This is a genomic window from Calothrix sp. FACHB-168, assembly GCF_963889195.1.
Classification (GTDB): domain Bacteria; phylum Cyanobacteriota; class Cyanobacteriia; order Cyanobacteriales; family Nostocaceae; genus Aulosira; species Aulosira anomala_A.
Window position 1 is genome coordinate 1 of record NZ_CAWPNJ010000013.1, and the last position, 115,343, is coordinate 115,343.

Annotated in this window: 90 protein-coding genes, 1 tRNA gene and 3 pseudogenes (1 of these 94 running past the window's edge); 35 read left to right on the top strand and 59 right to left on the bottom strand. The window is 40.7% G+C overall.

Features of this window, described 5'->3' with window-relative positions; translation table 11 throughout:
• Positions 1–236, bottom strand: a pseudogene (locus AACW45_RS06500) (photosystem II q(b) protein); the annotation flags it as partial.
• A 238-nt stretch (positions 237–474) separates the two neighbouring features.
• Complete coding sequence (locus tag AACW45_RS06505) at positions 475–1,287, bottom strand: HAD family hydrolase (protein ID WP_190632247.1); 813 nt, start codon at positions 1,285–1,287, stop codon at positions 475–477.
• A gap of 108 nt (positions 1,288–1,395) precedes the next feature.
• Between AACW45_RS06505 and AACW45_RS06510 the strand changes: the two genes are divergently transcribed.
• Complete coding sequence (locus tag AACW45_RS06510) at positions 1,396–2,211, top strand: hypothetical protein (protein WP_190632249.1); 816 nt, start codon at positions 1,396–1,398, stop codon at positions 2,209–2,211.
• A gap of 173 nt (positions 2,212–2,384) precedes the next feature.
• On the opposite strand, the gene AACW45_RS06515 is transcribed toward AACW45_RS06510, so the two are convergent.
• The 5 genes from AACW45_RS06515 to psbP form a co-directional block, all read right to left on the bottom strand.
• Positions 2,385–3,110 (bottom strand): DevA family ABC transporter ATP-binding protein, encoded by a 726-nt coding sequence (locus AACW45_RS06515; protein WP_190632251.1) that lies wholly within the window; start codon positions 3,108–3,110, stop codon positions 2,385–2,387.
• A gap of 167 nt (positions 3,111–3,277) precedes the next feature.
• Positions 3,278–4,471: an ABC transporter permease DevC gene (gene devC, locus AACW45_RS06520; protein WP_190632253.1), complete on the bottom strand. Its 1,194-nt coding sequence runs from the start codon at positions 4,469–4,471 to the stop codon at positions 3,278–3,280.
• A 165-nt stretch (positions 4,472–4,636) separates the two neighbouring features.
• The gene (locus tag AACW45_RS06525; protein WP_190632255.1) at positions 4,637–6,055 is read right to left on the bottom strand and encodes an HlyD family efflux transporter periplasmic adaptor subunit; all 1,419 of its coding nucleotides are present in this window, start codon (positions 6,053–6,055) and stop codon (positions 4,637–4,639) included.
• A gap of 1,312 nt (positions 6,056–7,367) precedes the next feature.
• Positions 7,368–7,961 (bottom strand): Maf family protein, encoded by a 594-nt coding sequence (locus AACW45_RS06530; RefSeq protein ID WP_190632256.1) that lies wholly within the window; start codon positions 7,959–7,961, stop codon positions 7,368–7,370.
• A 208-nt stretch (positions 7,962–8,169) separates the two neighbouring features.
• On the bottom strand, positions 8,170–8,715 hold the full coding sequence (gene psbP / locus AACW45_RS06535) for a photosystem II reaction center PsbP (RefSeq protein WP_190632259.1): 546 nt from the start codon (positions 8,713–8,715) through the stop codon (positions 8,170–8,172).
• Between the two features lie 530 nt (positions 8,716–9,245).
• On the opposite strand from psbP, the gene AACW45_RS06540 reads away from it, so the two are divergent.
• Entirely contained in the window at positions 9,246–9,884 is a 639-nt protein-coding gene (locus AACW45_RS06540; RefSeq protein ID WP_242045744.1) for a hypothetical protein, read from the top strand.
• Positions 9,885–10,074: 190 nt separating this feature from the next.
• Positions 10,075–11,073, top strand: coding sequence for a DUF2278 family protein (locus tag AACW45_RS06545; RefSeq protein ID WP_190632261.1), 999 nt, complete (start codon positions 10,075–10,077; stop codon positions 11,071–11,073).
• Between the two features lie 119 nt (positions 11,074–11,192).
• Here AACW45_RS06545 and AACW45_RS06550 read toward each other — a convergent pair whose 3' ends face one another.
• On the bottom strand, positions 11,193–12,584 hold the full coding sequence (locus tag AACW45_RS06550; RefSeq protein WP_096644547.1) for a PP2C family protein-serine/threonine phosphatase: 1,392 nt from the start codon (positions 12,582–12,584) through the stop codon (positions 11,193–11,195).
• A gap of 1,183 nt (positions 12,585–13,767) precedes the next feature.
• On the bottom strand, positions 13,768–15,495 hold the full coding sequence (gene ftsY, locus AACW45_RS06555) for a signal recognition particle-docking protein FtsY (RefSeq protein ID WP_190632264.1): 1,728 nt from the start codon (positions 15,493–15,495) through the stop codon (positions 13,768–13,770).
• 309 nt (positions 15,496–15,804) lie between these two features.
• Between ftsY and AACW45_RS06560 the strand changes: the two genes are divergently transcribed.
• Positions 15,805–16,998 carry an RNA-guided endonuclease InsQ/TnpB family protein gene (locus AACW45_RS06560; RefSeq protein WP_190632265.1) on the top strand — a complete coding sequence of 398 codons (1,194 nt, stop codon included), beginning with the start codon at positions 15,805–15,807 and terminating at the stop codon, positions 16,996–16,998.
• A gap of 24 nt (positions 16,999–17,022) precedes the next feature.
• Here AACW45_RS06560 and nusB read toward each other — a convergent pair whose 3' ends face one another.
• The 3 genes from nusB to AACW45_RS06575 form a co-directional block, all read right to left on the bottom strand.
• A complete protein-coding gene (nusB, locus tag AACW45_RS06565; RefSeq protein ID WP_190632267.1) occupies positions 17,023–17,652 on the bottom strand; it encodes a transcription antitermination factor NusB in 630 nt (209 codons plus the stop codon).
• A gap of 304 nt (positions 17,653–17,956) precedes the next feature.
• Entirely contained in the window at positions 17,957–18,670 is a 714-nt protein-coding gene (locus tag AACW45_RS06570; protein WP_190632269.1) for a DUF502 domain-containing protein, read from the bottom strand.
• A 658-nt stretch (positions 18,671–19,328) separates the two neighbouring features.
• On the bottom strand, positions 19,329–19,505 hold the full coding sequence (locus AACW45_RS06575; RefSeq protein ID WP_190632272.1) for a hypothetical protein: 177 nt from the start codon (positions 19,503–19,505) through the stop codon (positions 19,329–19,331).
• 68 nt (positions 19,506–19,573) lie between these two features.
• On the opposite strand from AACW45_RS06575, the pseudogene AACW45_RS06580 reads away from it, so the two are divergent.
• A pseudogene (locus tag AACW45_RS06580) lies at positions 19,574–20,771 on the top strand (RNA-guided endonuclease InsQ/TnpB family protein); the annotation flags it as partial.
• 26 nt (positions 20,772–20,797) lie between these two features.
• Here AACW45_RS06580 and AACW45_RS06585 read toward each other — a convergent pair.
• From AACW45_RS06585 to hpsA, 11 genes are all read right to left on the bottom strand, one after another.
• Positions 20,798–21,688, bottom strand: coding sequence for a glycosyltransferase family 2 protein (locus tag AACW45_RS06585; protein WP_190632274.1), 891 nt, complete (start codon positions 21,686–21,688; stop codon positions 20,798–20,800).
• A 404-nt stretch (positions 21,689–22,092) separates the two neighbouring features.
• The gene (hpsJ-B, locus tag AACW45_RS06590) at positions 22,093–22,932 is read right to left on the bottom strand and encodes a hormogonium polysaccharide biosynthesis protein HpsJ (protein WP_190632276.1); all 840 of its coding nucleotides are present in this window, start codon (positions 22,930–22,932) and stop codon (positions 22,093–22,095) included.
• A gap of 335 nt (positions 22,933–23,267) precedes the next feature.
• Entirely contained in the window at positions 23,268–23,936 is a 669-nt protein-coding gene (locus tag AACW45_RS06595) for a TIGR04282 family arsenosugar biosynthesis glycosyltransferase (RefSeq protein WP_190632399.1), read from the bottom strand.
• 93 nt (positions 23,937–24,029) lie between these two features.
• A complete protein-coding gene (locus AACW45_RS06600; protein ID WP_190632278.1) occupies positions 24,030–24,548 on the bottom strand; it encodes a GspH/FimT family pseudopilin in 519 nt (172 codons plus the stop codon).
• 52 nt (positions 24,549–24,600) lie between these two features.
• Positions 24,601–25,590: a glycosyltransferase gene (locus AACW45_RS06605; protein ID WP_190632281.1), complete on the bottom strand. Its 990-nt coding sequence runs from the start codon at positions 25,588–25,590 to the stop codon at positions 24,601–24,603.
• 32 nt (positions 25,591–25,622) lie between these two features.
• Positions 25,623–26,594 (bottom strand): hormogonium polysaccharide biosynthesis glycosyltransferase HpsE, encoded by a 972-nt coding sequence (hpsE, locus tag AACW45_RS06610; protein WP_190632283.1) that lies wholly within the window; start codon positions 26,592–26,594, stop codon positions 25,623–25,625.
• 24 nt (positions 26,595–26,618) lie between these two features.
• Complete coding sequence (gene hpsE, locus AACW45_RS06615; protein WP_190632284.1) at positions 26,619–27,581, bottom strand: hormogonium polysaccharide biosynthesis glycosyltransferase HpsE; 963 nt, start codon at positions 27,579–27,581, stop codon at positions 26,619–26,621.
• A gap of 449 nt (positions 27,582–28,030) precedes the next feature.
• Complete coding sequence (locus AACW45_RS06620; protein WP_190632287.1) at positions 28,031–28,687, bottom strand: pilus assembly FimT family protein; 657 nt, start codon at positions 28,685–28,687, stop codon at positions 28,031–28,033.
• Between the two features lie 132 nt (positions 28,688–28,819).
• Positions 28,820–29,818, bottom strand: a complete 999-nt coding sequence (hpsC, locus tag AACW45_RS06625; RefSeq protein WP_190632289.1) for a hormogonium polysaccharide secretion pseudopilin HpsC — start codon at positions 29,816–29,818, stop codon at positions 28,820–28,822.
• Between the two features lie 30 nt (positions 29,819–29,848).
• Positions 29,849–30,517: a hormogonium polysaccharide secretion pseudopilin HpsB gene (gene hpsB / locus AACW45_RS06630; protein ID WP_190632291.1), complete on the bottom strand. Its 669-nt coding sequence runs from the start codon at positions 30,515–30,517 to the stop codon at positions 29,849–29,851.
• A gap of 147 nt (positions 30,518–30,664) precedes the next feature.
• Positions 30,665–35,092 (bottom strand): hormogonium polysaccharide biosynthesis protein HpsA, encoded by a 4,428-nt coding sequence (gene hpsA / locus AACW45_RS06635; protein WP_190632293.1) that lies wholly within the window; start codon positions 35,090–35,092, stop codon positions 30,665–30,667.
• A gap of 555 nt (positions 35,093–35,647) precedes the next feature.
• Here hpsA and AACW45_RS06640 point away from each other — a divergent pair.
• A complete protein-coding gene (locus tag AACW45_RS06640; RefSeq protein WP_277880323.1) occupies positions 35,648–35,779 on the top strand; it encodes a hypothetical protein in 132 nt (43 codons plus the stop codon).
• A 285-nt stretch (positions 35,780–36,064) separates the two neighbouring features.
• Here the strand turns inward: AACW45_RS06640 and rpmB are convergent, their stop codons facing one another.
• The 5 genes from rpmB to AACW45_RS06665 all read right to left on the bottom strand — a co-directional run bounded on the left by rpmB (position 36,065) and on the right by AACW45_RS06665 (position 42,182).
• Positions 36,065–36,301 carry a 50S ribosomal protein L28 gene (rpmB, locus tag AACW45_RS06645; protein WP_096644563.1) on the bottom strand — a complete coding sequence of 79 codons (237 nt, stop codon included), beginning with the start codon at positions 36,299–36,301 and terminating at the stop codon, positions 36,065–36,067.
• A gap of 731 nt (positions 36,302–37,032) precedes the next feature.
• Positions 37,033–39,021: a molecular chaperone HtpG gene (gene htpG / locus AACW45_RS06650; RefSeq protein WP_190632295.1), complete on the bottom strand. Its 1,989-nt coding sequence runs from the start codon at positions 39,019–39,021 to the stop codon at positions 37,033–37,035.
• Positions 39,022–39,552: 531 nt separating this feature from the next.
• Positions 39,553–40,167, bottom strand: a complete 615-nt coding sequence (locus AACW45_RS06655; RefSeq protein WP_190632297.1) for a methyltransferase domain-containing protein — start codon at positions 40,165–40,167, stop codon at positions 39,553–39,555.
• A 520-nt stretch (positions 40,168–40,687) separates the two neighbouring features.
• Positions 40,688–41,548, bottom strand: a complete 861-nt coding sequence (locus AACW45_RS06660) for a CPBP family intramembrane glutamic endopeptidase (protein ID WP_190632299.1) — start codon at positions 41,546–41,548, stop codon at positions 40,688–40,690.
• A gap of 190 nt (positions 41,549–41,738) precedes the next feature.
• Positions 41,739–42,182, bottom strand: a complete 444-nt coding sequence (locus AACW45_RS06665; RefSeq protein ID WP_190632301.1) for an AbrB family transcriptional regulator — start codon at positions 42,180–42,182, stop codon at positions 41,739–41,741.
• 1,687 nt (positions 42,183–43,869) lie between these two features.
• Here AACW45_RS06665 and AACW45_RS06670 point away from each other — a divergent pair.
• Positions 43,870–44,877: a succinate dehydrogenase/fumarate reductase iron-sulfur subunit gene (locus AACW45_RS06670; protein WP_190632304.1), complete on the top strand. Its 1,008-nt coding sequence runs from the start codon at positions 43,870–43,872 to the stop codon at positions 44,875–44,877.
• A 195-nt stretch (positions 44,878–45,072) separates the two neighbouring features.
• On the opposite strand, the gene AACW45_RS06675 is transcribed toward AACW45_RS06670, so the two are convergent.
• Together AACW45_RS06675 and AACW45_RS06680 are read right to left on the bottom strand one after the other, a co-directional pair.
• Positions 45,073–45,597 (bottom strand): TolB family protein, encoded by a 525-nt coding sequence (locus AACW45_RS06675; protein ID WP_096644567.1) that lies wholly within the window; start codon positions 45,595–45,597, stop codon positions 45,073–45,075.
• 67 nt (positions 45,598–45,664) lie between these two features.
• The gene (locus tag AACW45_RS06680) at positions 45,665–46,789 is read right to left on the bottom strand and encodes an RNA-guided endonuclease InsQ/TnpB family protein (protein ID WP_190632305.1); all 1,125 of its coding nucleotides are present in this window, start codon (positions 46,787–46,789) and stop codon (positions 45,665–45,667) included.
• 34 nt (positions 46,790–46,823) lie between these two features.
• Between AACW45_RS06680 and AACW45_RS06685 the strand changes: the two genes are divergently transcribed.
• Positions 46,824–46,961 carry a ribbon-helix-helix domain-containing protein gene (locus tag AACW45_RS06685; protein ID WP_190632306.1) on the top strand — a complete coding sequence of 46 codons (138 nt, stop codon included), beginning with the start codon at positions 46,824–46,826 and terminating at the stop codon, positions 46,959–46,961.
• 168 nt (positions 46,962–47,129) lie between these two features.
• On the opposite strand, the gene AACW45_RS06690 is transcribed toward AACW45_RS06685, so the two are convergent.
• From AACW45_RS06690 to psbX, 3 genes are all read right to left on the bottom strand, one after another.
• A complete protein-coding gene (locus AACW45_RS06690; RefSeq protein WP_190632307.1) occupies positions 47,130–47,699 on the bottom strand; it encodes a TolB family protein in 570 nt (189 codons plus the stop codon).
• Positions 47,700–47,729: 30 nt separating this feature from the next.
• Positions 47,730–48,641, bottom strand: coding sequence for a Ycf66 family protein (locus AACW45_RS06695; RefSeq protein WP_190632308.1), 912 nt, complete (start codon positions 48,639–48,641; stop codon positions 47,730–47,732).
• A 254-nt stretch (positions 48,642–48,895) separates the two neighbouring features.
• The gene (gene psbX, locus AACW45_RS06700; RefSeq protein ID WP_086681980.1) at positions 48,896–49,015 is read right to left on the bottom strand and encodes a photosystem II reaction center X protein; all 120 of its coding nucleotides are present in this window, start codon (positions 49,013–49,015) and stop codon (positions 48,896–48,898) included.
• A 255-nt stretch (positions 49,016–49,270) separates the two neighbouring features.
• Here psbX and AACW45_RS06705 point away from each other — a divergent pair, with 255 nt between their 5' ends.
• The gene (locus AACW45_RS06705; protein ID WP_190632309.1) at positions 49,271–49,564 is read left to right on the top strand and encodes a YggT family protein; all 294 of its coding nucleotides are present in this window, start codon (positions 49,271–49,273) and stop codon (positions 49,562–49,564) included.
• A gap of 84 nt (positions 49,565–49,648) precedes the next feature.
• Here the strand turns inward: AACW45_RS06705 and accC are convergent, their stop codons facing one another.
• Complete coding sequence (gene accC, locus AACW45_RS06710) at positions 49,649–50,992, bottom strand: acetyl-CoA carboxylase biotin carboxylase subunit (protein WP_190632310.1); 1,344 nt, start codon at positions 50,990–50,992, stop codon at positions 49,649–49,651.
• 369 nt (positions 50,993–51,361) lie between these two features.
• Between accC and AACW45_RS06715 the strand changes: the two genes are divergently transcribed.
• Together AACW45_RS06715 and AACW45_RS06720 are read left to right on the top strand one after the other, a co-directional pair.
• A tRNA-Leu gene (locus AACW45_RS06715) sits at positions 51,362–51,442 on the top strand.
• A gap of 192 nt (positions 51,443–51,634) precedes the next feature.
• Positions 51,635–52,258: a chorismate lyase gene (locus AACW45_RS06720; RefSeq protein ID WP_190540638.1), complete on the top strand. Its 624-nt coding sequence runs from the start codon at positions 51,635–51,637 to the stop codon at positions 52,256–52,258.
• Between the two features lie 106 nt (positions 52,259–52,364).
• On the opposite strand, the gene AACW45_RS06725 is transcribed toward AACW45_RS06720, so the two are convergent.
• Positions 52,365–54,512 carry a peptidase domain-containing ABC transporter gene (locus tag AACW45_RS06725; RefSeq protein ID WP_190632311.1) on the bottom strand — a complete coding sequence of 716 codons (2,148 nt, stop codon included), beginning with the start codon at positions 54,510–54,512 and terminating at the stop codon, positions 52,365–52,367.
• Positions 54,513–55,106: 594 nt separating this feature from the next.
• Positions 55,107–55,307 (bottom strand): hypothetical protein, encoded by a 201-nt coding sequence (locus AACW45_RS06730; RefSeq protein WP_190632312.1) that lies wholly within the window; start codon positions 55,305–55,307, stop codon positions 55,107–55,109.
• A gap of 865 nt (positions 55,308–56,172) precedes the next feature.
• Between AACW45_RS06730 and AACW45_RS06735 the strand changes: the two genes are divergently transcribed.
• From AACW45_RS06735 to AACW45_RS06755, 5 genes are all read left to right on the top strand, one after another.
• Positions 56,173–58,149 carry a response regulator gene (locus AACW45_RS06735; protein ID WP_190632313.1) on the top strand — a complete coding sequence of 659 codons (1,977 nt, stop codon included), beginning with the start codon at positions 56,173–56,175 and terminating at the stop codon, positions 58,147–58,149.
• Between the two features lie 541 nt (positions 58,150–58,690).
• The gene (locus tag AACW45_RS06740) at positions 58,691–60,391 is read left to right on the top strand and encodes a DUF3352 domain-containing protein (RefSeq protein ID WP_190632314.1); all 1,701 of its coding nucleotides are present in this window, start codon (positions 58,691–58,693) and stop codon (positions 60,389–60,391) included.
• 242 nt (positions 60,392–60,633) lie between these two features.
• A complete protein-coding gene (ccsB, locus tag AACW45_RS06745) occupies positions 60,634–61,689 on the top strand; it encodes a c-type cytochrome biogenesis protein CcsB (RefSeq protein WP_190632315.1) in 1,056 nt (351 codons plus the stop codon).
• Between the two features lie 130 nt (positions 61,690–61,819).
• Positions 61,820–62,260 carry a Uma2 family endonuclease gene (locus AACW45_RS06750; protein WP_306415003.1) on the top strand — a complete coding sequence of 147 codons (441 nt, stop codon included), beginning with the start codon at positions 61,820–61,822 and terminating at the stop codon, positions 62,258–62,260.
• 12 nt (positions 62,261–62,272) lie between these two features.
• Positions 62,273–62,467, top strand: a complete 195-nt coding sequence (locus tag AACW45_RS06755; protein WP_306415004.1) for a hypothetical protein — start codon at positions 62,273–62,275, stop codon at positions 62,465–62,467.
• Positions 62,468–62,595: 128 nt separating this feature from the next.
• On the opposite strand, the gene AACW45_RS06760 is transcribed toward AACW45_RS06755, so the two are convergent.
• Positions 62,596–62,847 (bottom strand): hypothetical protein, encoded by a 252-nt coding sequence (locus AACW45_RS06760; protein ID WP_096644579.1) that lies wholly within the window; start codon positions 62,845–62,847, stop codon positions 62,596–62,598.
• 82 nt (positions 62,848–62,929) lie between these two features.
• Entirely contained in the window at positions 62,930–63,610 is a 681-nt protein-coding gene (gene sufR, locus AACW45_RS06765; RefSeq protein ID WP_190632316.1) for an iron-sulfur cluster biosynthesis transcriptional regulator SufR, read from the bottom strand.
• Between the two features lie 246 nt (positions 63,611–63,856).
• On the opposite strand from sufR, the gene sufB reads away from it, so the two are divergent.
• From sufB to AACW45_RS06785, 4 genes are all read left to right on the top strand, one after another.
• Entirely contained in the window at positions 63,857–65,296 is a 1,440-nt protein-coding gene (gene sufB, locus AACW45_RS06770; RefSeq protein WP_190632317.1) for a Fe-S cluster assembly protein SufB, read from the top strand.
• A gap of 109 nt (positions 65,297–65,405) precedes the next feature.
• Positions 65,406–66,194 (top strand): Fe-S cluster assembly ATPase SufC, encoded by a 789-nt coding sequence (sufC, locus tag AACW45_RS06775; protein WP_096593905.1) that lies wholly within the window; start codon positions 65,406–65,408, stop codon positions 66,192–66,194.
• The gene (sufD, locus tag AACW45_RS06780) at positions 66,194–67,546 is read left to right on the top strand and encodes a Fe-S cluster assembly protein SufD (RefSeq protein WP_190632318.1); all 1,353 of its coding nucleotides are present in this window, start codon (positions 66,194–66,196) and stop codon (positions 67,544–67,546) included. Before sufC ends, sufD begins: the two co-directional genes overlap by 1 nt.
• Before the next feature lie 32 nt (positions 67,547–67,578).
• Positions 67,579–68,841 carry a cysteine desulfurase gene (locus AACW45_RS06785; protein WP_190632400.1) on the top strand — a complete coding sequence of 421 codons (1,263 nt, stop codon included), beginning with the start codon at positions 67,579–67,581 and terminating at the stop codon, positions 68,839–68,841.
• A gap of 40 nt (positions 68,842–68,881) precedes the next feature.
• Here the strand turns inward: AACW45_RS06785 and AACW45_RS06790 are convergent, their stop codons facing one another.
• The 6 genes from AACW45_RS06790 to AACW45_RS06815 all read right to left on the bottom strand — a co-directional run bounded on the left by AACW45_RS06790 (position 68,882) and on the right by AACW45_RS06815 (position 76,281).
• A complete protein-coding gene (locus AACW45_RS06790; protein ID WP_096644585.1) occupies positions 68,882–69,178 on the bottom strand; it encodes a hypothetical protein in 297 nt (98 codons plus the stop codon).
• A gap of 356 nt (positions 69,179–69,534) precedes the next feature.
• Positions 69,535–70,158 (bottom strand): TenA family protein, encoded by a 624-nt coding sequence (locus AACW45_RS06795; protein WP_190632319.1) that lies wholly within the window; start codon positions 70,156–70,158, stop codon positions 69,535–69,537.
• Positions 70,159–70,265: 107 nt separating this feature from the next.
• Entirely contained in the window at positions 70,266–71,036 is a 771-nt protein-coding gene (locus tag AACW45_RS06800) for a pentapeptide repeat-containing protein (protein ID WP_190632320.1), read from the bottom strand.
• 98 nt (positions 71,037–71,134) lie between these two features.
• Entirely contained in the window at positions 71,135–71,290 is a 156-nt protein-coding gene (locus tag AACW45_RS06805) for a hypothetical protein (RefSeq protein ID WP_190632321.1), read from the bottom strand.
• Positions 71,291–71,604: 314 nt separating this feature from the next.
• Positions 71,605–72,861: a Hint domain-containing protein gene (locus AACW45_RS06810; protein WP_190632322.1), complete on the bottom strand. Its 1,257-nt coding sequence runs from the start codon at positions 72,859–72,861 to the stop codon at positions 71,605–71,607.
• 267 nt (positions 72,862–73,128) lie between these two features.
• Entirely contained in the window at positions 73,129–76,281 is a 3,153-nt protein-coding gene (locus tag AACW45_RS06815; RefSeq protein WP_190632323.1) for an MFS transporter, read from the bottom strand.
• A gap of 723 nt (positions 76,282–77,004) precedes the next feature.
• On the opposite strand from AACW45_RS06815, the gene AACW45_RS06820 reads away from it, so the two are divergent.
• The 4 genes from AACW45_RS06820 (at position 77,005) to AACW45_RS06835 (ending at position 80,218) form a co-directional block, all read left to right on the top strand.
• Complete coding sequence (locus tag AACW45_RS06820; RefSeq protein ID WP_190632324.1) at positions 77,005–78,291, top strand: histidine kinase; 1,287 nt, start codon at positions 77,005–77,007, stop codon at positions 78,289–78,291.
• Positions 78,292–78,401: 110 nt separating this feature from the next.
• Positions 78,402–78,863, top strand: coding sequence for a BON domain-containing protein (locus AACW45_RS06825; RefSeq protein WP_190632325.1), 462 nt, complete (start codon positions 78,402–78,404; stop codon positions 78,861–78,863).
• A 208-nt stretch (positions 78,864–79,071) separates the two neighbouring features.
• A complete protein-coding gene (locus AACW45_RS06830; protein WP_190632326.1) occupies positions 79,072–79,506 on the top strand; it encodes a CAAD domain-containing protein in 435 nt (144 codons plus the stop codon).
• 304 nt (positions 79,507–79,810) lie between these two features.
• Entirely contained in the window at positions 79,811–80,218 is a 408-nt protein-coding gene (locus AACW45_RS06835) for a hypothetical protein (RefSeq protein ID WP_190540673.1), read from the top strand.
• A gap of 253 nt (positions 80,219–80,471) precedes the next feature.
• Here AACW45_RS06835 and AACW45_RS06840 read toward each other — a convergent pair whose 3' ends face one another.
• The 3 genes from AACW45_RS06840 to AACW45_RS06850 form a co-directional block, all read right to left on the bottom strand.
• A complete protein-coding gene (locus AACW45_RS06840; RefSeq protein WP_190632327.1) occupies positions 80,472–82,034 on the bottom strand; it encodes a metallophosphoesterase family protein in 1,563 nt (520 codons plus the stop codon).
• 69 nt (positions 82,035–82,103) lie between these two features.
• Positions 82,104–83,150, bottom strand: coding sequence for a YegS/Rv2252/BmrU family lipid kinase (locus AACW45_RS06845; protein ID WP_190632328.1), 1,047 nt, complete (start codon positions 83,148–83,150; stop codon positions 82,104–82,106).
• Between the two features lie 425 nt (positions 83,151–83,575).
• Positions 83,576–83,866, bottom strand: coding sequence for a hypothetical protein (locus AACW45_RS06850; RefSeq protein ID WP_190632329.1), 291 nt, complete (start codon positions 83,864–83,866; stop codon positions 83,576–83,578).
• Positions 83,867–83,913: 47 nt separating this feature from the next.
• Between AACW45_RS06850 and AACW45_RS06855 the strand changes: the two genes are divergently transcribed.
• The 4 genes from AACW45_RS06855 (at position 83,914) to ileS (ending at position 90,362) form a co-directional block, all read left to right on the top strand.
• Entirely contained in the window at positions 83,914–84,336 is a 423-nt protein-coding gene (locus AACW45_RS06855; protein ID WP_190632330.1) for a lysozyme inhibitor LprI family protein, read from the top strand.
• A gap of 169 nt (positions 84,337–84,505) precedes the next feature.
• Positions 84,506–85,477 carry a hydroxymethylbilane synthase gene (gene hemC, locus AACW45_RS06860; RefSeq protein ID WP_190632331.1) on the top strand — a complete coding sequence of 324 codons (972 nt, stop codon included), beginning with the start codon at positions 84,506–84,508 and terminating at the stop codon, positions 85,475–85,477.
• Between the two features lie 116 nt (positions 85,478–85,593).
• On the top strand, positions 85,594–87,027 hold the full coding sequence (gene glgA, locus AACW45_RS06865; RefSeq protein ID WP_190632332.1) for a glycogen synthase GlgA: 1,434 nt from the start codon (positions 85,594–85,596) through the stop codon (positions 87,025–87,027).
• Positions 87,028–87,479: 452 nt separating this feature from the next.
• A complete protein-coding gene (gene ileS / locus AACW45_RS06870) occupies positions 87,480–90,362 on the top strand; it encodes an isoleucine--tRNA ligase (protein WP_190632333.1) in 2,883 nt (960 codons plus the stop codon).
• Positions 90,363–90,412: 50 nt separating this feature from the next.
• On the opposite strand, the gene AACW45_RS06875 is transcribed toward ileS, so the two are convergent.
• From AACW45_RS06875 to AACW45_RS06885, 3 genes are all read right to left on the bottom strand, one after another.
• A complete protein-coding gene (locus AACW45_RS06875; protein ID WP_190632334.1) occupies positions 90,413–90,553 on the bottom strand; it encodes a hypothetical protein in 141 nt (46 codons plus the stop codon).
• Between the two features lie 147 nt (positions 90,554–90,700).
• Positions 90,701–92,137 (bottom strand): ATP-binding protein, encoded by a 1,437-nt coding sequence (locus AACW45_RS06880; protein WP_313933765.1) that lies wholly within the window; start codon positions 92,135–92,137, stop codon positions 90,701–90,703.
• Positions 92,134–92,814 carry a winged helix-turn-helix domain-containing protein gene (locus tag AACW45_RS06885; protein ID WP_190632335.1) on the bottom strand — a complete coding sequence of 227 codons (681 nt, stop codon included), beginning with the start codon at positions 92,812–92,814 and terminating at the stop codon, positions 92,134–92,136. Before AACW45_RS06885 ends, AACW45_RS06880 begins: the two co-directional genes overlap by 4 nt.
• A 443-nt stretch (positions 92,815–93,257) precedes the next feature.
• Here AACW45_RS06885 and AACW45_RS06890 point away from each other — a divergent pair, with 443 nt between their 5' ends.
• Entirely contained in the window at positions 93,258–94,022 is a 765-nt protein-coding gene (locus AACW45_RS06890) for a DUF6748 domain-containing protein (RefSeq protein ID WP_190632336.1), read from the top strand.
• Between the two features lie 631 nt (positions 94,023–94,653).
• Here the strand turns inward: AACW45_RS06890 and arfB are convergent.
• Complete coding sequence (arfB, locus tag AACW45_RS06895; RefSeq protein WP_190632337.1) at positions 94,654–95,067, bottom strand: alternative ribosome rescue aminoacyl-tRNA hydrolase ArfB; 414 nt, start codon at positions 95,065–95,067, stop codon at positions 94,654–94,656.
• Between the two features lie 886 nt (positions 95,068–95,953).
• On the opposite strand from arfB, the gene AACW45_RS06900 reads away from it, so the two are divergent.
• On the top strand, positions 95,954–96,586 hold the full coding sequence (locus tag AACW45_RS06900; protein WP_190632338.1) for a hypothetical protein: 633 nt from the start codon (positions 95,954–95,956) through the stop codon (positions 96,584–96,586).
• 103 nt (positions 96,587–96,689) lie between these two features.
• A complete protein-coding gene (locus AACW45_RS06905; RefSeq protein WP_306415001.1) occupies positions 96,690–97,028 on the top strand; it encodes a peptidase in 339 nt (112 codons plus the stop codon).
• 232 nt (positions 97,029–97,260) lie between these two features.
• Here AACW45_RS06905 and AACW45_RS06910 read toward each other — a convergent pair whose 3' ends face one another.
• Positions 97,261–99,030, bottom strand: a complete 1,770-nt coding sequence (locus AACW45_RS06910) for a PAS domain-containing sensor histidine kinase (protein ID WP_190632339.1) — start codon at positions 99,028–99,030, stop codon at positions 97,261–97,263.
• 233 nt (positions 99,031–99,263) lie between these two features.
• Here AACW45_RS06910 and AACW45_RS06915 point away from each other — a divergent pair, with 233 nt between their 5' ends.
• Positions 99,264–99,458: a hypothetical protein gene (locus AACW45_RS06915; protein WP_190632340.1), complete on the top strand. Its 195-nt coding sequence runs from the start codon at positions 99,264–99,266 to the stop codon at positions 99,456–99,458.
• 191 nt (positions 99,459–99,649) lie between these two features.
• On the opposite strand, the gene AACW45_RS06920 is transcribed toward AACW45_RS06915, so the two are convergent.
• The 3 genes from AACW45_RS06920 to AACW45_RS06930 form a co-directional block, all read right to left on the bottom strand.
• Complete coding sequence (locus AACW45_RS06920) at positions 99,650–102,181, bottom strand: sensor histidine kinase (protein ID WP_313933767.1); 2,532 nt, start codon at positions 102,179–102,181, stop codon at positions 99,650–99,652.
• Positions 102,182–102,420: 239 nt separating this feature from the next.
• Positions 102,421–103,545, bottom strand: coding sequence for a hybrid sensor histidine kinase/response regulator (locus AACW45_RS06925; RefSeq protein ID WP_190632341.1), 1,125 nt, complete (start codon positions 103,543–103,545; stop codon positions 102,421–102,423).
• Positions 103,546–103,697: 152 nt separating this feature from the next.
• Entirely contained in the window at positions 103,698–108,389 is a 4,692-nt protein-coding gene (locus tag AACW45_RS06930) for a GAF domain-containing protein (RefSeq protein WP_190632342.1), read from the bottom strand.
• A gap of 355 nt (positions 108,390–108,744) precedes the next feature.
• Here AACW45_RS06930 and AACW45_RS06935 point away from each other — a divergent pair, with 355 nt between their 5' ends.
• Positions 108,745–109,407, top strand: coding sequence for a DNA-3-methyladenine glycosylase family protein (locus tag AACW45_RS06935; protein WP_190632343.1), 663 nt, complete (start codon positions 108,745–108,747; stop codon positions 109,405–109,407).
• A 454-nt stretch (positions 109,408–109,861) separates the two neighbouring features.
• On the opposite strand, the gene dapF is transcribed toward AACW45_RS06935, so the two are convergent.
• Complete coding sequence (gene dapF, locus AACW45_RS06940; RefSeq protein WP_190632344.1) at positions 109,862–110,701, bottom strand: diaminopimelate epimerase; 840 nt, start codon at positions 110,699–110,701, stop codon at positions 109,862–109,864.
• 179 nt (positions 110,702–110,880) lie between these two features.
• Here dapF and AACW45_RS06945 point away from each other — a divergent pair, with 179 nt between their 5' ends.
• Together AACW45_RS06945 and msrA are read left to right on the top strand one after the other, a co-directional pair.
• Positions 110,881–111,117 carry an Hfq-related RNA-binding protein gene (locus tag AACW45_RS06945; RefSeq protein WP_242045727.1) on the top strand — a complete coding sequence of 79 codons (237 nt, stop codon included), beginning with the start codon at positions 110,881–110,883 and terminating at the stop codon, positions 111,115–111,117.
• A gap of 147 nt (positions 111,118–111,264) precedes the next feature.
• Positions 111,265–111,933, top strand: coding sequence for a peptide-methionine (S)-S-oxide reductase MsrA (gene msrA / locus AACW45_RS06950; protein WP_190632345.1), 669 nt, complete (start codon positions 111,265–111,267; stop codon positions 111,931–111,933).
• A 190-nt stretch (positions 111,934–112,123) separates the two neighbouring features.
• On the opposite strand, the gene AACW45_RS06955 is transcribed toward msrA, so the two are convergent.
• The 3 genes and pseudogenes from AACW45_RS06955 to AACW45_RS06960 form a co-directional block, all read right to left on the bottom strand.
• A complete protein-coding gene (locus AACW45_RS06955) occupies positions 112,124–113,038 on the bottom strand; it encodes a sensor histidine kinase (protein WP_373462095.1) in 915 nt (304 codons plus the stop codon).
• 30 nt (positions 113,039–113,068) lie between these two features.
• Positions 113,069–113,437, bottom strand: a pseudogene (locus AACW45_RS38385) (response regulator); the annotation flags it as partial.
• Positions 113,430–115,343: the 3' portion of an ATP-binding protein gene (locus AACW45_RS06960; protein WP_190632347.1), read on the bottom strand. It continues 741 nt past the right edge of the window; only the last 1,914 of its 2,655 coding nucleotides appear in the window; its start codon lies off the right edge, out of view — the gene reads right to left on this strand; its stop codon occupies positions 113,430–113,432. The gene AACW45_RS06960 and the pseudogene AACW45_RS38385, both read right to left, overlap by 8 nt.

Genomic DNA, 115,343 nt, shown 5'->3' on the forward strand with positions numbered 1-115,343 from the left:
GAGATGATGTTGTTTCCGTAGATTAAGGAACCTGCTACTGGTTCGCGGATACCATCGATGTCTACTGGAGGTGCAGCGATGAAGGCGATTACGAAGCAAGCGGTTGCGGCTAAGAGGGTGGGGATCATCAGGACGCCGAACCAACCGATGTATAAACGGTTGTTGGTGCTGGTAATCCATTCGCAGAAGCGATCCCATACGTTGGCGCTTGAGCGCTGTTGTAGAGTTGCTGTCATGATTTTATGATTGCTACTTGCGTTTTTTGTACGCAGGAATAATTACTTATGATGCTTTTATCTTAGAGACTTTGTTACAGATTGTAAAGAAGTTTCTCAAAAAATTTACTTAATTATTTGATAAGTTTTGCTTATATTATCTCTTAGTAGTGGAGTCAGTAGCTACCAGGAAATATGATGTAGTATTTTGTAACTCTGGCTTCACTACTCCTGTAAGTTTGGCTCCTAAGATTAAGAATTAATTTATACGTTGCAAAATATATTTAGCTAACTCACAAAATCCTTCTCCTTCTGCTGCATGAGTCACATAAGCAGGCTGATGCCTTAATTGATGAATATATGCCAAGACATTGGCGACACCAAAAGACAAGGGAAAATAATCGCGATTAAATAAACTTTCATCATTCGGACTATCGCCGACTGTGACAACTTGGTCTAATGAATATTCTGGCCAATATTGCTGCAATATTTGTAACAATCCAGTAGCTTTATCTTGGTTTTGGGGTTTGATGTGACATTGCACGCTACTGTAAGTAAATCCCCACCCCATATCATGACAAAGATGGCTGAGAGTTTGGATGTCATGAGGAGTTAATCCAGCTACATCAAAAGTCCAATCGGTGATGCGAAAGCGATTATCCGCAGATTCTTGAATTTGGGGAAATTTAGTTTGTAATTCCCTAAAAGCCGCAGCTAATTGCTGACGATGGCTAGCTAAATCAGAAATTGGCGTTAAGGGAATTGGGCGATCGCTTCCTGCAAGGTAAAAAAGGCCACCATTTTCCGCTACAGCACCCACTACTGGCATTAAACTACTAATTCCACTCACCCAACCCGCAGAACGACCAGTAACAATTAACACATTGATTTGTGCTGCCGCTAAATTCTCTAAAGCTTGCAGCAAGTGATTTGTGAATTTTCCTTTACTAGTCAAAGTACCATCCATATCTGTAGCAATCAGCCGAATATTTTTCCAATCAATGGATTTGGCTTGAGACAGGGGTACAGTATTTATCAAAACTTCATCAGACTGGTTAGGGTATATGTACATATACGAATTTGTTAAAGGTGTGCCAAAAAACAGTAATAATACCGCAAAATTGCAAGCAAAATTTGGGCATCCTATACATCAGGAATAAATTTTTTCTGTTTGCCAAGTATGTCAAATTTGATATTTATGGCGGCACCATCGCCAAAGCCTAAAAAAGCTGTTCAGGAAGTACCCGCTAATAATTCACAAATCACACCAATACTATTGTTAGGTTGTGGCGGATTAGCTATAGCATTAATTGCTGTGATTGTTTACGGCAAAGTATTGATGGCTCAGTTAGAGAAAAAACTTAAATTTGAGCAATTTCGGACGCGGGAGCTAGAAAAAAAGTTTAAATTAGCTCTAGACACAATCCGCAAAATGGAAACAAATCCCGACTTAGTCAACTCACGGGACTTTAACTTAGACTATCTGCGGATGCGGATGTCTGAAGAAGTATTTCATTTTGCGATCGTTAATCAAATTAAAATCCAAGTTAAAGAAAAAGTTTCTCAAGCTTTGCGGCCAAATCAATCCCAACAGGGGATGGTAGGAATTGCTAGTAATACAGGACGCCAAGTGGATGAAATGTTTGATGTTGAGTATGAAACTGGTACTCCACCAAATATTGCCAAGCGAGTACTATTTCGCGTGCAAATTAGATTAATGAAGTTACCAACACAAGCGACTTCTGCGACTATTAGTCAAATTATTGATTGTATTGAAACTTACCTCAGTCCCACCGATGATGAAGATACTTGGCAACCAACAATTCAAGGAAGGGTTGCTCACATGCAGTGGGATCAAAAGGCTAAACCTACGCCTCTATTAGTACTTGAGCAATCAAATGAAGGGGTGAATGTCACATTTAGAACTAGCCGTCAAGCGAATGCTCCGAAAAATTTGCAGGAGTCGATGATTAAAGAATCCCGTTCTGTTAAATAATTACTTTACCTCTGGCGAGTAAGTTAAAAGTCACCCTTCGGCTGCGCTCAGGGTAAAAAAGTCAAAAGTTAAAAGAATTATCTTCTGAACTTTTGCAACATTGGCAATAGTGTATTTATTTACGCTGCATTGTACTAGATAATTACCAAGGTTTTTGGGTTGCAGATGCAGTTTTATGATTTTGAGGAGTTCTGATTCCTGGCGATACCTTGGGAATTACGGGTTAAAAGACCATCTTCCATTTCCACAATGCGATCGGCTATATCCAAAATCCGATTATCGTGGGTGACTAACAAAATCGAGGTTCCTTGCTCTTTAGCAAGACTCTGCATAATTTCTACAACATCACGCCCAGATTGCTTATCTAAGGCGGCTGTAGGTTCGTCTGCTAGTACCAACGGCGGATGATTTACCAACGCCCTAGCGATCGCAACTCTTTGTTTTTGACCCCCAGACAGATTATCTGGATAGTAATTCATTCTGTCTTGTAAGCCAACTGCTTTGAGCATCGCTTCTGATTTAGCGATCGCTTGACTTTGGGCAATTTCGTCATTTAACTCTACTGCCATTTGTACGTTTTGTCTTGCAGTTAAAAAACCCAGCAAATTATGCGCTTGAAAGATATAACCAATTTTGCGTCTAACTTGGACTAATTTATTTTGACTCGCATCTAATAATTCTGTTCCCAAAAATTTTAGACTTCCCTCTTGTACAGATCTTAAACCACCAATTAAGCTCAATAATGTGGTTTTACCTGAACCTGAAGGGCCAGTCATAATTACAATTTCACCAGGATAAATTTCTAGGTTAATGTCAAATAAAATTTGTCTTTTGAGTACGCCTTTACCATAGTAATGATTGAGATGTTTAATGGCAATTACAGGCTCTGAGTTGATCATAAATTAATTACCTAGAATTTAGTCTTTCCTGGCTATAGGTTTTGAAAATAAATTCTCACTTATTAATAATAAAGTATTCTTTTTGAGAAGTATTGAGCATTTATAATTATTTTATATCTGTTATTTTGCAAAAATAGCAGCATCCGCATTTGTTTAAATAATTTGATTTAAAATATATCTGCTGGATCGGCAGAACGTAATTTACGTACAGCGATCGCCCCAGAAATAAAACACATTAATATAGTCAAAACTAACACTAATACAGCCCGATCGAGACTCATGAATACTGGTAGCAGAGTAGCTTCCCTGGCAGTTTTATACATAAATAAAGCAAAAAGAAATCCTGGTACATAACCCATTAAAGCTAAGATTAACGCTTCTTGCAAAATCACATTTAATAAGTAATTTTGTGTATAACCTATTGCCTTTAAAGTTGCATATTCAGCTAAATGATCCGCAACTTCTGTATACAGAATTTGATAAACAATTACAGTTCCCACAATAAAACCCATAATTGTACCCAAGGTAAAAATAAACCCAATCGCCGTACTAGTAGCCCAGTAATTACGCTCAAAATCGATAAACTCTTGTTTAGTTAAAACATTGATATCTTTAGGTAAATAATTTCTTAAATCTTCAGCTACAGCACTTGTATTTGCACCTGGTTTTAATTTAATCACACCAATATCAATTAAACCCCGTTGGCGGTTGCTAAATATCCTTAAGAAATTAACATCACTGGTAATTAAATTACCATCGGCTCCAAATGAAGCACCTAAAGTAAATAATCCACCGACTTTGATGCGTCGTCGTCTAACTTCTGCGGTTACAGTTTTACCTGCGTCAATATTTGCTGCAATTGGCCCGTATTCCAAACGCGAAGAACGGTCATATAAAACAACATCAGGTAATTTTAATTGCTCGATATTTTCTTGAATTCCAGGTAAATTAAATATATTAACTTCTGGATTAAATCCAAATATTAAAATACTGCGAGGGCGACCTGTTTCGGGATTTTTCCAGCTTGTATAGTCTAAATATATAGAATGTACTGATTGCACTGTTGGTAAATCTAAAGCTCTATATAACCGTCGTTGAGAAAAACTTTTCATCGACAGTACAGCATTAGATTGGCTATTAATTAAAATAATATCGCCCTGCAAACTTGTATGGAAGCGAACGTTACTATAATACAAAGCATCGCGAAACCCAAGTTGCATAAACATCAAGATATCAGCAAAGCCAATACCTGCCAGAGCCACGGTTAAACGAGTTCTTTCCCTGGTTAATTGCAGCCATGATAAGGGAATTTTCTTGTTAGGATTTGAAAATTGAAAAATACTAATGAATTGTTTAAGCATTGAGTACTGATTTGTAATTCGTAATTCGTAATTCGTAATTCGTAATTACTTTTTTGCTTAGATGTTCATAAATGTACAAGAGGCAATTTATTTAAATGCCCATTTGAATCCTTACTCATAACAAATGACCAATGACAAATGACCAATGACCAAGGACAAAACCTATTATTTGCTAATTTCCACAACAACTTTGGCGTAGGTTAAGCCTGCAACTTTTGCACTATCTTCTGGAGTTAAGGCAATTTTTACTTCCACAACTCTGGCATCTACATCAGCAGCCGGATCTGTATTTAAAACATCTTTCTTGCCAATTTTTCTGCCAATTTCTGTGACGCTTCCCCTTAATTCATTACTAAAAGCACCATTATCACTAGTAACAGTTACATTTTGACCGAGACTGATTTTACTAATAGAATCTTCAGGGACTTCAGCAATCACAATCATCTGATCGGTTTGTCCAAGTTCAGCAATTCCCATTTGATTAATGGCTTCTCCTGACTTGGTATGAATTTTTAATATTTCACCATTAATGGGCGCTCTAACATAGCTTAATTTGAGTTCTGCTTCAGCTTTTCTCACCATTGCGATCGCATTACTCACTTGAGCTTGCGCCATCTGTACATCAGCCGGACTGACTTCTATCAGTCGTTTGAGTTTAGCTCTTTCTTCGTCGATTTGTCTTTGTAAAGTAGCTACAGTTTTATCGCGGTTAACTTTAGCTTCAATTAATTGCTGTTGTAAAGTAGATAAGGTTTTCACCAAATTTGCTCTCCCTTCCGCAATTTGTTGGCGTAAAGTTGCAAGAGTTTGTTTATAAGTTGCTTGGCTTTCCGCAACCTGCTGATTGCTGGTAACTGCACTTAAGCGTCTTCTATCTCGTTCCTGCTGGGAAATTGCGCCTTCTCGGTACAACATCTCATAACGTTGCGCATCAACTTGGGCGTTACGCTGTTCAGCTTGTATACGGGTGACGGTAGCTCTTAAAGTATCTTTTTGTCCGCTCAGTTCCGCCTCTAAACGGTTAATCATGGCTTGTTGAGCCATTTTTTCGCCACTTAATTGCGCCGCAATTCGCGCGATCGTAGCTTGCTGTGCATCCCTTTCACCGCGTAACTGAGCTTCTAAACGTGCAATTACAGAATTTTGGGCTTGAATATCTCTGGGTGAACCGGCTCGTACCTGTGCTAAATTTGCACGAGATTCTTGCAATTTTGCTTTTGCTTCTTCTAGTGCGGCTGTTTGGGTGTCGTGGTTATCTAAAATCGCAACTACTTGACCTTGCTTGACTTTATCGCCTTCTTCAACCAAGAGTTTTTGTACTCGCGATGCAGATTGTAGCCCCCCCATTGGCGCAGATAGTTTAATTACTTCGCTTTGTGGCTCTAAATGACCAACAGCAGTTACACTGTTAGCCATTGGCCTGATGGATACAGAGGAAGCTAACTTTCTTAATTGTTCGACTTTGGCTGTACCCAGTACCCCAGCAGCGATTACTATTGGTAGGGCTACAGCAATACTCCACCAAATTTTAGGTTGCTCAACTGATTGCTCCGCGAGCTTTGGCCTTTCAGTCACCCTTGACATGATATATTGCCCGTTTATCTGAATTGTGCTGATGGAAGGAAAAGCAAAGCGTAATTTGTAATTCGTAATTCGTAATTATAGAATTCGCACAGAATCGAAGTGTTAAAGTTTGAATCTGTGGCCGATTTATCCAATAATTACTATTACGCTTAGTCGAATTATTATCTAGCGCATTAATCTTGATAGATTTGTAGCGATCGCTTTATTACTTCAAAGCCAAATGACTGAAGTACTGATCAAGAAACTAATTGCTGAAGTAGCAATTACGAATTACGAATTACGAATTACGAATTATCTTGACATATTCTGTGATATCGAAATTGTATTGTATTTGCAAAAATCTCTAGACTTTAGCAGTTTTTATCGTTGTGATAGATGCTGTGATTTTTAGATAATGTTGTAGAGTTTCGCAAAGCTAAAATTACAGTTTCTCTGTTCAATAAACTGTATTAGCTGTAATTAACAAAGATAACTAACTTTCTTTGGTGTAGATATCCAAAGACTTCGTTTATCTAATGTTCTTAACTTAGATAATGAAAATTGCAAAAAATACCTCATTTGTAGGATGTGTCAGGAAATAATACATCTGCTACATTCTCAATCTCTAGGACTGACGCACCCTACGCAGTTGAGTTATTGACTGTTTTTGAATCACTCCATCAAACTTTGCTTAACTGAATTCTACATTCATCAGTTACGGGAAAACGTAACAGAACCTACAGATAGCAAATGAGAGGAATAAGGGAAACGACTCAGCTATTCACGAAAAAATTTCACGACCAAATATAAAAAACTCCATCCCCATTTGGGTGGATTTTTTGGGCATGGGAAATAACATACCAATGCCCAATACCCCAAGCTGCGGGGCGCACACCCTATGCACCCACTGTCATTGAGTTTTCCGCCGCTTTCAATAAACTTATGTAAAGTTATCAAACGACTACTTTTCAATAGTATTATTTATTTTGTATCCTTAGTTACAGAAATATTTTGAGATTGACCCTTAGCTATGAAACTAGATTTTCACAGACCACATTTTGTAACACAATTCAGAAGGCAGAATCTGGATGTTACTACTCCCTCTTGCAGCATCAAGAGGTTACCACAGAGGCTGGGAACTTCTCGTTGGGTCAAGCTGCTACAATTCCCCAATCCATATAGTTTTGATGAAGCGCTGTTATTATGCCAGGTTTCGGATGATGAGTGGGTAGCCTGGATTCCCGATCATGGAGAGGTAATTCTCCATTCAGGGGAGTTTAGTTATTAGTCATTAGTCATTAGTCATTAGTCATTAGTCATTTGTCATTTGTAATTATTGCCAGAAGTCAACGACGTTGTATCCTAGTTCTTTGAGCATGTGGCGCAGCAGGGGTAAGCTTAGACCGATGACGTTGCTGTGACAACCAGAGATTTTTTCGACAAATAAACTACCGAAACCTTCTAGCGCAAAAGCACCGGCACATTTGAGGGGTTCGCCTGTAGCTACGTAAGCTTGAATATCGCGATCGCTCATTTGCGCAAAGTAAACTCTAGTTACCTGACATTTAGTAACAGTGCGGTTTTGCGTCAAGTCTATTAAAGTATGACCAGTGTAGAGATCGCCAAAATTACCTTGCATAATCTGCCAACGCGCGATCGCTTCTTGCGGGTTAGCTGGTTTACCATGAATTTGACCATTCACAGCCAAAACCGAATCACAACCCATAATTAAAGCTGATTCAAATTGGGGAATTACAGTTTCCGCTTTGCGTTGCGCAAGAGTTTGCACCAACTGATTGGGATCGTCTAATTGAATTTGCGATTCATCAAAATCGCTAGGATAAACTATGGGTTCAATCCCAACACTTTGCAATAAACGTCGTCGCGCTGGCGAAGCAGAAGCAAGTACAAACTGCGGAATTTTCATAGAAAATTATCAAGTATGAATTATGAATTATGAATTAAAGGTTTCACGATCTATTTAAAATTTACAAACATCTATCTTCCTTGTCCTCCTTGTCCTCCTTTCTTATCCTTTTCATTCACATATCACATAGGATTGCTATAGGGGCTAAGGATAAGGACGGTAAATAAAAACACTCAATGCCCCATGCCCCATGCCCCATGCCCAATAATTAATAAACTGAGAACGAACTTACAGCCTCGTCTATAGCATTTTTAAGTTTCTGCCAACGTCTTTCGGGAACTGAAGCATTAAAAGTAAAAAGTTTACCCCGACTGACAGCAACACTAGCAAGATTGTGTCGCTGTTGATTATTGGGTAATTTCACTAGATACTCTAGTAAATAGTAAATTTTACCATTCACTTCTTGTTGAGCAGCATTGACTAATTCAGCTGTCCGACCGGAATCTGGGGGAGCAAGAGCCGCCTTACCTAATTTATACCCAACTTCTGTAGGTGTTCCCAGTTCTGCTAACGTTTTCCCTTCAGAAACAGGGCTAATTACTACCGAGACATTTTCACTAAGTTCTATTAAATCGTGGAACACCACATCAGGGCCGTTAGCAACTTTCACTTGCACCCAGCCGTTAGGATATAAGAACTCATAGCCATTATCAGTGTTTACGAAGCTTTTGAATCCAGCCGCAGCCGCTATACCAGGATTACTTAGGCTGAAACTCAATACCAATAGCAACATTAATGCGATTCGTTTCCACATTTTTTATAAATTCCTTTGGACTGGAAGCAAAACAAAGCAAGCACAATTTCTCATTGTCCCATCAACCGGGACTCTGTTAAATAACGTATCTAGTTATCAAAAAATTGGGTATAAAACCCCGTCCACTTCGGGTGTAGCTCTCAGTGCGCCGCTTCTAGGACGGCTTTGTGAGATAATGTTAATAGGTTGTTGACCGTGAGAACGATGAGGAAACAGGCTTCGCGTCCTACTCCGTGATCTCAAAATTCCTAGCAGTCAATGGTATTCAAGTAAACCCAAACTGTAAGGACACAAAGCAATTAAATACCGTGGGACACACGGAAATTTACACTTGGGGAGTAGTCCATCAGAGTGCTTGCTGTAAAAAGTGTAGTCGGACTAGACATGAGACTGTAAGACCAAAATCAACATTGTTGATGGAGGCAAGATTCAGCCCAAGAATCACCGCACTTTTAGGGCGGTGAGTGTCAAGTTTGGGAATTGGGAAGGAAGACAATTGTACAGACAAGGGTTCATCGCGTCTCTGACCAATGACCAATGACACTATGCTTATTAGTAATGAATTACGCTGGTTTTATCCTGGCAATCTTCCAGAAAATATTCAACTTTGGTTTCAGCAAAATTGTCTAATCGACCCGTTAAAATCGCCAGAAGTACGGAAAGATGTTTATCTTTACTCGCCTGGATGTGATTATTTGGGAATCAAGCTGCGACAGGGAAGGCTGGAAGTAAAATGGCGACAAGCAGAACTTGGTGTGCTGGATTTTGGCGAATTAGTCACAGGTAAGGCGGAAAAATGGGGTAAATGGCTGTGTGAAGATTCCCAAGGTGAAAGTTTTCAGCCTGGAATGGTTTTAGCTAATCCTGTATGGGTGAATGTACATAAGGTTCGCTATTCTCAGCTTTTCCAAGTTTTCGCGGATTTTTCGGTAAAAACTGTCGCCAAGAATGAACGTATAGATAACGGTTGTAGTGTAGAAATTACTAATTTGACGGTTCGAGACAATGCTTGCTGGAGTTTGGCTTTTGAAGCTTTTGGGGAAGATAGCCGCATATTGGATAATCTCAAAGCGACAGCCAATCATGTATTCCAAACTTACCAAAATTCCCAATTTGCGATCGCACATTCTTACGCTTATCCCCATTGGTTAGGAATAATTACTCACTGATAGCATCAGCAAAAATTACCCCACAGGGTAATAGTTGATTTCATCTGATAAAAGCCAAAATTGACCATAATAGCTGATTGATCCAGCTAATTAACTTTGACTTAAATTATCTCAGACAAAGTAAGTCTAGTCTGAGACTTGCTTGTCTCAAGCTAAAAATCTAACACTGAGAAATTCAGGATAATTACAGATGCCATTAAAAAATTACGGGGTTCTCAAATGCAAAGCTGTGGAGCGCAAGCTAGGAGAAGGCCCGACTCCCCATTACCAAGTTCTAGTCACTGACGACAAGAATATTCAGTATCGCATTGCCATCAATGTTAAATCAAAGCAAAGTCCTTCAGAATTACTGTACTTTGTTGACGAGAACTTTTCTCACCCCATCACTAAAGAACTGCAAGAGTTAGATTTTGGCTTTAATGAGTTACCTCGTAAACCCGGAGGTGCCGCTTTAGACTATATCCGGGGTAACTTATTCGACCCAACCCAGATGAAACCTTTACCTTACAACGTTCCTGGCCCAGACAATGACCTTAACGAGTTGTTGGAATTATACATTGGGCGAGCGATCGCTTCACCAGAAGCCGTACTTTACCCCTTTGGCGAAAGATGGGGCCCAGAAGTAGGCGTGAAGGATAAGTATTTTGGGTTTCTTCCTGGTAATGGTATTCATGACATCCACTTTAACCAGGGTAGCGTTGGTCAATTCCAAAAAGATAATGGTGTTTGGCAAGATGGCGGATTGTTAATTCACTATCCCGCACGCAATCAATGGGTAGGTATCTTTTTAGCCTTCCAGTCTCAATCTTTCCATACCGATGACACCACTGGTAATAGAATAGATGACGTTTCGCCAATTCCAGTAACAGGTGCAGTCCGAATTGTTGCAGCTTTAGTAAATCCAAGCGGCGATGATATTGGTAAGGAGACAGTGACGTTAATTAACACCTCACCAGATAAAGTAGATTTAAATGGTTGGGCGATCGCCGATCGTCTCAAACGCAAACAGCGCCTCAGTGGTACCATTAACCCAGGAGAAGCGCTGAAAGTGCCTTTAGGCAAAGACGGTATCCAATTAGATAATAATGGCGGCATTATCACCCTGCTGGATAACCAAGGCATCAAAGTTGATGGTGTTTCCTATACAAAGGACGATTCCCGCAAGCAAGGTTGGACAATAGTGTTTTGATATTGGTCAATAGTCAAAAGTCCAGAGTCCAGAGTCCAGAGTCAATAGTCCAAAAGCTTTTGACCATTGACCATTGACCATTGACCATTGACCATTGACCATTGACCATTGACCATTGACTATTTAATCTGCAAAACCACAAGTGTCATATCATCGGTGTTTTGTTTTTCATCACCGATGAATTGCTGTACTTGGTCAAATAAATAATCGACAATTTCCTCTGGGCCGTCGCAATATCGACAAGCAGCGCTAAAACTAGAAACAAAGTTTTCTTCGTCAAAGCGATCGCCTCCTGCTGCTGCGGCATCAGTTAAGCCATCGGTATAATAAATCACTGTATCCCCAGGTTCTAATTGTGCCTGGGCATCTTCATATTGGCTATTAGCATCTAAACCAATTAACATTCCCAGGGTATCTAATCTGGTGACAGTTTTTGTGGCTGCGTGCCACCACAAAGGCGGATTATGGGCAGCATTACTATAAGATAAAATCCGAGTTTGGGGATTATATTCTGAATAAAATAGCGTCACAAACCTGTGCGAATTTTCTAAATCCGCAAACATGACGCGATTTAAATTTTGCAAAATCTTAGAAGGAGAATTACCGTGTAATACTTCTCCTCTTAACATTCCCCGCATCATCGTCATAATTAACCCAGCCGGGACACCTTTACCCATGACATCGCCAATTACTAAACCCAAAGGCCCGGTTTCTAAACCATTTTTATTGTGGAGAATATTCTGATTTTGATTTGTGGGAATAAAATCGTAATAATCTCCACCTACGCGATTAGCTGGTTTACATCTTGCGGCTAATACCGCACCGGGAACAATTGGACATTGACGGGGTAAAAGTCGCCGTTGAATTTCTGCACCAATTTCTAATTCTTGATCTAAGCGTTCTTTTTTGCGCAGTTCTACTGCTAATTCATCATTTTCAATCGCGACTGCGGTTTGATCTGCCACTAACCGGACTAACTTTTGTCGAGTTTCTGTCCAGCTATATTCCGGATCGCGACTTAAAACATATAGCCATCCTCGTTCTGTATGTTTTACTAAAATAGCAGTGCCAAATATTTGCACATCTGGCCCCAAATAACGATGCATTTGATCGTCTAAAATCCCTGTAGCAGTAGCCAGAGGGGCAGTATTTGGCAAAAGTGTAATTTGACTAGTAGCTGTTTCTAAGGCTTTACGAATATTTTTGCGCTGTCCGCTATCTTGCCAGTGCAATTGTTCTAATCTGACTTGACCGTTAGGTTTATAGAGAAATAGGGCGCTACCATCCCCATCTGTAACTCTAGTTGCCATCAGAGGAATTAGCTCCAAAAATTGATTTAAATTGTTGAAACTTCTGAGGGCAAATCCTAAAGAACTTAACAAATCCTGAATTTTGTTCTGTTCCCGGTGCAGCCTTGACACAAGTTCTTTTAGTGCTACGACTGGAGTTACATCCGTTGCAGCACTACTATTACTGTCAGTGGGTTGAGAGGGCAGTTGAGACACAGGCACAGGTTCTATTGCATTTTTAGATAGGCAAACTTTTGATTACTGATTAATCTCTTGCTTTTGGGATTGCTAAACCATATTGGGATAAGATTTGTCATTTTAGCAAGAGTAGAAAGACGTAAGACCAGAATTATATAAGTATTGCATTTGCTTATTTATTTTCTTACTAAAGATAGTAATTTTAAAAAATGTATTCTCCTAGAGAAACTACAGGGTCAAATTCAGCAATTTCTGGCAGAGATTAGCAAAATTATGGTTCTTTCATCACTTATTTACTCAGTTATATCTCTTGCATAGTAAAAATCCTTCATCAGGAAAATAATATATTACGTTGCCGGCTTGATTTATCGGGGTGAGGGGTCTGGGGGTCTATGGGTAGGAGGTACTCTCAGCAATTTTAGATACCATTGAGAATACACTGATTTCTAAAGTTTGCATCAGTACTGTTGTCAAGAATTTGTCATGTAGGTAATTACCTCTGTGCTGAAGGTTTAGACATGGCTCGCGGTGCTAGATTTACGTCCTGTTGTCGTAGGATTTATTACCTAAGTTTTTAACAGTTTGCGTTCAGCATCAGTTTACTTCAAAACCCACCGGATTTTGTTTTGAGTTCTCAAACACCGAGAATAACTCATGACATATATGACTAGAAGCTTATGCAGAATTTTGTAGTTTCATAAACATATTTTACAGGTTTAATTTTTCTCCAGAGAATATTCATTGACGAGAGAATTTTGGCAACAGACAGATTTATCAAATAGCCCCGCCAGGTTATCTACATAGATGTCTGGGCGGAAATTATACTGTAATCTTGGAGTAACTCTTTTATTAAAGAATTAAAAATGCAGTATTAGAGTAGAATTCTAGCAAAAGTAGTTCAATCTGTGTAAAAAAATTTCCTAGCTAATGAATTAAGCTTTTTTCCATCATTTGTTGAATACCTTCGCCAAAATGCCACACTCACCAAGTGTGTTAATAACCGCTTAACAGATGTCTTTACAGACTGTCATAATTGCAGCCCATACAGGTAATATCAGTGAGTTTACTGACACAGTTATAGTTAGTAGCGGTTGAGGAAATTGGCGAAGGTATTGTTATTAATACTGAATTTAAGCGATCGCACTGATGGCGGTGATTCTCCAATTGATGACTTTTCAAAGAAAAATCTTAACTGCAAAATCCAAAATCAGCCACTTAATAGTGCTTCCACAAACTCGTAGCTCGAAAAAGGACGTAAATCTTCGATTCCTTCACCAGCACCAATAAAGCGAATTGGTAAGCCTAATTGCTGCACGACAGCGAGGGCGACGCCACCTTTGGCTGTACCATCCAGCTTAGTTAATACCACACCGCTAAGTTGAGCAGCTTGGGAAAATACTTCCGCTTGCCGCAATCCATTTTGACCCAAGGTAGAATCTAGCACCAAAAGTGATTCTATTTTGGCATTAGGAGCTTTTTTGTCAATAATGCGGCGAATTTTTGTGAGTTCGTCCATCAAATTCTTTTTGTTTTGCAAGCGCCCAGCCGTATCGACTAAAAGTAATTCTGTATCTCTAGCTTGAGCTGCGGCGATCGCATCAAACACCACGGCAGCCGGGTCAGTATTTTTACCAGGGTTAGAAATTACTTCGACACCGCTACGAGTTCCCCAAACTTTCACCTGTTCAACAGCCGCAGCCCGGAATGTATCTGCCGCACCAATCAAGCATTTATAACCGGATTGTTGAGCAAGGTGCGCAATTTTACCGATGGTTGTGGTTTTACCTGCACCGTTAACCCCTGTAATCAACCAAATATTGAGAGTATCCTTTTCTGGTGCAAAAGCAGGCTGGTAATTTTTTTGTACCGGAGCATCCAGCATATCCCGGAGAATTTGTTTGAGATAAGCGATCGCTTCGTCTGGCGGCGTTACTTCTTCCCGCAGTTTTTTCTGTAGAGAAGTGATAATAAAATCTGTGGCTTCTACACCCACATCAGCTTGTAGCAGTAAAGCTTCGATTTCCGCTACAGCCGCTTGGTTAAGAGGCCCTTGACCAACAATTGCTTTGAGTTGGTTCAGTATATTCCGCCGGGTTTTGTCTAAACCTTGGCGTAACTTTTTCAGCCAGGTAATTTCCTCAATAGAAACATCCTCAGCACGCCTACCTTGGGCAGCTAAGATTTCTGCTGACCATACAAACCCTTCATCAAACGCCAGTCCAGCAAATTCTTCTGTGGTTTCTGGCGTGGTGGTGGTAGTAGCTGCTGGTTGCACTATTTCCGGTTCTGGAACTTCAATAGCGCTGGCGATCAACCTTTCCTGCTTCGCTTGTCGTTCCGCCGCCGCCCGTTCTAAAAATGATAAATTTGCTGGTGCTGTTGGCTGGGTTTCCTCTGGGGTAGTTACCGATGCAGTAGCTTCTGGACTGACGACATCTGGCGCTTCTGCAATTTCCTCAATCGCAGAAGTAGCTGGAATTACTTCCTCTGTAACAGATGATTCCTCAGCAGTTGTCTCTTCAGCAGTTACCTCTTCAGTACTTGTAGGCGCAACAGTTGCATCAACTTCTAAACTTGGTGCAGTTTCTGCGACTTCAGCAGGTGTTTCTTGTGCAGTAGTTTGACTAACAGTTGTCTCAACTTCTGGTGTCTCAACTTCTGGTGCTGCTACCGATTGTGCAGTTTCAATTTCCACCTCTGCGGATGATTCTGGCTCAACTGCTTGAGATTGCTGTTTTTGCTGAATATTTTTGTAAGCAGCTTTAGCAAAAGCCAACAAATCGGCCGATGTTTCCGGTGCAGTATCGGCTGTTGACGTTGATGATTCGGCTGTTTCTGGTTGGGGTTCTTGGGTAGGCGGAGTTTCTCCCTGCTGTTGATCGGCGGGAAGCTCAGAGGATTCGTTATGTTGACGGCGGAACCAATTAAAAACCATTGCAGCTAGTGAATATTAGTTGTTAATTAAGTATGAGTTATAAGTTATGAGTTTAATTGAACTCCTGACTTTTGCCTGGTGTGAAAACCGCCAGGATCTCCTCACCTATTTCCACAAGGAGGCTCCCACTGAATGGAGTACCATTTCAGTGGTGAGAGGAATTGTGGGTTAAAAACGAAACGCTATTTGACCGATTTCTTGCACAGCCAGGACAGGGAAAATAGCAGTTGAGTTTTTAACAATCTCCGGGAACACGCAACGAGGTATTGTAGTATATAATTTTCATCACACTGTGAGTAGGTCGAACTCATGGAACAAGTACTGACGCTAGTTTGTAAACTCAACCCAACACCAACGCAATCTCAGAAGCTGGAAATAGTTCTTCATGCATTTGCCGAAGCTTGCAACTATACCAACCAAATAATTAAACCGGATGTGACAAGCAAGTTAACTATTCAGGGAATTGTTTATGAAGACTTGAGGGCTAAGTTTGGTTTGCCTGCTAATTTGGCTGTCAGAGCTTGTGCCAGAGTTGGGGCTAATCGTAAAACGGCTAAACAAAACAATCAGCCAGTTGTCGTTTTTAAACCAACTAGTGCTGATTACGATGCCAGAATTTTTGCATTTAGAGAAAAGGATTGGACGGTTAGCTTAACCACGCTGTCTGGTCGGGAACACATCAAGATAGATGCCGGCAACTATCAACGAGGTAAACTCAAAGGACGTAAACCAACAAGCGCTCAATTATGCAAACACCGCGATGGTCAGTACTACATCCATATTCAATTAAAAGACGAGGTTCCCGACCCACAAGCAACCAACAAAGTTATTGGCGTAGACTTTGGTAGACGCGATATTGCTGCTACCAGCAAGGGTGATTCATGGAGCGGTGAAAAGTTAACACAAACGAGGGATAAATACAACAAAACTAGAGCGTCTCTCCAAAAAAAAGCTTCCACACGCACAAGGTCTAGTCGGCGTAGATGTCGGCAAGTCTTGGTACGGCTATCGGGGCGCGAGAGACGATTTCAAGCGTGGGTAAACCACAATATCAGTAAGACAATCATCCAGCAAGCCAAAAGTGAAAAAGCGCTTGTAGCTATTGAGGATTTGACTGGCATTCGTGAAAGGACTAATCAGAAACCACGTAACAAGACAGAACGCCGTAGAAGTAACTCATGGGCGTTCTACCAGTTGCGGATGTTTTTGGAGTATAAGGGATTGAAAGACGGTGTAGAAGTGATAACCGTCCCTCCTGCCTACACGAGTCAAACCTGCAACCGTTGTCTACACATTGGTTTGCGCTCTGAAAAAAAATTCAAGTGCGGCAATTGCGGGTTATCCTGTGATGCGGACTTGAATGGAGCAAAGATGATTGCATTATTGGGGCTGTCTGTAAGCCAGCCTAGAGGCTCGAACGGTTTGTACTGTAATCTCAGTACGGACTCTTCAGGGCTACTGAAAGCCCTCACTGTATTCGGTACTCCGAATCAGTGTGGGTAGTTTACAACTTAACACCCATAGGCATCAGGCAGTCTTTTTTTGTTCTGTAAATCGGCGCAGCACACCATTAATAAACCGATGGCCTTCATCACCACTGTAGCGTTTAGCTAGTTCTACAGCTTCATTGATGGCGACGCTATCAGGTAAGCCTAAAAATAGCATTTCTGCTACAGCAATCCGTAGAATATCCCGGTCGATTTGGGCGAGGCGAGCAACTTGCCAATCTACGAGAGCGGCGGTAATGTGTTCATCGACCGCATTGCGTTCTTCGCTGACTGTCTTCACAATCTCGATGGCGTATCTGCTGACTGTTTTATCTTGAGTCGCCAGCTGAATTAATTCGGGAAACTCTACAGCTGCACCTAATTGATTGATTGCTGTTTGCGTATATGCGATCGCTTCTTCCAGCATTGTTCTGGCAGTATTTAAATCAGAAGCACGAGTTTGACTACTCAAAATGCGATCGTGACTGCGTTGCAATTCACCAGCCGCATTATCTAAAGTATCTTGCACTTCCGATCGCAAAGTGCGTACAGCTGCTAGGACTAACTTAGGTAGTTGTTCCTCTGTCAGTTTTTTTGGGTTCATGGGTAGCTGACTGAGGCTTAACAGCGCTAATTCACGCGCTAGTTGTTGCGGTTTACGGTCTTGCATAAAGTTATTTTTGGATTAATTATTGTCAGTGGTCAGTTGTCAAGAGACGCGATTCATCGCGTCTGTACAATTGTTAGAGACACGATTCATCGCGTCTGTTGTCAACAAGGTAATAGAAAACAGTAATTTTTCTTTCTTTTATTGCTTCATTCGCCAGCCCCTAGCCTAAGCGCCCCTATTTTCAAGCTAGTTCTTCACGCCCGCAGACAATCAAGCATAAAAATTTGTCTTTCCCATGCCCCATGCCCCATGCCCATTTTTCAGTTAGTCAGTAGATTTTCGCACGATCAGACAACTATATTATCTACTTGCTGGTAACTTTGTCCGAATGATTTAGATTTTCTCCCATAGGGATGACCGGGGAGTTGGTTTCTAGAGTTGGCGACAGGGTATTAGGCGCAACAATTCCCCCAGAGACGACGATTTTAAAAGCATCTTCAATCGACATTGACAGGTTCACTACCTCATCTTCAGGAACTACTGCGTACCATCCTGTAGTGGGGTTGGGTGTCGTCGGGATAAAAACGCTCAACATTGGGACAGACATTTGGGCTTGAATCTCATTACTGATAATACCTGTGACAAATGCGATCGCCCATATTCCGCGTCTGGGATATTCTAGCAAAACTACCCGGCGAAATTTGCCCGGAGAATCTTTAAGTATGGTTTCTAAAAGTTGCTTGAGAGTTTTGTATACCTGTCCGGCTAAGGGAATCGCCTGTAAAACCTGCTCGCCAAAATCCAGCAGCCAGCGCCCCACAATATTCCGCGCCATCAAGCCAATCACCAGAATACTTAATAGCGGTACAGCTAAACCTACTACTAGATTCAGGATATTTACTAAGATAGGATGCAACCCCTCAAAGGGATTCAGTTGTTTGGGAACTTGGGTGAGAAAGTTGATTACCCAACTAGCAATAGTAATAGTCAGCCAGATTGTAGTTGCTAGCGGAATTACAACCAACAGTCCAGCAATCAGGTCATTTTTTAAGTCCTGTTTTAAGCGATTAAGTGCCAAACCCCTATTCTCCTTTTTTAGGTTCGTCAAATATATTCGTTAACCAAAGGAGACATTACTTGAAGCACAAGCTACAGCAAGTAGCTGTCTCCACTATCAGCTGAACCACAGATGCGAACATAGGCGTTTCAGCGCCAGGAATCCAGATTTTTTCTGCCATTAAATCAGCTAATCAGCCGCTAGATAGATAAGATGCAACTTTACATAGATTTGGTGTAACTAATAACCAAAATTACAGCTATTCTTCTCAGAAGATGTTACTTTTCTTTATCGGACTTGTAAATGATTGTTGCAAATATTGCGATCGCACTAATGTTAACCCACATCAGCATTACTAGCTTAATATTGCTAAAATTATTTGCAGATAGTCTTAAGAGGTATTTTTGCTCCTGAAAAACTACAATTAATCTAAAACTATTTTCTGATAAAAGCCTGTAAAAATATTAAGTTAACTTAACCAAGAAAAACTACTCAGTTTCGCACCTGAGTCTGTCAATCTTCACAATACGCCTGTATGAGCCACAAAAAGCAGATAACGGAGAAACAGCTTCCACTTCAAATAGCTTTTTAGCTTTTTCAAAAAGAAGCCCCGCGCTCTAACGCTTCGTTGAGCGTCGGGATGAATTTTTGGCTGACGACGAATTGACCTACAACCAATTCAATCCACAGGATTGACAGGGCGTGAGGTCGGTAAGGAGTCAGCATTTTTAACTTTGAGCGAGTCAATAAAGTCTTCAATTACATGAGTCATGGTTTTGTCATTTTGAGCCGAGTATAAACGTAGTTTATTTAATCTGCGTTCAGATATCCTCAGATTTAATGCTTTATTTTTCATAATTGCCTACACATTGTCTGTGCGTTTATGTTATCATATCTGTAGGTCGAAAAAACAAAGGACAAACAATGAAAACGTCATACCAGTACAAAATTAAGCCAACTAAACAGCAAGCAGGAAAAATTGATAAGACACTGGATATGTTGCGTCATCAATATAATTATTTGCTGGCTCAAAAGTTTGACTGGTATGAGATGAATCGCTGTTCTATTGATAGATGTCCTTTAATTTGCTACTTACCAGAATTAAAGGAACAACCTAACTACTACAGCCAAAAAGCATCTTTAGTTCAACTTAAAACATATAGACCTTGGTACAAAGAGATTCACTCTCAAGTATTACAGGAAGTTCCTAAAAAAGTTGAATTAGCTTTTGATAGATGGTTAAAAGGTGACGTTAACGGGAAAAAGTCGGGTAGACCTAGATTTAAAGGTAAAGGGCAATATAAAACTTTTACTTACACTCAATTTAAGCACCATCACTTTGTTGACAACAAAATCACGCTGTCAAAGATTGGGGAAGTCAAGGTAATTGTTCATCGCCAAATACCCGATGGGTTTGATATCAAGACTGTATCTGTTACCAAAAAAGCAGATGGTTATTATGTCACCTTAAGTCTTGATGACAAAACCGTGCCAACTGTTCAGCCTGATTTCAATCCTAACAATGTTGTCGGTATTGATGTTGGGCTAATTGATTTTTATGTAGCTTCTGATGGATCTAGAATTGCCGCACCAAAGCATTTACGCAAAGCTGAACGTAAATTAAAATCAGCACAGCGCAGGATTTCAAGGCGTAAAAAAGGTTCAAATCGTCGTAGAAAAGCTATTCAAAAATTAGGTAAACAGCATAAAAAAGTTGCTGATACTAGAAAAGATTTTCACTTTAAAACAGCAAAATCACTGCTTGATAAGTATGATGTTGTTGTCGTTGAAAAATTGAATATCAAAGGGCTAGTTAAAACAAGACTGGCTAAAAGTATTCATGATGCCGGATGGGGACAGTTTGTAAACATACTTTCTTTCAAAGCCGAGAATGCTGGTTTGAAAGTAATCGCTGTAAATCCAAACGGCACTAGCCAAGAATGTTCTAACTGTGGTCACAAAGTTAAAAAGCCGCTATCTCAAAGAATGCACAATTGCCCCGTTTGTCATACTAGTTTGTGCAGGGATTTGAACGCGGCTATCAACATTAAGGCGCGTGGGACGCACGCCCTCAAAGCTCAATTAATGTCCTTATAGAGGAGTCGTTGAGAAGCCCGCGCTGTACTCGAAGAGTCAGCGACGGGTACGTCACCTGAAATTTATGGAAGTTGCATCAGTCTGTGTATTGGTTTGGGAAACCGAAGACTGTGTATCTGAGCTGGTGACAGGCAGATGTTTCATTTCCCAAACCTTAAGTAAAATTAAATATTCGTAGAATGCCTGTAATGTACACCAAGCCAGACCAGCCCGTCCATCTAAAAAGCCACCTAATAAAAAATACATATAAAAGAAGCGGATTAATGGTCTAGCAGGTAACCTTAAAGATAAATCTTTTAATGCACGCCGTCTTTCTACTTCTGACTTACCAAAAAACAAAGCTCGCCAATTAACAGTTCCTTGTTCTATTTGATGCAATGTTTCTGCTGCTTCATCATTAGAATAACGGTTATGTTTTTCAATCCAACGGCTCAAACCTTTGCTACAAGTGTAATGGGGATAAGTTGACTTTAAAAAGCTGGTTGCACCGTGACACACTTCTCTCTCAGTATGTCCGTAGTCTGTAAACCAAACTTGACCGTGACGAAACAGCCGCATTTGGTAACGTGGATATTGGGTACTGTAGCGAATCCAATGATTCATAAACATGACACGTTCTGCAACATAGTAGCCAATGTAATCTGACTGCTGAATTGCTTGTTCGCATTCTGCAAACAATTCTGGTGTCATCCGTTCATCAGCTTCTAAAATATAAACCCACTCATGCTTTGGGGGAATAGATTCTAGCATCCAAGTACGTTGGCGTCCGTGACTTTCAAAAGCATGTTGCACAACCCGAATCGGATAACGACTAGCTATTTCTACAGTGCGATCGCTACTGCATGAGTCTACAACAATAATGTCATCCGATAGCATCGCTGACTCTATACAAGCAGCAATATCCAATTCTTCGTTATATGTCAGTATATAAATTGAGAACATGCTAAAACTCTAAATAAAAATTCTTTGTTTAAACTAAGTATTGGTTAATTATTTGTAGCTTAAATTCAGGAATATAAAATTTAAAATTCCCAACATTATTATTACTTTATCCTGTCAACTTCAGCCTCTAAAACAGCAATTTTAAATCAGTGTAATACCAATTCTCTACAATTTACAGCATCTTCCTGTAAATAGACCACGCTGTAGGGGCACGGCATTAGTAAAATTATTGTATGTACCAAAAAATTGTCGGTACCGTGCCCCTACGATAGATGTGGTTCAAATAGGTGAAAACTGCTATAACCACTAAATTCAGTGAGATTTTGTAATTGCGAATTGGTATTAGACTTACGACTAATTTGTAATTAGGAATTACGAATTACGAATTACGAATTACAAATTACCTAACGTGGTGCAGGAGTTTTCTTCTGACCGCTTTGTAAAGCACCCATCCCTTTTAATCCTGTCCAACCAATAATTATGTAACCAATAGATAACAGTAAACTGCTAATTCCCGTTCGCAATCCTGATTTCCAAGCATTGTCTTTAGCTTGTTTTTCAGCTTCTTCTTTACGTTGGCGGACTTGGCTAATTTGTTGGGTACGTAACCCCTCAATATCTGTTTGCTTTTCAATAGCTTTGTCTAGTTCTTTAGGATCTGCTTTCGCCTTTTTCAGTACTTCTTTTATTGCTGGGGGAACTTGAGGACTAGCTAGTGCTTGCTTGTATTTTTGTTCGTCGTTGAGTATTTCAGTCAACTGTGCTTTGGTTTGATTCCTCGCCTGTTGTAATTGAGCTTTTCCCTGCTCTGTATTTAGTTGTGCTTGCAACTGTGATAATTGATTATTTAGTTGCTTTTCTGCTTGTTCTGCATCTTCATTAATTTTTGTGACTGTCTGATTTTTCGCTTGATTTACATTATTCAGATGCAGTGGGAAAATTAGCAAGAACATTAACCCTAAAATACTTGCTAGTACGAGGGACGGAAATCTTAAATCTAAATTTGGCGGGCGATCGCTATCCGCACTCTCAATCCAATGTCCAGCGAACAGTATCCCTAATCCTACCAAAGGCACAATCCCTCGATCTACAAGATTTGTTGCCAAACCGATCTGCCATGTGCGATCTGTTGGTAGAAAAGGGAACAACAGCAGTAAAAAGTCTAACAAAAAGGACAAAATTAAAACTACGCCCACTACTTTTAATGTAAGGGCAGTGCTAACAGAAGTAAAACGGTTCACCATAGTTGTTCGATCTTTTGATAAATCAGAGTGATTATCCTATATCAAGTTCCTTGAATATTGTTCCCATAACCTTACTGTTATATGGCAACAAAAGGCAGATGCAACAAAATGACAGAATAGGAAAGCTTAACGATCCATTCCGTATCAGACTGCAAAGAAAACCTTCTACCATGATTAATTGTCAGTAGCTTAGAGTTTTCCGTTTTTGAGGATGAAACTACACCACAGTAGCATCTGTCATCTTCGGTGTCCTCAGAATTTACTTAGTGTTTTAATAAACTGATAAATTAGCTAAAAACCAGATGCAAAGTCTCATTTTTACAATACTAGTATAATTAGTTACTAAAATTATCCATTTGTCTTTGAATAGTTTGTTCCCAAATTGGTAAATCTTCTGGATAGTCAACATCACTCAAAGCAGGTAGATAAATCTTAGATAAATTAAGTTTTTCAGCAATGTTAACAGTTTGTTGCAATACCTGAGATGTTCCCCAATCGATATTAGCGAATAAATTGGGTATTAGTTGACGTAAACCAATCAAGTAATAACCACCATCAATTGCCGGGCCGATAACCAGATCGTAGCTGCCGACTTGCTCAAAAGCCTTTGCTAATAGCTGAGAATTCACACCAGGACAATCTGTGCCAATAATTATGACTTGTTCCCTACCAGATTGAAAAGCATCACTAAGCGATCGCGCCATGCGATCGCCTAAATCTCCCTCCCCTTGAGGCTGGTACACCAAATCCAAACCTAACCAATCTCGCATTAATTGTAAATTTCCCCCAGCAAAGCGCACCTCGCAACATATATCCACCGTTTTTTGCAATTCTTTAACTTGAGATACCGTGTATTCAGTCATCTGCTTTTGTAAATTAGCAGCACCTAAATCACCTAAAGCAGGTATCATTCGGGTTTTCGTCTTCCCCGGTTCTGGATAGCGAGTAAAAATAATCAAATGCTGTTTTAACTTCTCTGCTGATTTCAACGCCCAACAATCCATAGTCAAAAGTCAACAGTCAACAGTCAACCGTCAACCGTCAACCGTCAACCATCAACATTATAAAATTTCTTAACCCATGCCCCATGTCCAAAACTAATAACAATACTTCCCATCTTGGGCTGTATTCTGTTCTTTACTAGTTCGCATTGCCCCTAAAATTGTTGATACAAAAACACAGCGTTTAGCTTTACCACCTTTTTTACTAGATAAAGTAATTCTCCCCAGTGGTGGTTGTTCAACAGTACCCATGTGATCGAATTGGATGCGCCTGACTCCATTTGATTGCTGTAAAGTTGTTTCTTGATCTAAACGAACAGCAGCATCTAAATCATTCCAGTTAGCATTGACAGGATTCATATTTGCTGGGTGAATAGCCCATTGAACAATACCATTACTTTCCCTAAAACTAGCTTGCCAAGTTAACTTTTGTTTTTTCGCTTCGCTTTGAGCTTGGCGCATAGCGCGGTAAACTTCATCTTGAGCCACATTCAAGCGCCGAACATTTACAAAACTCAACCAATTAGGAACTGCGATCGCGCTTAAAATACCAACTACTAAAATAACTGCCAACAGTTCCACCACTGTGAAGCCACTGTTAGAGTGATTTTTCACAATACTTTTTACCTTATTTTTATAAAAATTATTTTTATTTAAACAAATTAAATCATTTATAACTATATTCTATAGCCTGATAATCAGTTTTTACTCCTGACAATAATTTTGTTGATATAGCAGTAGGTAAAACAATAATTATCAATGTTTTTAACAATAATATAAACATAAATTTTATACGCTGTAGTCGAGAAGAATTATTAATAAAATACTTACATAAAAACAAAGCAGCAGCCATACCTTTATGTCGTTTAAATGGTTGCTGTAGAGCTTTACATGTCAAGTATTTATAAAGATTTGCACTAGCCCTATGCCAAGTTTTTTTATCAAATGTTCTGGCTTTATATGCTCTTTCTATCACTTGCAGACAGGCTTTTTCCTGACGAACAAGATTAGAAGAAACTGAATTAGCACTGACTCGATATAATATCTGTACAGAGGGTACACATACAAAATTAAACTTGTTGGCTAGTTTTAACCACATATCCCAATCCTGAGCAGCACTGAGAGATTCATCAAATCCACCTAATTCAGCGATCGCTTCTTTACAAATTAAGGGGTTAGAGCCATTTTCTAAAAAATTATTTAGTAGTAATTGCTCATACACATCTCCATTGGCTATAAAATGTCTACCAGACACCAAAAATTTACCATTGTCATCAATATAATCACTCCAACTATAAGCAACCTTGCAATCGCTATTTTGTTGTAAAGCTTGTAACTGACTTGCTAGCTTATCAGGCTTCCAAATATCATCTGCATCTAAGAAACTAACAAAATCTCCAATGGCATACTTTAATCCCCGATTGCGGCTAACATTTCCGCCAGCATTTTCAAAAGAAAATATTTTCAGTCTATAGTCCTCAATTTTAGAAATAATCTCTAAAGTTGAATCTTGTGAACCATCGTTAATTATAATTAATTCAAAATTAGTAAAAGTTTGGTTTAAAACTGATGCGATTGTAGCTTGAATAGTTTTTTGACAATTATAAGCTGGTATGATTACAGAAATGCTGGGATTGTTTTGGCTGCCACAAGACATGATTAATTAAAAATATAGTTTTTGCCAAATTATTATGAAAAGATATTCAAATTTTTCATATAATAAAAAGGACTAATCATACTACCTAAATAAAATTCAAATTCAAAAAGTGCAATTATATCAGTTTTTAAAGAATTCTTATATTTAATAAGATGTTTTACAAGCCGATATAAATTACCTAAAAAAGTCATAAAAAATATTATTGGTTTCTGCCAGCTTTTAGTGTTAATCGTGCGTAAATAAAAAATACACAAGCCACAACCGCGAGCTAAAGTTAATAAGTAAGTTTTTTCCAAGCGCCAATGTGGTATTTGATGATAAGTATGCATAGTTGGGTTATACCAAATTTCCCAACCAGCACTGTGAATATATAGCAATGGTTCATAATCATCACCTTGCACAAATACACCAGGTAATTTTCCTGACAGAATGGGTATTGTAGGAACATGATCGCACCATACTTGTTTGCGAACAACTAGCGCTGCACCAGGGGGAAGTCTTAAATTCTTTGCTTCAAATAAATGTGGTTGATTACCATGTTCTCTGATAGCGAGAAAACCTTGAATTCTTTCAAAATTTTTAGGTGGGCTAACCTCATAGCTACCATGAATTTGACCACTCCAAACACCAGCTTGGGGATGTTCAATTCCAAAATTATAAGCAGCTATTAGCCAATCAAGTGCAGGTAAATTATCATCATCTAAAAATGCAATTACCTCACCTCTTGCTTCCTGTGCTGCCCTAATGCGAGCGAAAGCTGCTCCTTGTTTTGTTTCTAAGAAATACCTTAAAGGACAAATGCTATTACAGATTTTTTGATAATTCTGAATGACAATATTTGTGCGATCAGAACTATTATTATCAACAATAATAATTTCCCAGTTTAAGTTTTCTAATCCGGTTTGTGCTAAAAGTAAATCTAAAAGTTTAGGTAAGCGTTCCGCGCCATTATATGTAGGAATTGCTACGGTAATATCTAGTTTTTGAGTGAGTATATCAGTCATGGCAAGTAATTCTATATCTATTTGTTATTTTTTGGTCAAATATCCTTGTTTCCAAAGATAAAAGGGACTTATTAAACTACTGATAAATAATTCCATTTCACAAGCTGCAACTAGATCGAGTTTGACACTTCTACCATATTTAATTAAATGCCAAATAATTTTTCGTAAATCGTTTATGATATAAACTAAAAATGCTAAGGGTCTATAGTAAGTTTTTATGGGTATCATCCTGGTAACATAACGGCTGAGTCCAATACCTCTAAAAAAAGGAATTAAATACTCTCTTTGTAAGCGCCAACTAGGAATTTTGTGAGAAATTTCCATTTCTGGGTTATACCAAATCTCCCAACCAGATTTTTGCATGTGAGACAACATTTCTAAATCTTCACTAGTCAGCGTATTATTAGAGATTCTACCAGTTAAAATCATCTGATTTGGTATTGTTTCTAACCAGGCTTGTCGGCGGATAACTAATCCCGCAGATGGTGGAAGTAATTTTTTATGAGGGTCATAAATTAAAGGTAAATTCCCTCTTTCTGTAATTGCTAAAAAGGGAGCAATTCGCTGAAAATCTTGGGGCGGTTCTACTTCCCAATCTGGATGAATTTGACTTCCATAAGCCCCTGCTTTAGGATACTTTTGACCAAAAGCATAAGCAACTGCTACCCAATTAGATACTGGATAATTATCATCATCAAGAAACCCGATGAATTTACCTTTAGCTTCCTCAACAGTACGTTTTCTTGCATAACCTGCACCCTGCTTGGCTTCAAAGCAATACTTTAAAGGGTAGGGACATTTCCAAGCAGCTTGATAGTTTTTAATAAGAACTGCTGTATTATCAGTACTGTTATTATCTACAACAATAATTTCCCAAGAAAATGTTTCGGTGTAGAGTTGATTACGTAATCGTTCTAATAGTTCTGGTAAACGACTTTCACCGTTATAAGTGGGGATAGCTACAGTAAAGTCTAAACTCTCGCTCATCAGTAATTTCCAAGTAAAAACTTAAAATACTACCGTGATATTAGTAGTAAGTACTGTATACATATACAGTAGAATTTGGAATTTAAGCTGACCTTTTAGCTTAAATTTAGCGATTGCACCCTATTTTAATACGGCGTATCTATAGAACTTATATTTGATTTTTGAACAAATTATACAAATTTAAAAAAAAATGCGACAGATGGTATGGGCATGGCAATATCATGCCCTATAGAATATATTGATATGCCGCAAACACTATTTAAATTAGTATTATTAGGGTGAGCAATGCTCATTCTACAGATACTCAAAGCAATAGATATGCATAATTGGTCTCTAGCTATCTATAGATAGAAAGTCAACTATGCATTTGTTATTTCTATTCTGCTCTGGATATGTTATTTTTAGTTCAGTATTTCTAAGGGTTTTTCATATAAATTTGCTGGATTGATTCAATTGCATCCAGTATTTTTGGCGGTGCGTACACCACCAATAAGGGTTTGCAGAATTACGCATCGCTTTAAATTACCTGCTGTTGTTGGGCTTCCTGGTCTTGGTAAAGCAACTACAATTTTTAAACCCGGTGGTTCTGTTTGTCCTGTTGGTATTGGGCCAAAGTTTGCATTCGGCAAACTTCCCATATAATCATAAGTAATAGTAACAGGTGTATTTATATTATATGATACACTGCCACCAGTGGTAGTATTTACCGCAGTTAAATTTGTACCAATTATTACCTGACCTTGTTTGACGCCTACATCTTTACCAAAACTCTGCCAGTTACTTGGTGTAGTACCAGAATAAATGGCAATTTCTGGCAGGTTATTGTTAGTTCTAAAGCTGACACTATAATTACGTTTATTCCTTTTTGCTTGTCGCTGTGCTTCTTGCAAGGTTGCAACAAGATTATCGCTAGCTTTATTTAGTCGTTGTCTATTCAAAAAAGCCAGCCAATTAGGAGCAATAATTGCGGATAAAACTCCTACTATTAATATTACTACTAAGACTTCTAGTATGGTAAAGCCAGCATCTTGCTTGATTGGAAATATATAGTTGGCAACCTCTTTTTTAGTACTTCCGGTTGATAAATTCTCAGGTAAATTGTTCATAATAACCTGTCATTAATAAATTATCGTAATTTCAAAGATATAAGACCTTTAATTCTTATCGTAAAACATTTTGTTAGGGTGAAAAATCCAATTATAAATGTTTTAAAGTGTGATTATTTAATGTTTTAAAAATTACTTTGTAAATACAAATCCTCGTCCTTGTACCCTGATGTTTATACTAGGAAAATAATTTTTTTGACTATCTCTATAACTGATATTTGTTGTTCGTAAGCGAGCCAGTGCGTTGCCTCTTAAAAATACTTGGGCTGTTGTATTTACCCTATCTATACAGGCATAAAAGCCTGTCATATTTCCTGTATCTCTAGTGTTGAAACTTGTGGGCGTTACTTTTGAATAACCAGTAGGGCAGGTTGCAGATGGTGCGCCTGTAGTAGTTTGATCTATGTAGTCTACAAGTACTAAAGGCGCATCTGGCGTGACAGTTGTAGTTGTAGTTGATGTGTTTCCACCTGTAGTTGTAGTTGTTGTATAGGAGCTGAGTCTTGTCCAGCTATTCATCTTTTGTTCTAGAGTGCCGACTCCATCAAAGTTAAATGAAGAGTAACCGGAACTAGGGCAATAACCACTAACAAACTTGCCAGTATATCCATTACAAGTAACAGCGCTAGTACTGCTACTTGAGACACCATCCCTGATTTGCCATCTCGCAATACGCGCAGCATTAGACCATCTGCTGTCAGTGTCTTTAATTAGATAATAAGCAACTAATGAGTAGACAAAAGTGTCATCTTTATTACTATCTGCTGCTGTAATTGCCTGTCCAATAAACTCTCGTTTCCAAAAAACAAGTACAGGAACTCTATCTGTAGCAGTTGGGCTAGGTAGCTGGTTTTTGATAGCATCAATGCCTGTAGCATCGTAGATATATACTGCTTGTTGCAAATCGCGAGCGATGTAATCAAGTGCTGTTTGAATTTCTTGTTCGGAATTAGCTTTTGCTTGCTCTTGGCGATCTGTGTTCAAAATGTTAACCATAAATCCGAGCAGAGGTGTGATTACCAGCACAGCTAGAATCATGGCTACCAGCAGTTCAAGAAGGGTAAAACCGCTCTGTGACAACAACTTAGAGCGTTTAATTTGGATACCAAGCAGAAATTGAATTGGATTCATGCTGAATATTTTTATTCCCAAAGTTAATGCTTAGTTACATGTAGTATTTGAGGTTGTACTATCTGTGACTTTGAGGCGGTTACACCACTCATTAAATGAAGTTGATTGAGGTGGGATCACCGTTGTCATTTCTACTAATGGCGCTTTGCGATCGCCTATTCCAGCGGTGAAAGTTGCTTGTTTTCTACCTGCTACTAAGTCACCACCAGAGTTAAAACCATCTGCTCTGTAAACTCTTATACCTAATTGATAACCAACAGAGGCATCAGTGGAAGCCTTGTTATATCGAAATGCTTGGATTACCAAGTCTTTACTATTGGTAAAGTTACATATAGCATCACCGTTACCATCTATACAGTACAAAGTGGTGGCAGGGGTAGCGGGAGCAGTACAGTATGCATTGGCATTACAGGTTAAACTGCCTGCTGTTGGAGTAGGAAAGTCTTTTAATTCTATGTTCGTACCAGTAGCGGCTGGTATAGGAATAGCTCCTGTTCTCACACCATCAATATAGGATCTTGCCGCTAGAGTTCCTAGTTCTATGCGTCTTGCTTGGACGCGAGATGCTGTAGCCAAGACAATAACAGGTGCGATCGCAGTCAGTAAAACAGTCACAACCAGCATCGCTATTAACGATTCAATAATGGTAAAACCAGACTCACTAGGACAAGGTATTTTTAACTGTTGTTTGTGCTTCATTATTTTTATTCACCAATTTCTAAGATGTGGAGATTAGTGGTTTATTTCATTAAATTTGAGGAATAAATATTTTTGTAGTAAGAACTAAATTCCTGATTTTTTAAGTATTTAAGTTCTTACTACAAACTCCACAATTAGGCTGGATTATTAACTACAATTAGGACGCTGATCTGCATCCACAGCCAGAGAATCATCTGGTTTTTTGGCACATAAAAGAGTCCTTACCCAAGCATCATCTCGACTCACTTCTCGGTAGTATTCATCGGGTAAATCGTCAGGTATTCTGACTAATTTTTGAGCAAACCTATCTGGTGACTGAGATAGTAAGGCCACATCATAACCCCATTGCCTTGTTGGCGGAAAATAGAAGGGTAGTCTACCACTAGCATTACCAGTTGGATAGGTGAGGGAGGAGTTTGATAAAACCACCATAAGTGGAGCAGTTGCATATTCACTGCGCTTTAATTGGATGAAGGAGCCACTAACTTTAGCTTTAATAGCATCGCTAGAACTTCCTGTTGGGTTCCAATTTTCTAGGAAACGCGGGAAGTTATGTAAACCACCATTATCTTCATTAGGACGAGCTGGGGTATCTCCAGCAGCAATAATCAAATTGAAAGTAGTTTGTGTTGCTACTGGCAACCAGTTTCCGTGTGAACCAACATTAATGATATTAGGATTGGGAGTAGGGTTACTATCGGTAGTAAAAGGTTCGTCAACTTGTAAAATTGGTCGTTGCCAATTTCCATTGCTATCAGGGCGTAACCAAGGTATGTATATTGTTTGGCCACCACTTGTTGCTAATGCTGGTTGTGTAGCACCGTTAAAATCAAATGCTTCTATTTTCTTCGGATTTCCATCTTTTACTCCGTAAATCTGAAGGGGACTAACTAGGGCACCACTTGTAAGATCCCGTTTAAAAGCAAGTCTTTTTGGGTAGGCGGGGTTGGCCCACTTGCCCTCAGGAGGAGTACCTATCGCTCCTGTTTTGATAGATGTGATTGTACTGCCCTCAACATTACGTCCACCGTTGTTCCATGAACTTTGACCTTGACCAGCATAAGTTTCTGGATCAGTATTGGTGTTGGTCATGATCCAGTATTTAGGATCGCTACACAGGGAGACATTTGTTTGCGGACAAATTTCATAGGCGTATTGTCTAGCTGGTCTCCATTTCATTACTGGTGTGATGAAGTTATTGAGATAGGAACTAGCCTGAAAACCAGTAGCAACAGTATCAAGGTCTTGGGGCATACCATCGCTGCCATACCATCTAAACTGTGGGACAAAATTGTTAATGGTAGAGAAATAAGTAGAGAAGTTACTGGAAAAAAATGATGGAATAGTACTAGTAACAACCTTCCAGTCATAGTCTCCTTCGTTGCGGAAACCTTCTCTAAAGTTATTGGAAAGTAGGGTAACAGCATCTGCTAACACAGCAGCAGACCGCCATTCATCACCAGTAGTACAGTTAGGTAGCCTGGGGTCGTTAGGACGACAGGCAAATTGGGGGTTAAGTGTAGAGCGATTATAAAAAGCGAACTTACCACCTGCACTTGCTGTCCAGTCATCGTTGAGCAATTGAGTAAATTCTTCTTGAGTATGTAGGTTAAAGTCACCTTTGACATACACAGGCAAGTTAGAGGCTAAAATCAATCCTTTTTCTACGTCGCGGTAAGTATTTGTCGTGCTACGGAAGAGTCTGGAACCATTGACCAACATAATGCCGTTAGGACGGCGAGTGGGGTCAAGTTTAAAGTCAACTGGGCTTTCTAGTTTGGCTGATGCTGAAGTACCTGCACTTTGATCTGCCAGTGCATCATCGCGAGTGGCATAGATAATACCGCTGTTTGGTAGCAAATATTCCTGTGGACTGCTTGTTGTTGCTGTGCCAATTGTTTTTTGTCGCAGCTGATTCAGATCCAATACAGTGGTGCGGATTTCTAAGGGCTGTCTGTCTTTTTTAGGACGATCGTAATTTCCTGTAAGAGTGTTACCGTTATCTATTGCTTGAATCTGTCTGGCATCTAAAAAGGCATTTTCCCTAATAGCACCGTGAGGAATAGCTGTTGCATCCGGTGTCTTTGTGGCCATAATTTCTATGGCGCAAAGTGCAGAGTCAATAGCAGAGAGATCGGCAAGAGTACGATTTGCCGCAGTTTTAGCTAAAGCATTTTTGAGTGGTTCATTGATCCAACGTCCATTAGGGTAGGTCAATAGTGCTTGGTAGTTGAGTAAATTCTCATAAGTAGCGAGGCTTGTGGAAGCGGGAGGTCCATAAACTATACCGTTGTTAGATTTCCCTCCAGTAGCATTATTCCAAGGTAATGTGGAAATATTCTTAGCGGTTGTGCTGTTAGTTGGGTCGTAGAAGCTACTTACACAAGCGATTGGTGTGGGGCTGGTTTCGTTATAGCTAGCACCTTTGTAGTGATAAACTGCTGTCGCCCGCATCCTGAGATATGGAGTATTGGCAGGTGGTTGGGGCACATTATATTCAATATTCAGACCGTAAATTTCAAAGGGTTTAATAGCAGCTGGTACTGTGTCATACTTAGCTGGCATTAAATCGGGCCAGGCTTGTGTGCTGTATGAAGTGAAGGTAGTTGTAGAAGTATCAGCACCATCTGGCAAATAAATACCTGCACCTGTGACTACTCGTAAACCACCAACAGGATCTTGGGCGGTAGCGGGTATTTTAGCTGCGGCTAGTTCCCATTCTCCGTCTCTGCTGATATCCCCTAAATCAGCCATTTGCTGAATTCGGCTGCGGCGAGTGCGAACGTTATTGGCACTAGTATCGGTGGTGCTGGCGTTATCAGGATTATCCCAGTAATTAGTAGTAATGGTTTGGGTGTCTTCCGCATTTGGCCCAACAAACCGACCTTTTGCACTATCCCACCATAGTTCAGGGAGATTATTACCAAGGGTAACGCGATCGCCTACAAAGGTTTCATTACCTTGCTTTTCTTTTTCTAGCTTTGTTGGCTCTGTCGCTGAAGGTAATATTCTATTAGTAACGCTACTAGGCTTATTTATCTCTAAGTTGGCATAACCAGTCTTAGTTGTGCCATTACTAGGATCAAAAGGAAAAACCCATGCATTTATTGGACGTAATGTATCACCACTACCATCTAATGGACTAGTTGTAGCGTAATTGGTACCGCTTCCTACTTGTAAAGGGTTGGTTGAATTTGCCGGGACTTCTGCATAAGGTACTCGGCGGGTACGTCGTTTAAAATATAGTTCTAAGCGTTCCCGACGGGTTTTTGTTGTCGGGCCATTTTGCACTTCTTGGGGGTCGGTACTACCAGTACTATCGGCAGCTATCTGAGCGTCAACTAAGCGATTTATACGTTTGGCGTAAGCGAAACTATTGTATGCAATATCCGCTGACCATGAATTTTTAACAGATTTATTCTCTTTAAGATTACCTGCGGTATTTGGATTAACTCCATCACCACGGTATAAATGCACCATAGTTGCGTTGGCTAAATCAGCATCAGTATTAGTGAAAGTGCCTGCTGCGACATTACCAGCAACAATTATTTTGGCATTATCGGCTTCATAATAACAGGAATAGGGGCTACTGATTTGATAAAGCGTTACTTCTTGAAAACCGCTACCTGTCAGCAGGTTACTGTTAGTCACAATCCGCCCATTTAGATTGAGTCTTGGGCCTGGAGTGATTTCTAAATCGTCTTCATAAACTACCGCATTATTAACTAGCGGTAGTTGTACACGCTCTTGTTGATATTCTATTGCCGAAAAGCCTTTATTACCTTTGTGACGCTCATATCCCGATGGGAGAGTACCAGTGTTTGTAATCGGAACATTGGCAGTGTAAGCAAAAAAGGCTTTTTTCAGCTTACCGCCTATCTTAAACCAGCCCGAATTACCCACCAAAGTTGCGCTAGTACCATTAGTATCTTTACAAGCGTCACCAGCGCCACCATTGACCATCGGTGGAGTTCTAGCTTCTAGGGGATTTCTGGCACGAGTATATGCACCACCGCTAACAGGAGGGTTTTTAAAGTAAATTCCATAAAGTGTGTAGCTATCAAATAGACCGTTATTATCGGTATCTACTGGGTACATCCATGCGGAGCGTATATTGTCACTACCACTAGTTAATTTGAGTTGAGTTTCATCACCTAAGGTATATTCAGTAAGCTTGGTAGTATCGTTAAATATACTGTCTAAAGCTGCATCTGTAGGCGTTGCTCGTGGCAGTGTCGGATCTGATAACAGCTTATTTAATTTAGCTTTCGCCCGATCTATTGCGGGGGCTGCAGCATTCAGAACTGCCTCATTGACGCGCACATTGCTAGCATTTTTGGAGCGCTCAAAAGACCGAAATAAAATGGCGGTAGTTAGTAGTACAACTACCAGTGCAACCATTGCCACTGTTGGCAAGACAAAACCTGCATTGGTTGCTCTATCTCTTCTTTTGTGGGTTTGAAAAATAGTTCTCAGTAGCCAAATAATTAGTTTTTTAAATGCAGTCAAATACTGTCTGCCAATTTGTTTGAATAATTTTTTAGCTGTCTTGACTAGATGGCGTTTTTGAGACATAGTTGCTTTCCTGTCAAGGATTTTATTAATTTTGGAAAAATTGTGTTTTTTTTGTTTTGTATTTTTGTCTGTTTTTCTTGTTTAAATATACTCACACAGCCAATGATATTCTTTTTGTTTATCTGGTTATTAAAAACTTTGATGAAGTCTAAAACGCAGATACACGCAAAGAGAATTTCTTCGATTTATATCATGGGCTGTGTTTTCAGTTTTATTCGGAAATTACTGATTTTTACAAAATGATTTATTTCATTACTGTTGATGGGTGCTAAGACCGTAAATTTACGCTGAATTTGCAGAATTTTTATTTATCTGCTAGCAACTTCATAAAGATGTTGTAAGCAGAGTAAGCTTATATTACCCATTTGATAAAGGAAATATATCAAGCAGCCTGTAAATCATGTTAAGTAATATAAAACCTCCCCAAGTGGAGAGGTGGTAAGGTTAATGAGTATTTTTAAATTTAAGTTAAACTCAGGAATTAAGATTCTAATTTTGTCATGCTTTTAACGGCTCATCGCTCAGAGCTTTTTAAAGCTGATACTCATACAAATAATGTTGGCGAGCGCTCAATTAGGCGTCAGGACACAACAATGTTGTACATCTAACGTCTTTCGCCTTTTTGTTGTAATTGGTATTGCTGGAGGCGATCGCTCTCACCGCTTCCCGGAACTAACTAATCATTGACAATAATCTAGTAACTGTCAGGTATCCATTCCCAGTCTGGGACTGGGAACGAGAGTATCTCTCACAGCTGTATGTAAAAGAAATTTTGCGCTAAGTTTACACCGATGGTATTGCTACGCGCCTACGAAAAATCTATATGTATCAAGATTTTCGTGAATTGCGATCGCCAGGGGAAATGTTTGATATTTTCCCCCGAACCTCCCCATGAGAAAAAATCTCTGTGGCAACAGTACTGAGGAGGTAATGAGAGGATAAAATATGTAGCGGTTTTGCGGGAAATCGCGATTAGTAATGATTGAGGTTAATTCCAGCTTCTTTAGCCATTGCTTCTATACCTTTAATTTCTAAGGTTTTAATTGCTTTGGTAGATAGCTTGAGTTTAACCCAGCGATTTCCACTTGGCCACCAAACGCGCTTGATTTGCAAGTTAGCTTGCTGAAGGCGTTTAGTACGGCGGTGGGAGTGGGAAATTGCAAAGGCGTTATTTGCCTTTTTACCTGTTAGTTCGCAGCGACGAGACATAGCCTGTTTCTCCAGATTGCTATTTCAATACAACCTTTCTATTCTAAGAGGTTTGTGATGAAGATTTGGATCGGGAACTAGGAAAATAGATGAAATATCCCAATTATCAGGTTACCAAAAACCTGGGTCTAAAGCCCCGTCCTTAGAGGACGGCTTTTGGTATAATTGAATTGTCTCCAGGTTGAAACACCACTAGGACGTGCCCGACAAATATGGCTCGGCAAAAGGAGTTATGCTACGGTATGCCACACGACTGCTTAGGAAATAGAAAAGACAAGCGCACCGATAACGCTATAAACAGGGCAATAAGTCTTCAGCAAGACTGAATGAACGATAGTTTAAGCATTTGGAGTAATCCACGTACCGTAGGGCATACGGGAACGTACCCACCAAATGGGTAAACGCTTGGGGAGTAGTCCACCAAAAGGGCGACTAGATAACAAGTGATATTCTAGTAGGCTCGGACTAGATATAATCGTGTAAGACCTCAGTAGGGAGCAATCCTAAAAGGGCAGTGATTAGCCCAAGAATCACCGCACTTATAGGGCGGTGAGTGTCAACAGGATTGTCATCTTTCAGGACGGGGAAACCCCGCCCCGATAATTTGCGATGATTGATGCTACAGCATATTTGAGGTAAATGAGGTACGCGCTTCGGGGCATGGCAGTGCCAATGCCCCTACAATCAATGATTATCTGTACCTCACCAACTTATAATTCGCTGTAAGAGATTTACTTACTTACTTGTTCTGTGAGCTTAGTAAGTACTTCGTTTGACCGTTCGACAAAGGATTTCATCCCTTCAGCGTCAAATCCTTTTTGTGACATGAGGGCTAAATCGTAGACATGTTGGCAAATCATGTTCGCTAGTTGGGCGCTGGGAGATAAGCCCTCACCTTGAATAATGCTACCTTGACTGAGATTAGCCAAATTTTGAATTAGGGGGTGTGCGGTATTTACCAACAAAATATGATCTTCGGGGAATTCTGTAGTTTGCTGCTGCATCATGGCGTTCATTTCCCGCAAACGACGCAGAATTTCTGGTAGCAATACCACTGCTGGTGGAGTTCCTTGGGGATTATCCGATTTTAAAGCTTCGGTACGAATATTTACTTTGGGTTTGTTGAGAGCTTTCTCAAATAATTCTTTGATGACTTCACTCTTGGTTTTATTGGTTGTCGGATCTACGATTTCCCCAGATTTATCTTGATCCAACAGGGTATTGTCCAAGTCGGAATCTACACGGGTAAATTTAACATCGTTATATTCCCGTTCCAAGAAGTTGATGAAATGGGTATCGATAAAGGAGTCCATAAATAGGACTTCTAAGCCTTGATTTTTATGTAATTCTACGTAGGTAGCTTGGGTGGCTTCATCGGTACAGTAGAATACTTTGTTTTCGTGGCGTTCTTTGTTACGTTCTAAGTATTCTTTGAGGGTGGTGTAAGGTGTGCTGGTAGCTAAATTATCGGTGCTGGATGCAGATGGAGTCACATCTTGCCAAACATCGCCTTCAGCAGATTGAACTTCCACTGCTGGAGTATCCGCAGCTTTTTCAGCAACTTTTGCGGTAGTGCGGAAAACGATGATGTCTTCAACTTGTTTTTTAAACTTGTCATCGTTGAGTACGCCAAATTTAACAAAAGTGCCTAAGTCTTTCCAAGCACTGATGTATTGTTCGCGGTTGTCGCGGTAAAGTTCTTTGAGGCGATCGCCTACTTTTTTGGCTATATAGTCACCGATTTTGCGGACAGTGCGATCGCCTTGCAATGCACTCCGCGATACGTTTAGGGGAATATCGGTACTATCAATTACCCCCCGCATGGGCATTAGGAACTGTGGGATAATTTCTTCACAGTTGTCACTGACAAACACTTGGTTACAAAATAGCTTAATCTGACCTTTTGTGACATCAACATCCGGCCTCATTTTGGGAAAATACAAAATCCCATTAATAATGAAGGGATAGTCAGTATTTAGATGTACCCAAAGTAATGGTTCTTCTTGAAATGGATAGAGATAGCGATAGAACTCTAAATAATCTTCTTTGCTGAGGTTATTTGGAGATTCCCGCCAAGGTGCTTTTTGTCTATTTAAGACTTCACCATCCAGTTTGATGGGTACTGGCATGAAGTCGCAATAAGTCTTAACAAGATTTTTGATTCGTGATGATTCTAAATACTCTTCTTCTTCTGCTTGCAGGGTGAGGGTAATGGTAGTACCACGAGTTGTGCGGGATGATTCATCTAAGGTGAACTCTGGGGAACCATCACAACTCCAGTGTACGGCTTGCGCCCCTTCTTGGTAGGAGAGGGTATCGATTTCGACTTTTTGCGCCACCATGAAGGAGGAGTAAAAACCTAGACCGAAGTGACCGATGATCGGTTGGTCTGATTTTCCTTCATATTTGTGAATAAATTCTTCCGCACTAGAGAAAGCAACCTGATTGATATATTTTTTTACTTCCTCTGCGGTCATGCCGATACCATTATCGGAGATAGAGAGAGTTTTGTTGTTTTTGTCTATGGCTATTTCAATTTCTGGTTCGCCAATCTCTCCCGCATAGTCTCCGGCGCGGGATACCATTTTTAGCTTTTGGATGGCATCTACAGCGTTCGATACCAGTTCCCGCAAAAAGATTTGATGGTCAGAGTAAAGAGACTTCTTGATAATCGGGAATATATTCTCAGTATGGATACTGATGGTTCCTTGTTCTAGCATGTTTGGTAATCTTCAATGCAAGGATTTAAATGATGAATATAGCAAATACACCTCACCCCTCGGCTTAGAGGATAAATCCAGAGAATTTCCGAGGGTATGACACCAATTAGGATTTTAAAGGTATAAGTTAGCGATCGCTTGCAGTGTAAAGGATTGTTTGCCGTCTATTACTGATTCGGATTTCCCTACTCTACCAGTAAAAAATTTTTTTTCAAGATGAACAAAGGTGAAACGCCCTATAATATAAGGTAAATTCTAGATTTTCTATTGCTTTAAACCTCAAAATTTTTAAGATATTCAGATTATCTATTATTCTTTGTTGTCATGTACGTAGAGTAGCAGGTGCTCACAGGAACCTGGATATTATGAACACCTTCTACCAATAGATATATTGATTGTTACAGGAATCAAGGCGTATAGCTATGGGCAACCAGTTTAAAAAACCTCAGAACTAATAATTTCTGAGGCTGTGATAAAATGCGGAGGTAATTGTTTGGCATTAAGCCAGTATTGATGTTCAAAAATGCTCAATCATAATTTTCTTAATACTAAAAACCAATGATAAGGATTCATTGGATCTATAAACTCACTTTCTATTCTTAATCCTGCTGAATTAATATTATCTCTAATAGTTTTTCTGGAGTATCCTTTTAATCCAGCCTCCCAATAATGCTGATTTGATATTGGTATGTTACTCCAAAATTTAGGTATTTTTAATGATAAATGCCTGGCTCTTTCTAAGAAGGTAAATTTTATTTTCACAGAAAGTCCTAAAGTGTTATAAGGCAATGAAATTATGATATATTTACTATTTAAGGAAAGGTTTCTTAAAATTATTGGAAATTGAGAAAATTCCATGTGTTCCAGTACTTGAAAAGCTGTAATAACATCAAAATCATCTAAAATAAAATCAGAATTTATATCTAAAATTAAATCTGGATTTAGATTAGTATCAATATCAGCAGTTGTAATTTTATAGCCATGAGTCTTTAATAATGTTGCTAATATAGAATTAAAAATTCCTATTTCTAAAACTTTATCACCAGGCTTTGCGTAAATTGTAGTTAACCTGAGTTGATGACTATAACTGATAAATCTATCAGATGAGAGGTAGTCATTAATGTTGAGACCTAATTGTGTGATCATAACTTTTCCTCTTTAATATACAAAAATTATCATCTTGGTAACTTAGTACTAAGTTGAGATGATGCCAACCCAGTTTCTAAAACGTAAATTTCAAAATAGTATTTAGAAATCAAGAGTTACAAATAGGAACTTCTCAATTACGTGCCGAAGGTAAATAGGTATGATTAACATCATCTCGATTGTGGTTTCAATGCCAACCAGATTAGTATTCCCGCAATCAAGGATTGAATTACTAATTTGTGTAAATTAAAAAGGGAAATAGAAGTGCCAAGCTGTACTTTAGCGATCTAACTTTGAGAATGGGGCACAAAAAATTAGGACTTACGCAGTGTCAGATATTTTTCATGCTTTTTGTCAATGGTCAATAGTCCATAGTCCAAAAACCTGAATTTTGACCATTGACTTTTGACTTTTGACCACCCTTGTGAGGGTTTTTGTGTTCGGTGCGTAAGTCCTAAAAATAAGGAAATCTCTGAAGAGTTCCTTATTTTCAGAATTGCAGCTATAAATTGCGATATATTCACGTAAATATCCAGAGAATCCCCCCAGCTAGCAAGACACAGACAATTCCCGCTACACCAGCGAGAGGTTTTTTGTTTTTACCCGTAAACCATTCGGATACTTTACCTGTGTAGGTAATTAGTTCTGCTGTGTCTAAAGTAGCGATCGCCCATACCCAACCAGCATGTAATCCCCAAGCTATACCTAAATTACCGCTATCAACTAACCTCGCCAATACCAACACCATCCCCATTAGCCACAATCCAGGGAGTTGGGGAATGGTTTCTTTTTGTTCCCAAACTAAATGCAGCAGGGCAAAAATGACGCTAGAAATGACTGCTGCTAACCAAATTGGGTATTGTTGAGTTAACTCTGTGATTAAGAAACCGCGAAAAATTAATTCTTCGATAGCACCTACTAATAAAGCTATCAAGGGAATTGGTAGTAAGTTGGCTAGTACTAACTTATTATTTTCTGTTTGCCATTGGCACCAACCTAGCAAGAATTGTCCAGCAAAGACAATAGCTAGGCTAATTACTCCCAAGCCAAAGCCAAAAAGTAAAGAAGTGAAAAGGGAAAGATTAACAACCAAGCCATAATTAGCGAAAGATCCTCCAGCGAGAGAATTCATCCCCCATAAAATCAATGGTGCTAATAAATACAGGGGTATTAATAAGGGTAGCTTTTGTTCGGGTTGTAAACTTTTACCAGGTTGCCATTTAAGTGCGATCGCTATTACTACTGCTATTGGTAACCAACACAATACCCACAAGCTAAAAAAAGCCATCACAACAACTAATACTGGTGCATCTTTGAGAAATACCAGTAGATTGTCGGCTGATGGCTGTAACAATGTAATAAAAATAGGTACAAAAAACACGACTAACTTCTTGCAACAATAGATTTCTTGATTTTAATCAAGACTCTAATAAAATTAGTCACTTATGCAAGAGGTATAATCGTATTTTTTCAGATACGACAAGTTTTCCAACGACAGTTGTTAGTTTGTTTTGTTGCTAGAGATAAGTTATTCAGCATTAGCTTTAACCTATCCCTATCATCAAAACAACTTAATCTTCGTCGTCTTCTAAATCTTCTTCATCTAGATCTTCAGCATCTAAATCTGCTGAGGTTAATTTTTTGTCACTTTCACCAAGTTGAATCAAGTGAATGTGCTTGTATCCTAAGCGGATTTCAAATTCATCACCTGGCTTTAAGCCCATTGCTTTGGTGTATGTAGCACCAATGACAATTTGACCATTTTGATGAACGCTAACTCGATATGTCGGTTCGCGACCCCGGCCATCTTTGGGTGCTTCTGGGCTGAGAGGAATTCCTCTAGCAGATAGCAAAGCGTCATAAAAATCGGTGAGATTAACACGAACTTGATTATTCTTAGTGACCGTGTAATAGCCGCACTGCTTTGCTCGTTCTCGACGTGGTAAATTGGAAAGCTCTTTTACTTTAGCAAGCAATGCTTTTCCGGTTAATGGTGCGGTTGCAGTTTCAGTCATTATGCTCAAAATTTCCTTAATTTCTCCAAACTAACAAAAGGTATCTTCTGCCAGAATTTAGCCTTTCAGCATCTGCACAGAGCCAATCTGGTCATGACATCTTTGGGTAAATTCCTGCTGCTATGAGTAAGCCCAAGCACCTCTTTTATGGTTGCCCATAAATAGATTAGATTACCAGGTAATCGCAGGCATCAATTTTGGTGATTTTACGTCACTTTTAACCAGGATTCGCCAACGAAAATGAAATTATTTTTTCTTTTGGCGCTAATGTAGCGGTGTAACTTTAAGCCACCTTTACAAATTTTGTGGGTTCTACTGCAATCAGTCCAATAGACTAATAAATTGCATATTTTCCACTATCAATGCTTGCCATTATTGCCCTTAAGTTATAGGGTTTACCCTAATATTACTCTGAGGCTTTAGACAGCATGAGATTTGAATATGGTCATACAGGCATACACCCTTTTGGCCTGCTAGTAGAGACGTAAAATTTCTTGTCTCTACATTACGAGATCAACAAAGCAGTAGTAGCCGCGCTTATACGGCTCTTGATACTGGTTTTGTTCCTGCGTAATTTTATATTAAATACTAGCATGGACTAATAATAGCAAAATAGTTGTTTTATTTATAATTAAACTTACTGGTAAATTTTTATGGAAATCTCTTAGCTCCAGGAATTAAAAAACGATGAGGATTTTTCTTGCGCTTGATTGGGGTTATGAGGATTGTAGCCGTGGTTTTCTCAAAATTACTTTAATTTAGACTGTGAGTTTTGACAAGTGAGTTTATCTCAGATTTCCTTGATTGTGAAGACACAAAAAGTTATGAGGATGTCCCTCCCTATTATTAGACAACCGACAAAAAGCAGGCAGAGGATTCTTTTCGTCTGTCTAGGGGAAGATTAGTTTTTCTCCATCTGTCTATTGCATTATTGCCACTACTAGATGTTGATTATGGCTGTCACAGTTATAAATCTACAAAAAGTTCGCAATTCATAACCTTTTGAGCTATCTATACTCTCAGGTCGTGACTGCTGTTGACATTAAGATGTAGTGCTACCCTCAGGTAGATTTCCTTTGTTAATTTTTGCTAGGACGGTAATTTACACAAGTCCATCTGTGGCTAATCATTTCTCACCTATACTGCCAAACAGGTCAATAAAATGTAAAGCAGTAATAATTTTTTTGATGTAGGCTCAAGAGAACTAGACAAATATTACCTGCCTGACCTAAAAAACGAAAATCTTAATGGTTATCCTCAAACTAGTAGCACTCTCAAGTAAGTCAAAAGTCACTGATTCACAAGTCAAAAGACTTTGATTCTCGGCTCTAGTCAGGTTTTAAATGGTGGGCTGATTGACGTGCTTGCTGTAGTGGTAGTTCTGTGTCTGATGCAAAATATCTTGCGGAAAACTAAGCTATAGGTAGCTGCAAAATTGATCATACTTTGGGATCGCTCAGTATCAGGGCAAAGACAAAAACTTATATTTTAGTATTTTGAGGTATTTGTAGGGATGACTCGATTGCTGGGGTACTGTACTAGAATCAGTAGGTCTTTAATCATCAGCCTATTAACATCTAGTTCTTATCCAGGGCAACAAGAGTATAGCCGATTTTTCACAGTCACCTGTCTGTAGTTGAAGTTGCTCAGGTAGGTAGGAGAATTTAAAAATTTTGGTTGGTAATATATGGAAGTTCTGTTTAAGGTTATTCGCCAGCAACACAATTCGTCTCCTGTTTTACAAACTTACCTTTTAGAGGTAGAACCAGGCAATACCATATTGGATTGTCTCAATCGGATTAAATGGGAGCAAGATGGCACTTTAGCGTATCGCAAAAATTGTCGCAATACAATTTGTGGTAGCTGTGCGATGCGAATTAATGGACGCTCGGCTTTAGCTTGTAAGGAAAATGTTGGCAGTGAAATTAGCAGATTACAAAAAATGCGATCGCCTGCGTCTGCTGACAATACCATTCCCGAAATCACGATCGCTCCTCTGGGAAATATGCCAGTCATTAAGGATTTAGTCGTGGATATGAGCAGCTTCTGGAACAATTTAGAAGCGGTGACGCCTTATGTCAGCACAGCAGCGCGACAAGTTCCCGAAAGAGAATTTTTACAAACTCCCCAAGAGCGATCGCTACTCGACCAAACGGGTAATTGTATTATGTGTGGCGCTTGCTACTCAGAATGCAATGCACGGGAAGTTAACTCAGATTTTGTCGGCCCCCATGCACTCGCCAAAGCTTACCGAATGGTAGCTGACTCCCGCGACCAAGACACCGAAAATCGCCTAGAAAATTACAACGAAGGGACTAAAGGAGTGTGGGGTTGTACCCGTTGTTTGTACTGTGATTCTGTCTGTCCAATGGAAGTAGCACCACTGGAACAAATTACAAAAATTAAACAAGAAATTCTCACTCGCAAGCAAGCCAGCGATGGGCGCTCAATTCGTCACCGAAAAGTGTTAGTAGAACTTGTCAAAGAAGGCGGCTGGATCGATGAACGTAAATTTGGTTTACATGTTGTCGGCAATTATTTTCGCGATCTGCGCGGATTACTGAGTTTGGCCCCTTTAGGTTTAAGAATGATCGCCAAAGGAAAATTCCCACTTTCCTTTGAATCTTCTGAAGGTACACAACAAGTGCGATCGCTCATTGAAGCTGTGCAGGAAACTGTAGACGCTAGGGGCTAGGAAGATAAAGCAGGGGGCAGGGGGCAGGGGGACAAGGAATTTTAGATTTTAAATTTTAGATTTTAGATTCAAACCCAATCCAAAATCGCAAATCCGTCTTGAAAAGTTCAGATCGCCGGAAGCCGGCGCTCCGACTTTTCGCAAAATCCAAAATTGAATTGCCCAATGCCCAATGCCCATTTACAATTGACTCCCTCACCTTGGATCTTGAGGGACATTAATCGGTTGTCCAAATCGGTTATACACAAAAATATCCCATTGCCCATTATTAGTAGTTTCAAAAGCAATTCTGGTACCATCAGCGCTAATCGTGGGATTGCGGACTTCTGCTTGCAGATTCGCAGTTAAATTCCGCGATTGGCGTGTTTCGCGATCGTAGAGGATTATAGCCGATCGCCCTTGTCGGCTGGCGGCAAAAACTAGATAACGCCCGTCTTCAGATACGCTAGGATGAGATGCGATCGTATCTAAGGAATTTAAACCAGGTAAATCAACTAAATTACCAGTTATGCGATCGAATAAGTAAACATCTTGGCTACCCCGTCTGTCACTAGTAAAAACAATATATCTGCCAGCCATTTGCGGGTTTGATTCAGAGGCTAAACTGTTAAGGCTGCGCCCACCTGGATCGAAAGGGTAACTCAAAAGGCGGGGATAGCCAAAACACCCAGTCAATAAACTTGAGCAGGCAATTACAGATATAAAAATAGATTTTTTCATATAGCAGTCATTAGTCATTAGTAAATCTTGACATACTCCCCAGCCTTCAGGCATGGGGATTCTGGGGTCAAACAGCAATTGCTGGCGTAGCCAGTCTGACATCACCTAACCCAACAGTCGATGCCCCGACTGCACAAATATTACGACTGGCGTTTTCATCTCTTCCATTAATTGACTGACAGGAAGGACAACGCCATTCTCTCAGGGACAAATCTAAACTCTCTAGAAGGTGCCGACAACTAGAACAAGTTTTGCTACTGGGATACCATTGGTCGATGAAAACAACCCTCTTTTTCTTGTTTTTGGCAACCCATTCTAGAATTTGAAGAAACTCACCAAAACCCAAATCTGATATCTTCCTACCCCAAAGCCGTTGCATTCCTTTGAGGTTTAGCGTTTCAAAACAGAGAATATCAAACTTGTCTGTTAACTCATGGGCTAACTTCCAAAACCAGTCCCGCCGACGATGAGAAATATCCTCATATTTGCGGACTAAATTCTTCCTTGCTCGTTCTCTATTTGATGAGCCTTTTAACTTTTGAGAATGCTGCTTGCTGGCTTTTTTAATAGCATTGAGCGACTGCTGGAAAAATAGGGGAGATTCAATTGTGGAGCCGTCCGAGCAAGTGAGGAATGTCTTTAACCCAAAGTCAAAGCCAGCGATTTTACCTGTCTTAACTTCAACTTCTGGGTTGCTACAATCGTCAACGACCAAAACCATAAATAATTCACCCAATGGGGTGCGTTTAATAGTTAGGGTTTTGACTGTTCCCTCAATCTCTCTCGACCGACAAAATTGATAAACACGCAGGCCAATTTTTACGCTGTTCCCACCCAAAAACTTATAACCTGCTTGCTTGAGGGTGAAAGATTTGTACTTCTTAACCTTCTTAAACCCCGGTGATCTTACTCCTGTTTTGTTGTGCTTAAAAAATAACTGGTAGGCTTTTTCGATGCGTTGACAAATATCTTGTACTGCCTGAGAGCCTACCGATTGCCACAGAGAATTACGCTTTCTCAATTTGGCAATATGTGACTGAAGTTTTGCGCTCCGTAAATGCTTGCCAAACATCCGATAGTACCGTTTATGTAGGGCAATGCAATGGTTATAAATCACCCCAGCAGCGTTAATTGTGCGTTTGAGATGTTTATTGTGCTTGTGTTGGTAGAGCTTAAACTTCAGTGTCTTCATGCTAATATTGTACTGCAATAATAAGTACAGAACAATGCCTAAAGTTCCTTTGACAATAAGAATTGAAGAATCAGAGATGAAGATTCTTAAAGCGTTTTGCGACCAAACTGGAAGAACTCAAACAGACGTTCTGAGGGAAGCGATCAGGAAGCTCAAGATAAAGCCGTGCTAGAAGCACGGGGCTTTAGACCCAGTTTCTTGGTAAATAGTCTAGTAACTAATAACTCATATTTTTTCTAAAGTAAGCCAATAAAAATCAACCAAACTAGCTTAAGAAAGCTTAATAAAATTGAAATCCTTACCAATGACAAATGACCAATGACCAATGACCACACATTACCTATGGTGCTGTAGGTGGTGGAGCGACAGTGGCACCATTAGGAATATCTAACTCAATATTTGGCCCCCGGTCGAGAACTTCAATGTCCCACTGACCACGGCTAGCGGTTTCAAATACTATGTAACGCCCGTCTGGGCTGATTCCTGGTTTTCTCACCCAGCCGCGATAAATTGGCGTCATAATTTGTGACTGTTGGGTAGCGCGATCGTAAAGGGCTACAACAGGTCTTCCTTGGTCGCTAGTTAAATAAGCAATGTAACGTCCTGTATAGCTCAGGCTAGGACTTTCAGCAATAGTTTCCGGTCTATTTAAGCCTGGAGTCTGTATAAAACTTTGCCTTTCTAAGTCGTAGATTAAAATTTGGTGACTGCCATTGCGATTAGAAACAAATCCTAAAAAGCGCCCATTGCCACTCAAACTTGGTTGCTCTTCTGTGTAGCGACTGTTGAGGGAAGTAGGGCCAATTGGTATGTTACCGGAACTGCAAGATCCAAGCACAGTTGCCAAGCTAAAAACTAGGCTCCAATGAATCGGTCTTTGGAGCCAAAATACTGGTGTAACTTTTTTCACCTCACCTTATTTCCATCGCCCCTGACAGTTTTAAATATCATCAAAATTGTTGGAATCATCAGAATTTACATCTGGTCGTTCCAGAGGTTTATATTCTACGTAATCAGTTGGTATCGCCTCATCATCATTACGTTCTCTGCGTGAAGATGAATCGCTAGCTGGACGGCGTCTCCTCGGTCTGGGGGTGACATCCTCATCACGGGGTTCGGAACGCTGTGGTCGGTTATTTGGACGACGAGAAGGTTTTCTGACTTCTGATTCCGAACTGTCCCAATCATCAACTTCTCTCGAAGCCGAACCCCAGTCTTCTTGTTCCAAACTATCTGCAGGACGGCTCACAGAACGCCCAGAATTACGGCGTCGGCTTCTATCCCCTGAGTCTTGTTTGTCACTACTACTAGGACGTTCAGAACGTCGGGGAGATGAATCTGTGTAGTAATCATCACGCGAGGAACGCTCTTCTCTGCTAGCTCTAATTCGGGGACGTACAGGACGTTCTTCTTCCTCATAAGGTAGGGGATCTAAATCATCATCCACCTCAGCTTGATACCCTTGTCTTCGCCGCCTGTCATAAGTATATTTATTGCTAACCTCTCGCTCTTCATCCACAATTGGGGTATTGCGCTTGGCTTGTTGAGTCGCAATACTACGCAAGCGAATACTTTCGACGGCAAAAAATACAGTTGTACCCACTAAAAGTAACTGACCAAATTGCAAAATTGGGTCTAGTCGCCAACCTTGGAAAATTAAAATAAAGCCGCAAAGTAAGCCTACTGCTGCAAAAAATATATCTTGATCTCGAGACAGCTCAGGACGCACAGTCCGCAAAAAATACAGTGCTGCCCCAGACACAGCCAGGAAAATTCCTAGAATACTGGCTGAGTTTGTCCCAAAATTTACTTGAGCCAGAATACTGACTGAGTTCAGCCCAAAATTTATCATTGATCTATATCCCAATATCAAATCTATGTTAGCGAGTCACAATTAAAATCACTACTCTAATTAGGCACAATAATATTTAAGCTTCAAAGCATCAGGTAAAGAAGCTTTGAAGCTATTCACCACAAGCTAAACAATTTTGTGTCTGTCAGCTAAGTATACCCTGTCTCCTGTAAGAGAAATTGCTGTGTACGCTGCAATTAGGTATATAGCTAACAGACCAGCAGTTATCAGAGTCAAACTGACTCCTGCCAAGATTATGAACGTTGGATTTTATCTTTTTGGCTAATGAAAATCAAACCAACTGTCGCTGGAATAACGACAATCACAGCACCCCAAAACAGACTCCAAAGAAAATTTGCTAAAGCAGGTGTCATAGTTCTCAACCATTTTTTACATACTTCATCATAATTCTAATGGTGTATCAGTTCCTTGAGAAGGCACTAGATCGTGAGATACAACACAACCAGTCCCCTGGTAAATGATGAACTGAACGCTCGCATATATTTACTTCCATGCTTCAGAGGAAGTGGCAGCATTTGGTTAAAATTATAGAGAGTGCTTTACAATGCTTAAAATTTTTCCAATCTCGCCCAGGTTTTTTCTGCGTTCACAGATAGTACTTCAAACCAATGACCGGTGTTAACCTAATTACTTGGATTCTCAATCCTTTATTGGGATTGATGATATTTTTGTTCATTTTTCGCATCATTCTCACTTGGTATCCGCAAGTGGATCTAAATCGGTTCCCCACTAATCTTGTAGCTTGGCCTACCGAACCCTTTTTAGCCTTGTTGCGAAAGCTAGTACCACCCATCGGTGGAGTAGATATTACCCCGATTATTTGGGTCGGGATTTTCAGTTTGCTACGAGAAATTCTCCTTGGTCAGCAAGGATTACTTACCATGATGTCGCGTTTAAGTTAGGAATTGGGCATGGGGCATGGGGCATGGGGCATTGAGGATTTGTTTTACTTTTCCCCTAGTCCCTTATCCCTAGCCCCTAGCTCCTTAGCTTTTTAACTCTTGCACAAAATTAGTGTAAATATTACCTTGCAAGAACTGTGGGGTTTCCATAATTCTTTGATGAAAGCCAATAGTGGTAGGCAATCCGGTGATAGCACACTCCCGTAAGGCGCGTTTCATGCGGTTAATGGCGGTAGGTCGGTCGGGGCCCCAGACAATTAACTTACCAATGAGAGAGTCGTAGTAAGGGGGGATTTGGTAATCGGTGTAAACATGGGAATCGATGCGCACGCCCGGGCCACCAGGTGGAAGATAGCCGCTAATACGTCCGGGAGAAGGACGGAAATCGTGATCCGGGTCTTCGGCGTTAATTCGGCATTCAATTGCATGACCTTGTAACACTACTTGGTCTTGAGTCAGCTTAAGTCTTTCTCCTTGAGCGATGCGAATTTGTTCGGCAACCAAATCTACTCCTGTAATCATCTCTGTTACAGGATGCTCAACTTGAATCCGGGTATTCATTTCCATGAAGTAGAATTTACCCGATTTATCTAAAAGAAATTCAATAGTGCCTGCCCCAGTATAGTTAATATACTGGGCAGCTTTGATCGCTGCTTGTCCCATTTTCTCCCGCAGTTCGGGGTCAATAGCAGGGCTAGGAGCTTCTTCCAACAGCTTTTGATTGCGTCGCTGAATTGAGCAGTCGCGTTCGCCTAAATGAATGACGTTGCCGTAATTATCTGCCAAAATTTGAAATTCAATATGGCGTGGACGCTCAATAAATTTTTCTATATAAACGCCAGAGTTGCCAAAGGCTGCACCAGCTTCTCCTTGTGCGGCGAGGAAAAGTTTCACGAAGTCGCTTTCACAAGTTACTAGGCGCATACCCCGGCCGCCACCACCTGCTGTGGCTTTGATCATAACCGGATAGCCAATTTCTTTGGCTAGTGCTAATCCTTCTTGCTCAGATTCTACTAAACCATCACTACCCGGTACTGTAGGTACACCAGCTTTTTGCATGGTTTCTTTGGCTGTGGATTTGTCACCCATTAAGCGGATAGCTTCGGGGGTGGGGCCAATAAAGGCAATATGATGGTCGGCACATATTTCGGCAAACCGGGCATTTTCAGCTAGGAAGCCATATCCAGGATGAATGGCGGTGGCATTCCGGGTTAAGGCGGCAGCAATAATGTTGGGAATGTTCAAATAACTTTTACTGCTGGCAGGTTCGCCAATACAAACCGCTTCATCGGCAAGTTGTACATGTAGCGCATTACGGTCAACAGTGGAGTGAACAGCAACTGTTGCAATTCCCATTTCCTCACAGGCTCGGAGAATACGAAGGGCGATTTCTCCCCGATTGGCAATTAATATTTTGTCAAACTTCATTTTTTAGCTTCGATATCTGTACCAGTAGATTGACATTCTCTCCCATTCAACTTGCAACAATGCTTTCCGCCTTATTTCAAATTATGACAGGAGATTCCCCAACCTCTTCCCAAAAAGGTGCATAAACCCTCAGAGTAGTTTCCCCAAGGGCAGGATTTGGCTGAGACCGCCTACGGGGTTTAACTAGATTAACAATATTGCTACTGTTAGTCTCTTGCATTTACCTGAACTAGGTTTGTGCAAGCTTACCCTGCATCCCACGTTGGCTTACCTTTTTTAATATCTCTCGTGATGTGACTATATTTCTGTCCATCTGATATCCACTAACAGAAAATTTATGCTATATTCTATGTTCAGTGATAAAACCGTGCGGATGTGGCGGAATTGGTATACGCGCACGCTTGAGGTGCGTGTGGCTTTGCCTTGCGAGTTCGAGTCTCGCCATCCGCATTTTTAGTGCATAGTCAAAAGTCAAAGGTCAATAGTCAAGGGTGAAAAACCGGAGGCTATTGGCTTTTGTTGTTGGGCATTGGTCATTGGTCATTGGTCATTTGTCATTGGTTTTGACTATGGACTCTTGACTCTGGACTATTGACTATTGAGAAGCCTATTATAGAAATAGATGAACTTTTGTAAAGAACATTGACTGCAATCTTTAAACCGACAGACAACTTAACATTGCCAGCAGCATGGCATCGTCTGACTCCGATTTGGCAAGGTGGTGAGGATGTCATTAAGCAAAGTTTACCGCACTCAAAGCTGGCTCCTACTTGGCAAATGCTACTTTTGGGTGATGGTTCGCCAACACGCCATTTAGAATTGCTCACGGGCGAGCCGACGGAAGTAGATGTGATTGATATGTCATTGATTGGTATGGATGCGGATGCTGCTCCCGATTTGATTCAAGCTGTACCTGGCCCGAGGTTGCGGCGACAGGTTTGGCTGCGGACTGCTTCTGGTCAGCGATTGGCTTATGCTACTTCTTGGTGGGAAGCTAGTCATGTAGATGAGTATTTGCAAAACCGTTCATTACCGATTTGGGCTAGTTTAGCGCGGCTGCGGACTGAGTTGTATCGGGATGTACAGGGGATTTATTATGGCTATTCGCCTGCTTTAGAGTCTGGTTTTGGGGTGAAGGGGCCTTTTTGGGGTCGCCATTATTTGTTTTGGCATCACGGACAGCCTTTGACATTAATATATGAAGTTTTTTCGCCTTATTTAACTAAGTACTTAGGGCCGATGCAGCTCAATTCTAGCGATCGCTAATAACCTACAATTACACCTATCAGGTTTTTCTGGAAAGGTCTACTACTGTTTCTCAGATACTAGGTTGGGTTGAGGAACGAAACCCAACCTACATAGATACAACCAACTACGGTGTGAGAAAATCTAAATGGTCGCCTGGTAAGGAACGTAACTCTTCTACTTTTCCTTCCATTTTCAATTTTCCCTTTTCTAAGAAAATAATCCAGTCAGCACGCTCAATCACTCTGGGACGGTGGCTGATAATAATTGTAGTTTTGCCTGTTCTGTAAAATAGCAGTCTATCTAAAATTTCTGATTCACTACTGGGGTCAAGTCCGGCTGTAGATTCATCTAAAATGAGTATGGGTGGATTATGAACTATGGCGCGTGCTAGTGCTAGTCTTTGTCTTTGTCCACCAGAAATATTAGCGCCAAATTCTCCTAAAACTGTTTGATATGTGTCGGGTAATTTACTAATAAATTCATCAGCGAGGGTAATTTGACAGGCGTTGACAATTTCTTCAAAACTGACATTTGGCGAACCTAAACGGAAGTTTTCAATAATTGATCGACTCCAAAAATGAGCATCTTGGGGGACTAGAACTACTTGTTGTCGTAATGATTCTAAAGATAAATCTTGCTGGTTATAAATGCCATAGCGGATATTGCCAGATTGTACTGTATGTAAACCTGCAATTAATTTGGCTAAGGTACTTTTACCACAACCTGATTTACCAATTAAGGCAATAACTTTACCACCAGGAATGGTGACGGAAAAATCTTCTAATAAGTCTATTCTACCAGCATAATAAAAGCTTAATTGGCTACAAATAATATCTGTATTATCGGGAATGTTTGCCCAAGGTTTCTGTGTATCTAAAGAAGCTTCAGGGGTACTGTCTATTACTTCTTGAATGCGGCTATGAGCAGTTTGTACTTGAGCAAATTCATCGACAACATCGATAATAAAACTAAATAAGCCAGTGACATTACCAGTCAGGCTAGAAAACGCCAGTAATTGACCTATAGTTAATTCTTTACTAATGACAAGTTGACTACCGAATAATAATAGAACTGTACTGCCAATATTAGCAACGAGTCCAGAAAATTTTTGGTTAATAATTTCAATTTGGATGGTTGTTAAAGATAATTTAGTCAACCGCGTAAATCGGCTTTGTAATTCTTCCCAAAACTGTGCCGCACTCGTAGTAGTTTTCAGGGTTAATGCACCTTTAAAAATTTCTACTAACACACCTTGATTTTCAGCATCTAAAACCATATATTTACGGGTTTTTTGTTGCACAATAGGTAGAAACACAATTGTACTGATGCTCATTAAAAAAACAATTATTAAAGAAAATAATGCTAATTTCCAACTGTAATAAAACATTAAACACAAGCAGACTATAGCCATAAATAATTTGGTGGGAAAGCCAATTACTGCTTGGGCGATAAAACTATTAATTTTTTCAATATCTCTGACTCTGCTCGATACTTCGCCACTACGACGGGCTTCATAGTATTTCAAAGGTAAATTTAAGATTTTTTGCCCAAATTCTAACATCAGCTTTAACTGTAAGCGTTGAGCAAAATTAGCAATCAGCATATTTTGCACTAACTCTAAGCTACTGTTAACAATGTGCATCACAATTACTGCTAATACTACAGATATTAGCAAATCGGAATCGCGGCGGACTAACACATCATCCGTGAGAATCTGTACCAGGAAAGGAGAGGCTAAAGACAGTAAGCCGATTAATTGGGAAATTACCAAGGCTTCTATAATCACACCTCGGTGTGGCAAAATACCCTGAATCAACTTTTCAAAAGTATTAACTTTGTCATCGGGTTCTGCAAAAAAACGATTTGCATCCGGTTGGAGTAATAACACGACTCCATTTTGCCAACCCTCAATTAGTTCCTGCTGAGACAGATAACGAATACCTATTGCGGGATCGCCAATAATATATTGTTTACCACGCTGTCCATACAAAACTACCCAATGATATCCTTGCCAATGGATAATCGCAGGTAGTGGCATTTTTGAGAGATTTTTGAGAAAATTTTCTGATGCTTTGCCAGTTCGAGTATAAAGACCTAAAGCTTCTGTACCACGTCTTAAACCTAGCAAAGTAGTTCCCAGTTGACCGCTACCTATAGCTTCGCGGATACGGTTTATAGTTAAGTTACGTCCATAAAATTTGAGAATAGACGCAACACAAGCTGCACCACAGTCTTCTTCACTGTGCTGCATTATAACTGGGTATTTCTTCATAGTTAAGATTTAGTTTTTATGTGGCGATTGATCCTAAAAATTAAATGATTATATAGCTGTTATATTTAATACTGGAATTTTTCATTTCAAGTTTTTAACTTGAGTGTAGTTGATATAGATAGCAGCAAAATAAAAACACTCAACAGACAGCTTTTTTCACTAGCTCAACGAATGCAATAAACTTTCTTGTATAACCGTAGCCGCGTTTTTTGGAAGTAGATTTTAATGAATTTTGATTAATAAATTTTTATTTTTAATATGTAAGAATCCAAAACCTAAACTAGTTAAGACATCAGCTGGCTGTAAATATTAGCTAAAAATATAGCTTTTACAACCAGCTAATGCTATTGTATGCATAAGCCATTAGATTAATAAGGCGATATAGAGTGCGGCTATCCCTATTAGCCGCGTCTCTTCCTCAAGCTTATACAATCCATTTTCAATTACACCCAAGGGACTATTGGGACTGGCAAATCACAAAACATCCAAATTATTTTTTGTGGGATGGAATTTTTGTCTTTCCAAGGTAAGAATAAGACAAGATTCTTGCACCACAAAGTTAGATGATTGATTGTTGCTATATCCTTGCCTTGATTAATGGTGAGGATGGGGAGGCACGTAAGGTTTATGTACTGGGGGTTGGGGTGCTGGATGCCATTTCAACCATTTCTTCTTCAAAAGCAAACCCAGTAACAAGAAAGTACCACCAGAAATTGTTGCTTGATTTTCATCAGACAATTCAGAAAGGCAGCTTTCGTCGATAGACAGCAATTTGTTTTCAGAGTCGATCATCATGATAAACTTCCTAACTTTGGAATTTTAATTTTGATGTTGATGAGCCTTTAAACATTTTTATTAATTACAGATTTTAGAAAATTTATCTGCAAATAAACAAAAATGTTTGTATAACATAAATTGCAAAAAGATTAAGCCAAAATGGCTATTTTTTTGAGCAATTACTGTTATTTCGTAAGCTCATGGCTATAAAACTACAGCATCTTCAAAAAAAAGTACAGTCTTTTTGAAGTTTTTAAATACCATGCTTTTAAGTAATAATTTAAGCATGATTTATTCAGCGATCATCGGCAGTCAACAATAAATATATATAGCGTTAATAATTGATTATTAAAGGATTCCGCAGGTTTGAATATTTATCTTTTCACTAGTGATATTTCAATTATCTAATGTTTGTTTTTATACATAGAAACACGTTTATTTGTTGTAAAAATAAAATATGAAATTTAATAAATTTTTGCCAACGATAAAAAAATATCCAGAATAATATATTTTTTGCTTATAGAAAAATAACGATTTGCAAAGAAGAAATAATCTAAAGTTGTGATATGGAAATATGGGATTTTATTTGCAGGTACTTGAGTACTACAAATTAAGTGTGTGTAAAAATTTTGTTTATTTTTTTTAACTTATTGACTATATGATTAAATAACAAGTAGGCTGTACGACCATCACTTTTTGATGCAATAGTAGAAAAAGTTTGCTAGATGGTTAGTCAAGAAAATAAATTTTGTTCCATATTTTTTAACCTATTGACTATATGCTTAAATAACAAAGAGGCTGTACCAGCCATCATTTTTTGATGCAATAGCAGAGAAATGCTGTTTAATAGTTATTAAAAAAATAAATTTTCATATCAAAATATATGATTAGAGTTTTGCTGGTTGATGACCAACAAGCTGTGAGAGATTACTTAAGATCGTTGATTGAGAAAGAAACAGATCTTGAAGTAGTTGGTGTAGCAGATAATGGAAAGACTGCTATTACCAAAGTCGCTAATTTACAGCCGGATGTAGTGATTATCGATATGGTAATGCCGGAGATGGATGGCATTAATGCAACAAAGATTATTAGTGAAAGATTTCCTAAAACAAAAGTTTTGGTATTAAGTGGTTATGACAAGCATCAATATATTCAGGCATCGTTAAATGCGGGAGCAAGTGGTTATATACTCAAAGATGCATCGCCAGAAGAACTGAGAGATTCGATTCGTTTGGTTGAAAAAGGCTATACACAGTTAGCACCTGGGTTAATTAGTAAAATTATTCCGCAACAGCCAATATCGGATGGAGAAATTGTTAGTATTCAAAAAGTTTCGGATGTTCAGAGTTCAGGAATAATTCTCCAAGAAAATACTCCTACTTTCTTGGATGTAATTCAAACAGAGGAACTTTTACCGAATACAACTCGTTGGGTAGAAGTAGGAGGGCTGTTTTTAATTGCAACTGTTGTCACAGGGGTAATTTTATCTGCGGTTATTCAATATAAAGTAGTTGTGAAAGCACCTGCAAATGTGCGTCCGGCGGGAGAAATACGTTTAGTACAAGCAGCACAAGAAGGAACTGTGAAAAGGATTCTTGTGCAAGAGAATCAAGTGGTGAAAGCACAAGATATTATTGCCGTTATTGATGATAGCCAACTACAAATTAAAAAAAGTCAGTTGTTAGGTAATATTCAGCAGAATGAGATGCAACTGATGCAACTCGATGGTCAAATTCGGGCTGTGGATAGACAAATAGTAGCAGAAACAGAGCGCAACCAAAGAGCGATCGCATCGGCGACAGCAGATTTGCAACGCACCCAAAGAGAACATCAGCAAACTACTGTATCAAGTAGCGGACAACTAGAAGAAGTTAAGGCGAATATTAAAATTGCTCAGGATGAATTACAAAAAGCCGAATTTGATTTTAAATCAATGCAAGCGAATTTGAAAGCCACAGAAGCAGCCTGGAAAGCGGCGAAACTAAAACGCGATCGCTATTTGAGTATTGCGACATCTGGCTCAATTTCTAAAAATCAATTGGAAGAGGTGGAATTAGAATTAGAGCAGCAACAACAATCTTTATTATCACAAAAAGCAAGTTTAGAAGCTCAAAAGCAAGTTATTGAAAGACAACAACAAGCTGTAGCAGCAGCTACGAGTAAATATAAACCAGCAGCCGCAGCAACTAATCCTAGTGATGCTATTCTGGCAATGGCACAAGAAAAAATTGCCCAAGAACGAGCCGCAGGTGCAGGAAGTTTGGCACGATTGAAGCAAGAAGAAAACAGTTTGAACCAGCGAAAACTGGAAATTCAAAATACAATTAACAGTGCAAAAAAAGACTTAGGACAAATAGAAAAACAACTGCAATTAACAGTAATTCGTTCTCCCGAAACAGGAACTATTTTGAAGTTAGAACTGCGAAATCCGCAGCAATTAGTCCGCCCAGGCGAAGCGATCGCGCAAATCGCTCCTTCTGAGGCTCCTTTGGTAGTCAAAGCTAATGTCAACGTCAAGGATATTAGCAAAGTAAAAGTTTGTAAATCGCCAAAAGTTGCTGATTGCCAAGAAGGTAAAGTGCAAATGCGAATTTCTGCTTATCCTTATCCAGATTATGGGATATTGCACGGTGCTGTGAGGAGTATTAGTGGGGATGTGATTGAACCTCAAAATAATGCTAGCGCTGCAACTGAAGCATATTATGAGGTGACTATTGAACCAGAAAAACTTTATTTAAAAAAAGGCGATCGCTCTTATCCTATTCAACCAGGAATGGAAGTAACGGCGGAAATTATTTCCCAAAAAGAAACTTTATTAACATTTATTCTGCGGAAAGCGCGGCTGCTGACTAATTTATAGTTGAGTGTTGATTGTTGACTGGTGACGGTTGACGGTTGACGGTTGACTATATGAAAAATTATCTAGTATCAGTGAGAAGACTGCTGCGATCGCAACTCTTATTGAATGTCAGTCCCGCATCCGCGCCTATTGTGGCTGTGTGGGACTTGTTTTTTTTACAGCAAAAAGTCTCTCTATAGTTGCTCTTAAGCCTGTTTTCATTAGAATACATCGATTTTTTATCGCGCACTCATGACATAGTAGACGCCATTGACTTGCAGCTTTGTCAAGTTAGTTATATCCTCAAATTGCTGAAGATAACGGATTTACCTGAAAAAAATTTTAACTTTGTCCGGTGAAATACACTAAAGTGTGTTAACGAAGGTGATTTACGACAAATACAAAACTGGTGCAATAGTTGGGAAATGAGAGGCTCGCAGGAGCAAGATTGTTAAGGGTGGATAAATTAATCTATATAATTAACTGCCCGATCAGATGGGAAACCTTTTGGTTTACTTGATCAATCAAGTAATGAATTCGTAAGTATGAGGTATAGGTTTTAATGCCACTGCCTATTGTGTCTGTTCCGATAAAGAAAACCAAGAAACCGTCTTTGCTGCTGATACTGTCTTGTGCTTGGATATTGATAGGCTTAGGAACTGCTGCATACTGGCTATTAACTCGGTTTCAACTATTGTCTCGAGATTTGCCAGTAGGTGCCACAATTATTCCTCAAGATGCCCTATTGACGGTTTCTTTAACTACAGATCCAAAACAATGGCAGCAATTGCGACAGTATGGCACAAAAGAAACCCAAGCAGAACTGGATCGGAATTTGGTGAAGCTGCGCGATCGCTTTCTCACGAATAATGGTTATGATTTCCAAAAAGATATTCAACCTTGGGTAGGTAATGAAGTCACTTTAGCAATTCTCGCACCCAAAGCTAGTCAACCTGCACCTAAACCAGTTTCGACTAACGCAGAGGCTGTTAATAGCCAGCAGTCGATGGTGATGGTTTTGCCAATCAAAAACCCAGAAAAGGCGAAAAGCCTGTTAGCACAACCGAAAACTTTAAAACAAAGTCAATGGATTGACCGCACATATCAGGGTTTTACAATTAAACAAACTGATGGTCAAACTGGGGAAAACCTTTCCGCTACAGTATTAAATGGACAATTCCTAATTATTACTGATAATCCCAAAGCTACAGAAAGAGCAATTGATGCTTATAAAAATAAAACTTCCTTAGCTAATACAGCAGGATTTGCGGCAAATTTGCCAAAAATTGCTAATTATCAGCCTTTTGCTCAATTTTATATTAATGTACCCACAGCTGCGAGGATAGCCGCAGCAGCACCTAATCGTCAATTACCTGCGCAAGTTTTGGCGCAATTGCAAAATAATCAAGGCTTGGCAGGGACAATTAACTTAGAACCAGAAGGAATACGTTTAAAAGGCGTTTCTTGGCTAAATCCGAATAGTCAGCGAGTGCTAGCAGTGGAAAATAATGCCGGGAGAATGCAAAGCCTAGTCCCTGCTGAAACCTTAATGATGCTTTCTGGTGGGAATTTACAAAGGTTGTGGGATGACTATGAAAGAACATCGCGAGGAAATCCCCAATCGCCAATTATTCCCGAACAATTACGAGGTGGTGTGAAATCCTTGACAACGCTGGATTTGGATCGGGATTTGCTGCGGTGGATGAAAGGCGAGTTTTCTTTATCGGTAATTCCCAACACCCCAAAAGATGTGGCGACAGCAGATTTTCGGGCTGGATTGCTGTTTATGGTACAGGCAAGCGATCGCAATTTAGCGGAAGCATCCATCAAACAGCTTGATGAAGTGATGAAAAATCAATATCAGTTTCAAATTAAACCCGCTACGGTTGCAGGTAAACCCGTTACCAACTGGGTTGCGCCTTATGGTACCTTAACGGCTACTCACGGTTGGTTAGATGGAGACATTGCTTTTTTAATCGTGGGTGCGCCAATTGCCGATAAAATCGTTCCCAAGCCTAGCATTACTTTAGCTAGCACCATACCTTTTAAACAAACAGTACCGACAGAACCCAATCCCACAAACGGTCAATTTTTCTTGGATGTGGAACAGACAGCAAAAAATTTCCCCTTACCGACTTTATTTCCTCGTCAACAAACTTGGTTAGCTGCTACCCGTTCGATTGGTGTAACAACGGCTGTCAGCGATAATCGCAGCACCCGCTATGATATATTTTTCGCCCTGAAGAAAGCGGATCGTTCTTAGGAAGGGGTACAAGGAATTTTAGATTTTAAATTTTAGATTTTAGATTCAAACCCAATCCAAAATCGCAAATCCGTCTTGAAAAGTTCAGATCGCCGGAAGCCGGCGCTCCGACTTTTCGCAAAATCCAAAATTGAATTGCCCAATGCCCAATGCCCAATGCCCAATGCCCAATATAACCGCTAACCAGATAGGATCAGAACAGTCAGAATAAAAATTTAAAGAATGACTGGGGAGAACACTTTATGAATCTGGTTGTACTCCAGAACTGGCTGGATAATGCTTCCTTTGCTGTCTTATTCCTCACCATGCTGGTGTATTGGGTAGGGGCGGCTTTTCCGAATCTGCCGGCCTTTGCTGCTTTGGGGACAGCTGGAATGGCGATCGCTAATTTGTGTATAGCTACCTTATTAGGGGCGCGATGGATCGAAGCTGGCTATTTTCCCCTGAGTAATTTGTATGAATCGCTGTTTTTCTTGACTTGGGGGATTACGACAATTCATTTGATTGCCGAAAATTCTAGTCGCAGTCGCTTGGTGGGTGTGGTGACTGCGCCTGTGGCGATGGGGATTACAGCTTTTGCGGCTTTAACATTACCATCGCAAATGCAAGTGTCAGAACCTTTGGTACCGGCACTCAAGTCTAACTGGCTGATGATGCATGTTAGCGTGATGATGTTAAGTTACGCTACTTTGATGGTTGGTTCTTTGTTAGCGATCGCATTTTTGATTGTCACTCGCGGTCAAAATATCCAACTTCAAGGCAGTTCTGTTGGTACTGGTGGCTATCGTAGCAATGGTTATAAGTTACGCAAGGCAGGTGAATTAGTTACAGAACCACAAGTACCTGTGGCGGAAAATAATGGTTTTGTGCGCTATGAAAGCAATAGCAATGGTAATGGTAAAACCGCAGTTTTAGATTTAGTCACTGCGCCTCAATCAGAAACTATTACATCTGCTGAACCTCTTTCACCTCAGCGTCTCAATTTAGCTGAAACTTTAGATAACATTAGTTATCGCATTATTGGTTTGGGATTTCCTTTATTAACAATTGGAATTATTGCCGGTGCGGTTTGGGCTAATGAAGCTTGGGGTTCTTATTGGAGTTGGGACCCGAAAGAAACTTGGGCATTAATTACTTGGTTATTTTTCGCGGCTTATCTTCATGCGAGAATTACTCGTGGTTGGCAAGGTCGTCGTCCGGCAATTTTAGCGGCGAGTGGTTTGGTGGTAATTTGGATTTGCTATTTGGGTGTGAATCTTTTAGGTAAGGGTTTACATTCTTACGGTTGGTTTTTCTAAGGAATTTATCCCTTTCTCTGGTAGCGGAGAAGGGGATGATTTATTTTTTTAACGCAGAGTATCGCGGAGGAAGCGCAAAGTAACGCAGAGTTTTGAGGAGATTAGATTCTGTATTTAGTTGTTAATTAATATGGTTCAAATTCCAGTTCAGAAATTAAGTTTTGCGGATTTTTTAGAACAGTATCCTGATGGTTCTGGAATTTATGAATTGGTAAATGGAGAGATTATCAAAGTTGAACCGACTAGGGCGCATAAGAATGTAGCAAGATTTATTATGTTGGGCTTTAATGATGAAATTAGGCGCTTAAATCTTGACTATATTGCTGATAAAGATGTGGTTGTGAGAACATTTTCTAGTACGGGGGAAGAACAAGGTAGAAATCCTGATGTGGGTGTAGTTAAAGCATCTCAGTGGAATAGTAATGTGTTAGCTTATGGGGCGTTAATTGAGCCGATTCAACTGGCTGTGGAAGTGACTTCAACTAATTGGGATGATGATTATATTGATAAATTAGATGAGTATCAACGCCTTGGTATTCTTGAATATTGGATTGTGGATTATTTAGCGTAGACGCAAAGCGGCTTGTCGATAGACATCGCGTCTCGTGCTTATCTGGGTAATCCTAAATTACCTACGGTGTTTGTACATCAGTTAATTGATGGGCAATATCAAGTGCAGAAATTTACAAGTAATGACAGGATTATTTCTGCTACTTGCCCAGATTTACAAATTACTGTTAAACAAATTGTAGCTGCAAGTCAGATCCAAAAACTTTAATTATAACTGTTGACTGTTGACTGTTGACTGTTGACTGGCTAGAAAGTATTTATTGTCAGGGTTTTATCTTAGCTTAATGTCCTAATCTATCTGGCTACAGCTATATTATTTTATAATAAACTACAAATTTACCACTTTAAATAAGCAGCTTCAATTCCCTGTTCACGCTTAATTTTACTATCTTTTTCAAACCAAGCAATTACTTGTGCTGTAGTTAAATCTTCTATAGTCACACCATATTCTTGGGCAATATGTGTTAAAAGCTTCAGGGATGAAATTGTCAATCTTGTTAAAAATTTTTCCGAGGAAGATAACAAAGCCGCGTCTACTTTTGCAGACTCTTCTAAACTTAAAAATTGTTCTGATGGAGAATTTGTCATTGGTCAATAGTCAATAGTCATTTATCATTTGTTAGTCGCTTTCTTGTCCCCCTTCTCACCCCTAGCCCCTAGCCCCTAGTCCCTAGTCTCTAGCTTGGACTAAGTATCCACAACGATGCTCACCATTGATAATCCAGTGGGTGCGCTCGACTGTACAATCGGGGAGGACTGCGGCAAACATTTCTAATTCATGACCGCAAACGCTGGGGAAGGATTCGGCAACATTAGAAATAGCACATTTATGCTCGATGAAGAGAAAGCGATCGCTCTTTTTGGAATCATCGGACTCTACAGCATGATACTCTGCCATGAAGCCTTCTGCTTTTCTAAACTCTACTAAGTTGGCGACTCGTTCTTTGAGGGAACCGTTACCGAGGCGATCGCGATATTCTTGGGCTTTGCGTTCCCATTGTTTTTGTAAAATGGTTTTAACTTGGTCTTTACCTACGGTTTCTGCTAAAGTATCCAGCAGGGAAACAGCAAAATTTCCGTAACTATCACCCAAGCGATCGCTATCTTGACGATACAGGCGATCGCGTCCTCTAGAACTCAGTTGATATACATGCTGCGGTCTCCCCATCCCCGCTTGTACCATTGTTGAATATAAAATTAACTCTTCCGCCTCTAAATCTTTAAGATGGCGGCGAATCGCCTGGGGGCTAATATCCAACACTTCGGCTAGCTCAAAAGCGGTGGCTTGTGAGTGTTTCAGGAGATACTCTAAAATATCTTGCTTCGTTGAGGACTGGTGGGTAGTCGTCATCTTCTCTGCTAGACGCTGCGCGAACGTCCCAAAAAATTTATTTGAAAATTTGACTTTAACAACATTGTTGTTGTTAATCTAGCGTAAAATGAAGATAAGTTAAACAACAAGGATGTTGTTTTAGTCTTCATCCTTATTCTAACAGCCGTGTAACCACTCTGTAACCCCAGATGGGAATCGGCTACAAAACCAAGCCCGTCTCCCATCCTGAAGAGAGATTCCAACGAACACGAGAGATTACTACCGATGAGCGCCACTGTCAAAACCTTAGTCAACCAACCTTACAAGTACGGCTTTGTCACTGATATTGAGGCCGACACTATTCCGCGTGGACTAAACGAGGACGTTATCCGCTTGATCTCCGCCAAGAAGAACGAGCCGGAATTCATGCTGGAGTTTCGCCTCAGAGCGTATCGCCAGTGGCTGAAAATGACAGAACCAACTTGGCCTAATGTCAAGTATCCCCCCATAGATTATCAGGATATCATCTACTATTCCGCGCCGAAACAGAAAAAACAAAAGCTGGAAAGTTTGGATGAGGTAGATCCCACTTTACTAGAAACCTTTGAAAAGCTAGGTATTCCCCTAACTGAACAAAAGCGTCTAGCAAACGTTGCTGTTGATGCAATTTTTGATAGCGTTTCCGTCGCCACCACATTCAAGGAAAAGCTAGCTAAAGATGGCGTAATTTTCTGTTCGATTTCTGAAGCACTGCGGGAACATCCAGAACTGATCAAAAAATATCTGGGTAGTGTTGTTCCGGTAGCTGATAATTATTTTGCGGCTTTGAATGCTGCTGTATTTAGCGATGGTTCTTTTGTCTATATTCCTAAAGGCGTAAAATGCCCAATGGAACTGTCTACCTACTTCCGCATCAACTCTGGTGATACGGGACAATTTGAGCGCACGTTGATTGTGGCTGAAGAAGGTAGCTATGTTTCTTACCTGGAAGGTTGTACTGCGCCAATGTATGACAGCAACCAACTCCATGCGGCGGTTGTGGAATTGGTAGCTTTAGATAACGCGGAAATTAAATATTCCACAGTGCAAAACTGGTACGCTGGTGATGCTAACGGTAAAGGTGGAATTTATAACTTTGTTACCAAGCGCGGTTTATGTCAGGGTGTGAATTCTAAGATTTCCTGGACGCAAGTAGAAACAGGTTCAGCGATTACTTGGAAGTATCCTAGCTGCGTGTTGGTGGGTGATAATTCTGTGGGTGAATTTTACTCGGTGGCGCTGACAAATAATATGCAGCAAGCTGACACCGGGACTAAGATGATTCATGTTGGTAAAAATACTCGCAGTACAATTATTTCTAAGGGTATCTCTGCTGGTAACTCTAGTAACAGCTATCGCGGTTTGGTAAAAGTTAATCCGAAAGCTGAAGGCGCGAGAAACTATTCCCAGTGCGACTCGATGCTGATTGGCGATAATGCTCATGCCAATACTTTCCCTTATATTCAGGTACAAAATAATACAGCGAAGGTGGAGCATGAGGCTTCGACTTCTAAGATTGGCGAGGATCAGTTATTCTACTTTGCGCAACGAGGTATTTCTGCGGAAGACGCTGTTTCGATGATGATTAGCGGCTTCTGTAAGGATGTGTTTAATCAGTTACCGATGGAATTTGCGGTGGAAGCTGATAAGTTATTGAGCCTGAAGTTAGAAGGTTCTGTTGGGTAAGATTTAAATCGCAGATTCACACGGATAAATTTGTGTTTGTGTGGGTTTGGATTAACGAACCGCGAAGACACGAAGAACGCGAAGAGAAGAGAGAGAAGAGAGAGAGAACATGATTATTGAAAATAGTGAAGTTGTTTTGTCAGTTAAGGATCTGACAGCAACGGTTGATGGAACGCCGATTCTTAAGGGTGTGAATTTGGAAGTTCGTGCGGGCGAAATTCATGCGATTATGGGGCCGAATGGTTCTGGTAAAAGTACGTTTTCTAAGGTATTGGCGGGACATCCAGCATATCAGGTGACTGGTGGTGAGGTAATTTTTCAAGGACAAAATTTGCTGGAATTGGAACCGGAGGAACGTGCGAGAACGGGTGTATTTTTGGCGTTTCAATATCCTTTAGAAATTCCTGGCGTTAGCAATTTAGATTTCTTGCGGGTGGCTTATAATTCTCGCCGCAAAGCACAGGGTTTGGAAGAATTGGATGCTTTTGATTTTGACGATTTGGTTGAGGAAAAGTTGGAAGTGGTGAAGATGAATCCCGCTTTCCTCAACCGCAGTGTGAATGAAGGTTTTTCTGGTGGTGAGAAAAAGCGCAATGAAATTTTGCAAATGGCGCTGCTGGAACCGAAGTTAGCAATTTTGGATGAAACCGATTCTGGTTTGGATATTGATGCGCTGAAAATTGTGGCGAATGGGGTGAATCAATTAGCTAGTCCGGAAAATGCGACGATTATGATTACCCATTATCAGCGCTTGCTCGACTATATTGTGCCTGACTTTGTGCATGTGATGGCGCATGGAAGAATTCTCACCAGTGGTGGTAAGGAGTTGGCGCTAGAGTTAGAATCTCGCGGTTATGACTGGATTTTGGAAGAAGCTGCGGTTGAGGTGGGTGTGTAATGACTATTCAAGTTTCTCCCAGTTCCATTGCTAATTTGTTGGATAAGGATGATTATCTGACTGGTTTATTAAGTCGGGTAAGTCAAGAAACAGCAGCAGGTTGGTTAGAAGGTTTACGTCAAGGTGCTGCTAATTGGGTAAGTCACTCCCATATCCCTACCACCCGTGAGGAAGAATGGCGCTTTACTGATTTGTCAGGTTTGCGCAAGGTGGAATTTCAGTTAGGGAAGCAAGTTCTTACTGATATTTCGGCGTTTGCTTTACCGGAAGCGGCGAATAGTCGTTTGGTTTTTGTTAATGGTGTATATGCGCCGGAGTTGTCGGCTATCGATTTACCTCAGGGTGTGGTTGTCGAAAATTTGACTGCTTTGTCGGATGAGGTAAAGGCAGGAATTAGCAAGTATTTGGCTAAAACTGAGGGTGTGCAAGAGGTTTTTACGGCGCTGAATACTGCTGGTTTGGCTGATGTGGCAGTGGTATTGGTGAGAAAGAATGTAGTGGTTGACACGCCAATTCATTTGTTGTTTGTTTCTGTTGTTGGGGAAGAAGCGACGATTTCTCAGCCGCGTTGTTTGGTGGTGGCGGAAAGTGGTTCGCAGGTGACTTTGGTGGAGGAGTATATTAACCGCCAAGACGCCAAGTACGCCAAGGAAGAGGAGGGAGTTTATTTTACGAATGCGGTAACGGAGATTTGGCTGGCGGAGAATGCCCAGGTGAGTCACACTAGGGTTGAGCGGGAAGGTGGAGAGGCTTTTCATGTTGGGAAGACGGCGATCGCTCAGGCGCGTGATAGTCGCTATACTTGTAACGCGATTAGTTTTGGTGGGAAGCTGTCACGCCATAATTTAGAGGTTTTGCAAACTGGTGAGCAAACGGAAACCACACTCAACGGTTTGACGATGATTTTTGGCAATCAGTTAGCGGATACTCACAGTGCGATCGCGCTGAATCATCCCTATGGTAAAAGTGAACAATTGCATAAGTGTATTGTAGGCGATCGCGCTCATGCAGTATTCAACGGTAAGGTTTTTGTGCCCAAGCCAGCACAGCTAACAAACGCAGCCCAATTAAACCGGAATTTGCTACTATCATCGAAAGCGAGAGTTGATACCAAACCTCAACTGGAAATTACCGCAGATAATGTGAAGTGCGCTCACGGTGCTACTGTTAGCCAGTTGGAAGATGATGAAATATTTTATCTGCAAAGCCGGGGAATCGACCAAAATGCTGCCCGAAACTTATTAATTAACGCTTTTGCTGCCGAAATCATCAATAAAATCCCCGTTGCTTCCCTGCGACAAAGCCTATTAACCACAGTCAATAATCTCAAGTCAATTTCTCTTGACTCTTGACTATTGACTCTTGACTATTGACTAAATCACCAATGACATTTACTTCTACCAAAACCCTAGCCGATTTAGTTCGTGCTGACTTCCCGATTTTGCATCAGGAAGTCAACGGTAAACCCCTCGTTTACCTGGATAATGCTGCTACTTCCCAAAAACCTCTTCAGGTGCTAAATACTCTGCGAGATTATTATCAGCAGTATAATGCCAACGTGCATCGAGGTGCGCATATTCTCAGCGCTCAAGCTACTGATGCTTATGAAGGTGCTAGAGATAAAGTTGCTAAATTTATCAATGCTGCTTCGCGTCAAGAAATTGTTTACACCCGCAACGCGAGTGAAGCAATTAACTTGGTAGCTTACAGCTGGGGAATGAATAATTTACAGCCAGGAGATGAGATTATTCTGTCGGTAATGGAACACCACAGTAATATAGTTCCTTGGCAATTTGTAGCGCAAAAAACGGGTGCGGTACTCAAATTTGTCGAACTTACTCCAGAACAAACTTTTGATTTTGAGCAGTTCAAAACACTAATTTCTGCTAAAACTAAATTAGTGTCAGTCGTTCATGTTTCTAACACCTTGGGTTGTATCAATCCAGTGAAAGAAATAGCTGCGATCGCTCACAGATACGGTGCGAAATTCTTAATGGATGCTTGCCAAAGTGTCCCTCATATGCATATTGATGTACAGGATATTGACTGTGATTGGTTAGTCGCCTCCGGTCATAAAATGTGCGCCCCAACTGGGATAGGCTTTTTGTATGGCAAATTAGAACTGTTAGAATATATGCCACCATTTTTTGGTGGTGGTGAGATGATTGCTGAGGTATATTTAGACCATTCCACCTATGCGGAATTACCCCATAAATTTGAAGCGGGTACACCTGCAATTGGGGAAGCGATCGCACTTGGTGCAGCAATCGATTATCTTACTAGTATAGGTATGGATAAAATCCATGCTTATGAAGCCGAATTAACAGCTTATTTGTTTCAACAATTAGCGCAAATTCCCCAAATTCAAATTTACGGGCCGAAACCAGATGCTAAAGGTGAAGGTAGAGCCGCTTTAGCCTCGTTTACCGTAACAGATATTCATGCCAATGACCTATCTACATTATTAGATCAAGAAGGCGTTGCCATCCGTTCTGGACATCACTGTACTCAACCATTACACCGTTACTTAAATGTGGCGGGAACCGCAAGAGCAAGTTTATATTTCTACAATACCCGTGAGGAAATTGATATTTTTATCAAGGCTTTGAAGGAGACTATTGACTTTTTTGCCGGAATATTTGCTTAATTTTAGCTGGGCAATGCCCAGCTTTTTTAATCTGCAAATTTTAAACTTTCTCTAACTGTTCAACCTCTGCACCTGCAATTAAATTCTTCAGATAGTCGCGGGTTTCAGCGAAGGTTAAATACAAAAAATTGTTGTATTGAACAAGAATTTCGTATTGATCGAGAATGACATTATTAGCATCTTCACGCCAACTCAAACCGTAAATTAATCCTAAATTACAAGCCTTGCTTCCCAACTCCCCGATTTCTAAGAGTATCTCTTTATATTCTGGCTTGAGTTTCCCGGTTCTAATCATTTCATCAAGTAGGGCTTGATATTCAGTATTCGTTTCGCTCATAAATCGTATAAAATTTAGCAACAAGCAACAGTAATTATAACCGCTAAAAATTAAAATTATGGAATTTGAGCAACTTCCCATTTGCTTAAGCAGTTAAAAGCTAACCTAAACCTGTGCGTTGCCAGAGGTCTATTATTTACAGCAGTTTTCACCTATTTGAACCACATCTGTCGTAGGGGCACGGCATCCACAATCTTCTCGTATATACAATAATCTTACTGGTGCCGTGCCCCTACAGTGTTGTCTATTTACCTGAAAATTGCTGTAAAAGGTAAAATTTAGCAAAAAATACTTATAAACCGATGGTCAACTTGATAAGTATATTATGAGTATAGTTGACTTATTAAATTGCAAAACTATTGCAATGTCCATGCAGCTTGAAAAAAGTCACGTTCGCAGAACATTGCATAACGATAGGTAGATTGTACCAACGGCGTAGCGATCGCGTAATTGTCAACTAAAGTTTCTAATTGTTGTGCTAAAGGTTGAAATTCTGCGCTGCTGTAAGTTTGAATCCAGTTTGTATAGGCATGGTTAGGAATACCATTTACAGCTAACTGTTCGCCCAAAAAAGCATACAGGCGCATACATGGAGACATCGCCGCCGCCGTTAAACCCACATCTCCACCCCAAGCTGTGGCTAATAAAAAGTCAGTGTAACGACGGGTAGCTGCGCCTGGTTCTACAGCCTGTAAGTTAACTCCCCATTGCGCAGCATAGCTTTCATGCAGCTTGAGTTCCTGCAACACGCCATCAGCTAGGGCGTGAAATGTGGTGAATCCCTGCCAATCTGGTGCTTTAGCGGCGGCGACACTGTAAGCACGGGCAAAAGCTTCTAAGAAAAAAGCATCTTGTCCGACATAATAAGCAAATTTTTCTGCCTCTAGACTACCATCAGCTATGCCTTGCACAAAAGGATGCTCTAGACAAGCTTGGGCTAAATCTTGATTAACTGTCCATAGTTCAAGGGAGAGAGTCATTTGTCAGTAGTCAGTAGTCAGTAGTCAGTTGTCAGTTGTTATTAGGCATTGGGCAATAGTTATTTGTCCTCCTTGTCTCCCTTGTCTCCCTTATCCTCCTTGTCTCCCTAAAAGGGAAAGAACTGTAACAAAACAGAACCAAGGCTACCTAAGAAGTCGAAAAAGCTAGGTTTACCTACATTTACTTTACCATCTGGGGGTGTTTGTAATTCTTTGATAAATGCTTGGGCTGTTTGGATACCGGGAGCGTTTTTTTGCTCTGTAAACACTTTGGCGGCAATTTCCGCATCTTTGAATGCACCTTGTCTATCTAATATCTGGTAACGGGCAACACCACGGGCTAAGTAGGCTTCACCGTAATCGGTTTTGGTGGCGATCGCTTGATTAAAATAATCAATAGCTTGTTGTGTATTGCCTCTTTGGGCTTCTGCTATCCCCCAAGCATAAAATTCTTCTGGAGTGGCAATTTGTGTGGGTATGCCAATTGCACCTTGTAAATAAGTACTATTGAGATTGACGCCAGTTAATTCTGCATTGACTAGATAGGAGTTTCTGAAGTCTGCACTGGCTAAATTTGCACCAGCAAGTCTAGCGGCGTTGAGGTTTGCACCAAATAAACTCGCACCGGCTAAGTTTGCACCGCGCAAATCAGCACCAGTTAAGTTTGCACGGCTGAGGTTAGCACCTGCGAGATTAGCGCCGCTTAAATTCGCTCCAGTTAAGTCAGTCAAAACTAAACCTGCACCTACCAAGTCACAGTTTTGACATTGTTTTGTCGATAATAATTGTCTGATATGTTCGGAATTTGCTGCTTCGACTCGCGTTGTCAAGCTAATTATTGTTAAAAATAGGGTTGTGGCTAAAACTTGGCTTTTCATACTCTTTGCCGCCATATCGATGACTGAGTTCTCAACTTTCGCTGAGATATATTTATACTTCAGCCTATGATATGAACAATATTAGCTAGTCGCCACAATTAGTATGAAATATTACCAAAGACTTGAGTATAATTAAAGGCTTGTTGAGAATTTAAGTTAATATTGCCAGTTTGTTTAGGATTGGACAAATTCAATCCTGTAAATAAACTAAGGCTGAGTGTCAAACCAAAAGCTAGTAATAATTTTTCGAGCATAAGAGTTACTCCACATAGTTGCCAAGAAATCACCGAAGATGAGGTTGATTGTAAGTATTATTGATTTTTCGGCAACGCTAAGTGATAACCACTGCTATTTCCTGTGATATAAGTCCGATAGGGTTGTGATTGCGATCGCACTTAAATAAATTGCACCCCTGTAACTACATAGGGTACAAAAATTGTGGCATCAAGGAGTCCCAAGGTGCCAACCTAAAAACTGTCACAATAGAGGTACTTAGACAAATAGCATGTAATTTTTTATGCTAAGTATGAGGAATTCTGGCGATCGCTCAACCTGTGCTTTCCAGAGATTAAATTTCCGAGCAGATTTGGCTAATGTCTTTCAAATAGAAATTTTTGTCAGAGTCTACAATAAAGTCCCAATACTCAGTAAATAATAATGGGTAAGATTCACCGCTAAGTACATACCCTTTAGGTGACAGCACAAAGTTTGTCATTTTAGCATTTATCTGGAATCTCAAAATATATTTATTCTCGTCTTGGTAAAAACTAATAGGTGCAACTTCCATTACTTCAGGGTGATAAATAACATCAAAATTATCGCCAAAATCGCTTTGAAAAATCTGGCATTGCTGAGAGTAAAATGGCTCTTTAATATAGGCTTGCATCTTGTTAAATTTTTTCATTGTCCAGTCACGTTGATACTGGATAAACAACTTACTTACTTGCTCAACTAGTTCTGATTTAGCAAAAATATGCTGATATTGTTGTTCATAAATTTCTGAGGCGATTGGTATCTGTTTCCAACTCTCCTGATTTTTTATATAGCGTAGAGAGTAGCGATTAGTAAATTTTGGATTGATTTTAGTCGTAAATTGGATTAAGTCAGAATCATTGCTAAATTGTTTACCGTAGAAACGCACCAAGTTATAAAGTTCTCTAAAAAATAGAACCGGTAATAAAACAAGCACTAAGGTTAAAGTTGCTAGGATTAGTTTTGGGAGAGTCTTGGCGTTAATAGGCGTGTATGCTCCACCATTTCCACTACGCGATCCATAACTTCCTCTAAATCCACCACCACCAGATCCGCCGCCGCCGCCACCACCTTTGTTATGCACTAAAATACCCTCGGCATAAAAATTGTGATTGGGATTAACAGATATAAGATTATAGACAGTGATAGGTTTTTGAATATAGTCAATGCTGGAAATAACAGGAGTATCACTAGCCAATCCAATCAGGCGATCGCCTAGTTTAAGTTGTTGCGTTTGCAGCAACTTTACCCCTGTAGAAGTTTTGATATAAAAGGGATGAGTAGCTGTTACTTTAATTTGATGATTGATTAAATAATATTCAGGAGACGAAACTACTTGAATTTCACCAATCTTCCCAATTTCTGGACTTTGCTTGGTGAAGTTATAACTAATAATGCTGTCACCGGGATGTAGTTTTTCAATAGGTTTAACACCATCAACAGTTAAAATAGCAGTTCCACTAGCAAAACAACCTCCACGAGCATAAGCAGAATCAGTTATCCAAAAAGCAAAAAATAAGATAAAAATTAGACTAATGCATAAGATTTTGCTGAAAAAATAACGATTTTTCATATTAGTTATTTACTCTAACGGCAGTTAGCGATTTTTTATCCTGGCGATGGCAGGTTAGCAAATTTTATTTTATTAACTAAATTCATGCCACCTCTAGAACTGACTAGTTATAAATTCATTTTAAATGCTTAATTTTTCGCAAAAATTGTGAAAATTGATCTAAGTCTAAATCAACAAAATAATCAGCCTGCTCAAAACCTCGACTTGAGGCTAAACAGGCTGAGTTGGTGTTTAATTAATTGCGCAAACTTATGCAAACAGGGATGTTTAACTGATGAAGTTTAAACCACCTGTGGCGGCGATGACACCTGCGATCGCACTTGCAACTAGTGAAGTCAAAGCGGTACCAAATAGCCACCATGCAGCAGTTGCAACGCTTTTCTTGGTTTCTTCTACTTGCTTTTTGGCTTGGTGTTGGATGGCTTTGATGCGTTTTTGCGTTTCTTGTTGAATGCGTTCGGCGCGGTGTAATACGCTATCTCGTGCGGCTTCTACGCGATCGATAATTCTGTTAGCATCTTCCTGGGAAATATCGCTGCGCGAACTGAGTAACGCTACTAGGGTATCGCGATCGAAGTTGCTGAGGCGATCGCGTAAGGCTTCAAATCCAGCTTGGGGATCGTCAAACAATTTCGCAAAGTCTTGCTGAATGTTTTCGTAGTTCAATTCTGGACGATCTAAGGAGTTGAGATAGTCGCGAATTCGGCTAGTGGAGTTATCTAGCACTGATTGTACTCTTTGCTGAATTTGCTGATATTGCTTACTCAAGGAGTCGCGTACAGATTCGATTTGATCCAAAATGCGGTTAGCTTCTTCTTCGGAGATGTCTTCCCGTTGAGATAGTAAGCTGATAATTGTGGAACGATCGAATTTGGATAAGCGATCGCTTAAATTTCCTATTCCCAATCTTGGATCTTGCAACAGTAATTGTAAATCGCGCTTGATACCTTCAGGGTTGAGTTCTTCTTTATTGGTGTGACGCAGGTAATTTTCTAAAGTTTTACCAAAGTCTACAACTCTTTGGGTCGTGCGCTTTGCTAAACGTTGCGGTGCGTTGACAATATTATTAATCGCTGCTTGGAATTGATCGATAGTACGATTAATTTGTTCTTCGCTGAGGTTTCCTTGCTGGCTGAGGAGTTGTACCAAGGTATCGCGATCGAATTGCGATAGGCGTTCTCTTAAGGCTACAGCACCTTCTTGCGGATCTGCGAGTAAGGTTTCTAAATCTTGGCGAATACCTTCGGGGTTGAGTTCTTCTAAATTGGTATTGCGGAGATATTCAGCGATTTTAGCGCTAGTTTGTTCATATTGTTCTTTGGCTTTACCTGCTAAGGCTTGCGGTGCTTGTAAGATGTTATCTCTAACTTCTTCTAAGCGATCGATAATTTGATTAATCTGCTCTTTATTCAAATCTTGACGCTGAGATAGCAGTTGTACCAAAGTATCGCGATCGAATTGCGATAAGCGTTCTCTTAAGGCAGAAATTCCCGCTTGTGGGTCTTCGAGTAACGTTCTAAAATCACGTTTGATACCTTCAGGATTCAGTTCATCCTTATTGGTATTGCGTAGATAATCTTCTACTCGTTGACGCAGTTCAGCCGTTTTGGCTTGTGCTTGCTCTTGCAGTTCTCTGGCATTATTTAATACAGAGTCGCGAGTGCTTTCGAGTTTGTTAATAATATTATTAACTTCCTCGTCGCTCAAGTCTTGACGTTGCTGCAACACTTGGATAAATGTGTCGCGATTCAATTGCGAGAACCGCTCTTGTAAATCTTCTAAACCTGCTTCTGCATCTGCTAACAATTCAGAAAAATTCTGCTGAATATTTTCTGGCGTGAGTTCTTCCTTACCTGTGGAACGCAGATAATTTTCAATTTGCGTCCTGACATCTTGCCATTGTTTTTTTGCTGTACCTTGTTGTACAGTTGCTAAAACTTCTTGGCGAATACTTTCTAGTTGTTGAACAATTTCTTTAACTCGCGCTTCGCTCAGATCGCTGCGTCTAATTAGCAAGTTTGTTAAATAATCTGAATCGATTTCTGCTAATTCTCGGCGGGTAGTTTCTGGATCAGCTTGTGGATCGTAGATGATATCTTGAAATTCATCTTTGATTGTCAAGCGGTTAAAATGCCAAGGGAAGGAATTAGAGATATAATCCTCGACATCTGTTTTAATATTGTTGCGGTTTGATTGTGGTAAATTCTCAGATATTTGTTCGCTAGTTTTATCTGTGAATTTTTGCAGTTCGGTTGTAATTTTATCAACATCGATGTCTTGAACTTTATCTTTCAGTTTTTGCAACTGATTGGTAATTTTATTCACATCGATATCAGAGAGATTAACTCTATCTAATACTAATGGAACCGCCGCACCTACACCATATTGTATAGCTTGCTTGAGTCCACCGTTGCTACTACCATTACCATTTCCACCACCAACTGTAACTAATTCCTGAAGGCGTTCGCCTAAGTTTTCAGATTTTAATTCTTCAGGTGTGGCAGATTTGAGAATGTTAATTACTTGCTCTGTGGGATTTGTGCGTGATGCAGCTTGTTTCCAAACAGCTTCTAATTGATCGGCAACTTTGTTAATATCGCCTGAAGATAAATTTAAGCGAGAGCTAATTAAATCCACAAAGGTTTGGCGATTGATATTGCGGATTGCGTCGCTATTAGCAATATCCTGAAAATCTACATCTTTGAGTATTTTCTGAAATTGATTGCCAATGTCTTTGACATTCAGGTTTGGTACTTGTAGAGAATTTAAGGAACTTTGTAGGGTATTGCGAATAGTATCAGCATCAAAACCTGAAGTTAATTCTCTCCGTACTGCTGCTGTGATTTCTTCAGCAGTGGAAACCATTTGTCTTTGAGCTAAATTTCCACCGATACCCGCAGTTGCAGCGCCAGTCAGGGTTTGCAAACCAGAAGTAAATGTATTAGCGAGAGAACCAATTAAGGAACCTACGGTAGATGAACCTAACCAAACTACCACAAAGAAAAAGGTAGACCAAATAACTATACCGATAATGGCTCCAAATAAGGCACTTTGAATTAAACTCAATTTCACTGCTAAAAAACTAGCCGCGAATATAGAAATTGTTGAGGTAATTAATGCCCAAACGCCAATTTTAGATTCTACTTCGCGAATTTTATGCCCTAAACTTTCTGAGCGCTCGTCATCATCGTCATCATCAATATCCCACGAGGAAATCCCCGCAGCTACAGAAAAGTTTGTTAATAGTAACTGAAAGGCTAAGGCCATTAAAGTACCAGCCAAGAATGCCACAAAAAACTTTGGACTTGAAAAAATAATCGGCAATCTTTCTTGACTGATAACTTCTGGTATACTGTTAGCAGGTGTTACTCCCAACGATAGCCAATCCCATCTCAACATATTTTCAAAATTTTGAAACATATAATTATCTCTCTCGCGTGCGATGGTTGAACTTCCATTTATTGAAAAAATGGCTTATTTATCAGTCTAGAAAGTAGTTGTAGTGACATACACTTTCCTAAGTCATAAATCTATCAATCAAAAGGTGTACTTCTTGTCGGATAAGTATATATCTCAATACGGTTCAGTTAAGGATAATTGTAGGTTGGGTTGAACGAAGTGAAACCCAACAAAACCCTGGAAATGTTGGGTTTCGTTCCTCAACCCAACCTACGCAGTTTAAGGTTTTTGTCGCTAACTGAACTGTATTAGTATATATCTAGGGTTAATTTTAAATTCACGTCAGGTAGGTAATGCCCACCCTACAATTTAGATAATTTTTGTTAATTATATCAATAGTAGATATTCATAAACAGAGTTTGGTATCCGGAACAAACCAAAGCAATCTTCAAATCAATTCCGATAAAATATATTTATCACCTATATTAGATTTATTATGCCTAATCTGATAATCTTTGCAAATATTTACAATTCATTTTTTATTGAAAAGCAATTCATAAAATCAGATTGATTAACTATATATTCGGACAGAATTTAGCTATTTTATAATTATCTATATCCAATGATAGATAAATAATTTCTCCCAAATGATTGATGAAAAATGATTTTAAAAAAAGCATAAATAAGCTTAGAGAGCTTACATAATTTAGCTGTTTAAGTAATTTTCTTATTTGGGAGAAACAAATGGCTGTAGTAACTAGACGTGCTATAGGCGTATTTCATAATCGTACTGATGTTGAACAAGCTCTGCGCGAGTTAGGTAATGCTGGCATTGTGATGGATAGAATATCCGTAATTGCCAGAGATAGAGACCATAACGGTGAAATTGCTGGCGCTCCAGTGACTGAGAAGGTTGGCGATAAATCTGATGAAGGTGCAAAAGTCGGCGCAGTTTCCGGTGGTGCATTGGGTGGTTTAACAGGGTTATTGGTAGGTTTGGGAACTTTAGCTATTCCCGGAATTGGCCCAATTATGCTAGCTGGTGCAGCAGCTACAGCTTTGGCGACAACTGTCGCTGGTGGTGCGATTGGTGCGGCGGCTGGTAGTTTACTTGGTGGTTTAATTGGTTTAGGAATTCCTGAAGAACGCGCCAGAGTTTACAACGAACGAGTCGAACGAGGCGGCTATTTAGTCATAGTTGATGGTACAGACGAAGACATTGCTAGAGCCGAACCGATTCTGCGGCGCTGGAATATTGAAGAATTCAATGTATACGACCGTCCGCGTAGTGAATATGATGTTCCTGGTACTCCCGTTAGCGCTGTAGGTACGGGAGTGGCGCATACTCCGGTTGCGACTCATGGCGATGTCCGCGCTCATAGAAGAGCGATTGGTGTATTTGCACACCGTCGCGATGCAGAAGCAGCACTGACAGAACTGCGCGATGCAGGTTTCCCCATGAGCCGAGTTTCGCTGATTGCGAAAAATACAGATGGCGATCGCATTGCTGGCGTTAATACTGGTGTAGACAGAAACATTGGTACTGGTAATAAAGCCGATGAAGGTGCGAAAGCAGGTGCAGCTACAGGCGCAGCTTTAGGTGGTTTAGGTGGTTTGTTGGTTGGTTTGGGTGCATTAGCTATCCCCGGAGTCGGCCCTGTAATTGCCGGTGGTGCAGTTGCTACAGCTTTGGCTACAACTGTGGCTGGTGGTGCAATTGGTGCAGCTGCTGGTGGGATTACAGGTGGTTTGGTTGGCTTAGGTATTCCCGAAAATCGCGCGCGCGTTTATAGCGATCGCTTTAATCGCGGCGATTATGTTGTCATCGTTGATGGTACAGAATCGGAAATTCATCAAGCTGAAACTATCCTCAAACGTCGGGGAATTGAAGAATTCGCCGTTTATGACGCTACTGATTTAGATCGAGTCCATCATAGCGATCGCCATGTTGTAGATACTTCTCATCCTGGTGACGTTAGTAGAGACGAGCCGGCTGTGGTAATTGTCGATCGCCGTGATGAAACTCTCTAAGGCGTAAAAATTTCCGGTATTGGAGCAAGGCTAAAAATCACTTGCTCCTAGTTGCTCCCACACACATCAGCACAAATCAAAATTCGCATATTGATCTCAAGAGCAAACAAATGAAAAAACTCACACCTGTCTTAATTAGCAGTCTTCTAATTTTTGGTGCTGTTGCTTGTAATAACACAGAAAAAACCAGTCAATCAGCACCCGCTAATCCTAATGAAGCAGTAGAAAGACCTGATGCGCAAGCAACAGAAGCTGCACAAAAAGATGCTCAAAGCGAGACTCGCCGCAGACAATTAAATTCTGATATTCGCGCTCGTGAACAGCGCAATAATGCTACTGGTGGTGATACCCAAAGAGCAACAGGCGACCTTGCTAGCGAAGTTCGCTCTAAATTAGAAGCGAATATTCCTAATGGCGCTCTTACAGTTGAAGCTGCTGAAAATGGTACAGTTACTGTTGGTGGAACTGTAAATAATCAGGATCAGTTAAATAAAATTGCACCTTTATCTAAGGAAATTAAAGGTGTAAAACAAGTAGTTGTCAAAGCAGTAGTTGCGCCACCAACTCAATAAACTCGATAATCATAAATCCCTGTTAATTTTAACTAGGATTTAGTTCTAAAATTTCATAATTATCAAAGCCTGTAATCAGAAAATTATGTATAATTGATTATAGGCTTTTGCCACAACTGCAATTCCTTCTATTTATAATCAAGGCTATTTTATTGATTGATATTCAATCAATAATGAAAACTTGGGTGAAGCACACAATACAAAAGTTATGACAACCGAACAACAGCAAATGGAATTCGCTAACTCTACTTCCCCAGAGGCTAGTGTAGCTCTTACAGGTGCAGACAATCAAAATTTGCCAAAGCTACCTCCAGCAAATCAATCTAATGAGCAATGGCAACAAATTGGGCGTCAAGTTGCTGACTTTTTAGCACAGCTTCCTGAATATGTAAGCAGATTTTTTAAACAATACCAACAGCCTTTAGTCACTGTATTTTTGATTTTGTCTGCGATTGTGACACTCAAAGTAGTGTTAGCAGTTCTCAGTGCAATTAATACGATTCCTTTACTTGCGCCAACTTTTGAGTTAATTGGTATCGGTTACACAGCTTGGTTTGCTTCCCGTTATCTGATTAAAGCTGACAATCGCCAAGAATTAACTCAAGAAATTCGCCGTTTTCAAAATCAGATTGTCGGCTCGTGATTTATTGATAGCTTAATTTAAGTCAATCATTTATTTAAATGTAGCCTAGAAATCAAAAGGCTACATTTTTTGGCGTCTATATTTATGACTAATGAAAAATGACAAATGACAAATGACAAATGACAAATGACGGTTATATTTAATTACACCAACAAACTTAAAAGAAAATAATATATCCCTGGGGATAGAGTAAATAGTTAATTATCCTCAGTAATGCACTTCTAAAGATAGTATCTTTATCTTGATGAAAAGTTTAATCTAGTCCCATAAGTTATGAACAAAATGTTTAACGAGGGCGTGATTTATGACTAATAAAGAAGTTAGAAAAGCAGTAGATTCTTCCGAGCGCGTTGAATCAGATGCATATGATAGAGGTATTATTCCAGCAGAAACAGCAGCGCGTAAAGAAAGAGAAGGAGACTTATATAAAACAGTCCCAACAGAAGAAAGAGAAGCCAGCGCTCCTACCGACGATCAAACCCACTCTGATAGCATCCGCACTACAGATGGTTACACAGTTGATAAAGAAGGTTTATTAAATAATTATGCTGTTGAGCCAGAAATGTATTATGAAGTACCTGGTGATGCACAAGAATCAGCAGCACAAGATACCGCTAACCGTGTGGAAGAACTAATTGAAGCGAATGAAGATAAAGAAGGTGAATTAACAGATAAGAATGATACTCGCGGTAGAGGCCCAGGGCTTGTTTAAATTGCTTGTGGTACTGTAATTATGATGATGAGGATTTTGTCCTCATCTTTATTTTTATATGCTGGTAGGTGAGGTTAAAAAGAATGTTTTTAACGCAGAGGAACGCAAGGGAAAGCGCAAAGTGACGCAGAGGTTTGGGTAGTAGTTAGTATTTTAGGTATTGCTGAATCTAGATATTCTGGGATTTAGTCCACCTGACAAGCAAGGCGAATCGATTAATCGCGAATGCAGCTTTAGCCAGATTAGCAAAAGGCTAAATTTCAAATGGTTCAATTTCGCGATCGCACCATTGGCGTTGATACCATTCTGCAACTAAAGGACGGACAATAAATTTAGGCTGGCGATCGCCTTTGACATCAATGCGCAAACAGGAGTAAGGTCTATGTTTATGAGAACCCTGTCCGCTACGTCCGATGAAAAGTTGCGATCGCGCTACTAATTTCTCACCATCTTCCCGAATTTCGGTTAAATCTGCACCCTCTGGACGTTGGCGGCGTAAACTAAAACCACTACCACCACAAACAATCCAAGGGATATGAGAATCAGCATGTCCTGTATCTGTTGTTTGTAAATATTCTAAACAATGGGCGTGACCATTAATAACTAAATCCACTAAAGGACGATTTTCCGTCAGAGAACCTAATTTTTCTGCTACCGCATCAAAAACCCCCCGCAACCGATTACGAATTGCTAAAGTTTGCGCTTGTTCCCATTTTGTCGCCTCAGTTACATAGGGTGGATGATGAAAGAAAATTATCCTTCCCCGCACTTGGGGATTTTGCCAAGATTCAATTAATCTTTGTCTTAACCAATCTAATTGTTCAATATCAATAACTGTACTTTTATTAAAATCTAATTGCTTTTCTATATCAACTATAATTTCTTCAATTTGTGTGAGTTTAACTTGCAAATCGTCTAATTGTTCAGCATCGTGAGGATTGTTAGGATTAAGAATTGCTGAATCTGCTACAATTTGCTGCTTTTCTTGCTCTAAAGTAGTGCGGCGTTTTTCTAAAAATCTTCTATCTGCATCACCTTCTCGTGTTTTTGGTATTGGTGGTGGCTCGTTAAATGTATTAGAATCCAAAGCAAAGAAATCAATGCCACCATAGCGAAAAGTATAATAACGATTAGGCAGGCGAGTAAAGCTTCCTGGTTGATAGGAAAGACAGCGATTATTATTGATTGTACTTGTATAATGTTGGTCTAAATGACTGGCTAAATCGCCTGGAGACTGAAAGGCACAAAGATAGTCTAAAAACGCCCTCGCATAAGCATCACCAGTTCCCGAACCATATAAACCCACATCTAAATCTAAACGCGATCGCAATAATCGCCTGATTGGTAAAGTACTAATAGAAACTAAGCCAAATAATAGCGGTAAATCGTAGTAATCATGATTTCCCGGTACAGGTAAAATTGGCAGTTTGAACACCATTTTGTCATAGGCAATTTTTTTTGGTTGTTCTCCATTAACGAGAAATTCTTGATAAGGCTGAATAAAATTGTGTTGATAATATTCTTTCGATCCCACCAGATAAATTACATCGCCTGTATGCAACATAAAACGGCATTCATGATGATGCGGTAGCATTAATTCCGCCACCTGACGTTGGGGGTTATGTCCCTTATGCGTCCCCGAACCACTATCCCCGACAACTAAAAATGAAAACTCCAAATCTTCTGTGCGATCATCTGCGATTACTAGCTGAGTTTGGTCAATACCACGTTCAAGAATTAGCGGATCTTGCCATTTTACCCGTTGCTGCATCTTGCTAATTTTTTTTGCGATCGCTGGGTCAGAAACAAGTTTCAATGTAAGTTACTCCTAAATGGGCATGGGGCATGGGGCATTGGGCATTGGGCATTGGGCATTAGGAATTAGTTATTTGTCCTCCTTGTCCCCCTTGTCCCCCTTGTCCTCCTTGTACTCCTTGTCTCCCTTGTCCTCCTTGTCCCCTGAATTCTCAGCCGGATTTTTCATCTCAATTACCAAATTTGGTAGTCCATCTAACTTCTCTACTGGTACTACTTCATCTACTTGGGGCACAAAAATCTTCAATCCACATGGTACACATTTAACTTCAATTGGCGTGTTACCGATAATTTCGCCATCTAAAGCTACTTTTTGGGGGGGATTTGTGGTGATTTTAAATTGTTTAGCGCGGAGGTAGCCAATATCATCACGTTCTACGGGATTACCCGCAGAAGCAGTTTGGAATAAATGATATGTAGCTGCGATCGCGCCGGCTTTGTTTGCTGGTGCGACAATAGTTAAATCTAGCAGTCCATCATCATAAATAATCCCGGCTGGCCCTTGGGCTAAAACTGAAGTTGGGGGTGCTGCATTAGCGACGGTAACAGCCGCAGCTTGAGTTTTAATGATTCTGTCTTCGGTTTCAATTTCTACATCAAAACTCTCTAATTCTCGCAATTGCTGAATGCCGGCGAGGACGTAAGCTAAAATACCAAAGCGCTTTTTTGCTTCTCTGTCTGCACGTTCTACCGTTTCCGCTTCAAAACCGATACCTACTAGTAGTACCATCGGTAGATCGTTGCAATAGGCTACATCAACATTCTTCGTTGCACCTTGGAGAATTGTCTCACAAGCGGCTTCAATGGTATCGGGAATAGTCAAAGCTGTAGCAAAAGCGTTCGCCGTTCCCCTGGAAATGATGCCTAAGGGAATATTAGTATTAACTACAGCTGCGGCGGCGGCGGAGAGAGTTCCATCACCACCAGAAGCGATAATTTCATCTACTCCACGTTCCACTGCGGCATAAGCTAGTTGATCTGCACCAACTTCTTCAGTAGTAAAGTAAATATCTAAATCAATTTCTGGCTCTAATATTGCCCGAATCTGTGCCAGTTCTTGTTCTGAGTCACCTTGACCAGCTACGGGATTAAAGATGAGGCAAGCGGAACGCTTCATAAGAATCAAAGCTTAAAATACAATATCGTTAAAATTATCAAAATTATTCATACCATACCGACAAGATTGCCTCTTCCTCCTCACGGCAGGTTCATGTCTCGGAAACCTGCGGTTGAGGGAACGGGGAACGGGAAAATTTTTAGCGAGATGCGAAAATTAGTAAAAGCTATCAGATAGACTTTGATTGGGGACTTACAAAAAATAAATTACCCATATTTCGTAGTGCGAGCGTCTCGCTCGCTGGTGTTAAAAAGCGAGCAAGATGCTCGCATTACAAGTTTCTTGGGTATTTCAACAATTTTGTTCATTCATCGTGCAAGTGTTAAAAAGCGAGCAAGATGCTCGCACTACAAGTTTCTTGGGTATTTCAACAATTTTGTTCATTCATCGTGCAAGATGCTCGCACTACAAGTTTCTTGGGTATTTCAACAATTGCATGTCCTTGCAATCGGATCGAGTTTGAATGCAATCGGATCAAGTTTGAATGCAATCGGATCAAGTTTGAATGCAATCGGATCAAGTTTGAATGCAATCGGATCAAGTTTGAATGCAATCAAATCAAGTTTGAATGCAATCAAATCAAGTTTGAATCCAATCGGATCAAGTTTGAATGCAATCGGATCAAGTTTGAATGCAATCAAATCAAGTTTGAATGCAATCGGATCAAGTTTGAATCCAATCGGATCGAGTTTGAATCCAATCAAATCGACTAACAAGGCTATTTTCTGCTATTTTGGTGCATACACGTACATTCCAAAATATCATGAATCGGTTTTTACTACATTTTCTCAGTATGATTGCCCTCAGTAGTTTGTCTGTTACGACTGTGACAATGGCAAACACAACACCGGAAAATCCACAGCTACAGTTAGCGCAAAAGCTTAACTGTAATAACGCGCAAACTCAAGTCGAAATTAATCAATGCGCTGGCTTATCTTATCAAAATGCTGATAAAAAATTGAATCAAGTTTATAAACAACTTCTGCCAACTTTATCTAGTTCCAGAAAACAAAAATTAATTACTGCACAGCAAGCCTGGATTAAGTTCCGCGATACAAGTTGTGAGTTTGAACGCAGCCAATATGAAGGGGGAACTATTGCGCCTAGTATTTATTTAGGTTGCTTAGAACGCACTACGCGACAACGTACTCAACAATTACAAGATTACCTCAATTCAGATAATTAATATTAACTGAAGGCTGAATCCTCGATCCTTTATCCTGATATTTGGTAAATAAATGTAAAGAAAATCGCAATTAAACTTAACTCAAATTAAGCAATTAGCATCCGGTAAGTCACTCACTGCGGTAGTCTAGATGAGAGTGAAATTATCGCCTTGTTTGACATTTTGTTTTATGACTTCAACTGTTTCCAGTCCTGCACGCACAATCCGTATTGGTTCTCGTAAAAGTCAACTGGCTCTAGTTCAAACCCACTGGGTAAAAGAGCAACTGCAAAAAAGCTATCCTGAGATTGCTTTTGAAGTCCATACCATGTCTACCCAAGGCGACAAAATCCTGGATGTAGCATTAGCCAAAATTGGTGATAAAGGATTATTTACCAAAGAATTAGAAGTTGGGATGCTCAACAAGGAGATTGATTTTGCGGTACATTCCCTCAAGGATCTGCCAACTAAATTACCAGAAGGTTTAACATTGGCAGCAATTACCGAAAGGGAAAATCCAGCAGATGCTTTGGTACTGCACGAAAAGTACATTGGTCAGCAAATTGATACTTTACCAGCAGGTGCAGTAATTGGTACATCCTCTCTGCGGAGATTAGCCCAGTTACGCCATAAATTCCCCCATTTTACATTTAAAGATGTGCGGGGAAATTTGAATACACGCATGGCTAAATTAGATGCGGGTGAGTATGATGCTTTAATTTTGGCAGTTGCCGGGTTAGAGCGCTTGGGAATGAGCGATCGCGTTCATCAAATTTTACCTAAAGAAATCTCGCTCCATGCAGTTGGTCAAGGTGCTTTGGGTATAGAATGCCGTGCAGATGATACCGAATTGATATCTCTGCTCAAAGCTATCGAACATCCCGAAACTCGCGATCGCTGTTTAGCTGAACGTGCCTTTTTACGCGATCTCGAAGGCGGCTGTCAAGTACCCATTGGTGTAAATACGGAAATTAATGGTGATACTTTAACCTTAACCGGGATAGTTGCTAGCGTCGATGGACAAAATCTAGTCAAAGACACCGTTACCGGAGAAGCCAAGAACGCCGAAAATCTGGGTACACAACTCGCGCATTTATTGCGAGAACAAGGCGCACAAGCAATCTTAGATGTGATTTTTACCGAAATCCAAAGAGGTTCTTAAGCCAATCCGCACCCGGATATGGTTAGATAAGTAATCAGTGAACAGTGAAAAAGTCATGATTGAGTAACTAAAAACTGATTCACTGTGTAGGCAGAATCGGGGAAACATATATTACCATGCGGATTCTATTTGTTGCAGCAGAGGCAGCTCCAGTTGCAAAAGTTGGCGGAATGGGTGATGTTGTCGGCGCATTGCCCAAAATCTTGAGAAAAATGGGGCATGATGTGCGGATATTCTTGCCCTACTATGGCTTTCTCCCAGACAAAATGGAGATTCCTAAAGAACCCATTTGGCGAGGGTTTGCCATGTTTCAGGACTTTGCTGTTTACGAAAGCATCCTTCCTGGTACTGATGTTCCCTTGTATTTATTTGGACATCCTGCCTTTACGCCTCGACGGATTTATTCGGGAGAGGATGAAGACTGGCGGTTCACTTTGTTTGCCAACGGTGCAGCCGAATTTTGCTGGAACTATTGGAAGCCAGAGATTGTCCACTGTCACGATTGGCACACAGGGATGATTCCTGTATGGATGAACCAAGATCCAGATATCACCAGCGTGTTCACCATTCATAACTTGGCTTATCAAGGGCCTTGGCGTTGGTATTTAGATAAAATTACTTGGTGTCCTTGGTATATGCAAGGACACAACACAATGGCGGCGGCGGTGCAATATGCAGACAGGGTAAATACTGTATCTCCCACCTACGCCGAGCAAATTAAAACACCTGCTTATGGTGAAACCATAGAAGGCTTATTGTCTTTTATTAGCGGTAAATTATCTGGGATTATTAACGGTATAGATACTGAAGTTTATAACCCAGAAAATGACAAATATATTGCCCAAACCTTTACTAGCGATACTTTAGATAAACGTAAAGCCAATAAAATTGCCTTACAAGAAGAAGTTGGGTTAGAAGTTAATTCCAATGCCTTTTTAATTGGCATGGTAACCCGATTAGTAGAGCAAAAAGGCTTAGATTTAGTGATCCAAATCCTTGATCGCTTTTTGGCATATACTGATGCTCAATTCGTGTTACTGGGAACAGGCGATCGCTATTACGAAACCCAAATGTGGCAGTTAGCATCCCGCTATCCCGGACGCATGGCTACTTACCTGCTGTATAACGATGCTTTATCTCGCCGCATCTACGCTGGTACAGATGCTTTCTTAATGCCTAGCCGGTTTGAACCCTGCGGTATCAGTCAAATGATGGCTTTGCGTTACGGTTCCGTCCCCATTGTTCGGCGTACAGGCGGTTTAGTTGATACAGTATCCCATTTCGACCCCATGAACGATGCTGGTACTGGTTATTGTTTTGACCGCTATGAACCCCTGGATTTATTCACCTCCATGATTCGCGCTTGGGAAGGTTTCCGTTTCAAACCCCAATGGCAAGAATTACAAAAACGCGGTATGAGTCAGGATTTCAGCTGGTATCAATCAGCCAAGCAATACGTCAAGCTGTATAGATCCATTTACGGCTTACCAGAAGAAGAGGAAGCACCGCAACCAGAATTAGAGTTAAATCAGCCAGTAGCTACTAGTTGATAGTACAAAAGTCTCTTCCTCTAGTGAAGAGACTTTAAGCAACTCCCCCAACTGCTTAAATATTGCCCTAGGGACTTCCAGAGAATAAATTACCCAATTTATTTAAGGAGATTTTTCTTTACTCCCCCTGCTCCCTGCCCCCTGCCCCTCTGCCTGTATAGCGATTGGTTATTTTTTTAATTGGAAGTCCCCTAGCCTGCGCCAACGCCGAGCAAATTAAAAACCATCGGGACATCCAATTTTTTAAATACCCAATAAATTTGTAGTGCGTTCGCGTAGCGTGTCCGAAGGACAAACGTCTCGCTCGCTGGTGTTCAAAAGCGAGCAAGATGCTCGCACTACGGAATATGGGTAATTTATTTTTTGTAAGTCCCATCCTTCTGTTATCTGCCCTCTGCCTTCCATCTTCTATAATTTATAAATCCTGCACAACTAATTCTAGGCATGAAACTGTGACAGAAACTGGAAGCTACAAAGATACTGTAAATCTACCTAAGACTAATTTTGATATGCGGGCAAACGCACTCAAGCGCGAGCCGGAAATCCAAAAGTTTTGGGAAGAAAATAAAATTTACGATCGCCTCAGTGAAAATAACCCCGGCGAATTATTTATACTACATGACGGGCCTCCCTACGCAAACGGCTCGTTACATACTGGTCATGCCTTAAATAAAATTCTCAAAGATATTATTAACCGCTACCAACTGCTACGGGGGCGGAAGGTGCGTTATGTGCCTGGTTGGGACTGCCACGGCTTGCCAATTGAACTGAAAGTTTTGCAGGATATGAAGTCCGCAGAACGGCAAAACCTCACACCGTTACAACTGCGCCAAAAAGCCAAAGAATTTGCCCTTACCACTGTAGATGCACAACGCCAAAGTTTTAAACGTTATGGTGTTTGGGGAAATTGGGACGATCCTTATTTAACTTTGAAGCCGGAATACGAAGCGGCGCAAATTGGCGTATTCGGGCAGATGGTGTTAAAAGGTTACATTTATCGCGGTTTAAAGCCTGTACATTGGAGTCCTAGCTCCAAGACGGCTTTGGCGGAAGCTGAATTAGAATACCCAGAAGGTCATACTTCTCGCAGTATTTATGCAGCTTTCCCTGTAACTAGTCTTTCTGAATCTGCTCAACCATTGCTAGGGGATTATTTACCAGATTTGGGTGTGGCTGTGTGGACAACTACACCTTGGACAATTCCCGGTAACTTGGCGGTAGCGGTAAATGCTGACCTCAATTACGCTGTGGTGGAAGTTTCACGCCCAGACGCAGAGGCGCAGAGTAATTTTAAATACCTAATTGTCGCGGCTGATTTGGTGGAACAGTTAACGGCGACTTTGGGATTGGAGTTAACCGTAAAATCCACATTTAAAGGGCAAGAATTAGAACATATAACTTACCGTCATCCATTATATGACCGGGAAAGTCCAGTAGTGATTGGTGGCGATTACATTACCACTGAGTCCGGTACTGGTTTAGTACATACTGCCCCCGGTCACGGTCAAGAAGACTACATCGTCGGTCAGCGTTATGGTTTACCTATCCTCGCGCCAGTGGATGATAACGGTAACTTTACCCAAGAAGCGGGAGAGTTTGCTGGGTTAAATGTGTTGGGGGATGGAAATCAGGCGGTAATTGATGCCTTAACTGGGGCTGGTTCCTTACTCAAGGAAGAACCTTATCAACATAAATATCCTTACGACTGGCGGACAAAAAAACCAACAATTTTCCGCGCTACCGAACAGTGGTTTGCTTCGGTGGAAGGATTTAGAGAAGAAGCCTTAAAAGCGATCGCATCAGTAAGATGGATTCCCGCCCAAGGTGAAAACCGCATCACGCCAATGGTAGCAGAACGTTCTGATTGGTGTATTTCTCGTCAGCGTGCTTGGGGCGTACCCATTCCCGTATTCTATGATGAGGAAACTGGGGAACCCCTGCTAACAGAAGAAACCATCAACCACGTGCAAGCAATCATCGCTGAGAAAGGTTCTGATGCTTGGTGGGAAATGTCGATAGAGGAATTGTTACCCGAACAATACCGCAATAACGGCAAGTCTTACCGCCGAGGTACAGACACAATGGATGTGTGGTTTGATTCTGGTTCTTCTTGGGCGGCTGTCGCTAAACAGCGATCGCAATTAGGCTACCCTGTAGATATGTATTTGGAAGGTTCCGATCAACATCGCGGTTGGTTCCAGTCGAGTTTGCTTACCAGTGTGGCGGTGAATGACTGCGCACCTTATAAAACTGTATTAACTCACGGCTTTGTTCTGGATGAACAAGGGCGGAAAATGAGTAAGTCACTGGGAAATGTAGTAGATCCCCAAGTGATGATTGTCGGTGGTAAAGATCAGAAAAAAGAACCGCCATACGGTGCTGACGTATTGCGGTTGTGGGTGTCTTCAGTAGATTACACCTCCGATGTGCGTATCGGGAACAACATCATCAAACAGCTAAATGATGTTAGGGGTAAGATTCGCAATACAGCGCGGTTCTTGTTAGGTAGCTTGCATGATTTCGATCCCGAAAAAGATGCAGTACCTTTCGCCCAATTACCAGAACTCGATCGCTATATGCTGCATCGGATGACAGAAGTATTTCAGGAAGTAACCGAAGCCTTTGACAGCTTCCAATTCTTCCGTTTCTTCCAAACAGTGCAGAATTTCTGCGTCGTCGATTTATCTAACTTTTATCTCGACGCTGCGAAAGATAGACTGTACATCAGCACCCCTGATGGTTTCCGCCGTCGCAGTTGTCAAACAGTGCTGAGAATAGCTTTAGAGAATTTAGCACGCGCGATCGCTCCTGTGTTATGTCACACGGCTGAAGATATTTGGCAACATCTCCCTTACAAAACACCTTATAAATCGGTGTTTGAGGCTGGTTGGGTACAATTAGACAAAGCATGGCAAAATCCCGCCATTGCTGAATTCTGGCAACAAATTCGGCAACTGCGTACTGAGGTAAATAAGGTATTAGAACAAGCAAGAATCGAGAAGTTAATCGGTTCTTCCTTAGAAGCCAAAGTTCTGCTGTACATCAATAACGAGCAGTTACGTGCCTCTGTAAAAACACTGAATCCAGACAAAGGTAACGGTATCGATGAACTCCGGTATTTGTTCATCACCTCCCAAGTGGAAGTATTAGACACACCCGCAGCCTTAGAAGGATTGAAATACAACTTACAATCTGATACTTGGGGAATCGGTGTAGTTAATGCAGATGGCGAAAAATGCGATCGCTGTTGGAATTATTCAGTTCATGTAGGAGAATCAAAAGAGCATCCTCTATTGTGCGAAAGGTGTGTTGATGCCTTAGCAGGTGAATTTTAAGTCTGAGGGATAGTAATTTTTAACAAAGTCTGAACGGGGAAAACCTCTGTTCAGGCTTTGTGCTTTATAAGTGGATGTAGTGCATGTAGGTTGGGTTGAGGAACGAAACCCAACACTCCAAATTCCTGTAATTGTTGGTTTTCACGACCTTCTACCCGACCTACTGGACTGACACAGCTAAAATAGTGCATTAGTAAAACTCTTGTGGGATGGGCGTCTCGCCCGTCCTGGGCGGACAAGATGTCCACCCCACAAGAAAATTATATTGCAACATTTTAGGCGTGTCAGTCCACTACATTTATTTTTCTTTTCCCAAAGTGATAGAAGAGTGCTGTTGATTAACCCTTAGTCCCTATTGGTAAAGTGAGGGTGAAGGCTGTTTGACCTGGAGATGTGATATTGACAGTCAAATCGCCATGATGGGCGCGGGCGATTTCTCTAGCGAGGCTGAGTCCGAGTCCGATTCCTTCTACTTGGCGGGTACGTGCTGGATCGCCACGATAAAAGCGGTCGAATAGGCGATCGCGATCGCTCATGGCAATATCTTTTGATGCATTAGTAATGGTAATATAGAGTTGATTTCGCTGTTTTTGGGCAAAAATCTCAATCCAGCCATTGTCAGCGAGATTGTATTTGATGGCGTTACTCAAAAGATTTTGCAGTACTTGCATGAGTAAATCGCGATCGCCTTGGACTTTGAGTCCAGAGGGAATGTGATTTTTAACAGTTAAATGAGGGGCTAATAATTCGACATCTTCTAGCATTTCCACCAGCAACTCAGACATATCCACCCCTACTAAATACAAACTCATCTGTCCCGCATCAGCTAGGGATAACAGCAAGAGTTTGCGCATAATTCCACTGAGACGGCGCACTTCATCTAATAAATTGCTGAGGCGTTGTTGGACTTCACTACCGGGGTCAACTTGTTGTAAAGTTCTTTCTAATTCCCCTTGTAAAATAGTTAGGGGCGTTTTCAATTCGTGCGCCGCATCAGCACTAAAGCGGGAAGCTTGGGTAAAACTGCGTTCTAGGCGTGACAGCATTTGATTAAACACCTGAATCAGTTCAACAAATTCTACATCTGTTGTCCCAATGGGGATGCGCTGATCTAGTCCTTTGACTGTTACCTGTTGAATTACACCCGTTAATTGAGCGATGGGACGTAACGCACCGCCAGAAATTAACCATGCTCCCACTGCTATGAGTAGTAAAGCGATGGGAATAGAAACCAAGAAAATATTGCTAATACTCGCCATTTCTTGATTGACAGCTTGCAAACTAACTGCGATCGCAACTTGACTGTGGGGAGATTTCATCACACCGATTCGCCAGTGAGCTTTTGCTGTTTTTTCTGTGACAAATGGCGGCGGATCTGGGCGAAATGGTCGAGAATCTCGTCTTTCTCGCGGTGGTAGAATTAAAGGCGTTAATTGCAGACGTTTAACTAATAAGCCCTGCACCTGTGTATCTTCCGGGAGGGAGTTAAATTCAGTCAATGTGTTGCTATTGCTATCAACTACTAAAGCGGCGACGGGAATTGTTGTATGGTTACCCCAATCAAAGGATAATAATTCTGGGCGAGGATACGATCGCTCTGGTTCTGGGGGACGACTAGCCCGCATTAACTGATTTAATAATTCTGCATCCAAGCGGCTAATTTTAGCATTGTAAATCTGAAACCAGGAGACAACCGCAAACCCAACTAAGGTGCTACCCGCCAAAGCCGCAGATAATAGCGCCATCCGTAAGCGAAACGATCGCAGTTGTTTCACAATTGTTCTGGTTTGCGAAACCGATAACCAACACCGCGAATACTTTCAATCCAACTCGGTTCGTCACTGGGGTCAATTTTTTTGCGAATGCGCTGAATACAGACATCCACCACATTTGTATTGGGGTTAAAGTCGTAACCCCAAATATGTTCCAGGATTTGGGTACGGGTGAAAACTCTTCCAGGCGATCGCATGAGATATTCTAAAAGATTGAATTCCCGACTGGTAAGTTCAATTGCTTTTTGATTGCAAGTAACTTCGCGAGCAATGCGATCGAGTTTAATCGGCCCTACTGTGAGTATATTTTGGCGATCGCCCACACTGCGACGTACCACCGCATGAATCCGCGCGGCTAACTCTTCGACAAAAAAAGGTTTAGCAATATAATCATCGGCTCCCAAGTTCAAACCTTGCAAGCGATCGTCTAATTCATTGCGCGCCGTCAACAAAATTACCGGAGCATTGCGTCCTTCTCGCCGCAATTGTTTGAGAATTGATAGTCCATCTTTTCCCGGAACCATGATATCAAGAATAATCGCATCATATTCGTTATCTAATGCCCGGAGATAGCCATCATCGCCATTGTCACAATAGTCTACAACAAATCCTTGCTCCTTCAATCCAGCCCGGACGAAGTTAGCAATTTTTGCTTCATCTTCGACAAACAGAACATTCACAAGCTTTTATCAGTTGATCTATAGGTTCTATAGGACTTACGCACACTCTACGAACTCTTCTCCCAAGGGGAGACGCTTCGCGAAGGCGTTCTTGGCGTCTTCTCTGCGAGACGCTACGCGAAGGCGGTTCAATAAATTAAGCTTTTTGGTAATTTGTGCGTAAGTCCTGTTTTATTTTAGATTGATTAATCTTTAGCTCAAATTACAAAAATGTAATTTAAAAACTAGAGAATCTGTCATTTTTGTTCTAATATGGCTTAGTCCTTAAAATTCTTTTAAGGTTTCCCGCAAGGTTTTTTTAACCTATTGTCAGTATTGTAAAAGTTATGGCATTTTAACTTATCTTGTCAAATAAGAGCTTACTATATGATAATTTTGCCAAAAATTCTCTCAACTCTGCTCTTAACAAAAGTATTGAACTCTCAAAAAAAAATAAACCTACCATGAACAAAAGACTGTTTGACTACAAACACCCATTTATTCTCCTATTCAGTGCTTTAATTGTTAGCTACGGATTTTTCTCCAAAGTATCTGCTCAAAACATTGCTGCTCCAGACACTACAGATTCTGAAGCAACCACTGTCAACAACCAAGAGTTTCCACAGTGGGGATATTACACGGTAAGAAGAGATTTTCGCAAATGTGTTTCTCCTATATGTGGGGGATATTTCATTAAGCAGGTTAACTTGAAAGCTACTCCTTGCATCGATGGTGTTTTTCGTGAGGAATGCTATGTGTCTGCAATTGATTGGAGTTCCCTAAAAGTAGCATCTTCTGATCTGGCAAAAATCCAAAGTGATGATGGTAGCCGTGTGATTCTTCGAGGTAGCATAGTTCCAGTGGAATTTCCTGGATTTGGTGAGTTTGGGAATTTGAGAGTTAAAGAAGCCTTCATCGCTGCTACAGCTGCGCCACCAAAAGGTACTTTTGTGGGACTGAAAAACAATGGCATTGTCTGCATCACTACCCCTTGCTTCTCCACAAATCAACTGGTTTTGAATAAGCCTAACATTTCTCAAGTTTCGTCAATCGATTTAAGTCAAACGGGTGCAACAAAGAAACAAATTGAAGCAGCAACAAGAGAAATTTTTGCTAAAGGTTTGATTACTGTAGGTAGAACTGAGGCAGTAAACAACTTAGATCCGACCAAGAGAGATATTAAGTTTGTGGGTACACAATTTTATCTGAGAGTAGAACCGAAATTTTGATTAGGGAACTCCAAAAATTAAATTATCCCAAATTGTAGGGGCGGGGTAACCCATACGTGTCAACTTAAGCTAAAAGCTATATACAGCGCGTGTTGTACAAAAACCCTCGCCCTCATCCCCTAACCCCTTCTCCCTGAGGGAGAAGGGGAATTGAATCTCTTGCTCCCCTCTCAGAGAGGGAGAGGGGCTGGGGGTGAGGGCAAAACCTTTGCACAAAACGGGTTTCACGTTAAGTTGACACGTATGGGTAACCCCGCCCCTACAATTTGCGGATTTGGTAAGTAATAATTGGAATATTTTTTTATTTGGAAATCCCTTAGGAGTCTTGTAAAAATAAGTTGAACAATTTAATTTTTGTAGTGCGGGCAGCGTTCGACTGAGCGCTCACGCCGAAGTCTTGCCCGCGCGAGCAAGATGCTCGCACTACTTATTTTTACTTGATGCCTTAGTCTGATCCGGGGTGAAATGAGCAGTGATACCGAAAGTTAGGCGCTGGGAATTGATGAGTCACTTTCAATAACTGCGATCGCCTTTTCCTCTGTCGAAACTTGCTTTTGTTTCATAGGTGCAACAAAAAGCCCCAGCTTGGTAGCTCTTGTAATTAGGAGAAGTCTTTTGGCCCCATTGCATTTTAATCAATGATCTGCCTTCTACTGGATTTAATCTGTCCGCGCTTGGTTTTACTATCAAGGCGTTTTTTTTGCGAACTGCGCGTTGGCTTAGTAGATTTGCGTTTTTTCTTGAGTACAACTGCGCTTTTAATCAGTTCTTTAAGTCTTTCTAAAGCCTCCTCTCGGTTCTGCTCCTGGCTGCGGTGTTCTTGAGCTTTGATGACAATTACTCCCTCTTGGGTAATGCGTCTGTCGTTTAGCTTCAAAAGCTGCTCTTTATAGAAAGCGGGTAAAGATGAAGCTCCAATATCAAAGCGTAAGTGAATGGCGGTAGCAACCTTATTGACGTTTTGACCACCTGCGCCTTGGGAGCGAATCGCGCTAATTTCGAGTTCGCTATCTGAGATGAGAATTTTATGAGAAATTTGCAGCATACCTTATATATAGCGTTATTAGGGCGGTCTTTGTTTGTCACAGTTGTATTTTGGGAAGCATCCCAATTTTGACGCAATACCCTTCTAGGGTATTGCTATACCAACAAAGCCTGCCTTCGCCGGCTAAAAGTTTGATAGCCTGCGAAGGTAGGCTTCGTATTTCTAGCCCCACCCTTATAGGGTGAATCAATTTTGGATTTTGGATTTTGGATTTTAGATTGACCCCATGCACGCCACTTGACGCCAGTCGCCTCAAGTCGGGAAACCCGCCCACAGCGCTGGCTCCTTTAATCCGGGAAACCCGTCCACCGCAGTGGCTTATGAATGCAGGGGCTTCAATTAAAATTTTTTGATTTTGGATTTTAGATTTATTCCACGAATAAATTCGCTTGCTCTCAGACCAGTTTAGATTTTAAATTTTGAATCTTCAATCCAAAATTTAAAATCTAAAATCTAAAATTCGGTGAGGGCGTTTTTGCACATTTGGGATGCTCCCGTATTTTGATGATGCAATGAGCGATCGCATCTACAGTCAAGCACCTTATACCATTTTGGATTTTAGATTTTAGATTTTGGATTGTGGAACATCTATTGGATAAGCGTTTCAGATTTCCATCTGTCGCAATCATTTTTCAAACTGGTATTACAACAGCAAAGGACAACGCGCGCTGAAAAATGCCGATGACGGAATTTTTCAAGATGGTGGCGAACAAATGTTACTCAAGCTTATCCAAAACGGGCAAGGCTATGCAGCTACCTTTGATGTGGGACTGCAAATCGCCTAGAAAAATTACAAAAATGTAATCCACAAGCTAGGCGAACTGTAATTTTGAGTCGATTAAATCATAAATATCAACACACAACACAAGTTACACGGGGAAAGATTATGAAGGCTAATAAAACAGTTGTCGTAGCGGCTATATCTATTCTTGCAGGTACATTTAGTTTAATTTCTCTCAATTCCGTCAATGCTGCCAAGCCATCCCATCGCATTGCCCAAGGTTCACAACAGCCCAATCAACAACAACAGGATGGACAACGCCGTCCACCTCGCCCTGATTTTAAAGCCGCCGCCGCCAAACTGGGTGTAACTGAACAGCAATTAAAAGATGCCTTAGGCGTTCCGGCTAATCCTCCGGCTCAAGGTGACAGAAATCAAAGACCACCCCGTCCCGATTTTAAAGCCGCCGCCGCCAAATTAGGCGTGACTGAACAAAAATTAAAGGATGCTTTGGGCGTTCCCGCTAATCCTCCCGGTGAAGGTGACAAAAATCAAAGACCACCCCGTCCCGATTTTAAAGCCGCAGCCGCCAAGTTAGGCGTAACTGAACAAAAATTAAAAGATGCGCTGGGTGTTCCTGCTAATCCTCCCAGCGAAGGCCAGCGCCCACCCCGCCCTGATTTTAAAGCCGCAGCCGCCAAATTAGGTGTAACTGAACAGCAATTAAAAGATGCCTTAGGCGTTCCTCCCCATCCCCCCGGCGAAGGCGATCGCCCAGAGTCTTCCCAAAATAGATAATTTACAAACAAAGGCAGAGGGACGAGGGCAGAAGGTAAAGAGTAACCTCAAACACATCTAATTTGCGGATTAAATTTTATCAATCTCTTGTGGGGTGGGCATCTTGCCCGCCCAAATTAAACAACTACCCCATTTATCTTGGTATATTGGATCTGTTATGAATCGCTTTTTTCGCAAATATCATCGTTGGTTAGCAATTGTCTGTGCGCTACCGTTAATGCTAACAGTCATCACTGGTATGACTTTTCCCATCGCTAAAGCTTTGCATCAACGCGAATTAGCAGGTTTCCTCATTCACCTGCACACCCTAGAAACTTTTGGACTAGATGGTATTTTCCCCATAGTTAATGGACTTGGTTTATTAGGCTTATTAGTTAGCGGAATTTATATGACCAGTTTATTTCGCGATCGCCGTTTACCTGGTAATAAACTTGATGTTTAATATTCGCGACACATCAATACATTCTAGAGGTCAAGGCAGTGCCTTGCCCCTACTATATTAAAAAATGTCAATAGGATTGCAACCCTTATCAATGATAAATGACAAATAACTATTAAATTTGGCTGATATATTTCATCTTCATGCTCCAAGGTTTGACAATTATCGTCAAGCCTTTTCTTATTCATCGCAACGCTCCAATGCCCAATGCCCCATGCCCAATGCCCCATGCCCATTATCCCACAGGTAACGTAAACCAAAATGTCGCACCGGCGGATAATGCACTAGTAACACCAATTTCGCCACCATGCGCTTGGATGATTTGCTTGCACAGATATAACCCTAATCCTAAGCTAACAGAATTGCGGGTGTTTGTACCTCGATAATAAAGGTCAAATAAGCGTTCGCTTTGCTGTTGACTAATTCCTACGCCGTTATCGCTGACTGTGCAATAAATTTTGTCTCCTTGAACGGTAGCGTTAATGGTTAAGATTAAACCAGGGGGATTATGTTTAATCGCATTGGCAATCAGGTTAGAAAAAACTCGCCATAGTTGCGTCGGATCGGCATTAATGTATGGTAAATCTGCACTAACTAAATTGGTGAGGGTGGCTTGATTTTCCCCTAGCATCAGTTCTAAATCTGCGATCGCGGCTTCGACTACTGTATGTAATTGTACTGTTTGTAATTGTAATATTACGCCTTGAACTGCACTGATATGAGCTTCGAGCAAGGAATTAATTAAATTGAGTTGGCGATCGCTACTTTTCACCATTCGTTCTAAAATTGACCGAGAAATAGTGATTTTACTCTCTGGGTTAGCTAGCAAGTTTTTCAACACCATTAAAGTCCCTAATACAGGGTTGCGTAAGTCGTGGGAAACCGCATGAAAAAATACCCGCACTGCTTCCTCTGCTTGCTTGCGCTTGGTGATATCTTCTGTCATTCCCTCGTAGTAAAGCAGTTTTCCTTGTTCGTCACGCACTGCGTAGGCTTTTTCGGAAATCCAAACAATGCTTCCGTCTTGGCGATAAATTTGCGATTCAAATTCCGAAAGACTACCATATTTTTCGATTAAGCGAACAAACTCGGCTCTCCGCTTAGGATCAACATATAATTGATGTTCGATATCTGTTAATTTGGCTGTGACTTCTTGGGGCGATGCATAGCCGTAAATCTTGGCTAAAGCGGGATTAGCTGTAATATACTTACCATCAGCACTACTTTGGAAAATCCCTTCGATGGCGTTTTCTACGATACTGCGATATTTAGCTTCTGCAACTTGCAGTTTTTGATAAGCTAATTCTAGTTCTTGATGGGCATAAAAATCGGAGCGTTGTAGGCGATCGTAAAGATAAACGCCGATGTCACAGATAGCACATAGCCAAAACACATATAAGATAAAAGTTACATCATAAAGTTCTGGATGTTCGGGTAGGAATGTTTTCAGCCCTAAGACTTGATTCACACCAAAATAGTAAATTAGCAAACCCACCTGTGAAGTTAAATGCAAATGCCAACCCACAGGTATAAATGTAGCTTGACTGACAAATAGCAATGACCAAGATAAAGGATCGCGTAGGGCATAGCCTTGAATTGTAGCGAAAAACTGCGTTCCTAGACTAATTGACCAAGAAGACCCCAATAATAGCATTCCCGGATAACGTTGACCAAACCGGGTTTTATGCACAATAAAACAAACCAGTAGAATCAAGAACATAGCAAAATTAATACATAATGCTTGCGTTCTCAATGGCTGGGGTACTTGGTCTAACTCTTTTAAGGGAAAATAAACATCATAAATACTACGCAAAGTAAAAGTAAATAAGCAGACTAATCCTACTGATAACCATAACTGCAATCTTTGCCATAAAAAGCCTCTTCTCGCATTCAGCCATTGTTGATCGCGAACAGCATTTATCGCCACATCCGCCGTTATTTTTGATGTTGAGGCTGGAAAGGCTTTTATCCCCCACCTTTGCAGTGTTTTCCAGAAGGTAGCCATCAGCTTTTACCAAGTTTGCCTATATGTTATTGTCTACTATTCTGAATTGGGGGATGAAGTCATGAGTCAATACCGTTCAGTTAGCGTCAAAAACCTTAAACCGCGTAGGTTGGGTTGAACGAAGTGAAACCCAACAAATCGCCGAAAATGTTGGGTTACCCTGCGGGAAGCCCCTTCGGGTCTACGTTCCTCAACCCAACCTACGTTTATCCTTAACTGAACCGTATTGAGTTATGAGTCAGAGACGCGATGAACCCTTGTCTGTACAAGTTTCATTAGGTAAGGTTTTTTGGGATATTGCTATGATTTTGCGATCGCCTCACTATGCTAAGTTATACCAATTTGCAAAAAGAATGCCACAGATGGTAGGGCATAGGTGTCAACTCAAGTTAAAAATAGCCTGTGTCTTGGCTTTGTCACCCGCCTGAGAATGAATTCTCAGGCTAATAGCCCAAGTCTACTAAAGTAGACTCAAGATTTGGAAGATATTTAGTCATCTTGAGATGACTTTGGCTATTAGCAAGGAACTTCAGTTCCTTGCGGTAGCTGGGTTTTGCGTTAAGTTGACACCAATGGGTACTGCCATGCCCTCTAGAATATATTGATGTGCATGGTGATTTTAAGCGCGGACTGTAGAATTTGGGGTAGCGAGGGGTAATGTAAACCAAAATGTTAAACCGCGCTGGCGATGACTAATAATTCCAATTTCCCCACCATGCGCTTGGATAACTTGGCGACTCAAATACATTTTTAAAGCAATACTGCTAGAACAACAAGCTTGTGGTTCGGGAATGTACAAATCAAACAAGCGATCGCACTCTACTTTACTCAGAGTAATGCCATTATCTTGAATTTCTGTGCGAATGATACCACCTTCAACTTTGGTTTTTAGGGTAAAGGTGAGTCCTGGTGGGTTGTTTTGCAAACTATATGTGAATAGATTGGCGATGACTTTTTGCAACCGCGTCGGATCAGCCATGACTAAGGGTAAATCGTCAGGGACTAAATTATTCAATATGGCTTGATTGTGGTTGAGTAATGGCTGCAAATCTTTGCTAATTGATTCTAGCAGTGTGTTATAATGGACTAGCTCTCGACGCAGATTAATTCCTTGAGCTTCACAACCATGAATTTCTAGCAAAGAGTCGAGCATTGCTAGTTGGCGATCGTTACCTTGAATCATACGTTCAATCACCGAACGCGATACAGGAATAAAAGATTGAGAATTGGCAAGGCGATGTGAAGTTGCTTCTTTAGCTAGTTCCCATTCACCAGTTCCTAAACTTTGAGTTTTGAGTAAATTCTTCAATACCATCAAGTTACCCATAACCGCAGTCCGCAAATCGTGGGCTACAGTATGTAAAACTACATTTTTCACCCGTTGCATTTCTTCTAGTTCCTGCATTTTCTGCTGGAGTTGGGCGGTGCGTTCTTCTACTTGACGTTCTAAATTAGAATTAAGTGCAGCCAATTCTTGATATAATTGAGCTTGTTGAATAGCGATCGCTAATTGCTCTGACATTTGCTGCAATAAATCAATTTCGATAGTTTGCCATTGCCGAGGCCCAGAACATTGATTAGCTACTAACGCCCCAAATAACTGCTGATTGAGCATAATCGGTACAGCTAAGGTAGCCCTTGTCTGAAATTGTTGATAATGCGTTCTAATTTTGGGAGAGACAACAGTTTTATTCACATCTTCCACTAACCGCACGCTATTAGTGATCAGGAGATTTTTTAATTCCTGGAGATAACTTTCATCGTCAGTAGTCCAACCTAAGACTGCGGGATATTGGGGATTGACTGATTCGGCTACAGTTTTCGCTTTCCCTTGACAATCGCTAATCCCAATAAATACGCGATCTGCTTGCAAAAATTGCCGAACTTCGGTGACTGTAGTTTGGAGAATTTGCTCTAGATTGAGGGAAGAACGAATTCGCGCTAATGTTTCGGTTAATAAGCGATCGCGTTGTACAGTCAGGTGTAATTGTGCTTCTACTTGCTTGCGTTCGGTAATATCGTGAATTACAGCCAGTATGCAGGGAATATTTTCTAATTCGATGATTTCGGCTGATACTAGGGTTGTAATGATTTTCCCCGATTTGACGCGAAAGTTGATTTCTAAGTTACGCGCAAAGCCTTCCATTTGCAATTGTTGCAACAACGCCATGCGATCGCGCTTATCTAGCCAAATATTTAATTCAAAAGCTGTACGCCCAATCACTTCCTGTTGCTGATACTCAGAAAGCCTGACAAAACTCTCGTTAACTTCTAAGAAAAGTCCTTCTTCCACAGTGCTGAGGAGAATCGGATCGGGACTGCAACGAAAAGCTTTAGCATACTTTTGGGCGAGACTTTGCAAGTTAGTTTCCCCTTGTTTGCGTTCTGTAATATCCCGCACAATGGCTAAAACTTCGTCGTTACCGCTAACTACCAAGCGTGCTTCATAATCGCGAACGCCTACAGGTGTTGCTAATTGATATTCACAAATTTGTAAATTTTGAGAATCCAAAGTTTTAGCGATCGCTTCTTGGCTAATTGCGGCGACATCTGGCGGTAACAAGTCTGCTACTTTTTTCCCTAATATCTCTTCTTTGAGTAGCAGCAAACTTGTAGAATCTTCTTTTAAATCTAAATATTCACCTTCCCGGCTGAGGCGAAACATCAAATCGGGAATTGCATCTAAAATTGCCTTATAGCGCCTTTCACTGCGACGCAATTGTTCTTCTACCTGCTTACGGTCTGTAATATCCATTACCAAACCCTCCCATAGCCAATCACCATTAGCTTGTCTTTCCAATTGGGAAGCACCTTGAATCCACTTGATTTTGCCACTTGGTGTAATGATGCGACCTTCCCAACGCCAAGGTGATAATGTAGCTTTTGCAACTTCTATAGATTTTGCTAACGATTGCACATCTTCTGGATGAACTAGTCGATCTAAAACCTGCAAATTTGCTTGGATAACTTCTGGTTCTAACTCATATAATTCGCGACAACCAGAACTTACATACATCACCAATTCGGAACCATCCTGCCGTTGCAGGATTTGGAAAATCATTCCCGGTAAATTAGCAGCAACTTTTTCCAACAAAGTGTGATTCCCCTGTGGAAAATCTGGTTTATGCAGTAATTTTACAATTTCATCCACTTTTTGTGCCTTAATAAAACCAGCAAATAATCTGATTGTGACAATTTCTGCCAGCCTGACAACTTTGACGCTGCATAAATCATTATTGTCAGCAGCAAAAATGCCTCTTACTTCAGAGTAATTCTGGATGCGGCGATCGCATTCACCCAATCGGGTTATTTATTATTGCTCAATAGTCAATAGTCAATAGTCAATAGTCAATAGTCAACCGTCAACAGTCAACGGTCAAGGGTCAACGGTCAACAGCTAATGGGTAAACTAATATTTACGGTTGTTTCTTGTTTGTAAACGCTGCTAATTGAGAATTGCCCACCATAACGTTCGACGATTTTTTTAACTAAATTTAAGCCCATACCTAAGCCTTGCTGTTCATAGGTTTTGCGCTCAAATTGCATGAAAGCAGCAATTTTAGAAATCTGTTCTGCTGTCATTCCCCGTCCCCAATCGTGAACGTAGACATTGAGCATTCCTGAATCTACTTGACTAGTAATCTTGATGGCTGTCTGCGGTTGGGAGAATTTCAAGGCGTTATCCACTAATTCATAGAGGATAATTGCGAGATATTCAGCTGATATTGACACTTCAGCCTCGGCGATCGCAAACATTAGATCGTGATTGCGATTTAAACTGCGAGCCAGAGCTTGCAAAGGTGGTGCGATCGCGGCTAGAGAAAATTTAGTTGACTGCGGTTTGCTAATCGGCTTTTTCGGCGTTGATAGTTCAAATTCTAAATAAATTAACAATTTTTGCGTTAATTTCTCTAACCTTCGTGCGGATTCATCTGCCCAGCCTAGTAATTCTCGAATTTCCTCATTATGCATATTTTCCAGATCGGCCATGAGGAGGTTGAGGGTACCGACGATACCATGTAGCGGTGTATTCAGTTCATGGGGTACAGTCACAGCTAAATTACCGCGCAGTTCATTCAGGGTATTTTCTAAAAATTTAATACTATTAGCTTGAATATTCGCTAAATTTTGAATTTTATCGTACTGTTGCTTAATTCTCAGCATAGACTGAACTCGTGCCCGTAATTCTACTGGATTTACGGGTTTACTAATAAAGTCTTCAGCACCCGTATCTAGGCAGCGAGCTAGGTCTTCTTTGGCTGTGAGCGCAGTTACCATAATGATAGGCACTGACTGCCATTGGGGAAGGGCTTTAATTTCTCGGCAAACTTCGATACCATCCATTCCTGGCATCATGACATCGAGCAAAATTATATCTGGCTGAAATAAGTTGAGGGAGGCGATCGCTTGTTGACCACTGGCAGCATAATGTAACAAATAATCTTGTTCGCTTAATAGCGTTTCAATCACATCAAAGTTATCTGGGTCATCATCAATGACTAAAATAGAAGGCATATGAATACAATTCAAAATTCAAAATTCAAAATTCAAAATTCAAAATTCAAGATTTTCCAGCCAAAATATACCCGCAGCTATTGTTGACTATTTGAGAGACGCGATGAATTGCGTTTTGACAAGATAGACGCGATTCATCGCGTCTCTACAATTTATTTATGATGGGTTAACAACTGTTGAATGGTGGTAGATAATTGCTTGAGCTTGACGGGTTTACTGAGGTAATCGTTGGCTCCTGCTTCGAGACAGCGATCGCGATCGCCTGCCATTGTTAAGGCGGTGAGTGCGACAATCGGAGTCTCAAGCAATTGGGGATCTTGGCGGATTTTGGCGATCGCTTCTAAACCATCCATTCCTGGCATTTGGATATCCATTAAAATCAAGTCTGGTTGATGCATTTTAGCTTGATCGATAGCTTCTTGTCCGTTATATGCCAAGATAATGCAGTAACCTTTGGCACTGAGGTAGCTAGAAACTGTACTGATATTAGCTTCGTTATCTTCTACTAGCAAGATTGTGGGCGCAAGGCTAACACCTGGATCGGCTGTTGCACTATCGAGTTCTAAAGTAGTTCTTGGTTGAAGATTTGCTGAGAAACAAGAAGCAGGATTATAGGGAAGTTCGATAGTAAAGCAACTACCTACACCTAGTTCGCTGGTTAATCCTACCCTACCACCGTGAAGTTCGACAATTCGCTTCACTAATGCTAGCCCTAAACCTGTACCGACATATTGACGATTTAAGGCGGTATCGATTTGGATAAAGGGCTTAAATAATTTGTTAATATCTGCTGCTGAGATACCAATACCTGTATCCCTCACCGCAATTTGTAGGAAGTTTTCTTCTGTATTGCTAGCAGTGATTTCTGAAGCGATTTTGTTAACTTCTAGGGTAATTTGTCCGCCTGTTGGGGTGAATTTAACTGCATTGTTGAGCAAGTTAATTAACACCTGACGAATACGTCGTTCATCTACGAGTAATTCTGGTAATTTGGGCTGAAGTTTAATTTCTAGCTGAATCCGTTTTTGCAATGCCTGCTGTTTAATAAATGCCAAACTAGATTGACAAAGACTGGCTACAGAAACTGAGGTGCAATCTAGTTCAATTTGTCCGGCTTCGATTTTAGCGACATCGAGGATATCGTTGATTAACTCTAGCAAATGAGAGCCACTACGCTCGATGGTTTGCAAGGCTTTGCGTTGTTGTTCGTTAATTGTGCCAAAAACTGCGTCTTGTAGCCCTTCTGTCATCCCCAGAATGGCATTTAGGGGAGTACGGAGTTCGTGACTCATATTTGCCAGGAATTCATCTTTAAGGCGGGTAGCGCGGGCGAGTTCTTGATTGGAAAATGCTAACTGTTGATTGGCTTCAGTCAGCTTGGTTTCGGCTTGTTGGCGTTCAGCGAGTTCTTGCTGTAATTGTTCAAACAGACTAGCTTGTTGAATAGCGATCGCTACTTGGTTAGCAATTTGTTGTAGCAGTTGAGCTTCTGAGTCTTTCCAGACACGTTTTTCTTGACAAGCATGAATTACTAAAATCCCCCAAAGCTTGTTGTTTGACCAAGGCGCAACCCAGCGATGATTTTGGTTGCGGACTTCTTGCAGAATCGGTGCGACAACTTTCGACTGAATTTGACCTTCACGAGAATATTCTACTAGACAATGCGTCCAGATATCATCCATAACATCAGGGACGATGCGGGGTTTACCTTTCCAGTAGCAATCTAGGATTTCTTGTGACCAAACTTCGTTTTGCCAACCCAGGTTTTTCAAGCTGGGAAACTCAGCAGCTACCGCTTCTTCGGCAATTTGACTTCTACCATCGGCAAACAGTCGAAACACAATCACGCGATCGCACTGCATTACGTCTTTTACCTGCTGAGTCACTGTGGCTAATATCTCATGAATATCCAAGGATTGACGAATAGTTTGGGTAATATTCCAGAGTAACTGTTTGTGTCTTGCTTGTTGTTGCAGTCGCTTCTCGGCTTTTTCTCGTTCTTGCAGTGCCGCTTTCTGCTTGCTCATATCTACAACTACGCAAATGGTTTGATTCTCTGAATCAGGTAGGAGTGCAGCACCCAACAACACAGGAATGCGACTGCCATCTTTACGGTAATATTCTTTTTCCCAAGGATCGATTTCCCCATGTTGCATGAGATGCTCCATTGCGGCAAAATCTGCGGGTACATGTTCGGGTGGAGTCATGGCGTGCCAATTCATCGCCCCCGCATTGAGTTCTTCCCTGGTGTAGCCTACCATCTCTAAAAAATGCTCGTTGGTATCGATCACTCTGCCTTGAAAATCGGCAAAGATCATCCCGACTACATGGGAATCAAAAATCCGCCGGAACCGCATTTCACTACTTTGTAAAGCCAGTTCGGCGCGTTTGCGATCGCTAATATCAAAGTGAACGCCAATCATTTTCTGGGGATTTCCTTGTTCATCTCGTACTACTACCCCAGTGGCTTTAATATAGTGGATACTATTATCAAAATGTACAACTCGAAACTCAGTGTCGTATTCTGCCTGTCCTAAAACTGCTTGCTGTATAAGATTTTCTGTGGAATTACGGTCATCTGAGTGTAGTCTATTTGCCCAAACTTCATAGGTTAAACAAGAATCAGGTTGTGGTGCAATACCATAGAGTTCATGCATCCGCTCATCCCAGAGGATCGTGTTCTCTGCAATATCCCATTCCCAACAGCCAATCGCCCCAGATTTTAGCGCCAAACTCAGGCGATCGGAAATTCTCCGCAGTTCGGCTTTACGGGCTTGAATTTCTTGGGTGCGTTGTTCTACCCTAATTTCCAAATCCTGATTGAGGCGATGTAGAGCTTCGGTTGCTGCTTGGCGTTGCAATTCTGCTGCTGCTCTGGCTGCAAATACTTGGAGAATGGCGATCGCTTGGTTGCGTTTAGTTTGGGATAAGGGCTGTCGATGGAGAATACAAAGGTTACCAATGATCTTACCGAGATCGTCTTTTAACGCTATTCCTACATAGCTTTCTGCTTGCATTCTCACCAAGTCTAAATCATCAGGAAAAGATGTTTGCACTTGGTTGTCACAGTAAAATTCCCCATATTTCAGGCTAGATTCACAGGGAGTGCAATTTGGATCGTAGATAATTTCTGGCTCTAAGGTACGATTTGCCCAGAATCCTAAGGTGTGGAGTTTGTTATCCACCAGTTCGCTAACGATCGCATAGGGGACATCCAAGGCTTCGGCAATATGGCGAACTAAGGCGTGAAAAAAATCGTCTCCGGTAACTGCGGCTGTACCGTTTACTAGTTTTTGCAGCGTCAATTCAGCTTGCTGGCGATCGCTCAGTTCTTCCTGCAATTTTTGGTGGGTGGTGGCTTGGTGCAGGGCTATTTCTAGATGCACTGATAATGCTTCTATCAATTCGATTTCTGACTGTTGCCATTCACGGGGTTCGTGGCTTTCGGTGACATTGAGTAAGCCCCACAGTTGATCGTCACAGAGCAGAGGTACTAAAATTTTTGCACGAATTTGCAGATTCTGGAGCATTTCTCGATGGCATTCAGCCATTTCCATCTGATATATATCGGAGACGACGCGAATCCGCCCCTGACGATAAAGCTCTTGGTAGTCTTGCTGAAAGCAGGTGTCTTCGACTCGTTCGCCCAAAACAGACAAAGAAGAATTGGTAGATTCTGCAACGACTATCGCTTTGCCATCAGCTTCTAAGCGTAAAATCGTCACGCGATCGCAGTTCAACAATTGCCGCACTTGGGCTACTGTGGTGTCAAGAATTGTTTGCAAACTCAAAGATGAGCGAATTTGCATGGCAATATCAGATACCAGTTGCGCCTGTTCGACTTTCTTGTTGAGGGCGTTTGTCCGGGCTGCAACTTGCTGCTCTAATTCCACGTTACGCGCTTCTAGCAGTTGTACTTTCTCTGTTTCTAGCTGCACGACTTTCTTCTCTAAAAATTCTGCTAGTTTGTATAGTTCTAAAGGGTTGAGGGCTTGCAGCAAAGTGGTTTGAGTCACAATCCCTAATAATTCTCCCTCAACTCCTGTCACAACCAAGCGCCGAATCAAGCGCTGCTCGACAATCTGCTGTATAGTCCATAGCGAATCATCCGGTTTGACAGTAAAGATGGGGGTACTCATCACCGTTTGTGCTGTATGGTTAGCCAAGTTCAATCCTAAAGACTGAAATTGCACAATATCCCCCTCGGTGACAATTCCCACAGGTATATTGACGGTTTTGTCTGGATTACCGCCAGGTTCAACAATAATTACAGAACTAACTCGGTTAGCTGTCATCAATTGCGCGATCGCTAACAGAGAACTATCTGGTGCAGCACAAATTACTTCCCGCGTCATTACCTCACAAGCCAAGCGCAAGCGCAAGATATTGGTAAAGCTAGAAGACTGACGCAGACTTTCATTCGTCAGCAACCCCACCACCTGTCCTTGTTCATCTAAAATCGGCAGGTGACGTATATGATACTGCTGGAGCAAATTTACCGCAAAAAAGAAATCGGTAAATTCAGACTCTTCTAGGGCGATGACTGGATGTATCATCACATCCCCTATCCTGAGATTTTCTAGATGTCGCTGTTGTGCGCATAAACGCACTACATCTCGTTCTGTGAGGATACCTACCAATCGCCCATCGTCAACAACTAACACGCAACTCGACCGAGCATCGAGATGGAGTTCATCGATTTTTGTCGTATCGCATACCGCCCGAACGCTACTCATTTGAGCGATCGCATCTATAACCAGAGTATCTAATTTAACTATTATGGGATCGCGGACGATTGCCGATTTCAGTTCTAATGGAATCAGAGAATTTGTGCTGTTAAACATTCATGTTAAAAGGGTTTATGCTTTATGATTCCCGTGAATAATATTCAAGTTTCATAAACCATAAAGTGATTAAATATTGAGTTTGCTGGCATTATAGGTCAGTCTACATACTTTTACAGAGATGATTTCATCATCTGTAATTGTCAAGAATTCTTCAAAGGTATTAACTGTCAGATGATTAATGATTTATGAAGCACAATTAAGACGAATTTGATACATCAAAGATGATGGATCTATAAAAAGGGATTATTAATTTCCGATTTACATCTAATCTGGTCGTTCAATACCTCCTTTAAATTCATATTATAGACAATTTGTAATTTTAAGCACCAAACATTGCTCTAGGAGTAATCACGTGACTCAACCACCAGAAATCCTCTGCTTAACACCCAAAACCTTTAACCACGCTTTGACGGTTTTAGCTAATGATGACCGAGATTTTGCCGAGATTATCGCCCAATTTGGTCAGCCACCGCTTTGGGAACGCCCTACAGGTTTTGCGACATTATTGCAAATTATTCTTGAACAGCAAGTTTCCTTAGCTGCGGCAAAGGCTGTATTTAACCGTTTATGTAATCTGCTTTCGCCGCTCACACCAGAAAATTTTTTGCTATTAACAGATATACAATTAAGAAATATTGGATTTAGTCGCCAAAAAATACTTTATTGTCGTGAATTAGCCCAAGCCATTGTCAAAGGTCAACTGAATTTAACTAAGCTAGAAACAATGGAGGAAATGACAATTAGAAACGAATTAAAGCAGATCAAAGGCATTGGTGATTGGACAGTAGATATTTATTTATTAATGGCGCTACTACGTCCTGATGTCATGCCCAAAGGCGATTTAGGAATTGCGATCGCCATCCAAAAGCTCAAAGGTTTGACAACCCGCCCCAAACCCACAGAAATTGAAGCGATCGCCCAACAATGGCGACCTTGGCGAGCAGTAGCCACGAGAATACTTTGGCACTATTATCTCAGTGCTATTACGGTTAAAGCAAAAGTAAATCAAGTTTAGCTAGTAGATATGGGTAAGCTATCAATACTGCTCGGTTAAGGAAAATTGTAGGTTGGGTTGAGGCTCTGCGAAACCCAACAGAGCTAACCAAATGTTGGGTTACCCTGCGGGAAGCCGCTCCGCGTCTACGTTCCTCAAACGCCACTTGCTACAAGCCGGGAAACCCGGACAACGCAGTGGCTCCCCAACCTACGCGGGTTAAGGTTTTTGAGCTTAACCGAGCAGTATTGGGTAAGCTATTGTGCTTTTAAGTAGCACAATCCATCGTGAGGGCTGTTGACAGTCAACAGTCAAGGGACTTACAAAAAATACATTACCCATATTTCGTAGTTAAAAAGCGAGCAAGATGCTCGCACTACAAATTTATTGGGTATTTAAAAAATTGGATGTCCCCAACAGTCAACCGTCAACCGTCAACCGTCAACCGTCAACCGTCAACCGTCAACCGTCAACGCTATAACTTACCTGTAAAAACTCTCTCAGCCGGGCCAGTCATGTAAACCCGTTGGTCAATTTCTGACCATTCGATTTCCAAGGGGCCGCCAGGGAGTTCTACAGTTGCGGTGCGATCGCATTTTCCAGTTAATACACCAGCAACCAAGGAAGCACAAGCACCAGTACCACAAGCTAAGGTAATACCTGCACCTCGTTCCCAAACACGCATTTTTAAGTAATTGCGGTTGACAACTTGTATAAATTCCGTATTTGTCCGTTGAGGGAAAACTGGATGATGTTCAAACTGAGGCCCGATACTTTCTAAGGGAATAGCCGCGACATTATCCACAAAAGTAATACAGTGAGGATTACCCATGCTGACACAGGTAACTTCCCAAGTTTTTCCCCCTACCTCTAGCGGTTGATTAATTACCTTGCTATCTCCAGCACTCAAAGTAGTAGGAATTTCTGCGGCTAGTAATTTAGGTAAACCCATATCTACCTTAACTTGACCATCCGCCATCAGTTGGGGTGTAATCACGCCAGCTAAAGTATGAATGTGATATAAATCTTTAGTTCGCGATTCCCCTTCTAAATCAGCTAAAAACACCCCTAAACAGCGAATTCCATTGCCGCACATTTCCGGCTCCGAACCATCAGAATTAAAAATCCGCATGGTGTAGTCAGTACCGTTTTCCCCAGGTAAAGCAAAAATAACACCATCAGCACCGATGCCAAAATGGCGATCGCACAATTTAATAGCTTGCTCTGGAGTGATTACCGGCACTGATGAAGAGCGATTGTCAATGAGAATAAAATCATTCCCCAAACCGTGATACTTAGTAAATTCGATTGCCATTTATCCCAGGATGAATTATCAAAGATTAGTTACTGTTGAATGTTAGTTGTCAGAAAAGAGACGCGATGAATCGCGTCTGTACAATTGTCAGAGACGCGATGAATTGCGTCTGTACAATTGTCCCCCTTGTCCTCCTTCTCTAGCCCCCTTCTCTATCCCCTATTACACCATTTTCCCCTATGCATCCATCACCAGCCAAAATGCCTACGGATTTTGATACTTCTCTACCGAGTATTCGCCAAGTCCAAAATTTGATTAAAAATACAACTCACGTAGATTTGAAACTGATGACAGGCGATTTACTTACAGGGAGAATCATCTGGCAAGATCCCAACTGTGTATGTATTTTAGATGAACACAGCGAGCAAACTACTATTTGGAAGCACGCGATCGCTTATATTAAACCAAAAAACTAGCCCTGACTTCATGTTTCTCAAAATTAGCGGCATATACTCGCACAATTGCGGGTAAATTTGACAACCCAAATTCTGCAGATGTCTGCCGCGATCGCTCTCTATAATCGTTAAAATATTAATTAATGTAAAGATATTTATGAAAAATCAATGGCATTATTTGGATTTGGCAAGAAAACAGTAATACCCACTCCTGAGCAAGCTTTACCAGGAAGAACAGAACAAATGCACGTACCTGCGGCTCACCATGTCAATGGTAATCCGCTAAAACCACCCTTTCCCGATGGATTAGAGACAGCCGTATTTGGTTTAGGCTGTTTTTGGGGTGCAGAGCGCAAATTCTGGCAAGTTAAAGGTGTTTATTCTACCGCAGTTGGTTATGCTGCTGGCTACACACCAAACCCCACCTATGAAGAGGTATGTACTGGATTAACCGGTCATAATGAGGTGGTATTGGTAGTGTTTGATCCGGCGGTGGTGAGTTATTCCCAATTGTTAAAGGTTTTTTGGGAAAGCCACAACCCCACCCAAGGAATGCGTCAAGGTAATGATGTGGGAACTCAATACCGTTCGGGAATTTACTTCTATTCTGAAACCCAAAATCAGCAAGCAGAAGCATCAAAGGCAGCTTATCAACAAGCCCTAACAGATGCAGGCTATGGAAACATTACCACAGAGATTTTACCTGCACCTGAGTTTTACTACGCTGAGAAATATCATCAACAGTATCTAGCTAAAAACCCAAATGGCTATTGCGGTTTAGGCGGAACCAATGTTTCCTGTCCCGTAGGAATTGCTGAATCCCAACTCAGTGGTTAATATTGTTAAGGCAGGGTTTATCCCTGCCTTGCAAGCTAAATTTAAATTTTAAATTTTAGCGATCGCAAAAGTTTTCAGTATACTGAGAATAGAACCTAAAATTTTTACCAGTTTTAATACTGGGTTTAATGATAAATACTTATACTTGCCTAAATGTATTTATTAGCCATCGCCTATGTTTTGTCCGCTCTCACAAAATCGCGTTGCTCCTACTCACGTTAATACAAATCGGTAGCTGGATACAGAACTCGGTACCTTGACCTAGCTCAGATTGCACTTCCAGGCTCCCATGATGTTTCTGTGTAACAATTTGATGGGCGATCGCCAAACCTAATCCAGTTCCCTTTCCCACTTTTTTAGTGGTAAACAAATGGTCAAAAATTTTAGTTTTTATACTGTCACTCATCCCTTTGCCATTATCTCGAATTCGGATTGACACCTGATCGTCAACTAGTTGGGTTTGAATGGTAATCTGCTGGGGATGTTTAGTGAGGTAATCCCATGATTGGCTGTGTGCCATTTCATCAAACATATCGATGGCATTTGCCAAAATATTCATAAACACCTGATTTAACTGTCCTGGGAAGCAGTAGATTAAGGGTAAATCACCATAGTCTTTGATCACCTCAATTGCCGGACGATATTCATTTGCTTTGAGACGGTACTTAAGAATTAACAGAGTACTATCAATACCTTCGTGCAGATTGGCACTGAGTTGATGTTCGACATCCGCACGGGAGAAAGTACGCAGACTGGTGCTGATATTGGTGATACGATCAGTGGCACCTGTCATCGAGTGCAATAGCTTGGGTAGGTCTTGACTCAAAAATTCTAAATCAATTTTTTCAGCGTTATCTTGGATAGGCACTGGGGGATCGGGACAATATTGCTCGTAGAGGGCAACATGTCCCAAGATATCTTGCACATATTCTTTGGCATTATCGATGCTGCCCTGAAGAAACCCTATCGGGTTGTTGATTTCGTGGGCAATTCCCGCAACTAACCCCCCTAAAGATGCCATCTTTTCCTGTTGGATCAGTTGCAGTTGAGATTGGGATAACTGCCTGAGAGCAGATTCTAATTCTGCTGTTCGTTCTAATACCATTTGTTCCAGATGCTTGGTTAAATAGTGTAATTGCAAATGAGTCTTTACACGTGCTAGGAGTTCTGCTTCTTGAAAGGGTTTGGTAATGTAATCCACTGCACCCAGAGACAATCCTTTGACTTTGCTATCGATGTCAGCTAAAGCAGTCATAAAAATAATGGGAATAGAAGCAGTAGCAGGATCAGATTTTAACAACTGGCACATTTCAAAACCATCCATTCCTGGCATTTGCACATCCAGCAAAATCAAATCTGGTGGATGGGCTTGAATTCGTTTAAAAGCTCGTTCGCTATCAATCACTGTGGCAACGGTGTAACCTGCTTCTGTGAGAGTTTCCGCCACTACTTCTAAATTGGCGGGGGTATCATCAACTACTAGAATACGTCTGCTATTAGGCATTGTTTTTTTCCTGAATTAAATAGTTTTGCAATAATGTCTCGATTTCTTCGGCTTGGAATTTTTTAGCTAGTTTCAGTAATGACCCAGAAAATCCACTGTAACGACTGTCTGAATGCATCAAGGATTCTAGGTGTTCCCGCAGTGCTTTGAGATTATCTTCTTGCACAAAGTCCAGTAAAACTTGCAAATCTGTGATGGGAGGTAAAACGATTTCCGATTCGATTTGTGTTATTGGAGTATTATCACTGTGGCTATTAGCATAAATCCATACCAAATCTAAATGAATAATTAGTAATTTACATAATTCATTCATATCTACAGGCTTGTTCAAAAAATCATCCCCACCAGCTTTTAAAGCCATTTGTTGGTCAGTTTGGGCGACAGAGGCAGAAGACACGATCACCTTGTAATCTTGGAGATCCTCAGCTTGACGCACTTGTTTGAGCATTTCTAGCCCATCCATCACAGGCATGGCAATGTCCGTAATCACCAAATCTGGCTGGATTTGGCGCATTTTTTCGAGTCCCTCCTGTCCATTTTCAGCTTCGCTGAGGACAAAACCTAAAGGTTCGAGCAAGTTTACCAGTACACTGCGATTTTCCCAGCGATCGTCTATCACCAGAATCTGGCGGCGTTTTCCTGCGTAACCAACGATCTGATTGGCATTTGTCGTTTGTTGCTGTTGCCAATCAAGTGCCAAAGGAAACTCAACTTCAAAAAAGAAATCACTACCCACCCCTAGTTGACTCTTAACTTGGATTTGTCCGCCCATTAACTGCACAATCTGTTGGCTAATAGCTAACCCCAAACCAGTTCCTTCGGCTTTGCGGGTTTTATCACCCACTTGTTCAAAGGTTTGGAAAAGTTTGTGAATATGTTCTGGGGCAATGCCCACACCTGTATCGGCAACCACAAAACGTAACCGTGTAGTCTGGGTGTTTAAAGATAATAGCTCAACTTGCAAACTGACACTTCCTTGGTCTGTAAATTTAATAGCATTGCCCAATAAATTAATCAGGACTTGACTTAAACGCTTATCATCCGATGTGATAGCTGTGGGCAATTTTTCGTCAGGTTTGTAATAGAAATTAATCCCTTTCTGCTCTGCTCGGATCTGACAAATTTCCACAACCCCCTGGAGTAAAGATGGGAGATGAACAGCTTGAGGAACTAGTTCTAATCTGCGGGCTTCAATTTTGGCAATATCCAGGACATCATTAATCAAATTCAGCAAATGAGAGCCGCACTGATAGATGATATTGACACCATGAAGTTCTTTGTCAGGAAGATTTTTGGAGCGTACCAAGACTTGAGCATAACCAAGGATGCCATTGAGAGGTGTCCGCAGTTCGTGACTCATGTTCGCTAAAAACTCACTTTTCGCTTGACTGGCTTGCTGGGCTGCTTTTTCTGCTTCTTTGTATGGTGTAATGTCTTGAAAAATGCCCATGATTCCCATAACATTACCTTCGGTGTCATGGAGAGGTACTTTACTCGTTTCTAACCAGCATTGTTTACCATCAGCTTGCATTTGGGGTTCAACAATTCCTAATTCTGCCGTATCGGAATCCATCACCCGGCGATCGCACGCCACAAAGAAATCAGCTTCCTCTTTTGTCCAAGGCAGTTCATAGTCTGTTTGATTGACAATCTCCTGAATTTCCACCCCAGCAACTTTAGCAAAACTTTGGTTACAGCCTAGATAAACACTTTGGCGGTTTTTCCAAAAGATGGATTGGGGAATATTGTTCATCACCAAATCCAATAACTGTTGAGACTCAGATAATTCGCGGGTACGTTCTGCTACTTTTTGCTCTAGGGTTTGGGAGTAAACCTCTAGCTCATGAAATGATATTTTTAACTGTTCAGCCATGTGATTAAAAGAACGAGCCAACGCTCCCAATTC

What these genes read in the sequence shown, in the direction of transcription:
- devC (WP_190632253.1), bottom strand. Translation starts at nt 4,471, where the DNA reads ATGCTTAAACAATTCATTAGTATTTTTCAATTTTCAAATCCTAACAAG.
- AACW45_RS06855 (WP_190632330.1), top strand. Translation starts at nt 83,914, where the DNA reads ATGAATCGGTTTTTACTACATTTTCTCAGTATGATTGCCCTCAGTAGT.
- AACW45_RS06640 (WP_277880323.1), top strand. Translation starts at nt 35,648, where the DNA reads ATGTTGGCGAGCGCTCAATTAGGCGTCAGGACACAACAATGTTGTACA.
- AACW45_RS06585 (WP_190632274.1), bottom strand. Translation starts at nt 21,688, where the DNA reads ATGTTCTCAATTTATATACTGACATATAACGAAGAATTGGATATTGCT.
- AACW45_RS06820 (WP_190632324.1), top strand. Translation starts at nt 77,005, where the DNA reads ATGGCTGTAGTAACTAGACGTGCTATAGGCGTATTTCATAATCGTACT.
- AACW45_RS06670 (WP_190632304.1), top strand. Translation starts at nt 43,870, where the DNA reads ATGGAAGTTCTGTTTAAGGTTATTCGCCAGCAACACAATTCGTCTCCT.
- sufD (WP_190632318.1), top strand. Translation starts at nt 66,194, where the DNA reads ATGACTATTCAAGTTTCTCCCAGTTCCATTGCTAATTTGTTGGATAAG.
- rpmB (WP_096644563.1), bottom strand. Translation starts at nt 36,301, where the DNA reads ATGTCTCGTCGCTGCGAACTAACAGGTAAAAAGGCAAATAACGCCTTT.
- AACW45_RS06595 (WP_190632399.1), bottom strand. Translation starts at nt 23,936, where the DNA reads ATGGATTGTTGGGCGTTGAAATCAGCAGAGAAGTTAAAACAGCATTTG.
- psbP (WP_190632259.1), bottom strand. Translation starts at nt 8,715, where the DNA reads ATGTGGAAACGAATCGCATTAATGTTGCTATTGGTATTGAGTTTCAGC.
- sufB (WP_190632317.1), top strand. Translation starts at nt 63,857, where the DNA reads ATGAGCGCCACTGTCAAAACCTTAGTCAACCAACCTTACAAGTACGGC.
- AACW45_RS06505 (WP_190632247.1), bottom strand. Translation starts at nt 1,287, where the DNA reads ATGTACATATACCCTAACCAGTCTGATGAAGTTTTGATAAATACTGTA.
- AACW45_RS06545 (WP_190632261.1), top strand. Translation starts at nt 10,075, where the DNA reads ATGCCATTAAAAAATTACGGGGTTCTCAAATGCAAAGCTGTGGAGCGC.
- AACW45_RS06925 (WP_190632341.1), bottom strand. Translation starts at nt 103,545, where the DNA reads ATGCCTTCTATTTTAGTCATTGATGATGACCCAGATAACTTTGATGTG.
- AACW45_RS06910 (WP_190632339.1), bottom strand. Translation starts at nt 99,030, where the DNA reads ATGGCTACCTTCTGGAAAACACTGCAAAGGTGGGGGATAAAAGCCTTT.
- AACW45_RS06790 (WP_096644585.1), bottom strand. Translation starts at nt 69,178, where the DNA reads ATGAGCGAAACGAATACTGAATATCAAGCCCTACTTGATGAAATGATT.
- AACW45_RS06525 (WP_190632255.1), bottom strand. Translation starts at nt 6,055, where the DNA reads ATGTCAAGGGTGACTGAAAGGCCAAAGCTCGCGGAGCAATCAGTTGAG.
- AACW45_RS06830 (WP_190632326.1), top strand. Translation starts at nt 79,072, where the DNA reads ATGACAACCGAACAACAGCAAATGGAATTCGCTAACTCTACTTCCCCA.
- AACW45_RS06800 (WP_190632320.1), bottom strand. Translation starts at nt 71,036, where the DNA reads ATGAAAAGCCAAGTTTTAGCCACAACCCTATTTTTAACAATAATTAGC.
- AACW45_RS06680 (WP_190632305.1), bottom strand. Translation starts at nt 46,789, where the DNA reads ATGAAGACACTGAAGTTTAAGCTCTACCAACACAAGCACAATAAACAT.
- htpG (WP_190632295.1), bottom strand. Translation starts at nt 39,021, where the DNA reads ATGCTAGAACAAGGAACCATCAGTATCCATACTGAGAATATATTCCCG.
- AACW45_RS06665 (WP_190632301.1), bottom strand. Translation starts at nt 42,182, where the DNA reads ATGACTGAAACTGCAACCGCACCATTAACCGGAAAAGCATTGCTTGCT.
- sufR (WP_190632316.1), bottom strand. Translation starts at nt 63,610, where the DNA reads ATGACGACTACCCACCAGTCCTCAACGAAGCAAGATATTTTAGAGTAT.
- AACW45_RS06575 (WP_190632272.1), bottom strand. Translation starts at nt 19,505, where the DNA reads ATGAAAAATAAAGCATTAAATCTGAGGATATCTGAACGCAGATTAAAT.
- AACW45_RS06725 (WP_190632311.1), bottom strand. Translation starts at nt 54,512, where the DNA reads ATGAAGAAATACCCAGTTATAATGCAGCACAGTGAAGAAGACTGTGGT.
- AACW45_RS06835 (WP_190540673.1), top strand. Translation starts at nt 79,811, where the DNA reads ATGACTAATAAAGAAGTTAGAAAAGCAGTAGATTCTTCCGAGCGCGTT.
- AACW45_RS06605 (WP_190632281.1), bottom strand. Translation starts at nt 25,590, where the DNA reads ATGTCTTGTGGCAGCCAAAACAATCCCAGCATTTCTGTAATCATACCA.
- AACW45_RS06740 (WP_190632314.1), top strand. Translation starts at nt 58,691, where the DNA reads ATGCCACTGCCTATTGTGTCTGTTCCGATAAAGAAAACCAAGAAACCG.
- hpsE (WP_190632283.1), bottom strand. Translation starts at nt 26,594, where the DNA reads ATGACTGATATACTCACTCAAAAACTAGATATTACCGTAGCAATTCCT.
- AACW45_RS06890 (WP_190632336.1), top strand. Translation starts at nt 93,258, where the DNA reads ATGAACAAAAGACTGTTTGACTACAAACACCCATTTATTCTCCTATTC.
- AACW45_RS06540 (WP_242045744.1), top strand. Translation starts at nt 9,246, where the DNA reads ATGACCAATGACACTATGCTTATTAGTAATGAATTACGCTGGTTTTAT.
- AACW45_RS06730 (WP_190632312.1), bottom strand. Translation starts at nt 55,307, where the DNA reads ATGATGATCGACTCTGAAAACAAATTGCTGTCTATCGACGAAAGCTGC.
- AACW45_RS06560 (WP_190632265.1), top strand. Translation starts at nt 15,805, where the DNA reads ATGGAACAAGTACTGACGCTAGTTTGTAAACTCAACCCAACACCAACG.
- AACW45_RS06705 (WP_190632309.1), top strand. Translation starts at nt 49,271, where the DNA reads ATGACCGGTGTTAACCTAATTACTTGGATTCTCAATCCTTTATTGGGA.
- AACW45_RS06900 (WP_190632338.1), top strand. Translation starts at nt 95,954, where the DNA reads ATGAAGGCTAATAAAACAGTTGTCGTAGCGGCTATATCTATTCTTGCA.
- msrA (WP_190632345.1), top strand. Translation starts at nt 111,265, where the DNA reads ATGGCATTATTTGGATTTGGCAAGAAAACAGTAATACCCACTCCTGAG.
- dapF (WP_190632344.1), bottom strand. Translation starts at nt 110,701, where the DNA reads ATGGCAATCGAATTTACTAAGTATCACGGTTTGGGGAATGATTTTATT.
- hpsC (WP_190632289.1), bottom strand. Translation starts at nt 29,818, where the DNA reads ATGAATCCAATTCAATTTCTGCTTGGTATCCAAATTAAACGCTCTAAG.
- hpsB (WP_190632291.1), bottom strand. Translation starts at nt 30,517, where the DNA reads ATGAAGCACAAACAACAGTTAAAAATACCTTGTCCTAGTGAGTCTGGT.
- AACW45_RS06875 (WP_190632334.1), bottom strand. Translation starts at nt 90,553, where the DNA reads ATGCACTATTTTAGCTGTGTCAGTCCAGTAGGTCGGGTAGAAGGTCGT.
- hpsA (WP_190632293.1), bottom strand. Translation starts at nt 35,092, where the DNA reads ATGTCTCAAAAACGCCATCTAGTCAAGACAGCTAAAAAATTATTCAAA.
- AACW45_RS06915 (WP_190632340.1), top strand. Translation starts at nt 99,264, where the DNA reads ATGAGTCAGAGACGCGATGAACCCTTGTCTGTACAAGTTTCATTAGGT.
- ccsB (WP_190632315.1), top strand. Translation starts at nt 60,634, where the DNA reads ATGAATCTGGTTGTACTCCAGAACTGGCTGGATAATGCTTCCTTTGCT.
- psbX (WP_086681980.1), bottom strand. Translation starts at nt 49,015, where the DNA reads ATGACACCTGCTTTAGCAAATTTTCTTTGGAGTCTGTTTTGGGGTGCT.
- sufC (WP_096593905.1), top strand. Translation starts at nt 65,406, where the DNA reads ATGATTATTGAAAATAGTGAAGTTGTTTTGTCAGTTAAGGATCTGACA.
- glgA (WP_190632332.1), top strand. Translation starts at nt 85,594, where the DNA reads ATGCGGATTCTATTTGTTGCAGCAGAGGCAGCTCCAGTTGCAAAAGTT.
- AACW45_RS06675 (WP_096644567.1), bottom strand. Translation starts at nt 45,597, where the DNA reads ATGAAAAAATCTATTTTTATATCTGTAATTGCCTGCTCAAGTTTATTG.
- hemC (WP_190632331.1), top strand. Translation starts at nt 84,506, where the DNA reads ATGACTTCAACTGTTTCCAGTCCTGCACGCACAATCCGTATTGGTTCT.
- AACW45_RS06695 (WP_190632308.1), bottom strand. Translation starts at nt 48,641, where the DNA reads ATGATAAATTTTGGGCTGAACTCAGTCAGTATTCTGGCTCAAGTAAAT.
- AACW45_RS06655 (WP_190632297.1), bottom strand. Translation starts at nt 40,167, where the DNA reads ATGATCACACAATTAGGTCTCAACATTAATGACTACCTCTCATCTGAT.
- AACW45_RS06530 (WP_190632256.1), bottom strand. Translation starts at nt 7,961, where the DNA reads ATGAAAATTCCGCAGTTTGTACTTGCTTCTGCTTCGCCAGCGCGACGA.
- arfB (WP_190632337.1), bottom strand. Translation starts at nt 95,067, where the DNA reads ATGCTGCAAATTTCTCATAAAATTCTCATCTCAGATAGCGAACTCGAA.
- AACW45_RS06735 (WP_190632313.1), top strand. Translation starts at nt 56,173, where the DNA reads ATGATTAGAGTTTTGCTGGTTGATGACCAACAAGCTGTGAGAGATTAC.
- AACW45_RS06510 (WP_190632249.1), top strand. Translation starts at nt 1,396, where the DNA reads ATGTCAAATTTGATATTTATGGCGGCACCATCGCCAAAGCCTAAAAAA.
- nusB (WP_190632267.1), bottom strand. Translation starts at nt 17,652, where the DNA reads ATGCAAGACCGTAAACCGCAACAACTAGCGCGTGAATTAGCGCTGTTA.
- AACW45_RS06810 (WP_190632322.1), bottom strand. Translation starts at nt 72,861, where the DNA reads ATGAAAAATCGTTATTTTTTCAGCAAAATCTTATGCATTAGTCTAATT.
- AACW45_RS06825 (WP_190632325.1), top strand. Translation starts at nt 78,402, where the DNA reads ATGAAAAAACTCACACCTGTCTTAATTAGCAGTCTTCTAATTTTTGGT.
- AACW45_RS06685 (WP_190632306.1), top strand. Translation starts at nt 46,824, where the DNA reads ATGCCTAAAGTTCCTTTGACAATAAGAATTGAAGAATCAGAGATGAAG.
- AACW45_RS06760 (WP_096644579.1), bottom strand. Translation starts at nt 62,847, where the DNA reads ATGACAAATTCTCCATCAGAACAATTTTTAAGTTTAGAAGAGTCTGCA.
- hpsE (WP_190632284.1), bottom strand. Translation starts at nt 27,581, where the DNA reads ATGAGCGAGAGTTTAGACTTTACTGTAGCTATCCCCACTTATAACGGT.
- AACW45_RS06750 (WP_306415003.1), top strand. Translation starts at nt 61,820, where the DNA reads ATGGTTCAAATTCCAGTTCAGAAATTAAGTTTTGCGGATTTTTTAGAA.
- AACW45_RS06795 (WP_190632319.1), bottom strand. Translation starts at nt 70,158, where the DNA reads ATGACTCTCTCCCTTGAACTATGGACAGTTAATCAAGATTTAGCCCAA.
- AACW45_RS06945 (WP_242045727.1), top strand. Translation starts at nt 110,881, where the DNA reads ATGCATCCATCACCAGCCAAAATGCCTACGGATTTTGATACTTCTCTA.
- AACW45_RS06785 (WP_190632400.1), top strand. Translation starts at nt 67,579, where the DNA reads ATGACATTTACTTCTACCAAAACCCTAGCCGATTTAGTTCGTGCTGAC.
- ftsY (WP_190632264.1), bottom strand. Translation starts at nt 15,495, where the DNA reads ATGGTTTTTAATTGGTTCCGCCGTCAACATAACGAATCCTCTGAGCTT.
- AACW45_RS06955 (WP_373462095.1), bottom strand. Translation starts at nt 113,038, where the DNA reads ATGGTATTAGAACGAACAGCAGAATTAGAATCTGCTCTCAGGCAGTTA.
- AACW45_RS06515 (WP_190632251.1), bottom strand. Translation starts at nt 3,110, where the DNA reads ATGATCAACTCAGAGCCTGTAATTGCCATTAAACATCTCAATCATTAC.
- AACW45_RS06845 (WP_190632328.1), bottom strand. Translation starts at nt 83,150, where the DNA reads ATGAAGCGTTCCGCTTGCCTCATCTTTAATCCCGTAGCTGGTCAAGGT.
- AACW45_RS06620 (WP_190632287.1), bottom strand. Translation starts at nt 28,687, where the DNA reads ATGAACAATTTACCTGAGAATTTATCAACCGGAAGTACTAAAAAAGAG.
- accC (WP_190632310.1), bottom strand. Translation starts at nt 50,992, where the DNA reads ATGAAGTTTGACAAAATATTAATTGCCAATCGGGGAGAAATCGCCCTT.
- AACW45_RS06815 (WP_190632323.1), bottom strand. Translation starts at nt 76,281, where the DNA reads ATGTTTCAAAATTTTGAAAATATGTTGAGATGGGATTGGCTATCGTTG.
- AACW45_RS06930 (WP_190632342.1), bottom strand. Translation starts at nt 108,389, where the DNA reads ATGTTTAACAGCACAAATTCTCTGATTCCATTAGAACTGAAATCGGCA.
- hpsJ-B (WP_190632276.1), bottom strand. Translation starts at nt 22,932, where the DNA reads ATGGTGAACCGTTTTACTTCTGTTAGCACTGCCCTTACATTAAAAGTA.
- AACW45_RS06805 (WP_190632321.1), bottom strand. Translation starts at nt 71,290, where the DNA reads ATGCTCGAAAAATTATTACTAGCTTTTGGTTTGACACTCAGCCTTAGT.